At 37.2% G+C, this 115,343-nt stretch carries 106 protein-coding genes, 2 riboswitches and 2 other annotated features (2 of these 110 only partly in view); of the genes, 75 read left to right on the top strand and 31 right to left on the bottom strand.

From position 1 onward, the window contains the following. A protein-coding gene (locus MKY30_RS16795; RefSeq protein WP_339285949.1) for a ferritin-like domain-containing protein crosses the window boundary here: on the bottom strand, nucleotides 1-240 show its 5' portion. Its footprint begins 195 nt before the window's first position; 240 of the gene's 435 nt are visible here — the first part of the coding sequence; it begins with the start codon at nucleotides 238-240; its stop codon lies beyond the left edge, outside the window. A gap of 106 nt (nucleotides 241-346) precedes the next feature. On the opposite strand from MKY30_RS16795, the gene MKY30_RS16800 reads away from it, so the two are divergent. The 4 genes from MKY30_RS16800 (at nucleotide 347) to MKY30_RS16815 (ending at nucleotide 3,551) form a co-directional block, all read left to right on the top strand. Then, nucleotides 347-997 carry a phosphatase PAP2 family protein gene (locus MKY30_RS16800; RefSeq protein WP_341084865.1) on the top strand — a complete coding sequence of 217 codons (651 nt, stop codon included), beginning with the start codon at nucleotides 347-349 and terminating at the stop codon, nucleotides 995-997. Between the two features lie 66 nt (nucleotides 998-1,063). Continuing rightward, complete coding sequence (gene liaF / locus MKY30_RS16805; protein WP_186813519.1) at nucleotides 1,064-1,822, top strand: cell wall-active antibiotics response protein LiaF; 759 nt, start codon at nucleotides 1,064-1,066, stop codon at nucleotides 1,820-1,822. Between the two features lie 11 nt (nucleotides 1,823-1,833). Beyond that, nucleotides 1,834-2,892 carry a sensor histidine kinase gene (locus tag MKY30_RS16810; protein ID WP_147208122.1) on the top strand — a complete coding sequence of 353 codons (1,059 nt, stop codon included), beginning with the start codon at nucleotides 1,834-1,836 and terminating at the stop codon, nucleotides 2,890-2,892. A 17-nt stretch (nucleotides 2,893-2,909) separates the two neighbouring features. Continuing rightward, a complete protein-coding gene (locus MKY30_RS16815) occupies nucleotides 2,910-3,551 on the top strand; it encodes a response regulator (protein ID WP_147208120.1) in 642 nt (213 codons plus the stop codon). A gap of 168 nt (nucleotides 3,552-3,719) precedes the next feature. Here MKY30_RS16815 and MKY30_RS16820 read toward each other — a convergent pair whose 3' ends face one another. Continuing rightward, nucleotides 3,720-4,217: an antibiotic biosynthesis monooxygenase family protein gene (locus MKY30_RS16820; RefSeq protein WP_147208118.1), complete on the bottom strand. Its 498-nt coding sequence runs from the start codon at nucleotides 4,215-4,217 to the stop codon at nucleotides 3,720-3,722. A 187-nt stretch (nucleotides 4,218-4,404) separates the two neighbouring features. Between MKY30_RS16820 and MKY30_RS16825 the strand changes: the two genes are divergently transcribed. The 5 genes from MKY30_RS16825 (at nucleotide 4,405) to MKY30_RS16845 (ending at nucleotide 11,177) form a co-directional block, all read left to right on the top strand. After that, nucleotides 4,405-6,606 carry a transglycosylase domain-containing protein gene (locus MKY30_RS16825; protein ID WP_341084867.1) on the top strand — a complete coding sequence of 734 codons (2,202 nt, stop codon included), beginning with the start codon at nucleotides 4,405-4,407 and terminating at the stop codon, nucleotides 6,604-6,606. A 236-nt stretch (nucleotides 6,607-6,842) separates the two neighbouring features. Then, nucleotides 6,843-7,880, top strand: a complete 1,038-nt coding sequence (hemE, locus tag MKY30_RS16830) for a uroporphyrinogen decarboxylase (protein WP_147208114.1) — start codon at nucleotides 6,843-6,845, stop codon at nucleotides 7,878-7,880. A gap of 116 nt (nucleotides 7,881-7,996) precedes the next feature. Then, nucleotides 7,997-8,932, top strand: coding sequence for a ferrochelatase (gene hemH / locus MKY30_RS16835; protein ID WP_147208112.1), 936 nt, complete (start codon nucleotides 7,997-7,999; stop codon nucleotides 8,930-8,932). Then, nucleotides 8,932-10,344, top strand: a complete 1,413-nt coding sequence (hemY, locus tag MKY30_RS16840; protein ID WP_341084870.1) for a protoporphyrinogen oxidase — start codon at nucleotides 8,932-8,934, stop codon at nucleotides 10,342-10,344. Before hemH ends, hemY begins: the two co-directional genes overlap by 1 nt. 284 nt (nucleotides 10,345-10,628) lie before the next feature. After that, on the top strand, nucleotides 10,629-11,177 hold the full coding sequence (locus MKY30_RS16845) for a GNAT family N-acetyltransferase (protein ID WP_186813518.1): 549 nt from the start codon (nucleotides 10,629-10,631) through the stop codon (nucleotides 11,175-11,177). A 104-nt stretch (nucleotides 11,178-11,281) separates the two neighbouring features. Here the strand turns inward: MKY30_RS16845 and pepF are convergent, their stop codons facing one another. Then, on the bottom strand, nucleotides 11,282-13,102 hold the full coding sequence (pepF, locus tag MKY30_RS16850) for an oligoendopeptidase F (protein ID WP_341084872.1): 1,821 nt from the start codon (nucleotides 13,100-13,102) through the stop codon (nucleotides 11,282-11,284). A 340-nt stretch (nucleotides 13,103-13,442) separates the two neighbouring features. After that, the gene (gene yhfH, locus MKY30_RS16855; protein ID WP_077603296.1) at nucleotides 13,443-13,574 is read right to left on the bottom strand and encodes a protein YhfH; all 132 of its coding nucleotides are present in this window, start codon (nucleotides 13,572-13,574) and stop codon (nucleotides 13,443-13,445) included. Nucleotides 13,575-13,682: 108 nt separating this feature from the next. Between yhfH and MKY30_RS16860 the strand changes: the two genes are divergently transcribed. The 16 genes from MKY30_RS16860 (at nucleotide 13,683) to rodA (ending at nucleotide 33,270) form a co-directional block, all read left to right on the top strand. Beyond that, complete coding sequence (locus MKY30_RS16860; RefSeq protein WP_147208104.1) at nucleotides 13,683-14,411, top strand: MBL fold metallo-hydrolase; 729 nt, start codon at nucleotides 13,683-13,685, stop codon at nucleotides 14,409-14,411. A 74-nt stretch (nucleotides 14,412-14,485) separates the two neighbouring features. After that, nucleotides 14,486-15,481, top strand: a complete 996-nt coding sequence (locus tag MKY30_RS16865) for a lipoate--protein ligase (RefSeq protein ID WP_156985447.1) — start codon at nucleotides 14,486-14,488, stop codon at nucleotides 15,479-15,481. Nucleotides 15,482-15,738: 257 nt separating this feature from the next. Then, nucleotides 15,739-16,212: a competence protein ComK gene (locus tag MKY30_RS16870; protein WP_147208100.1), complete on the top strand. Its 474-nt coding sequence runs from the start codon at nucleotides 15,739-15,741 to the stop codon at nucleotides 16,210-16,212. A 332-nt stretch (nucleotides 16,213-16,544) separates the two neighbouring features. Next, complete coding sequence (locus tag MKY30_RS16875; RefSeq protein ID WP_147208098.1) at nucleotides 16,545-17,183, top strand: TVP38/TMEM64 family protein; 639 nt, start codon at nucleotides 16,545-16,547, stop codon at nucleotides 17,181-17,183. 158 nt (nucleotides 17,184-17,341) lie between these two features. Continuing rightward, a complete protein-coding gene (lepB, locus tag MKY30_RS16880; protein ID WP_339285965.1) occupies nucleotides 17,342-17,890 on the top strand; it encodes a signal peptidase I in 549 nt (182 codons plus the stop codon). Nucleotides 17,891-18,795: 905 nt separating this feature from the next. After that, nucleotides 18,796-22,293, top strand: a complete 3,498-nt coding sequence (gene addB / locus MKY30_RS16885) for a helicase-exonuclease AddAB subunit AddB (protein ID WP_339285967.1) — start codon at nucleotides 18,796-18,798, stop codon at nucleotides 22,291-22,293. Further along, nucleotides 22,286-26,002, top strand: coding sequence for a helicase-exonuclease AddAB subunit AddA (gene addA, locus MKY30_RS16890; RefSeq protein ID WP_339285968.1), 3,717 nt, complete (start codon nucleotides 22,286-22,288; stop codon nucleotides 26,000-26,002). The genes addB and addA overlap by 8 nt, the downstream gene beginning before the upstream one ends. A gap of 2 nt (nucleotides 26,003-26,004) precedes the next feature. Further along, nucleotides 26,005-27,162, top strand: coding sequence for a DUF418 domain-containing protein (locus tag MKY30_RS16895; protein WP_307725828.1), 1,158 nt, complete (start codon nucleotides 26,005-26,007; stop codon nucleotides 27,160-27,162). Nucleotides 27,163-27,597: 435 nt separating this feature from the next. Further along, the gene (locus MKY30_RS16900; protein WP_339285971.1) at nucleotides 27,598-27,975 is read left to right on the top strand and encodes a YisL family protein; all 378 of its coding nucleotides are present in this window, start codon (nucleotides 27,598-27,600) and stop codon (nucleotides 27,973-27,975) included. A gap of 206 nt (nucleotides 27,976-28,181) precedes the next feature. Further along, nucleotides 28,182-29,681, top strand: coding sequence for an alpha-amylase family glycosyl hydrolase (locus tag MKY30_RS16905; RefSeq protein ID WP_339285973.1), 1,500 nt, complete (start codon nucleotides 28,182-28,184; stop codon nucleotides 29,679-29,681). A 277-nt stretch (nucleotides 29,682-29,958) separates the two neighbouring features. Further along, the gene (locus tag MKY30_RS16910) at nucleotides 29,959-30,174 is read left to right on the top strand and encodes a hypothetical protein (protein WP_147208084.1); all 216 of its coding nucleotides are present in this window, start codon (nucleotides 29,959-29,961) and stop codon (nucleotides 30,172-30,174) included. Further along, nucleotides 30,171-30,398 carry a YolD-like family protein gene (locus MKY30_RS16915; protein ID WP_339285975.1) on the top strand — a complete coding sequence of 76 codons (228 nt, stop codon included), beginning with the start codon at nucleotides 30,171-30,173 and terminating at the stop codon, nucleotides 30,396-30,398. Before MKY30_RS16910 ends, MKY30_RS16915 begins: the two co-directional genes overlap by 4 nt. Before the next feature lie 231 nt (nucleotides 30,399-30,629). Then, nucleotides 30,630-31,178 (top strand): signal peptidase I, encoded by a 549-nt coding sequence (gene lepB / locus MKY30_RS16920; RefSeq protein ID WP_339285977.1) that lies wholly within the window; start codon nucleotides 30,630-30,632, stop codon nucleotides 31,176-31,178. 284 nt (nucleotides 31,179-31,462) lie between these two features. Next, nucleotides 31,463-31,720 carry a helix-turn-helix domain-containing protein gene (locus MKY30_RS16925; RefSeq protein ID WP_339285979.1) on the top strand — a complete coding sequence of 86 codons (258 nt, stop codon included), beginning with the start codon at nucleotides 31,463-31,465 and terminating at the stop codon, nucleotides 31,718-31,720. Nucleotides 31,721-31,958: 238 nt separating this feature from the next. Further along, nucleotides 31,959-32,087: a DUF1232 domain-containing protein gene (locus MKY30_RS24185; RefSeq protein WP_445254565.1), complete on the top strand. Its 129-nt coding sequence runs from the start codon at nucleotides 31,959-31,961 to the stop codon at nucleotides 32,085-32,087. Between the two features lie 16 nt (nucleotides 32,088-32,103). Further along, nucleotides 32,104-33,270, top strand: coding sequence for a rod shape-determining protein RodA (rodA, locus tag MKY30_RS16930; protein WP_339285981.1), 1,167 nt, complete (start codon nucleotides 32,104-32,106; stop codon nucleotides 33,268-33,270). A gap of 90 nt (nucleotides 33,271-33,360) precedes the next feature. Here the strand turns inward: rodA and MKY30_RS16935 are convergent, their stop codons facing one another. Next, nucleotides 33,361-34,803 (bottom strand): flavin monoamine oxidase family protein, encoded by a 1,443-nt coding sequence (locus tag MKY30_RS16935; protein ID WP_341084878.1) that lies wholly within the window; start codon nucleotides 34,801-34,803, stop codon nucleotides 33,361-33,363. A 161-nt stretch (nucleotides 34,804-34,964) separates the two neighbouring features. On the opposite strand from MKY30_RS16935, the gene ddlA reads away from it, so the two are divergent. After that, on the top strand, nucleotides 34,965-36,056 hold the full coding sequence (gene ddlA / locus MKY30_RS16940) for a D-alanine--D-alanine ligase (protein WP_339285982.1): 1,092 nt from the start codon (nucleotides 34,965-34,967) through the stop codon (nucleotides 36,054-36,056). 614 nt (nucleotides 36,057-36,670) lie between these two features. Then, nucleotides 36,671-38,386, top strand: a complete 1,716-nt coding sequence (locus MKY30_RS16945; RefSeq protein WP_186813515.1) for an ABC1 kinase family protein — start codon at nucleotides 36,671-36,673, stop codon at nucleotides 38,384-38,386. A gap of 73 nt (nucleotides 38,387-38,459) precedes the next feature. On the opposite strand, the gene guaC is transcribed toward MKY30_RS16945, so the two are convergent. Continuing rightward, nucleotides 38,460-39,443, bottom strand: a complete 984-nt coding sequence (guaC, locus tag MKY30_RS16950; protein ID WP_339285984.1) for a GMP reductase — start codon at nucleotides 39,441-39,443, stop codon at nucleotides 38,460-38,462. A 248-nt stretch (nucleotides 39,444-39,691) separates the two neighbouring features. Here guaC and MKY30_RS16955 point away from each other — a divergent pair, with 248 nt between their 5' ends. Next, nucleotides 39,692-40,492, top strand: a complete 801-nt coding sequence (locus MKY30_RS16955) for an SDR family NAD(P)-dependent oxidoreductase (protein ID WP_341084883.1) — start codon at nucleotides 39,692-39,694, stop codon at nucleotides 40,490-40,492. A 47-nt stretch (nucleotides 40,493-40,539) separates the two neighbouring features. On the opposite strand, the gene MKY30_RS16960 is transcribed toward MKY30_RS16955, so the two are convergent. The 3 genes from MKY30_RS16960 to MKY30_RS16970 form a co-directional block, all read right to left on the bottom strand. Continuing rightward, nucleotides 40,540-41,133: a hypothetical protein gene (locus MKY30_RS16960; protein WP_341084885.1), complete on the bottom strand. Its 594-nt coding sequence runs from the start codon at nucleotides 41,131-41,133 to the stop codon at nucleotides 40,540-40,542. 66 nt (nucleotides 41,134-41,199) lie between these two features. Further along, nucleotides 41,200-41,505, bottom strand: coding sequence for a hypothetical protein (locus MKY30_RS16965; RefSeq protein ID WP_341084886.1), 306 nt, complete (start codon nucleotides 41,503-41,505; stop codon nucleotides 41,200-41,202). Nucleotides 41,506-41,873: 368 nt separating this feature from the next. After that, nucleotides 41,874-43,469, bottom strand: coding sequence for an amidohydrolase (locus MKY30_RS16970; protein WP_339285989.1), 1,596 nt, complete (start codon nucleotides 43,467-43,469; stop codon nucleotides 41,874-41,876). 454 nt (nucleotides 43,470-43,923) lie between these two features. Between MKY30_RS16970 and MKY30_RS16975 the strand changes: the two genes are divergently transcribed. Further along, entirely contained in the window at nucleotides 43,924-44,826 is a 903-nt protein-coding gene (locus MKY30_RS16975; RefSeq protein ID WP_339285991.1) for a hydroxymethylglutaryl-CoA lyase, read from the top strand. A gap of 61 nt (nucleotides 44,827-44,887) precedes the next feature. Here MKY30_RS16975 and MKY30_RS16980 read toward each other — a convergent pair whose 3' ends face one another. The 3 genes from MKY30_RS16980 to MKY30_RS16990 are packed head-to-tail and all read right to left on the bottom strand — an operon-like array spanning nucleotide 44,888 to nucleotide 47,971. Then, nucleotides 44,888-47,122, bottom strand: a complete 2,235-nt coding sequence (locus MKY30_RS16980) for a carboxypeptidase-like regulatory domain-containing protein (RefSeq protein WP_341084887.1) — start codon at nucleotides 47,120-47,122, stop codon at nucleotides 44,888-44,890. Then, nucleotides 47,112-47,423, bottom strand: coding sequence for a hypothetical protein (locus MKY30_RS16985; protein WP_147208024.1), 312 nt, complete (start codon nucleotides 47,421-47,423; stop codon nucleotides 47,112-47,114). Before MKY30_RS16985 ends, MKY30_RS16980 begins: the two co-directional genes overlap by 11 nt. After that, nucleotides 47,420-47,971, bottom strand: a complete 552-nt coding sequence (locus tag MKY30_RS16990) for an RNA polymerase sigma factor (RefSeq protein WP_147208023.1) — start codon at nucleotides 47,969-47,971, stop codon at nucleotides 47,420-47,422. The genes MKY30_RS16985 and MKY30_RS16990 overlap by 4 nt, the downstream gene beginning before the upstream one ends. Before the next feature lie 249 nt (nucleotides 47,972-48,220). On the opposite strand from MKY30_RS16990, the gene MKY30_RS16995 reads away from it, so the two are divergent. Both MKY30_RS16995 and MKY30_RS17000 read left to right on the top strand, forming a co-directional pair. Continuing rightward, nucleotides 48,221-48,790 (top strand): helix-turn-helix domain-containing protein, encoded by a 570-nt coding sequence (locus MKY30_RS16995; protein ID WP_147208021.1) that lies wholly within the window; start codon nucleotides 48,221-48,223, stop codon nucleotides 48,788-48,790. A gap of 57 nt (nucleotides 48,791-48,847) precedes the next feature. Next, complete coding sequence (locus tag MKY30_RS17000) at nucleotides 48,848-49,261, top strand: HIT family protein (protein WP_147208019.1); 414 nt, start codon at nucleotides 48,848-48,850, stop codon at nucleotides 49,259-49,261. Nucleotides 49,262-49,356: 95 nt separating this feature from the next. On the opposite strand, the gene MKY30_RS17005 is transcribed toward MKY30_RS17000, so the two are convergent. The 4 genes from MKY30_RS17005 to MKY30_RS17020 form a co-directional block, all read right to left on the bottom strand. After that, complete coding sequence (locus tag MKY30_RS17005) at nucleotides 49,357-50,910, bottom strand: flotillin family protein (protein WP_341084888.1); 1,554 nt, start codon at nucleotides 50,908-50,910, stop codon at nucleotides 49,357-49,359. 144 nt (nucleotides 50,911-51,054) lie between these two features. Further along, nucleotides 51,055-51,582, bottom strand: coding sequence for an NfeD family protein (locus MKY30_RS17010; protein ID WP_147208015.1), 528 nt, complete (start codon nucleotides 51,580-51,582; stop codon nucleotides 51,055-51,057). A 207-nt stretch (nucleotides 51,583-51,789) separates the two neighbouring features. Then, nucleotides 51,790-51,969, bottom strand: a complete 180-nt coding sequence (locus MKY30_RS17015; protein WP_147208013.1) for an aspartyl-phosphate phosphatase Spo0E family protein — start codon at nucleotides 51,967-51,969, stop codon at nucleotides 51,790-51,792. A gap of 166 nt (nucleotides 51,970-52,135) precedes the next feature. Next, nucleotides 52,136-53,497, bottom strand: coding sequence for a sigma-54 interaction domain-containing protein (locus tag MKY30_RS17020; protein WP_147208011.1), 1,362 nt, complete (start codon nucleotides 53,495-53,497; stop codon nucleotides 52,136-52,138). Nucleotides 53,498-53,733: 236 nt separating this feature from the next. Between MKY30_RS17020 and pruA the strand changes: the two genes are divergently transcribed. From pruA to MKY30_RS17035, 3 genes are all read left to right on the top strand, one after another. Then, nucleotides 53,734-55,281: an L-glutamate gamma-semialdehyde dehydrogenase gene (pruA, locus tag MKY30_RS17025; RefSeq protein ID WP_341084890.1), complete on the top strand. Its 1,548-nt coding sequence runs from the start codon at nucleotides 53,734-53,736 to the stop codon at nucleotides 55,279-55,281. Between the two features lie 181 nt (nucleotides 55,282-55,462). Further along, a complete protein-coding gene (locus tag MKY30_RS17030; protein ID WP_341084891.1) occupies nucleotides 55,463-56,464 on the top strand; it encodes a proline dehydrogenase family protein in 1,002 nt (333 codons plus the stop codon). Between the two features lie 619 nt (nucleotides 56,465-57,083). Further along, complete coding sequence (locus MKY30_RS17035; protein ID WP_341084893.1) at nucleotides 57,084-58,118, top strand: lactonase family protein; 1,035 nt, start codon at nucleotides 57,084-57,086, stop codon at nucleotides 58,116-58,118. Between the two features lie 66 nt (nucleotides 58,119-58,184). Here MKY30_RS17035 and htpX read toward each other — a convergent pair whose 3' ends face one another. Next, nucleotides 58,185-59,090 carry a protease HtpX gene (gene htpX / locus MKY30_RS17040; RefSeq protein ID WP_147208003.1) on the bottom strand — a complete coding sequence of 302 codons (906 nt, stop codon included), beginning with the start codon at nucleotides 59,088-59,090 and terminating at the stop codon, nucleotides 58,185-58,187. Nucleotides 59,091-59,268: 178 nt separating this feature from the next. On the opposite strand from htpX, the gene MKY30_RS17045 reads away from it, so the two are divergent. Next, the gene (locus MKY30_RS17045) at nucleotides 59,269-60,885 is read left to right on the top strand and encodes a M20/M25/M40 family metallo-hydrolase (RefSeq protein WP_147208001.1); all 1,617 of its coding nucleotides are present in this window, start codon (nucleotides 59,269-59,271) and stop codon (nucleotides 60,883-60,885) included. 77 nt (nucleotides 60,886-60,962) lie between these two features. After that, nucleotides 60,963-61,178, top strand: coding sequence for a twin-arginine translocase TatA/TatE family subunit (locus tag MKY30_RS17050; RefSeq protein ID WP_147208000.1), 216 nt, complete (start codon nucleotides 60,963-60,965; stop codon nucleotides 61,176-61,178). A gap of 300 nt (nucleotides 61,179-61,478) precedes the next feature. On the opposite strand, the gene MKY30_RS17055 is transcribed toward MKY30_RS17050, so the two are convergent. Then, nucleotides 61,479-61,574: a YjcZ family sporulation protein gene (locus MKY30_RS17055; RefSeq protein WP_147207999.1), complete on the bottom strand. Its 96-nt coding sequence runs from the start codon at nucleotides 61,572-61,574 to the stop codon at nucleotides 61,479-61,481. A 136-nt stretch (nucleotides 61,575-61,710) separates the two neighbouring features. Between MKY30_RS17055 and dacB the strand changes: the two genes are divergently transcribed. Beyond that, complete coding sequence (gene dacB / locus MKY30_RS17060; RefSeq protein ID WP_156985432.1) at nucleotides 61,711-63,075, top strand: D-alanyl-D-alanine carboxypeptidase/D-alanyl-D-alanine endopeptidase; 1,365 nt, start codon at nucleotides 61,711-61,713, stop codon at nucleotides 63,073-63,075. Between the two features lie 243 nt (nucleotides 63,076-63,318). After that, entirely contained in the window at nucleotides 63,319-63,726 is a 408-nt protein-coding gene (gene spx, locus MKY30_RS17065; protein WP_147207997.1) for a transcriptional regulator Spx, read from the top strand. Nucleotides 63,727-63,976: 250 nt separating this feature from the next. Here the strand turns inward: spx and MKY30_RS17070 are convergent, their stop codons facing one another. Continuing rightward, a complete protein-coding gene (locus MKY30_RS17070; RefSeq protein ID WP_339286001.1) occupies nucleotides 63,977-65,083 on the bottom strand; it encodes a methionine biosynthesis PLP-dependent protein in 1,107 nt (368 codons plus the stop codon). A 78-nt stretch (nucleotides 65,084-65,161) separates the two neighbouring features. Then, nucleotides 65,162-65,266, bottom strand: a riboswitch (SAM riboswitch). A 324-nt stretch (nucleotides 65,267-65,590) separates the two neighbouring features. Here MKY30_RS17070 and MKY30_RS17075 point away from each other — a divergent pair. The 3 genes from MKY30_RS17075 to MKY30_RS17085 all read left to right on the top strand — a co-directional run bounded on the left by MKY30_RS17075 (nucleotide 65,591) and on the right by MKY30_RS17085 (nucleotide 69,043). After that, nucleotides 65,591-66,442 (top strand): hypothetical protein, encoded by an 852-nt coding sequence (locus MKY30_RS17075; protein ID WP_339286002.1) that lies wholly within the window; start codon nucleotides 65,591-65,593, stop codon nucleotides 66,440-66,442. Between the two features lie 205 nt (nucleotides 66,443-66,647). Next, nucleotides 66,648-67,856, top strand: a complete 1,209-nt coding sequence (locus tag MKY30_RS17080; protein ID WP_147207994.1) for an NAD(P)/FAD-dependent oxidoreductase — start codon at nucleotides 66,648-66,650, stop codon at nucleotides 67,854-67,856. Between the two features lie 308 nt (nucleotides 67,857-68,164). After that, nucleotides 68,165-69,043, top strand: coding sequence for a VanW family protein (locus tag MKY30_RS17085; RefSeq protein WP_341084899.1), 879 nt, complete (start codon nucleotides 68,165-68,167; stop codon nucleotides 69,041-69,043). 59 nt (nucleotides 69,044-69,102) lie between these two features. On the opposite strand, the gene MKY30_RS17090 is transcribed toward MKY30_RS17085, so the two are convergent. Then, complete coding sequence (locus MKY30_RS17090) at nucleotides 69,103-69,636, bottom strand: YceI family protein (RefSeq protein ID WP_147207993.1); 534 nt, start codon at nucleotides 69,634-69,636, stop codon at nucleotides 69,103-69,105. A gap of 217 nt (nucleotides 69,637-69,853) precedes the next feature. On the opposite strand from MKY30_RS17090, the gene MKY30_RS17095 reads away from it, so the two are divergent. From MKY30_RS17095 to MKY30_RS17135, 9 genes are all read left to right on the top strand, one after another. Next, entirely contained in the window at nucleotides 69,854-70,078 is a 225-nt protein-coding gene (locus MKY30_RS17095) for a phage holin (RefSeq protein ID WP_147207992.1), read from the top strand. A gap of 121 nt (nucleotides 70,079-70,199) precedes the next feature. Next, nucleotides 70,200-71,993 (top strand): M3 family oligoendopeptidase, encoded by a 1,794-nt coding sequence (locus MKY30_RS17100; protein ID WP_341084903.1) that lies wholly within the window; start codon nucleotides 70,200-70,202, stop codon nucleotides 71,991-71,993. A 64-nt stretch (nucleotides 71,994-72,057) separates the two neighbouring features. Then, a riboswitch (TPP riboswitch) is annotated at nucleotides 72,058-72,162 on the top strand. Between the two features lie 162 nt (nucleotides 72,163-72,324). Next, nucleotides 72,325-72,912: an energy-coupled thiamine transporter ThiT gene (gene thiT, locus MKY30_RS17105; protein WP_147207990.1), complete on the top strand. Its 588-nt coding sequence runs from the start codon at nucleotides 72,325-72,327 to the stop codon at nucleotides 72,910-72,912. Between the two features lie 415 nt (nucleotides 72,913-73,327). Next, a complete protein-coding gene (locus MKY30_RS17110; RefSeq protein ID WP_147207989.1) occupies nucleotides 73,328-74,020 on the top strand; it encodes a response regulator transcription factor in 693 nt (230 codons plus the stop codon). Next, nucleotides 74,021-75,385 (top strand): two-component system histidine kinase PnpS, encoded by a 1,365-nt coding sequence (pnpS, locus tag MKY30_RS17115; RefSeq protein ID WP_341084905.1) that lies wholly within the window; start codon nucleotides 74,021-74,023, stop codon nucleotides 75,383-75,385. A 547-nt stretch (nucleotides 75,386-75,932) separates the two neighbouring features. Further along, the gene (gene polA, locus MKY30_RS17120; RefSeq protein ID WP_339286017.1) at nucleotides 75,933-78,569 is read left to right on the top strand and encodes a DNA polymerase I; all 2,637 of its coding nucleotides are present in this window, start codon (nucleotides 75,933-75,935) and stop codon (nucleotides 78,567-78,569) included. A 12-nt stretch (nucleotides 78,570-78,581) separates the two neighbouring features. After that, nucleotides 78,582-79,418 (top strand): DNA-formamidopyrimidine glycosylase, encoded by an 837-nt coding sequence (gene mutM, locus MKY30_RS17125; RefSeq protein WP_341084907.1) that lies wholly within the window; start codon nucleotides 78,582-78,584, stop codon nucleotides 79,416-79,418. Between the two features lie 3 nt (nucleotides 79,419-79,421). Continuing rightward, complete coding sequence (coaE, locus tag MKY30_RS17130; RefSeq protein ID WP_147207985.1) at nucleotides 79,422-80,024, top strand: dephospho-CoA kinase; 603 nt, start codon at nucleotides 79,422-79,424, stop codon at nucleotides 80,022-80,024. A gap of 201 nt (nucleotides 80,025-80,225) precedes the next feature. Further along, nucleotides 80,226-81,257, top strand: a complete 1,032-nt coding sequence (locus MKY30_RS17135) for a glyceraldehyde-3-phosphate dehydrogenase (protein WP_147207984.1) — start codon at nucleotides 80,226-80,228, stop codon at nucleotides 81,255-81,257. Between the two features lie 52 nt (nucleotides 81,258-81,309). Here MKY30_RS17135 and MKY30_RS17140 read toward each other — a convergent pair whose 3' ends face one another. Both MKY30_RS17140 and MKY30_RS17145 read right to left on the bottom strand, forming a co-directional pair. Further along, entirely contained in the window at nucleotides 81,310-82,503 is a 1,194-nt protein-coding gene (locus MKY30_RS17140) for a methyl-accepting chemotaxis protein (RefSeq protein ID WP_341084910.1), read from the bottom strand. Nucleotides 82,504-82,508: 5 nt separating this feature from the next. Then, on the bottom strand, nucleotides 82,509-82,997 hold the full coding sequence (locus tag MKY30_RS17145) for an MCP four helix bundle domain-containing protein (RefSeq protein ID WP_339286024.1): 489 nt from the start codon (nucleotides 82,995-82,997) through the stop codon (nucleotides 82,509-82,511). A gap of 427 nt (nucleotides 82,998-83,424) precedes the next feature. On the opposite strand from MKY30_RS17145, the gene MKY30_RS17150 reads away from it, so the two are divergent. From MKY30_RS17150 to MKY30_RS24190, 13 genes are all read left to right on the top strand, one after another. Then, nucleotides 83,425-83,808 carry a cytosolic protein gene (locus MKY30_RS17150; RefSeq protein ID WP_339286026.1) on the top strand — a complete coding sequence of 128 codons (384 nt, stop codon included), beginning with the start codon at nucleotides 83,425-83,427 and terminating at the stop codon, nucleotides 83,806-83,808. 20 nt (nucleotides 83,809-83,828) lie between these two features. Continuing rightward, entirely contained in the window at nucleotides 83,829-84,302 is a 474-nt protein-coding gene (gene nrdR / locus MKY30_RS17155) for a transcriptional regulator NrdR (RefSeq protein ID WP_077603243.1), read from the top strand. Continuing rightward, entirely contained in the window at nucleotides 84,292-84,465 is a 174-nt protein-coding gene (locus MKY30_RS17160; protein WP_156985427.1) for a hypothetical protein, read from the top strand. The genes nrdR and MKY30_RS17160 overlap by 11 nt, the downstream gene beginning before the upstream one ends. Then, nucleotides 84,462-85,781 (top strand): replication initiation and membrane attachment family protein, encoded by a 1,320-nt coding sequence (locus tag MKY30_RS17165; RefSeq protein WP_339286029.1) that lies wholly within the window; start codon nucleotides 84,462-84,464, stop codon nucleotides 85,779-85,781. The genes MKY30_RS17160 and MKY30_RS17165 overlap by 4 nt, the downstream gene beginning before the upstream one ends. 16 nt (nucleotides 85,782-85,797) lie before the next feature. Continuing rightward, nucleotides 85,798-86,727 carry a primosomal protein DnaI gene (dnaI, locus tag MKY30_RS17170; protein ID WP_339286030.1) on the top strand — a complete coding sequence of 310 codons (930 nt, stop codon included), beginning with the start codon at nucleotides 85,798-85,800 and terminating at the stop codon, nucleotides 86,725-86,727. 368 nt (nucleotides 86,728-87,095) lie between these two features. After that, nucleotides 87,096-87,929 carry a sporulation protein YtxC gene (gene ytxC / locus MKY30_RS17175; protein ID WP_339286298.1) on the top strand — a complete coding sequence of 278 codons (834 nt, stop codon included), beginning with the start codon at nucleotides 87,096-87,098 and terminating at the stop codon, nucleotides 87,927-87,929. Nucleotides 87,930-87,987: 58 nt separating this feature from the next. After that, nucleotides 87,988-88,226, top strand: a binding site (T-box leader). 53 nt (nucleotides 88,227-88,279) lie between these two features. Continuing rightward, nucleotides 88,280-90,214, top strand: a complete 1,935-nt coding sequence (thrS, locus tag MKY30_RS17180) for a threonine--tRNA ligase (protein ID WP_339286031.1) — start codon at nucleotides 88,280-88,282, stop codon at nucleotides 90,212-90,214. Between the two features lie 226 nt (nucleotides 90,215-90,440). Beyond that, nucleotides 90,441-90,571: a sequence feature (ribosomal protein L20 leader region), on the top strand. A gap of 71 nt (nucleotides 90,572-90,642) precedes the next feature. After that, nucleotides 90,643-91,149, top strand: a complete 507-nt coding sequence (gene infC, locus MKY30_RS17185) for a translation initiation factor IF-3 (RefSeq protein ID WP_139344830.1) — start codon at nucleotides 90,643-90,645, stop codon at nucleotides 91,147-91,149. Between the two features lie 33 nt (nucleotides 91,150-91,182). After that, nucleotides 91,183-91,377 carry a 50S ribosomal protein L35 gene (gene rpmI / locus MKY30_RS17190; RefSeq protein ID WP_077603237.1) on the top strand — a complete coding sequence of 65 codons (195 nt, stop codon included), beginning with the start codon at nucleotides 91,183-91,185 and terminating at the stop codon, nucleotides 91,375-91,377. Between the two features lie 38 nt (nucleotides 91,378-91,415). Beyond that, the gene (gene rplT, locus MKY30_RS17195; protein WP_077603236.1) at nucleotides 91,416-91,772 is read left to right on the top strand and encodes a 50S ribosomal protein L20; all 357 of its coding nucleotides are present in this window, start codon (nucleotides 91,416-91,418) and stop codon (nucleotides 91,770-91,772) included. A gap of 137 nt (nucleotides 91,773-91,909) precedes the next feature. Then, a complete protein-coding gene (locus tag MKY30_RS17200; RefSeq protein WP_147207977.1) occupies nucleotides 91,910-92,218 on the top strand; it encodes a DUF1294 domain-containing protein in 309 nt (102 codons plus the stop codon). A 100-nt stretch (nucleotides 92,219-92,318) separates the two neighbouring features. Then, complete coding sequence (locus MKY30_RS17205; RefSeq protein ID WP_147207976.1) at nucleotides 92,319-92,924, top strand: TVP38/TMEM64 family protein; 606 nt, start codon at nucleotides 92,319-92,321, stop codon at nucleotides 92,922-92,924. Nucleotides 92,925-93,016: 92 nt separating this feature from the next. Further along, nucleotides 93,017-93,307, top strand: coding sequence for a TIGR04104 family putative zinc finger protein (locus tag MKY30_RS24190; protein WP_379545065.1), 291 nt, complete (start codon nucleotides 93,017-93,019; stop codon nucleotides 93,305-93,307). A 26-nt stretch (nucleotides 93,308-93,333) separates the two neighbouring features. On the opposite strand, the gene MKY30_RS17210 is transcribed toward MKY30_RS24190, so the two are convergent. Next, nucleotides 93,334-93,732, bottom strand: a complete 399-nt coding sequence (locus MKY30_RS17210) for a sigma-w pathway protein ysdB (RefSeq protein ID WP_147207974.1) — start codon at nucleotides 93,730-93,732, stop codon at nucleotides 93,334-93,336. A gap of 217 nt (nucleotides 93,733-93,949) precedes the next feature. On the opposite strand from MKY30_RS17210, the gene MKY30_RS17215 reads away from it, so the two are divergent. From MKY30_RS17215 to MKY30_RS17235, 5 genes are all read left to right on the top strand, one after another. Further along, nucleotides 93,950-94,657 (top strand): MBL fold metallo-hydrolase, encoded by a 708-nt coding sequence (locus MKY30_RS17215; RefSeq protein WP_147207973.1) that lies wholly within the window; start codon nucleotides 93,950-93,952, stop codon nucleotides 94,655-94,657. Then, a complete protein-coding gene (locus MKY30_RS17220) occupies nucleotides 94,654-95,211 on the top strand; it encodes a TetR/AcrR family transcriptional regulator (RefSeq protein ID WP_147207972.1) in 558 nt (185 codons plus the stop codon). Before MKY30_RS17215 ends, MKY30_RS17220 begins: the two co-directional genes overlap by 4 nt. A gap of 85 nt (nucleotides 95,212-95,296) precedes the next feature. Then, nucleotides 95,297-95,788: a dUTP diphosphatase gene (locus MKY30_RS17225; RefSeq protein WP_156985426.1), complete on the top strand. Its 492-nt coding sequence runs from the start codon at nucleotides 95,297-95,299 to the stop codon at nucleotides 95,786-95,788. 182 nt (nucleotides 95,789-95,970) lie between these two features. Then, on the top strand, nucleotides 95,971-97,056 hold the full coding sequence (locus MKY30_RS17230) for a M42 family metallopeptidase (protein ID WP_147207970.1): 1,086 nt from the start codon (nucleotides 95,971-95,973) through the stop codon (nucleotides 97,054-97,056). Nucleotides 97,057-97,200: 144 nt separating this feature from the next. Beyond that, nucleotides 97,201-98,184, top strand: a complete 984-nt coding sequence (locus tag MKY30_RS17235; RefSeq protein WP_339286040.1) for a ring-cleaving dioxygenase — start codon at nucleotides 97,201-97,203, stop codon at nucleotides 98,182-98,184. Nucleotides 98,185-98,258: 74 nt separating this feature from the next. Here the strand turns inward: MKY30_RS17235 and MKY30_RS17240 are convergent, their stop codons facing one another. The 6 genes from MKY30_RS17240 to sspI form a co-directional block, all read right to left on the bottom strand. Then, nucleotides 98,259-98,897, bottom strand: a complete 639-nt coding sequence (locus tag MKY30_RS17240) for a lytic transglycosylase domain-containing protein (RefSeq protein WP_147207968.1) — start codon at nucleotides 98,895-98,897, stop codon at nucleotides 98,259-98,261. Between the two features lie 127 nt (nucleotides 98,898-99,024). Then, a complete protein-coding gene (locus tag MKY30_RS17245; protein ID WP_156985424.1) occupies nucleotides 99,025-99,699 on the bottom strand; it encodes an ATP-binding cassette domain-containing protein in 675 nt (224 codons plus the stop codon). Then, nucleotides 99,683-100,828 (bottom strand): ABC transporter permease, encoded by a 1,146-nt coding sequence (locus MKY30_RS17250; RefSeq protein WP_339286042.1) that lies wholly within the window; start codon nucleotides 100,826-100,828, stop codon nucleotides 99,683-99,685. Before MKY30_RS17250 ends, MKY30_RS17245 begins: the two co-directional genes overlap by 17 nt. Continuing rightward, entirely contained in the window at nucleotides 100,825-102,054 is a 1,230-nt protein-coding gene (locus tag MKY30_RS17255) for an ABC transporter permease (RefSeq protein WP_339286044.1), read from the bottom strand. The genes MKY30_RS17250 and MKY30_RS17255 overlap by 4 nt, the downstream gene beginning before the upstream one ends. 36 nt (nucleotides 102,055-102,090) lie before the next feature. Further along, entirely contained in the window at nucleotides 102,091-103,689 is a 1,599-nt protein-coding gene (locus tag MKY30_RS17260; RefSeq protein WP_341084921.1) for a DUF6583 family protein, read from the bottom strand. A 562-nt stretch (nucleotides 103,690-104,251) separates the two neighbouring features. Then, entirely contained in the window at nucleotides 104,252-104,467 is a 216-nt protein-coding gene (gene sspI / locus MKY30_RS17265; protein ID WP_147207963.1) for a small acid-soluble spore protein SspI, read from the bottom strand. 92 nt (nucleotides 104,468-104,559) lie between these two features. Here sspI and MKY30_RS17270 point away from each other — a divergent pair, with 92 nt between their 5' ends. The 3 genes from MKY30_RS17270 (at nucleotide 104,560) to pheT (ending at nucleotide 109,181) form a co-directional block, all read left to right on the top strand. Beyond that, on the top strand, nucleotides 104,560-105,306 hold the full coding sequence (locus MKY30_RS17270; protein ID WP_339286047.1) for a TrmH family RNA methyltransferase: 747 nt from the start codon (nucleotides 104,560-104,562) through the stop codon (nucleotides 105,304-105,306). A 390-nt stretch (nucleotides 105,307-105,696) separates the two neighbouring features. Next, nucleotides 105,697-106,731, top strand: a complete 1,035-nt coding sequence (gene pheS / locus MKY30_RS17275; RefSeq protein ID WP_339286048.1) for a phenylalanine--tRNA ligase subunit alpha — start codon at nucleotides 105,697-105,699, stop codon at nucleotides 106,729-106,731. A 20-nt stretch (nucleotides 106,732-106,751) separates the two neighbouring features. Next, nucleotides 106,752-109,181 (top strand): phenylalanine--tRNA ligase subunit beta, encoded by a 2,430-nt coding sequence (gene pheT / locus MKY30_RS17280; RefSeq protein ID WP_339286050.1) that lies wholly within the window; start codon nucleotides 106,752-106,754, stop codon nucleotides 109,179-109,181. Nucleotides 109,182-109,764: 583 nt separating this feature from the next. Here pheT and ung read toward each other — a convergent pair. Then, the gene (ung, locus tag MKY30_RS17285) at nucleotides 109,765-110,457 is read right to left on the bottom strand and encodes a uracil-DNA glycosylase (RefSeq protein WP_339286051.1); all 693 of its coding nucleotides are present in this window, start codon (nucleotides 110,455-110,457) and stop codon (nucleotides 109,765-109,767) included. Nucleotides 110,458-110,472: 15 nt separating this feature from the next. Then, nucleotides 110,473-111,390 carry a ribonuclease HIII gene (rnhC, locus tag MKY30_RS17290; protein ID WP_339286052.1) on the bottom strand — a complete coding sequence of 306 codons (918 nt, stop codon included), beginning with the start codon at nucleotides 111,388-111,390 and terminating at the stop codon, nucleotides 110,473-110,475. 129 nt (nucleotides 111,391-111,519) lie between these two features. On the opposite strand from rnhC, the gene zapA reads away from it, so the two are divergent. The 4 genes from zapA to MKY30_RS17310 form a co-directional block, all read left to right on the top strand. After that, the gene (zapA, locus tag MKY30_RS17295) at nucleotides 111,520-111,780 is read left to right on the top strand and encodes a cell division protein ZapA (RefSeq protein WP_147207958.1); all 261 of its coding nucleotides are present in this window, start codon (nucleotides 111,520-111,522) and stop codon (nucleotides 111,778-111,780) included. A 5-nt stretch (nucleotides 111,781-111,785) separates the two neighbouring features. Next, entirely contained in the window at nucleotides 111,786-112,337 is a 552-nt protein-coding gene (locus tag MKY30_RS17300; protein ID WP_147207957.1) for a CvpA family protein, read from the top strand. Nucleotides 112,338-112,582: 245 nt separating this feature from the next. Continuing rightward, entirely contained in the window at nucleotides 112,583-114,295 is a 1,713-nt protein-coding gene (gene polX / locus MKY30_RS17305) for a DNA polymerase/3'-5' exonuclease PolX (protein WP_147207956.1), read from the top strand. A gap of 151 nt (nucleotides 114,296-114,446) precedes the next feature. Further along, on the top strand, nucleotides 114,447-115,343 hold the 5' portion of the coding sequence (locus MKY30_RS17310) for an endonuclease MutS2 (RefSeq protein WP_156985418.1). The gene runs 1,449 nt beyond the window's last position; only the first 897 of its 2,346 coding nucleotides appear in the window; its start codon is at nucleotides 114,447-114,449; the stop codon falls past the right edge of the window.

Consider the following 115,343-nt stretch of genomic DNA (forward strand, 5'->3'; position numbering starts at 1 on the left):
AGGCTGCGGTATAGAAGCGGCTGTGGTAGTCGGGGTACCGCCAAGGGATTTGATTTTTTCGGATAAATAAAGTGCATGACCTAATTCGTCTGTTATTTCTGATTCAAAAAATGGTTTCAGAGCCGAGCGGTACAGTCCTGAAACTACAGATGCACTATACGTATATTGGATAACAGCTGCATATTCATTCGATAAATCTTCATTTAATCCATCAATTAATTCTTGTAATTTTGCATCCATGATTTATCACCCTTTTTATGATTTTTTACTTCCTTTTATATATTTCCCGTTGTTATTTTTATCAAACCTGTTTAGCATAAAAAGAGAGAAAAGAAGGAGAGATAGGATGAAAAATAAATCTGCAGCCATTTTATTCAGCATATGGGCAGTTGGATTGCTATTAAGTATTGTCTGGGTAATACAAATAAAACTTGAGATGCTTCCTTATATAGATCAATGGACAAGAGAAATTGTACCTCTTGTTCATGGGACGAGGATATATGATTTCTTCCGGATGGTTACGGAGCTTGGATCATCCCATGTACTTATACCAATAGCTATTGTAGCAGCTATAGGGATTATGCTGTTATATAAGCATTGGTATCCGGGACTATTGCTTTTAGGAGGATCTTTATTTGCACATTTGCTGAATTCATTTATAAAGCAGCTGGTAGGCAGAGAAAGACCAAGTATTTCAGTTACACTAAATGCAGAAGGATTCAGTTTTCCGTCCGGCCACAGTATGATTTCAATGGTCTGTTACGGACTGATTGCATACTTGCTATGTAAAAAGATTCGTTCAGAAAAAATAGTATTCATTGTACAGATCGCGCTGGGCACACTTGTATTTTTAATAGGAATCAGCCGCTTTTTTATCAACGTTCATTATTTAACAGATATTATAGCCGGATTTACCATTGGCTTTGCACTGCTTTATATTTATATATTTATGGACAAAAGAATCTCAGACTTAAGGCGGAGAAGGAAACATTCTTAAGCTGGTTCTCTCTAAACAGCTTTCTAAAGTAAAATAGAAGCATAGAGAAAGGAGTTGATGAAACGAATGAGGAGAATTATTTCCTATTTTATGGCGATTTGCTTTATTTGGATTGGAGTCATGTTAATTGTAAACAGTTTGAATATAGATGATTTTGAAATAAGCTTTGGCTGGGGTTATATTTATCCGCTTTTCTTTGTTGTTACAGGAGTAGTACTGTTGGGGACAGCTATTATCAAAAGACGTGGAAGATGGATGATAGGAACATTTCTGCTTGTTTTCGGGGGATTGCTATTAGCAGATCGGTTTGGATTGGTTGATTTTACTTTTTGGAGTGTATTTAAGCTCTGGCCGATGATTTTGATTTTTATTGGGTTTAGTTTATTTCGCGGAATTCATATTCATTTGGATTACAGCAGAGGATCTAATAAGAAAAAAAAATCTGAAAAAAGAAAGAAGAATAAAGAGACTTCATTTACCTTTGGTGATATGGAGAAAAAGGGAAACTGGAATCTGGAGCCGATGAATATAAATACAATGGCTGGCAGTTTTTATCTGGATTTAACGAATGCGTATATCCCTGATGAAGAAACAGAAATACATATACGCTCCTTAGCAGGCGATGTAACTATCCTTATTCCAGAAGAAATAGAGTTTCAAGCTCAGGCAACTGCACAGTTTGGAGATATTAATATTTTGGATCAGGAATCTACCGGGGTGAATACAGAATTATTTTATGAAACAGACCAGTTTGCCAATGCTGCAAAAAAATTAGATATTATTATTCGGTTAAAGGCGGGTTCTATTCGTATTGACCGGGTATAAGGGGGGATAGAATGAAACAACGATGGAGAAGTGTCCGATTCAGTTTTATAAAATTGTATTTATATAATTTATTTTTAACGGCTTGTATCCTGCTGGCAATTATTCTATCCTTGTTTGTTATTTGGGAGCCGGAATGGTTAACCGCACAAAGTATATTTTTATTTATCGGCCTGTATATGATTATCGGTTTTATTTTATCCTTACAAGCAGGATTTACGCAAATAGGGAACTTTTTAAAAGTCCGTTTAGATGCCATTTCTATTCAAATTAAGCAATATGCCAATGGGAATTATACTGCTAAAATTTCGAAGGTTCATGAAGAAATAGATGAAACAGATCGAATTATTGACGAACTCAATGATTTAGGGGACAAATTACAGCGCCAGGTTCAGTCATTACAGCGGATGGCTGATGAGAAAGCAGATTATGCGAAATCAGCTCATAAAGCAGCGGTCATCGAGGAAAGACAGCGGATTGCCAGAGACCTTCATGATGCTGTCAGTCAGGAGCTTTTCGGACTGGCAATGTTATCGGAAACAGCATTAAAGCTATTTGATAAAAGCCCTTCTACTGCAAAAGAACAGATGCAGGAAGTCGTGCATTCAGCACATCAGGCTCAGGCAGAAATGCGAGCATTACTGCTTCATTTACGGCCGGTTTATCTGACAAGCGGGGAAACATTGGAAGAAGGTGTACAGAAGCTGATAGACGCATTGGAGCAGAAGAGCAACCTGACATTTCAAGTCGATATTGATGAAATGCCAGATTTAAAAGAAGTGGTCGAAGAGCATCTCTTTCGGATTATTCAGGAATCTTTGTCAAATATATTGCGCCACGCGAATGCAAATACAGTAAAGGTAGAAATAAAACGGAAGCAGGAGGAGCTCTATGTCCGTATTGAAGATGATGGAGTTGGATTTGAATCTGAAAATCAGCAGGACAATAAAGCTTCTTATGGGCTGAAAACGATGAAGGAACGCAGTGAAGAGCTGGGAGGGACCTTTGCCATTCGTTCAAAGCAGGGCCAAGGTACATATATTCATATTCGAATTCCAAATCAAGGAAGTTAAAAGGGGGAGAAGATTTTATGATTCGTATTGTTGTCATTGATGATCACGATATAGTCCGGAAAGGAATTATTTCTTTTCTGCAGACAGAAGATGATATGGAGGTTATCGGGCAGGCGAACAGTGGATTTGGTGGTGCTGAGCTTGTATTAAAGGAGCAGCCGGAAGTGGTTCTGATGGATCTGATAATGGAGAACGGGAATGGGATAGAAGCGACAAAGCAAATAATGTCCGCTTATCCTGCATGCAAAGTCATTATTCTTACGTCCTATTATGATAATGAACAGGTTATCCCTGCGTTAGAGGCAGGAGCGTTCAGTTATTTACTAAAAACATCAAATGCACAGGAAATTGCTGATGCAGTACGTAAAGCTGCTAAAGATGAAAATGTGATTGAACCAAAAGTTGCCCAAAAGATGATGAGTCGTTTTCGTTCATCAGTTAAGAAACCACATGAAGATCTTACAGAACGGGAATTAGAGGTGCTCTTATGTATTGGAGACGGTATGACAAACCAGGAAATCAGTGAAAAACTTTATATTGGTATAAAAACGGTCAAAACTCATGTGAGTAATATTTTAAGTAAGCTGGGTGTTAATGATAGAACGCAGGCTGCTGTTTATGTCCATCGAAATCAATTGTTTAAAGCAACTGGAGATTAATTCGTTTATAGTGCATGTTATTTTTATTGGACTTTTTGAACATTTTCTTAAAACAATTTTTAATATTTATCATAAAAAAAGGTTATCCCATCGACGGGACAACCTTTTTTATCTACAAGTTGAATAAGAAAAGTCAAGAATTATGAATACAGCATACTGCTGTCTCATTTATTCTTCTTTTTCATGCATGTGACCAGAAATAACAAATGGACGATCCATAAAGTAGCTTGGCTGTTTTGCTTTTTGGGAATCATGTGCTTTTTTAAATTGATCAGAGTTTTTCCAGTTTTCAAAGTCGGCAAAGGATTTCCATTGTGTCAAAACAACGTATTTGCTTGTCTTTTCCTGACGTAAAAAGCGCCATGCCTGGAAACCGTCCATTTCTTCAATGCCGCTGTCACTTTGCTTCATGCGATATTCGAAGGTTGAACTGCTGTCTTCGGAAATAGGAAGATGGTTCATAACTACATATCCTTCTTTGGATAATTCTCCGACAGCTTTTAATACTTCGAAGGCTTGACCGGCTGAAAAAATATTTTTAGGGCTATTTTCATAATAAGCAATACCACCATCATTGCTGGAGATAAAGTAAAAATCAATATCTGTATTTTTTTTCTCTAAGGTTTCCAAAAAATTGATGGTTCCTCTTGACATAAACGCTTTCATTGAAATTCCTCCTTATATGAACGGGCTTTTTGAACATCCTCTTATAATTAAATTGTACACAAATACAAATAATATTGAAAATAATACATATTTCCTGTCGAATCTTTATGTAATTCAGAGATGTCCATTCTTTATCAAAAAGTTAGAATAACGTATAATAATAACGTATATGCACCGAGGTGAGCTTATGAGAACTGAACGAAGAAATGAAAAAAGAAAAGATAGAAGAAAAAATCAAAAGAATGTATTTCGACAAAAAATAAAGTGGCTGGGGATTGCTGTTGCTGCTGTTTTTGTATTTTTGTTAAGCGGTTATGGACTGCTTATTTTAGGAGGGAAAATGGTTGCTGATGAGGATGATCTGCAGCTTGATTTGACAACCACTGTCCGTACGGAAGATGGAGAAGTTGTCAAAACTCTATATAATGAAAACAGAGAATATGTATCCGTAGATCATATCCCGGACCATGTGCTGCAAGCATTTGTGGCTGTCGAAGACCGTCGTTTTTATGAGCATCAGGGGATTGATTTGCAGTCTATTGGACGGGCTGTCTATCGTGACATATTAGCGAGAAGTAAAGTAGAAGGCGGCAGTACAATTACACAGCAATTATCCAAAAATCTTTTTCTTACAAATGATAAATCGTGGACCAGAAAAATAAAAGAATCTATGGCTTCCCTATATCTGGAAAGAAGATTGAGTAAGGATGAGATATTAGAATTATATGTTAACCAGGTCTATTTTGGAGAGGGAGTATACGGGGTCCAAAAGGCTTCACAATATTTCTTTTCTAAGGATGTTGATGATTTAACTATCTCTGAAGGAGCATTGCTTGCCGGTTTAATGAAAGCACCGAATGGATATTCTCCCTTGAACCATCCGGAAAAAGCAGCTGAGCGCAGAAATGTCGTTCTTCAGACAATGGAATCAGCCGGTTTTATAGATGAAGAAACAAAAGTGCTTGAGCAGGAAAAAGATTTAGGGATAAATTTGTCAAAAGAAGAAAGAGGAACAAACCCCTGGGTTGACAGCTATGTTGATATAGCAATAAAAGAGGCTGCAGAAAAGCATGATTTAAGCTTCGCAGATTTACAAAGCGGCGGCTATGAAATTACCGTATATATGAATGATGATTTTCAGCAGATTGCTTATCAAAACTTTAAGGAGGATGCTTTTTTTCCTGGAAATACAGAGGGAACAGAGGGGGCATTTGTAATGCTGGATAAGGATAACGGCCATCTTGTCTCGGCTGTAGGCGGACGTAATTTCAGCATTGGTGATTTAAACAGGACAAATGTGCAGCGCCAGCCTGGGTCTACCTTTAAACCAGTGGCTGTTTATGGACCGGCGTTAATGAAAGAGGATAAATATAATCCTTTTACTATAATTCCTGATCAATATATGGAGGAGTATGAAGTTAAGAATGTTAGTGGAGAATATAAGAATAATATTACGATTTATCAGGCTATTGTAGAATCAACAAATACTTCTGCTGTCTGGCTGCTTGATCAGATAGGGATAGATTATTCTAAATCTTATCTGAACAAACTGGATTTGCCTCTCGATGAGAAAGATAAGGGGACATCTATTGCTTTAGGAGGCTTGGAAAAAGGTGTGACGCCACTACAAATGGCTCAAAGCTACCAAGCTTTTGCGAATAACGGCAGTATGTCTGAAGCAACAGCTATTGCAGAGATAAAGGACCGGAATGGTGAAGTGATATATCAATCAGAAACAAGTAACAAAGAAATATTTACACCACAGGTTGCCTGGGATATGACAGAAATGCTTAAGGAGACGGTCCGGTCAGGAACTGCCAGCAGCGGCTATTATGCCAAAGAGCTTGCAGGTAAAACAGGAACTACACAGCATACTTATGTAGATGGAGCGTCTAAGGATGCATGGTTTGTCGGATATACACCGGATTATGTTACAGCCATGTGGATGGGGTATGATAAGTCAGATGAGGAACATTATTTAACAGGAGGGAGTGCCTATCCCACCTCGTTAACTAAGAAAATACTGACAGAAATTGATAATCAAACCGGATCTGCATTTACTGCATCCTTTTCAAGGCCGGACGATGTAGAGCCTTTGCCAGATCCAATTGATTTACCGGTCATTGAGAATGTAGATGCAAGCTATACCTTTGGAGGAATGGCATTGGTGAAAGGAAAGCTTACCTGGAATGGTTCAACAGATGACCGTATTGTATACCGTATTTATAAAGAGGAAGAGGGTACAGATGAACTGGTGGGAGAAGTAGAAGGGGAAACAGAATTTATCATTGATGATATCTGGTTCCGCAATGAATACTATTATGTTGTACCATTTGACCCAATTACGAATATGGAAGGGGCACATTCTGAATCCGTATCATTTTTCTAATACTTTATAAGAGGATGTTCAAAAAGTCCCCAAATGATAAGCGGCGAACTCTTTAGTTGACACGGACTTCTTGTTTCTTATTTGACTACTTTTTGAATGCACACTGTAAAAGATATTTCTTTAGAATTATTTTAAAATGAGACAATTTAATGACAAACAATTCTCTTCCCTATACATGAGCGTGATAAATAGATATAGTTAGAGATGGAAAAAGAATATAAAAGGATGAACGTTGCATGGTAAAAGTGAAAAACACAACAATTTTAGACGCTTATCGCGGAAACAAAACAGATTACACACCAGCCTGGTTTATGCGTCAGGCTGGGAGATCACAACCAGAATACCGGGCATTAAAAGAAAAGTATTCCCTTTTTGAAATTACCCATCAGCCAGAGCTTTGTGCTTATGTTACAAGACTTCCAGTTGAAAATTATGGAGTAGATGCGGCTATTCTTTATAAAGATATTATGACGCCTCTTCCGGCTATCGGAGTTGATGTAGAGATCAAAAGTGGAATTGGCCCGGTTATTGAAAAACCGATCCAGACCATTCAGGATGTGGAAAAACTCGGTGAGATTAATCCGTCAAGTGATGTCCCATATGTCCTTGATACAATCCGTTTATTGACTGAGGAGCAGCTTGATGTACCATTAATAGGCTTTTCCGGAGCGCCATTTACATTAGCAAGCTATATGATTGAAGGTGGCCCTTCTAAAAATTATACGAAAACAAAAGCATTAATGTATCGTGAGCCGAAGACTTGGTTTGCATTAATGGATAAGTTAGCAAGTATGATTATTCGTTATGTGGAAGCACAAATTAAAGCTGGAGCAAGTGCTATTCAAATCTTTGATTCTTGGGTTGGCGCATTAAACGTGGAAGATTACCGTTATTTTATTAAACCGGTAATGACAGATATTTTTTCAGCATTGAAAAAGTATGATGTTCCGCTGATTACCTTTGGCGTAGGTGCAAGCCATCTATTACTGGAGTGGAATGACTTGCCAGTAGATGTAATTGGTTTGGATTGGCGTACTTCTGTAGAAGAAGCCAGAAGCCTAGGTGTCACAAAAACATTACAAGGAAATCTGGATCCTGCTATTTTACTTAGTGATTGGGAAACAATTGAAAAAAGAACGAAAGCTATACTGGACCAGGGTATGAACACAGAAGGTTATGTCTTCAATCTTGGCCATGGCGTTACTCCTGATATTAAGCCGGAAACATTAAAACGATTGACGGACCTTATTCACAATTATTCACAGCAAAAGTAAGAAAAGTTCATAGCCTGGTAATAACTGTTTAAAATCAGTTATTACCATGTCCTTAGAACAGATGCATATAAGCTAAATTTTTACTCTTAAACAAAAAGTAACGAGGTGTATTGATAATGGAAAAGAAGAAATTAGGATTATTAGTAATGGCATACGGAACTCCGTACAAAGAAGAAGATATTGAGCCTTATTACACACATATTCGCCATGGCAGAAAGCCTGATCCTGAAGCGTTGCAGGACTTAAAGGACCGTTATGAAGCAATCGGCGGCATTTCACCTTTAGCAAAAATAACAAAAGAACAAACTTATGCGTTAGAAAGCAAGTTAAATGAAGTGCAGGATGAGTATGAATTTAAAGCGTATATCGGGTTAAAACATATTGCACCATTTATTGAGGATGCAGTAGAAGAAATGGCGAAGGATGGAATAAAAGAAGCTGTTTCTATTGTTTTAGCACCCCATTACTCTACATTCAGTGTTAAATCATATAATGAAAGGGCTAATAGTACAGCAGAAAATCATGGTATGAAAATCGAATCCGTACAAGATTGGTATACAGAACCGGGGTTTATTGACTTCTGGGCAAAAGGCGTGCAGAAAGCTTTTGCGGAAATGCCTGCTGAGGAAAAAGAAAAATCTGTATTAATTGTTTCTGCTCACAGTCTTCCTGAAAAAATTCTTCAAAATGGAGATCCATATAAGCAGCAATTAGAGGAAACAGCACAATTAGTAGCTGAAGCAGCAGATGTGAAGAATTACGAAGTTGGCTGGCAAAGTGAAGGAAATACACCGGACCCATGGCTTGGACCAGATGTTCAGGATTTAACACGTGAATTGTATAACAAAGAGGGATACAAAGCATTTGTTTATACACCTGTTGGATTTGTAGCAGATCACCTGGAAGTTTTATATGATAACGACCATGAATGTAAAGTAGTCTGTGATGAGATTGGAGCAAGCTACTATCGTCCGGAAATGCCAAATGCCCGTCCAGAATTTATTGAAACATTAGCAAATGTGGTATTAAAGAAAGTTAAGCGTGCTTCCTGATGGATAAAAAAAGAGTAGTCATTGTTGGAGGCGGTGTGACAGGATTGTCTGCCGCCTATCATCTTCAAAAACAGGTGCAATCAGCAAAGCTTCCAATCGAAATTACTCTGATAGAAGGTTCAAACCGCCTTGGTGGCCGGATCCATACTATAAAACGTGATGGATTTACAATTGAAAAGGGACCAGATTCTCTTTTAGCACGTAAACCAGTTGCAATGGAGCTGGCAAAGGAATTAGGTATTCTTAATCAAACGAGATATAACTCTACAGGTCAATCCTTTATGCTTATTCAAAATCGATTACATAAAATGCCAAAAGGTGCATTTATGGGCGTGCCAAAGGAAATTGGGCCGCTCATGCGTTCTAAATCATTTACATTATCAGGTAAAATCCGTGGTTTGATGGATTTAATTAAACCAAAGAATAAAAGTACAGAAGATGAATCTTTAGGGCATTTTATGCGACGCCGTTTTGGGAATGAAATTGTAGATAATCAAATTGATCCTTTGCTTTCTGGAATTCATTCTGGTGATATTGATAAAATGAGTCTTCAAGCAATTTATCCAATCTTTGGGAAGATGGAGCAAGATTACGGCAGCGTAATGAAAGGTCTTGCCAAGACAATGCCAAAGCCTGAGAAAAATAGAAAAGCAAAGCCTGCTCAAGGCCAATTCTTCTCTTTTACAAATGGTTTGCAAACTCTTGTTGATGAACTTGAAGCACAGTTGGATACTATAGAAATTATCCGTGATAATAGAGTAAACCATATTGAGAAAAAAGAAGAGGGGTATCATCTTCTTTTAGATTCTGGAAATGTTTTAGCTGCAGATTTTGTTTTAGTTGCAGTACCGCATACACAGGTCCCGGGGATGCTAAGCAAACATCAGCCATTAAAGGAATTATTTGATATTCCTGCGACATCAACAGCTAATGTTGTGCTTGCTTTTGATGAAAAGCAGATTAAACGTGATTTAGACGGAACCGGATTTTTGGTGACGAGAAACAGTAATTACCGAATTACTGCATGCACCTGGACTCATCGTAAATGGGAAGGGACTGCACCTGCAGGGAAAGCTTTACTGCGCTGCTATGTCGGTAAGCCTGGAGATCAGGAGATAGTGAAGGAATCGGATGAGGTACTGGTTGATATTGTGTTAAAAGATTTAAACAAAGTGATGAAAATCAAGGGAGAGCCTTTATTCTATGAGATTACAAGATTTATCGGGGCCCGCCCGCAGTATCACACTGGCCATTTAGATCTTGTCAGCCGTATCAGAGACTATGTAGCCGGTCATCTTCCCAACTTGACATTAATCGGCAGTTCCTATGATGGAACAGGGCTTCCAGATTGTATTGAACATGGACAAAAAGGTGCTGAATTGGCGCTCAAAGCATTAACTGAAAATAAATAAACAATTGATTTTATAACAGCTGTGAAATAGAAAATAATTTCATAGCTGTTTTTATTATGAAGTTGTTTGCTTAACAGGGCATTAAATACAATATTTTTGATGAAATAAACATAAAATCCCTTGCCTAGGCAAAGTAATTATGGCATCAGCTTTTATTGGAGAAAGAACAAAAATTCCCATTAAGTGAGGTTTTGTTTTATACTTTAAAGAAATATTGTTATAGACATTACCAGATAACCATGTTTGTGAATATAATCGAGAGACAGAGAAGAGGAGGAGAAGCATTGCTTAATAATCAGGTTAATGAGGATATTATGCTTTCATTACTGGAAGAAAATGACACACAAACATTGTTCAATTTAGTGACAGTAAATAAAGTGTTTTTAGGCAATTGGTTAAACTTTCCGTCTGTAACCAATAAGCTGGAAGACTCAAAATACTTTATACAAAGGTCATTATTTCGTTTTGTGAATAGGGAAGGTTTTTGGGTGGGCATTTGGTATAAGGGAAACTTAGCCGGTTCTGCTGGATTTTTATATTTTGATTGGAAGGTAAAGAAAACTGAAATTGGATATTGGCTTGGAGAAGCTTACACAGGAAAGGGGATTATGACAAGTGTCTGTGCTGCAATGGCAGATTATGCATTTAATGAACTGGAATTAAATAAAATCGAAATAAAAACAGCGGTAAAGAATAGCAGGAGCGCAGCTATTCCTAAAAAACTCAGATTTAAACACGAGGGGACAATCCGGGCCGATGAAGTGATTGGAGATATATTACATGACAGAGAAGTCTACGGTATGCTAAGAGGGGAATGGGAAAGTAGAGGTTAAAAAATTCTCTTCAGTCTTTGCAGGTTAATTAGGGGACAGTCTTTTTTTATATCCAAGAAAACCAGGCTGTCCTCATGTCCAGCCTGGTTTTTGACAAATAAATTTTATTCGGAATAGCTTTCGACTAATTCATCAATCAAAGAACCGACATAATTGACAGCTATCTCGATGTTTTCCGGATCGGACATATCGATGCCTGCATCCTTAATTAAATCAAGTGGTTTCTTCGTACCACCCGATTTTAAAACATTTAACCAATCGTCAACAGCTGGTTGTCCTTCTTCCCTAATTCGTTTGGCGACAGTTGTAGAAACGGTAAGTCCCGCAGAGTAAGTATATGGATATAAGCCCATATAATAATGCTGCTGGCGCATCCAGGTTAATCCAGCCCCTTCATCAAATGTAACTGTATCACCCCAGAAGGATTCTAAAACATTACGTTTTTCCCTGCATAAAACATCGGCAGTTAATGGTGTTCCGGCTTCAGCAAGTGCATAAACCTTGCGCTGGAACGCTCCTTCTAATAAATGTGTAATAAAGTTATGATAGTATGTTCCTAATAATTGTGTAATAACCCAGCGTTTCATACGCGGATCGTCTTTATTTGTCTTCATTAAATGATCTGCGAGCAGTAACTCATTTAATGTAGAAGGCGCTTCGATAAAGTAAGTCGATGGTCTGGTATTGAATAAACTCTGATATTTACCAGCTAAGTAAAAATGACCTGCATGTCCAAGCTCATGAGCTAAAATAAAAGCATTGCGCATCTTGTCAGCCCAGGTCACAAGAATATATGGATGGGCTCCATAAGGACTGGAACAGAAAGCGCCATTAGCCTTGCCGACGTTTTGAGCACGGTCCACCCAACGGTTTGATAGTGCTTTTTTCATTCCTTCTAAATATTCTGGGCCCATAACATCTAATGCGGTTAAGATTGTTTCCGAAGCATCTTCATAAGACGTGCTCGGGTTAAAAGACGGATCCAGCGGTGCTTTTAAATCACAGAAGCGCAATTCTTCTAAGCCAAGCTTTTCCTTTAATAACTTTGCGTACTTCCGCATATGCGGTGCTAATTTTTCTTGAATGACATCTAATTGATTATGATACATTTCTGTTGTAACCTGCTGCGGAGCTAAAAGCATATCTGTGGCAGAATCATATTTTCTTAATTTAGAAAGCTGTACTTGTTTTGTGATTTCTGTCTGATACGTTGCTGCATACGTATTTTTATATTGTTCAAACGTATTTACATATGATGCATATGCGTTTCTTCTCAACACAGTATCCTCAGAATATTCGTAGCTTTCTTCGTATAGTGGTTCACTCATTGGCTGTGTATTTTCCTGTCCATCAACAATTGTTTCAAACTGCATATCGGACTGTTTACTACGCGAAAAGATATTATGCGGTGCGTCTAATACCTCACCTAATGCAGAGAAAGCTTCCTCTAATTCAGGTGAAAGGATATGCTCTTTCTTTTCAAGAATATCAAATAAATATTTACGGTATGTTTCGAGTTCCGGTTCGTCTTTTATAAACTGTTCTATGTCTGAGGAAGTAAGCTTAAGAAGCTCTGATTCAAAGAAGGAAAGCTTCGAACTGATTTCTGCCAGAGCAGCGCCGCTTTTAGCTGCGGCACTCTGATTAGAAGGGTCGCTTCCGTCTGCACTTATTAATAAATTAGCATAAACAGCAACGTGAATAACCTTCTGTTGATAAGCCTCTGTTGTTTTTAAAGCCTTGGACAAAGTCTTTGCACTCTCAGAAAGTCTCCCCTTAAAAGCCGTTATTTGCTCAGCTTCCTGAACGGCTGACTGTAGTGCTTTTTCCCAGCTCTCTTTGTCTGGAAAAAGATCTGTTAAATCCCATGTTTGTTCGACTGGAACATCTTTCCGATATTGTCTGTTTGAATTTGACATATTCATTCCTCCCTAAATACTTGAAATATTGATCCATGTAAAAGAAAATAAAGATACAGCAATACTTTATCAATTAATTCGACTACCTAATTAATTATAGTACAGGAAGAGAAAAAATTATAGGATTTTTTAAATAATTCAAAAGTTAATTTGCAAAATAAAGGAATGCAAAAAAAGAATAGCCATATAACAGGCTATCCAGGAGAAGGATTATAACTTATGGGAAATCATAATTTATCGCAGTCCCAATCAGTGGGGAGGAAGGAACTCCTCACTGATTGAAGTTTCACTTTATTAAACAAGGCGTTAAAAACAGTAATTTATAATAGTCCGATTACTGACAGCTTTAACGTCCCGGATAATCACAATCATCGCAAATATTACCATAACAGTCTGCTTTTTCATTTACTATTGCGTTCCCGCATTTTGCGCATTTCTTCTTTGGCAGATTTTTAAAAAATTCGATAATTCCAGTCATTTCAATTCCTCCTAAGGTTTTAATTGATTTAAAAATATTGTACTATAACAGTTTATTTGTGTCAATACTGTATTGATACAATTTTATAAAATATAAGGAGAGGTTAGAATGAAATTAACTATAATTGGATTTTGGGGAGGCTATCCCAATAAGGATGGTGCTACATCAAGCTACTTATTAGAAAAAGATAATTATAAACTTATGCTGGATATGGGAAGCGGATCTTTGTCCAAGCTTCAGAAATTCCTTTCTGTATCTGAATTAGATGCAGTGATTTTATCACATTATCATCATGATCACGTAGCAGATATCGGTGTATTACAGTATGCGAAGCTCATTGATTATTATGTTAATAATAATGAAAAGAAATTGAAAATATACGGTCACTTGGAAGATAAAGATGGCTACCTTTCTTTGTCACATCAATATACAGAGGGGGTTCCTTATCATCCGGATGAAGTTTTAAAAGCAGGTCCGTTTGAGATTACATTTTTAAGAACAGAGCATCCGGTTCCATGCTTTGGAATGCGTATTACAGATGGTAAAAAGACAATTGTATACACTGCAGACAGCAGTTATACAGAAGCATGGATTCCATTTGCAAAAGGGGCGGATTTACTGATAACAGACTGCAACTATTTTAAAGGGCAGGATGGAACAAAAGCAGGACACATGAACAGTGAGGAAGCAGCAAGTATTGCACAGTCTGCTGGCGTAAAGCAGTTAGTGCTCAGTCATCTGCCACAATTCGGTGTACTAGAACAGTTGAAAGAAGAAGCGAAACAGATTTATACAGGTGAAATTGTGTTAGCAGGTGAAGGATATGTATGGGAATAGTATCTAGGTAGAAGTTTTGATTTGCAATGGTTTATGCGTTAAAATAGGACTAGCAAAATAAGGGAGGAATTAAGTTGAAATTTATTGATAATAAAGGAATTACTGATCCTCGTATCAATCTGGCTATTGAGGAATATATTCTTGAAAATTTTGGTGAGAAAGATACATATCTATTATTTTATGTAAATAGTCCTTCTATTATTATTGGAAGAAACCAAAATACTATTGAAGAAATTAATACGGACTATGTAGATGAAAAAGGAATTAAAGTTGTCCGGCGTCTTTCCGGAGGCGGAGCTGTTTATCATGATGAACAGAATTTAAATTTCAGTTTTATCACAAAGGATGATGGCGACAGCTTCCAAAACTTTGCTAAATTTACACAGCCTGTTGTTGATGCTTTAAATAATATCGGTGTTCCAGTTGAATTACAGGGAAGAAACGATTTAGCGGTAGAAGGAAGAAAAATCTCGGGTAATGCCATGTTCTCTACACGCGGACGTATGTTCAGCCATGGAACTTTAATGCTGGATTCACAATTAGAAGAATTAACCAAAGCATTAAAGGTGAAGAAAATCAAAATTGAATCTAAAGGAATTAAATCCATCCGCAGCCGTGTAGCGAATATTGCTGAATATCTTGATAATCCGATATCAATGGATGAGTTTAAAGAATTAATTTTGCGATATATCTTTGATGTTGAAGATGTTAAAGATGTTCCACAGTATGTGTTAACTGAGGATGATTGGGAAAAAATTTACGAGATTTCGGAAAAACGTTATCAGCAATGGGATTGGAATTATGGTAAATCACCTTCTTTCAACTATCAGGAGTCTAAGAAATTTCCCGGCGGGCTGGTCGATGTCCGTTTAGATGTAAAAAAAGGAGTTATCGAAAATTGTATTATCTACGGTGATTTCTTTGGTATAGGTAATGTAAAAGAGCTGGAGGATGCTTTAACAGGCACCCGCCATAATCGTGATGCCATTAAAGAAGCACTGGACCAGATTGATGTTTCACATTATCTTGGAAGGATTTCTAAAGAAGAATTTTTAGAACTGCTTTATTAATACATTTTGAGATAGAAAAAACTTCATTCTAAAGCGCGGATTAAAGCCTTGAAAAGAATGGAGTTTTTTTATCAGTAAATAATAGATTGGCAGAAAGAGATTATTTTAGTTGAAACAATATATACTTTAGCTTTACTAATTTCTTTTTATTTTTAAATTAACACAAAAATTCAAAATAAATATATCTTTTTACTTATTTGAGTGCTATAATAATTCTAACCTCACTTATGTCACTGGGTAATTAGGAGGCATACGAAATGAAAATGAGAGAAATAACGCCTTATACCATGGCGGTAATATCTGTTAAAGATGAAAACGGGAAATATGTTTCCAGAGTTTTAGAAGACGAAGTAGAATACGTATTAGAAGGAAAACCGACAAAAGTGATCGAGTATGCATGCGCCTATTTTGGATCTGATTTAAAAGGCAGACAAAATGGTATTAAAAGTATTTCTGGTATCACACATAAAACTCCAATACCGGTTGACCCAAGAAACAGGATGTACTTCTTCCCAACGAAATCCCCATCACATGAAAGCTGTTCCTGGATCTCACATTCCCATATAGATGAAGTGAAAAAAATAGACAGTACATCCACACAAATTCTATTTAAAAATGGAAAAACGATTGATGTAGAGGTTTCTCACGGTATTGTAATCAATCAAATACAGCGGACAGCCCAAATTCGCTTTCTTATCGATGAGCGGAGCACTGCGTTTGACTATAAATAATGCTCTGTATGGTTAAATTTATTATGTTCTGCTTTCCTTCCAAAAGATTCTCACTAACTTAAGATTTCCCCTTACCTAGATAGTGCAAAAAAATCTTTTATAATAAAAACTGCATAAAATAATGTTATTTTCTAAGAATATCATTATGAATACTTCTCTGCTTATTTCTTTCTTGAAGCATGAATAAATATTAAAATAATAAAAAAGTAAACCCTGGTGACAATTTGAGTTTGTTAAGCTTCATTTAATAGAGAAGTTTATACTTTTCAAAAAATCTGCAGTAGCATATAATCATCAATAAGATTGTTGGAATTTTGAGGGAGACTGACCGCATGTACGTAATGAATATTACATTTTCAAATTGGCAGGAATATTTAAAAGAAGAAGGCTGGGAGGAATTTATCCGTCAGCTGCTGGAGCAATATGAAGGGTTGGGACCATTGCCTGGTATTGCATTGCCTTTTTTTGAAGCTTTTTTACCATTCTTGCCGCTCATTGTATTTGTTCTCGGAAATGCAGCCGCCTACGGGTTATTTGAAGGCTTTCTGTACTCCTGGCTTGGTGCAAGTCTTGGTGCTGTCATTGTGTTTCTGGTTATTCGCCGTTTAGGAAATACAAGGCTATTAAAAAAGATTCGCCATAATAAACAGGTGAGCAAAATTACGGCATGGGTGGAAAAACATGGGTTTGGACCTTTGTTCTTATTGCTTTGTTTCCCGTTTTCCCCGTCTTCTGTTATCAATGTCGTGGCAGGTTTGTCCAAAATCAATATCTACCCATTTATATTAGCTGTACTTTTAGGAAAGACAGTAATGATTTTCTCTATTTCCTACGTCGGCTCCAGTATCATGGAATTTGCCCAGAATCCGGTACGGACGATTGTAGTCGGTATAGGTATTGTTATTTTTTGGATGTTCGGTAAGTTTTTAGAGAAAAGGCTTCATAAAAAAGTGGATAAGCATAGTGGATAATACATTACATGATAAAACTCCGCTGGAAAATAAAGTGAACCTTTATCCAGCGGGGCTTTTTTTGACGCATATGTACTTCCTGTCTGTGATAGAAAGGTTAGAATCCTTTGCTTTGGGGTATGATGTAAGTAATAAACTAAAGCGAAGGAAGAATAACAGTGAAAAAATATAATTATTTAAGGGTTTCTATTGTAGCTGTTTTGTTAATCGCTGTGTTTGTAATTGTTCGGGCTTTTTTATTTGAGAACTATGTTGTCAATGGAAAATCCATGGAACCAACACTCTATGACGGAAATTTAATGATGGTAAATACGGTCACAAGTAACATTTCAAATATCCACCGTTTTGATGTTATTGTATTTCATGCAACCGAAGAAAATGATTATGTAAAACGGGTAGTCGGATTACCGGGAGAGACCGTAGAATACAAGGATGATCAGTTATATGTAAATGGTGAGTATATTGCTGAGGATTTTCTGGAGGAAGAAAAAGATAATGCAGAAACGAAGCCATTAACAGAAGATTTTACCCTTCTTGAAATAACGGGTGAGGAGACTGTGCCAGAAGATCAGATTTTTGTATTAGGTGATAACCGCGGAGACAGCTTAGACAGCAGGTCCATTGGCTTTGTCCCTGTGGATGAGGTGGTTGGAAAGGTTGACATTACTTATTGGCCGATAACACAGTTATTTAAGCAGCCTCGTTAATTCAAGTGAACGTTTCAACAGCGGAAATTGCCATCGTTGAATATCCTTATGGACAGAATCTTATCACTGCAGAACAGAAGAAAATATAAAATAATTTTATTAGGAACAGGCTCCCATCTTTGCTAAAATAAAGATAGGAGTTTTTTTCGCACTTAAAAAAGTATAAAACTCAAACTGAAAGTAAGTCATTTTCATCATTTTATGTAAATGTATGTGAAGAAGCTCCTTCGGCAATATTAGAATATCTTTGAAAATATGAATGATAAATGCCCAAGAACTGGTATATTAAATATAATTGACATGGAGTTAACTCTATCTTTTATAGTATGAATAATAAAAGATTGGAGGGAGTATAATGTCAATTATTATTTATTTCTTAATCGGTTTATATGCTGTATTAACAGGAGCAGCAGGAGTAGTGAGATGCATATAAACAGGAAGGAATATAGGTACAGGCCACTTTATTTGTACTGGTATCATTTGCAATGCTCGCAGCTTTGTTTACTCCAGATAAAACAGCCATGTTTATTATTTTAATTCTTGTTTTGTTAATTTATAAATATATTGTTTAGCAGGTGATTAACCATTAAAATTAGGGAAGCTTCTTCATATAAAACGTGTATTGAAGCAAGCAAATTATAAAATAGACTAATTACTGGAAAAATTAAATAGAAGACTATATCCTGGTAACTTCAAGTGAAATAATTGCTGAATAGCCCTCGTCCTTCACCGCTTTTTTTCCTGTTTTTATATACGGTATTATTGTTGTGTTGGCAGGGATTATTTCGCTTTACTGTTATGTTAGATAATTGTATGAAAAATAGAAAAGAAAATTTGTGTTTGAACATTAATAGAATGTGCTCGATATATAAATACATATGTCACTACAAGAGGAGTGTGTGCGATTGACTGTACAATTTATTTTAGGAAGATCCGGTACAGATAAAAGTGAATGGATGATGAATGATATTGAAAATCGTTTGCAAAAAGAGCCAATAGGACCGGCTATTTTTTACATTGTTCCGGATCAAATGACATTTCAATTAGAAACCTCTTTATTTAGCCGGAAGCATTTAAGTGGAAGTATCAGGGCCCAGGTAGCCAGTTTTTCAAGACTTGCATGGCGCGTTTTACAAGAAACAGGAGGAGGGCTACAGCCTTTTATCAGCTCGGTTGGAACACAAATGATGCTTCGGAAAATTATTGCTGAGAAAAATGGAGATTGGATGGCATTTCAAAAAGCAATGAAAAAGCAGGGATTTCTTGATCAGCTGGAATCCGTTATTCGAGAATTTAAAAGATATGAAATTACACCTGACACACTTCGAGCCCAGCAGGATCAATTAAACAAATTTGTCCATCAATCTCCATCGGAAATGGGATTAGCACGAAAACTGGATGATTTCATTTATATTTATGAACAGCTTCTTAAACAGCTGCAGCATTCTTATATGGACAATGAAGACAGATTACAAATATTAAAGGAAAAAATTCCAAAAGCCAGCATGCTTGAGGGAGCACATATCTATATAGATGGCTTTCATCGTTTTACGCCGCAGGAAATATCCGTGATTGGGGAATTAATGAAAAAGTGTGCTGCTGTTCATATCGGTTTGACGTTAGATCCGGCCAATGCAGAAAAGCTGGAGGAGTTAGATATCTTTTATCAGACAAACCTGACCTATCAGCAATTGACAGCTATTGCCGAGGAAACCGGGATTTCGTTCGAACAGTCAGTTTATTTAAATCCGGCAGACGATCAATTTAAAGATCGGACCTATTTTGCCCATCTGGAACAAAATTTCGATGTCCGTCCCTCTCCGGAGTATACAGAAGATGCGCCCATTCAAATAGCTGAAGCGGTTCATCCACGTGCAGAAGTAGAAGGTGTTGCAGAGGAAATTCTTTCGCTGGTAAGAGACGGTGGATATCGCTATCGTGATATTTCTATTTTAATGAGGCAATCAGATGTATATGCTGATTTAATTGAAACAATCTTTGGAGATTATAATATTCCTGTCTTTCTTGATCAGAAACGCTCTATGCTGCATCATCCTTTAATTGAGTTGATCCGTTCGATGCTGGAAGCAATTGAAAATGGCTGGCGCTCGGATGCAATATTCCGTGTTTTAAAAACAGAATTTATACCTGCCAGTGATGAGGAGTTTCCACTAACAAGAGATGCAATTGATCAATTGGAGAATTATACAATAGAGTACGGAATTCGTTATCGGAAGCAGTGGTTAGATGATAAGCCATGGAAATATCAGCGCTTCCGTGGGTTTGACCAGGCTGCGCAGACGAGCTTTGAAAGCAAAATGCAGGAGGAAATCAACAGATACCGGGACCAAATCACAAAAGCGTTAAAGTCTTTTGATGAGAGCTTTCGTACGGCCGCAAGCGTTAAAGAACGCTGTGAAGCTATTTTTATTTGGCTGGAATCACTGGGGGTTCCTGAACAGCTGGAGGAAATGCGCGCTTCCTTTGATGAGCAGGGTATTCCTGAAAAAGGAAGGGAGCAGCAGCAGGTATGGGATGCACTCATACAATTGATGGATGAAATGGTCGAGATTGCCGGTGATGAAGAACTGGATTTGTCTACCTTTAATGTATCGATCAATGCGGGATTTGAAGCATTAGAGTATTCACATGTCCCGCCTACGATGGACCATGTATTAGTGGGAACCATTGACAGATCGCGGATGTCAGGTGTCCGCTGTGCTTTTTTACTTGGTGTAAATGAAGGAGTATGGCCAATGAAGCCGCCGGTAGACGGCATGATTGATGATGAAGAAAGAGAGCTATTGGAGCAAAACGGATTAAAGCTTGCTGAAAACGGAAAAAGACAGCTGCTTGATGATTGGTTTTATATCTATTTATCGTTAACGATTGCCAAGGATAGGTTGATGATTAGTTATCCAATCAGTGATGAAGAGGGAAAAGCGAAAGTTCCTTCTCAAGTAATCAGCAGGATTGAGGATCTTTTTCCGAAATGCCAGGAGCATTTATTATTTCAGGATGTGGAAGATACTGCAGATACACTGAGATTTATTACTACAAAGACAAAAACCAGGGCTGCTCTGACAACGCAATTTGCCAGGCTGCAGCGGGGATATGAGATTAGTGAAGCCTGGTTTGCTGTTTACAACTGGTATGTGAAAAATCAGCCGAAGTATGGGATGACCTACCGAATTTTACAAGGTTTATTTTATAAAAACCAGCCAGAGCAATTGAATAAAGAAACAGCTGAAGAGCTTTATCCAAAACAAATCAAAGCAAGTGTCAGCCGGCTGGAATCCTACTATCGCTGCTCCTATCAGCATTTTGCCCGTTACAGCCTGAATTTACAGGAACGGCAGACTTATAAATTAGACGCTCCTGATATTGGACAACTATTTCATGAGGCGTTACGTTTAATTACAGAGTGGGTTCAAACTGAAAAAACAGATTTCAAACTGCTTACCAGGGAAACATCAGCGAGTTACGCGCACCGGGCAATTCAAAAATTATCACCTGTGCTCCAGCATCAAATTCTGCATAGCTCCAATCGTTATACCTATATTCAGCAGAAGCTGGAAGAAATAATTGCCAGAGCAGCATTTATATTAAGTGAGCAGGCAAGACAGACAGATTTTAGCCCGGTAGGTCTGGAGCTCAGTTTTGGAGAGAAGAACAGTCCGCTGCCGCCGCTTATTTTGCCACTGGAAAATGGCTATGAGCTTCTCTTACGCGGGAGGATTGACCGTGTAGATAAAGCAGAGCTTCATCAGGATTTATATTTGCGGATTATCGACTATAAATCAAGCTCACGTGCTTTGGATCTGCTGGAGGTTTATTATGGCCTCGCCCTGCAAATGTTAACTTATTTAGATGTTGTATTGACACATTCGGAAAAATGGCTCGGTCAGCAGGCGAATCCGGCAGGCGTCCTTTATTTCCATGTGCACAATCCAATGATTAATCTGGATAAAGAAAAAATAGACAGTGATATAGAGGGACAGATTTTTAAGTCTTATAAAATGAGAGGGCTGCTTTTATCTGATGAAGAAATCGCCAGGGCGATGGACGAATCGTTAGAAATGGGGACAAGTAATATTATTCCTGCTGGTCTGAAAAAAGATGGGACATTCAACCATCATTCGAAAATTGCGGATAATGATACCTTTGATAAGCTTAAAAACCATATCCACGTATTGCTTGAAAAGGCAGGGCTGGATATGACATCCGGCGGTGTAGAGATTAATCCGTTTTTGAAGAAGGATACAGCGGCATGTACGTATTGTCCTTTTCATGCAGTTTGTCAATTTGACCCGGCATTGCAGGGAAATAATTATAGAAAAATACCAAATATAAAAGAAAAAGAAATTATTGAGCGGCTAAAAGGAGGGGAAATCCGTGGTTAAATGGACAAAAGAACAGGAACAGGCAATTTATCGAAGCGGTACGGATATCCTTGTAGCCGCAGCAGCGGGCTCTGGAAAAACAGCTGTCCTCGTAGAGCGTATTATTCAGAAACTCTTAAAGGAAGAAGATGCGATTAATATTGATGAATTACTCGTTGTTACCTTTACGAACGCAGCAGCACAGGAAATGCGGGCGAGAGTCGGAGCAGCACTGGAGAAGTCATTGGCTGAAAAACCGGGATCTCTTCATTTAAAAAAACAGCTTTCTTTATTACAGAGAGCGTCTATTTCAACGCTGCATTCCTTTTGCTTAGATATTGTACGGAAAAATGCATATATGATTGATTTAGATCCTTCTTTCCGCATTGCCGATGATGTAGAAATGGATATGATAAAGCGGGAGGTTTTGGATGATCTGCTGGAAGGCTGGTATGATGATTCGAATCAGGAGCAGGAACAATTTTTTGAAGTAGTAAACCGTTTTTCGAATGATAGAAGTGATCGGGATGTGGAAGAATTAATCCTGAAAACAGCAAATTTTGCAGTTCAACATCCGTCACCAAAAAAGTGGCTGCACCAGCTGACAGCAAATTACGAAATAGAGGAAAACTGGACAGAAGAAACCATTCCCTGGCTCCAGGAAGTCAAGGAAGAGATTACCAACCAATTGAAAGCAATGAAGCAAGAGAACGCTTTAGCTATTGCTGTGGCAAGAGAGCCTGATGGGCCATATCATTATTTGGATGCGTTGGAAAAAGACACCGCGGTGCTGGAAGCTGCGGCGGGAAAATTATCAAAATGGGATGAATTACACCAATTTGTTCATGATACGAAGTTTGCGGCTTTATCAAGAAAAAAAATAGAGGATAATCCAGAGAAACGGGAACAGGTGAAGGCTTTCCGAAAAAAAGTCAAAGACAGATGGGACAAAATGAAGGAAAAATGGTTTGTCCGCAATCTGGCTGCCCACATTCAGGATATGCAGGGCATGGCTCCTGTTTTAAAACAGATGACCTCTATGGTAGAAAACTATATGGATAAGTTTCAGCATCGTAAAAAGGAACAGGCTATTGTTGATTTTAACGATTTAGAGCATTATTGCCTGGAGATTTTAATGGAGACAGATGAAGAAGGTGCTCTAATCGGTGCTTCCTCCATTGCTATGCAGCTGCAAAAGCAGTTTAAAGAGGTTCTCGTTGATGAGTATCAGGATACAAACCTTGTGCAGGAAAGTATTCTTCAGTTAGTCCGTAATCCTGAGGATAATGGAAATATGTTTATGGTTGGTGATGTGAAACAGAGTATTTATGGATTTCGACACGCAGAGCCTTCCCTGTTTATTGAGAAATATAAAAAGTTTGCAGCAACCAATTATCCTGCCGAACGAATTGATTTGAACCGGAATTTCCGAAGCCGGAACGAGGTGCTGGTTGGCGCTAACTATTTATTCCGTCAGCTTTTTGATGAAGAGGTCGGTGATATTGAATACGACCAGGATGCCGAGCTTATTTACGGTAATCGTGTGTATGATGAATTTCCACTTCATTCTAATCCGGAATTGCTGATGATTGATACTCCTCAAGGACAGAAGTCTGGAGAAGCGGAAGAGACAGGAGAAGATTTAGAAAAAGCACAAATTGAAGCACGGGCCTATGCTAAAAAAATCCGGGAATGGATTGGCACTGAAGGTACAGATACACCTATGCAAGTAGTAGATAAGGGAGCTGGCCAGCATAGAAATTTGATGTATCGTGATATTGTAATCTTAATGCGTTCCATGACGTGGACACCTATTATTATGGATGAGCTGAAAAAACAAGGCATTCCCGTTTATGCAGAATTAACATCAGGCTACTTTGAAGCGATTGAAATTCGGGTCATGATCAGTTTATTAAAGATAATTGATAATCCGCGTCAGGATATTCCGCTGGCCGCTGTATTGCGTTCGCCCGTTGTCGGTTTGCAAGAAAATGATTTAGCAGCAATTCGATTAGCAAATCGCCATGGGAATTTTTATGATGCTCTTATAGCATATTTGGAAAAAGAAGAGAATCAGGTTACAGTACAATTAAAAGAATTCCGGGAGTTGTTGGATACATTAAGACAATCTGCGCAGCAAGGAGCGTTGTCAGAATTAATATGGCAAATATACCGGGAGACCGGCTATTATGATTTTGTTGGAGGCATCCCCGGCGGTAAACAGCGCCAGGCAAACTTACGGGCTTTATATGACAGGGCAAGAAGCTATGAAGAGACCTCTTTTCGAGGTTTATATCGTTTCCTGCGCTTTATTGAAAGAATGGAAGAAGAGCAGAAGGATTTGGGTGCTGCACGTGCCCTTAGTGAACAGGAAGATGTTGTCCGGATAATGACGATTCATAAAAGTAAAGGTTTGGAATTTCCTGTTGTGATACTCGGAGGTATGGATAAAGAATTTAATATGATGGATTTAAACGAGAAATATCTGCTTCATAAAGATCTGGGATTTGCCAGTAAATTTATTGATCCTGATAAACGGATTCAATATTCAACTTTATTTTATCATGCGTTGAGAGAAAAAATCAGAAGAGAACAGCTGTCGGAAGAAATCCGCTTATTATATGTAGCCTTAACACGTGCAGAAGAGAAGTTGTTTATGGTAGGAACAGTCAATTCTGCAGAGAAGCGGAAAGCATCATGGTCATGGATTGCTCATCATGCAGACTGGGTGTTACCGGCGTATTTTCGGGTTGGAGCAAAGAATTATCTGGATTGGGTCGGACCTGCATTGATCCGTCATCCGCAAGCAGAAATTTTGAGAAAAGAGGAGATAGGAACCAGCGTTTTATCTGAAATCACACAGGACTCATCAAAGTGGGATGTACAAATTCATCCGAGTCAGGATCTTATTTTCCTTGAAAATACGCTACAGCAAAAACAAGATGCATTAAAAAATCAAATCAGAAATTGGGACCGGCTTGAACAGGATTATAAAGACCTGGATAGTTGGGTCGATAGACGACTTTCCTATCAATATCCATATCAACAGGCTGTACACTCCCGTGCAAAGCAATCTGTAACAGAATTAAAACGTCAGCAGGAGCAGAAAGATGCATACAGTGATGAGAGAATGATTCCTCAATCTGCGATACGTCCGATTACAAACAGACCGAGATTTATGCAGGCTGAAAAAAAATTAACTGCGGCTGAGAAGGGAACTGCACTGCATACAGTGATGCAGCATCTTCCTTTGAAGGATAAACTATCCGAAGAGGAAGTGAAGGAGTTTATTGAGAAACTGGTTCAAGAGGAGAAAATGTCAGCTCCCGAAGCGGAAAGTGTTTCCGCTTCAGCTATTGTAGATTTTTTAGAATCAACGATCGCCCAGAAAATTTTTGTGGAGAATAGAGTATATAAAGAAGTGCCATTCAGTTTGATGCTGCCAGCGGAAAAAGTATATCCAGACTGGAAGGATCCCGTGAAAGAAAAGGTATTAATCCAAGGGGTTATCGATTGTATTATTCCTCAGAAAGAGGGCTGTATTATTCTTGATTACAAAACAGATATGATAACAGAAGATGTTACGGAAAAATTAGAGGAGCAGCTGAGAAAACGGTATAAAACACAGCTGGAGCTTTACCGGTATGCAATTGAAGAAATCTGGAAACAGCCTGTTAAGGAAACATACCTTTATTTCTTTTCTAAAAAGCTTCTTATCAAAGGAGAATAATAGTGCAACCTTATCAAGTGAATAAACGTTTAGAATGGATAGATGCTGCAAGAGGCTTTGCAATTTTAGGTATATTCATGGTTAATATAGGATCATTTTCTGCTCCTTATTTTCTCTATGGAGGAGCAGAAGATGCCTGGACTGCTGGAATTGATCAATTTAGTCTGGCTTTTATTGATATCTTCTTTCAAGCCAGTTTTTACACTTTGTTCTCTATTCTCTTTGGCTTTGGGATTCAAATTCAAAAGGATAGCCTGGATAAAAAGAAAATCTCACCATATGCTTTTTTCGGAAGAAGACTGGGAACATTAATTGTTTTTGGAATCATCCATGCTTTTGCGGTTTGGAATGGAGATATTCTCTTAACCTATGGAACGATGGGATTTTTACTGCTGTTATTCTTAAATAGCAGAGATAAGACCCTGGCAGGCTGGGGGATTGGTCTATTAGGATTTTCAACAATTGCATTTACAGGTCTGCAGTATTTAGCAAGGGATTTTATTGTTCTGGGTAATACATCCGAAATAGAGCAGGCTTTTCAAAGCTATCGCTCCAATGATTTATCTATTATTCTGGCGCAAAATTTTCAAGATTGGCAGCTGTCGAATGGACTTTTAGGCTTTATTATATACCCATTCATTATTCTCCCTTTATTTTTATTTGGGATGTATCTGGCAAGAAAGAGATGGCTTCATGATCCACTCTCCTACAGGAGTATATTGAAAAAGATTTGGGCTTTCTCATTGGTTGTATTTATTCTGTTTAAAATCGGACCTTATCTATTTGGTAACCCGCTCTGGTTTGCTCTTGTGCAGGATAACATCGGAGGGACAGCATCCGCAGTCTTCTATCTGACCACCATTACGTTATTGTGGCAACAGGATATCCCACGAAAAATACTTCGTGTACTGACACCGATTGGCAAAATGGCATTGTCCAATTATTTGCTCCAATCAGTTATTTCCTTTTGTCTTTTCTACGGTGCCGGTTTCGGACTTTATGGAGAAATTCGTCCTGTTCAGCAAATTTTGATTGTCCTTGTTATTTTCTGCCTGCAAATTATCGGCAGTACGATTTGGCTTCGTTATTTTCAGTTTGGACCTGTCGAGTGGTTATGGAGATGTATCACATATAAAAAAATGCAGCCGTTTAGACGTTAATCATGGCGATTTGTTGACAAAGGGACATTAAAATGTCATCTTAGGGAAGAAAATGGTATTATAGAGGATGTTCAAAAAGTCCCCAAATGATAAGCTGCGAATCTCTGCGTTGACGTATCTTTTCCGATGGGGCTGGGACTGCGATTACTCGTCCCACCGAAAACATTTGCGATTACTCGCCCCACCAAAAGCGTTACTCACGTATTTAAAAGCATAGAGGAACTTCTGCTAAGTACGTCCACGTCCTGTGGACAACACAGAAGTCATCACATCCTGTGAAAGGCCGTTCGTAAAAGTTACGTCGCCTTGACCTTATTGCTTCTAATTTGACTACTTTTTGAACAAGCACTTATAGTAAACGGATTATTAGTCATTTTTGTTAAATGTGGAAGATGATTATTACATGTACTTATAAAAATGAAGGAGGAAACTTAAATGGGAGGAACACATCTGCATATTACTGCGTGGGTACTAGGACTGATTCTCTTTATTATTGCATTAGTCTTGTACAAAAAAAGCAGTAATAAGCCTGCAACGATTGTTCATATGATTTTACGTCTTGTGTATTTATTTATCATCATCACGGGAGGATTATTAACCTGGGATTATATTCAAGGCTATTCCATGCCGATACTTGGTGAAGTAATTGTAAAAGCACTTGCCGGTCTTTGGATTGTAGTAATGATGGAAATGATATTAGTTGCCGCAAAAAAGGGCAAATCAGCAACAGGCAAATGGATTCAATTCCTTATTGCACTGATTATTGTCATTATTTTAGGATTCTTCCGCTTGCCAATGGGCTTTTATTTCTAAAATAAGTAAAACAATAACTTCCTGTTGAACAGGATAAAATAAAGTGCCTTGGTCAGCTGGCTGAGGTACTTTATTTATTTGCAAAGATAATTGTGAACGCTTTTTTACATCATTTTAATCAAGGTATGATTTTTTAAGAAAATAAGTGATAATAGAGAATAGGGTAGAATGAAAATTACAGTTTTATTATCATTGGGGGAAAATCTATGATCAAAAAAATAAGTATTGGACTTGCTGCTATCATAAGTATGTTCATTATACAAGAGCCTGCTCATGCACAGGATGAAGATATACATAATGAAGTATTTTATCAAATATTGGTTGACCGGTTTAATAATGGAGACGCTAAAATCCAGGGAGAAATAGATATTGATGATCCTCATAACTATCATGGTGGTGATTTTCAGGGAATCATAAATAAATTAGATGACCTGCAGGATATTGGAATTACTACGATTTCTCTGTCACCAATTATGGATAATAAAGAAAAAGGCTATCATGGGTTTTGGATTACTGATTTTTATCAAGTAAATCCACAATTTGGAACAATGGAAGATTTTGAGCGTCTTGTATCAGAAGTGCATCAGCGTGATATGAAAATAGTTATTGATTTCGTGTTTAACTATGCTGCAGATACAAATCCTTTGACGAATGACCCGGATAAAGAAGATTGGTGGCTGGGAACACCTGCTTCAGATGATGAAAGATTATCAGAAACGGTTCAATTAGACTTAACGGATCCTGACGCTGCAGATTATATGTTAGATGCTGCTATATATTGGGAGTCAGAAACGGATATTGATGGATTTAAGCTGCCTAATGTTGATCTTGCACCAGAAGCGTTTATCAAAGATTTGACTGCGGCTTTAAAAGAAAATCGTCCTGATTTTTATCTTATTGGTGATATAACAGAAGCAACTATGGATGAAGCAGTGGATTTATTAGAAAATACATCGCTGGATATTATTAATTATCCGGAGTTAAATCAAGAATTAAGTGAAACATTTGCAAAAAGTGACAATGATGTTTCTGCGATTTATGATATCTGGAAAGAACAGGGATTAACCGATTTTTATAAACAGATAGACGGCTTCGGTCAGGAACGTTTTACAAATATTTTTTCAGAAAATCAACGTAATGCAGTAACTGCTTGGACGCTGGCATTAACATATATGTATACAACACCGGGTGCAACGATGATTACTCAAGGGACAGAGCTTCCAATGTATGGCGGGGATGCTGAGGAATCACAGCGGCTCGTTCCATTTAACAGTGGAGATGAGGATTTAAAGGAATTTCATAAACGTATTGCTTCCCTGCATAATGAATTTCCTGCATTAAGGTTTGGTGATTTTGAATATGTCGGGTCTGAAGCATCGATGTTGGTGTTCCGTCGTAGCTATCAAGATGAGATAATGTATGCTGCTATTAATAATGGCAGTGAGTCAGCATATATAGATGTAGATAATATAGAATCTGGTATGCAATTAAAAGGTATCTTAGAGGATAATTTAGTACGTGAAAACAAAGAGGGCAATTACCGGATTGGAATACCAAGAGAATCCGTAGAAGTATATATCTTAGAAGAAGATAAAGGCTTTAATTGGCTGTTTATCGGTTTTATTGTTTCCGTTCTCGCATTGTTTGTTATTGCAGTTATACTGTTAAAAAGAAAACAAAAAATAAGAGAACATCAAGAAAGCTGAAAATAAAAACACAGAAAATTTTTTGGTACGGGTACAATTGTCTGGTAGCAGCTTGGGGAAATGCATCAGTTACTAAAAATAAGTCCTTCCTTTTAGGGCTTATTTTTTTACGTGTAAAAATAGTCCTGTTAATACGAATTTATATCAGATAAAGTAAACAAAGGTTAATTTAGTTTGAAATAATTTTATCCATTTATTTCATGTTTACAACTTTATCTGTTTTGATATAATAAGAACAAATGTTCAGAACAAAAGTTCTTATCGAGGGGTGGTTAAAATGATTGGTTTCTTAACAAGTGCGATGGAGAAAAAAGAAAAGGTAATGATCTATTATATAGACTCTAAAGGAAAGATCAGCCAACGAATAATAAGAGTAGTCGACATAGATAACACCAAAATTTTGGCTTACTGCTATTATCGTAAACAAGTGAGAAGTTTTAAAATAGACAGCATACTGTCTTTTGGGCAGTTGAAAAGGAGTGTCGGAGCATGAACTTATATGTACAACAAGAAATTGGTTTTCAGTTGATGATGGCCCATAAAGATAATCTACTAATTAAAATTGAGTATCATAAGGATAATAATTTCTATATGGAGCAGGGATATATTGATAGCATCAATTATGAAGACAGGTACATAAAAATAGTTAATAAGTTTGGCCGTGTTAATTTTACTAAAATAAATTTAGAAAATATTGTTAAGGTTTTTCTCTTATAAAAAAAGAAGAAAGCCCTTTCTTTAAATGTCTGCTCTCGTATTATTCTTTTACAAATCAATACTGTATGATATGTTTTTTATGATTTATCTTTATGGAAGAACCCTTATATACCAATTCATATAGTCTATTTGTACAATGAATTTTATTTGTGTGACATTTTTCCTGATTATATAGTATAATAAAATTGAAATATGGTAAGAGATATAATTTACTTAAAGGAGGTGCGGAGCATGGAGAAAGGTCTTCTGAAGAGAAAAATTTATCTATTATGCAGAATAGCAGTGATTATTATTATTGCGGCATTTATTGTTAAAAATTTCCTTCTGGCACCTTCTGTTGTCTGGGGAGAATCCATGCAGCCTACTTTCTCGGATCAAGATAAGATTATTGTAAATAAAGTTGCATCCATTGACCGGTTTGATGTGATCGTATTTCATGCTCCTGACTCTGATAATTACTATGTAAAGCGTGTGATTGGCATACCAGGTGATCAGATTGAATATATAAATAATGTTTTATACTTAAATGGAGAACCGGTAGATGAGCCATACCTGCTGAATGAAAACAGTCCTGCAAAACGCGCCTTTCAAACCGGAAACTTTACTTTAGAAGAGTTAACAGGTTACTCAACTGTCCCTGAAAACACCTATTTTGTTTTGGGGGATAATCGTGGAAACAGCAATGACAGCCGCTTCTTTGGATTTTTAAATGAACAGGCAATTATTGGTGAAGTTACATTCCGGATTTATCCATTCAGTAATATTGGCAGACCTAAATAAAACCGTATGTAGAAGGATACCTTTACATGCGGTTTTTAATATTTAAAAGGAATTTTATGTTGTACGCTTTTACTTCGGGCTTACGCCATTCAAAATAAAAAAAGAAGTCACACTAGAATACCGTCTTTTATATACATCTGTATATGAAGGCGATCTTTTTATTTTTCGAGATATTCCATGCTATTAATAAAATCACTGGAAAGTTTGACATTTTGTCAACGCTGCTCGTATATTAGAGAGTAACAGAAGAAAACATTTGAATGATAGAAAGGTCTGGATAGTTAATGAATCATAGAATTGGAGATTTCATCAAAGAGAAATTAGAGGAAAAACAAATTTCAATGCGGGCATTAAGTAAAAAAACAAATATTAATATATCTATTGTATCACGCATTATTAACCACAAACGCAAGCTGACAAATCAGCATTTAATGGAAATCTCAACTTTGGATATACCTTTTGAAGAATTGCTTCAGAAAAATGGGCTTCCGGTAAAACAAAGGAGAAAAGTACAAATGATGCACAGGATTATACTGCAATGATTAAATACTTTTTAAAGCATTCAGGTGATCAATACGATTCTTTTTCTATGAAAAAATAGATGAGAAATTATATGAATATGAGCAGGATGCTGAAACAGAAAAAAGACAGCGCCTTATAATTGAAAATTTCCAAAAAAAGAAGGAAAATGCGGGGAATCAAGGAGCATACATACAGCAGCTTACATCCTTTTTTCATCGATTTTGTCATAAAAAGGGGACACTTAAGGAATTGATTTTAATGGGAGCAGTACTAATTTATTTTATCAGTACTGCAGATGTTGTCCCAGACTATCTTTTTTCAGTTGAATATTTAGATGATGCTATAGCAGTTCAGGTGGTAAGGAATTTACTTTCTAATAAATACTAGTAATGAGGTTTTTGATATGCAGCAAAAGAAATATAATTTAGATTACAGTATTATAATAATTTTATTTTTATTATTTTTAATTAGTTTAATTACCATATATAGTGGTTCAGGACAATATGCGCAATCACAGCCTTTTTATTTTGTGATCCGTCAGGCTGTTTGGTATGTTTTTGGTATTCTGATCATGCTGGCAGTTATTTTCTTTGATTATGAGCTTTTGAAGCACCAGGCATTTAGGTTATATGCCATTGGCACTTTTCTTTTGATTTGTGTTCATTTTTTTGGTGTCTTTCGGAATGGCTCACAGCGCTGGTTAAATCTGGGTTTTTTTGAAGTGCAGCCATCTGAGTTTATCAAAATATTTCTTATCATTTATTTGGCAGTCCTTCTGGAACGTCATGGTAATCGAAAGCTGTCTTTAAAAATGAGTATCCAATTAACAGCGAAAATAATGGCAATAACCCTTATTCCATTTGTTTTTATTTTTCTTCAGCCGGACTTAGGTTCAGCCCTGACTATATTTGCCATTGCGTTTACAATGATTATTGTTTCCAGTATTTCGATAAAAGTTATTTTACCGATACTTTTTTCAATGGCTGCTTCAGTAGCAGGTTTAATTTTTATATATGCTTATTATTTCGATGCTTTCTCCCGTTTGTTTCAATCACATCAAATGGAAAGGATTTATGGCTGGTTAAATCCGTCAGAGTATGCATCTGACTATGGATACCAGCTTCAGCAGGCAATCATGGGGATTGGTTCAGGTCAATTAAGCGGTGCAGGGTTTAACCAGGGGTTGCAAATTCAAAATGGAAAAGTTCCAGAAGCACATACAGATTTTATTTTTACAGTAATTGGAGAGGAATATGGTTTTATTGGCGCAAGTATTCTGATTCTGCTGTATTTCCTGCTTCTCTATCGGATTACAAAGGTTGCTTATGAGACCAATAACTTATTTGGAGTATACCTTTGTGTTGGTGTCATTGGAATTCTTGCTTTTCAAGTTTTCCAAAATATTGCGATGACGATAGGGTTAATGCCAATTACAGGTATTACTTTACCATTTATAAGTTATGGGGGCAGCTCTTTAATAACAAACCTGATGATGGTTGGATTAGTAATTAGTGTACAAATCCGTTCTTCCAGGGATGATTTATTCCGTAAAAAAGCTATTAGTGATTAGGCAGAGGATAATTGCGAAAGAATGAAGGATAGAATTTAAAATTGTAAAAAAACAGTAGAACTAAAACCTTCATAATCGCTATGAAGGTTTTTATTTATTATTGATTTCAAATGCAGTACGAATTCCTGCTTCAATAGCTCCTTCCATCCAGCCATTGAAGCCAGAAACATGATCACCGGCGAAATATATTTTTCCCTCGGCTTTTTCCATGTCAGCTTCTGCTTTTGCTGCACCGAGGGTCGGGGTAAGTAAACTGAAACAGCCTGCAGAGTAGGGATTTAAACTCCAATTAAAATAAACGAGCTTTTTAAATGCCTGGTAAACAATAGTGCCGTATATTTTAGCTAAATCCTTCATGACATATTCATATATGGATTTTGGAGGAGCACTTGTCCAGAGAAGAGCTCTTTCCCCCCAGGTATAGCTGACAGTCATCACGTTTATATCTTTTTGGCTGGGAATATAAGCAAAGGATATAGGTAAATCAGTGATGGCATTTCCGAAAGAATATTCTTCCCAAAAACGGAAGTGAAATTCAATACCAATTTTTAAAGAAGGAATATGATTTAATCTGCGAATCAACTGCCATTTTTGAAATGGGATAGAGTGCTTGGGGTAGATATCTATAAATTGGAGCAGGGGAAAAGGAATTGCGGAAATAACGAAATCTCCGCAGAAACTGGATTTTTGATTCGTATGAATTTCAACATAGGATGCAGGCGACTGATCGATAGCAACCACCTTATGATGTAAATAGGTATCTTCCTTTACCTGGTGATAGATAGATAATGGTAATAAATCATTTCCATTAGTTATTGCCGAAAAAGATACATCCTTTTGTGTTAAAGGCTCAAAAATATCCGTTAATATATCTACAAAACTGCCTTGTGAAAAACCTTCAATGCCTAACATAATGCTGATTAGAAAAACAGCATTTTTAGAAAGCGAAGGACCGATGGGATTATGAAGCAAAAATTCCTCAATAGAATAATTTTTATAGGCTTCCTCTAATTCTTTTTTTCCGGCGCTATCTGCTTGCTGATATTGTGTAAGGAATGGATGAATTGCTTCTTCGAATAAAGCAGAAGCGGTTTTACCTTTTTCTGATGGTGGAAGAGGAATCTGTAATATATCTGGATTTTTCTCATATATTTGACGTGTTGTCCGAACATGGTTGATGAAAATAATATCTTCTGGAGTTTCATTTATAAAGGGGTGTGTATGCAGCGAGAATTTATGTAAATAAGCGTGTACCAAATAATGATAATCTGGAATGCGCATGGCACCGGCATTAAGATAATTTTCATCACTGAAGGTTTTTCTGATGGTTAGAATTCTGCCGCCAATCCGTTCATTTGCTTCCAGGATGATGATATCATGTCCTGCTGCTTTTAACAGGCTTCCTGCAATCAGCCCTGCCAGTCCAGCTCCAATAATGATAATTCTTTTTGACTTACCGGTAACTTTTAAACCATCTGAGATAATTTCTAAGTAATTAGATGGGTATTTAAGCATCTCTTTATTTCTATCCATGAAGGATGCACCTCTTCTTATTAATTTAGCACATTAAATTCCCCGTCGAAATGAACTCTATGATAAAATAGCGATACAGGTCAAACAAATGATGATGTAAGAACATATTATGTGATAAATATAATAATTATGTTATTAGAGTCAACAAGGAGAGGATTTAAATGAAGAAAAAAGTTGGTATTGTATTTGGAGGGAAATCATCAGAGCACGAAGTTTCTTTGCAATCAGCCAAAAATATTGTGGATGCTATCAATCTGGATAAGTATGAAGTATATTTGCTGGGGATTGATAAACAGGGAAACTGGCATGTAAATGACCGGTCCCGTTATTTAATAAACGAAGAGGATCCAAGCTTAATCGCATTAAATAAAACAGGGAAGGGAATAGCTATTGTTCCTGGAGCAGAGGAGAACCAAATTATCCAGACTGGCTCTGATATAAGCATGGATCAATTAGACGTTATCTTTCCTATTGTACATGGAACACTCGGAGAGGATGGAAGCCTGCAGGGAATGCTGAGAATGGCAAATATTCCATTTGTCGGTTCCGGAGTACTCGGCTCAGCTATCAGTATGGATAAAGATATTGCCAAACGTCTGCTTCAGGATGCAGGTTTAAATGTGGCCTCCGGTTACAGCTTCCGTAAAGCGAAGCAGGACCAAATAGTCTATCAGGATATTGTGGCGAAATTAGGGACACCATTATTTATCAAGCCGGCAAACCAGGGCTCCTCTGTAGGTGTGCACAAAGTTGAAACAGAAGAAGAATTTAACCATGCTATCCAGGATGCTTTTATGTATGATCATAAAGTTTTAGTTGAGGAAGCTATCGAAGGGAGAGAGATTGAATGCTCGGTTTTAGGTAACGATCATCCAATTGCTTCTGTACCTGGAGAAATACTCCCGACTGTCGAGTTTTATTCATATGAAGCGAAATATATTGATGAGTCCGGGGCAAATCTGGAAATTCCGGCTTCATTAGAAAAAGACGTAGCAGAAAAAATTCAAGCTACTGCTATTCAAGCTTTTGAAGCTTTAAATTGTGAAGGGCTGGCCAGAGTAGATGTATTTTTAAAAGAAGATAATACTATTATTATTAATGAAATTAATACGTTACCAGGTTTCACGAAAATAAGTATGTACCCTAAACTCTGGGAAGAAAGCGGCGTTTCCTACCGGGAACTGATTGAGAGATTAATTGAACTGGCAATCGAACGCCACCAGAGAGATCAGCAATTAAAGAGCTCTATTTAATTATGTCTTCAAGATTAAAAGTTATAAAAGGATGGTTGAATGTCTAGCGGCAAAACAGAAAAAAATAATGCTAAAGTCTACTTACAAAGTAATCTTCCTTCAGTGATGTTTCATTTTTTCTTGACCGTGTCTGCAATGTTGTTGGTACTCTTTACAAATCAGGTAAAAGGAATATTTTTTAGTATTATAATTATATATGCTTTATTTGGATTGTTTTTGAAAAATCAAGGGGCGCTATTAAAAAATATCCAATCTGTTTCATTGGTTTTCATTATTAATCTGATACTTTATATACTGCTTCCTGTGGTACTGCCTCAGGCGCTGATGTTTTATTCCCTGCCGTATATTTATTTGGGTTTTATAAATGAGCGATTAATATATTTAGCTGCTATATTCCCATCTACTTGTATGCTGATCGGGTTATACGTGAAAGTATTGATGACCAGTTTAAAAAAGTAATATGTCAATAACAGGAACATTATTTGGAACAAATGTGACAGATGGTCCTCCAAAGTAAATGAAAAAAAGAGGAGCTGTGATAAATAAAGGAACAGTTCTTCTTTCTAATTAATGCTTGGATTTCCTGTTAGCAGATGGATAAGAATGGGTATACTATGAATATAAGCAAATACGGAGGGAGGGGACGTACCATTTTCAATAAACGTATTCGCCATATACAACGCTATCGTGAAATACTGGTAGCTTTTTCCCGAAACGGTTTTGGTTATATTGTAAAAGAATTAGGGCTTCAAAAAGTTGTTTCTTTACCTGAGAGAGTGCTCAAAGGAAAAAAAGAAATACATAATAAAACAACAGGGGAGCGAATCAGATTTTTCCTGGAGGAGTTAGGACCAACTTTTGTCAAGCTGGGGCAAATCGCAAGTACGAGAAATGATTTGATTCCACCGGATATTATAAAAGAATTGGAAAAGCTGCAGGACCAGGTTGGAAAAATTCCTTATACTGATATACAAGAAATTGTAGAACGGGAATTAGGGGAGCCTATTCAGGAAATATTTAAGGATTTTGATAAAACCCCCTTAGCGGCTGCATCTATAGGACAAGTCCATCATGCGGCTCTGCAGACCGGGGAAGAAGTAGCTGTAAAAGTGCAGCGCCCAAATATTGAAAAGAAGATTCATACAGATTTAGAAATTTTAATGAATTTTGCAGCACTTGCAGAAACACGTTTAGAGTGGGCAAAGCAATATAAAATTACAGAAATCATTGAAGAGTTTAAGGCATCTATCCTGGCTGAATTAGATTATACGCTGGAAGGAAGAAATGCACATAAAATTGCAATGAATTTTAAAAATGATAAAGAAGGTGTCAAAGTCCCCGATGTTTATTGGGAGTATACGACAGAACGGGTTTTGACGATGGAATTTGTCAAAGGTATAAAATTGGATGAGAATGAACAGCTTCTCAGGGAAGGGTATCAGCCCAAAATTATTGCGGAAAAATTAATTCAAAACTTATTTGAACAGATTCTGATGGACGGTTTTTTTCATGCCGATCCGCACCCGGGAAATGTAATGGTTCTTCCGGGTCATCAATTATTATTTATGGATTTTGGAATGGTCGGACGGCTGACACCGATGATGAAGGATCATTTGACAGATATGATTATTGCGCTGGCACGTCAAAATACGCATGCAATTGTGAAGGCTATTTATAAAATGGGTGTTGTTCCTGACGATGTAGATGACGATATGATGCGTGCTGATATGGAAGAGCTGCGTGATAAATATTATGATATCCCATTTAGTCAGGTAAGCTTGGGAGAAGCAGTCAATGATTTGTTCCGTGTTGCTTCTAAACATCGAATCCGGATTCCTGCTGACCTTTCTTTAGTCGGAAAAACGCTCTTAACGCTTGAGGGTACAGTAGAAAGATTAGATCCAGATATCAGTATTGTTAAAATTGCGCAGCCTTTTGGTAAAAGATTAATAAAAGAAAAATATCGTCCGAAAAAAATAGCTGAGGAAGTTTATGAGCAGGTTGATGATTATAAAGATATTATTCTGGATTTACCGGAGCATATTAATGCGATTTATAAGCTGCTGCGTTCCGGGAAGTTTCCTTTAGAAATATCAGTTGCCAGAGTGGATATGATTCTTAAGAAGCTTGACAGAGTCAGTAACCGGCTATCCTTCAGTATTGTATTGTTATCTTTTAGTATTATAATGGTTGGTTTAATTATTGGCTCGGCAATTGCCGGAGAAGTGTCTTACTTCTGGAGCCTGCCAGTTATTGAAATCGGTTTTGTTGTTGCAGTACTACTGTTTATATGGTTAATTTTTTCGATTTTCAGATCGGGAAGGTTTTAGGGAAGAGAAAAGCTTATGTCAAGCAGGAGGAATCTCCTTCAGACATAAGCTTTTTTGTTTTCAACTAATTTTATTAAAATACTTTATCGCCATTAAAGATGGAGTTTTTCACCACTACATAATCTACTGTACGGATAGAATCTAATTTCTTGCCGCCGGCATAAGAAATAGAAGATTGAAGATCCTGCTCCATTTCTGTCAAAGTATCCTGAAGTGCGCCTTTATGCTCTACATACATTTTCTTGCCTTCTACGTTTTTCTTTTCACCTTTTTGGAATTCAGAAGCAGATCCAAAGTATTCTTTTAATTTTTTACCGTCTTTTTCAATTGTCTCTCCTGGAGATTCTTCATGGCCTGCAAATAAAGAACCAATCATTACCATAGAAGCTCCAAAACGTACAGATTTTGCAATATCTCCATGCGTACGGATGCCGCCGTCTGCAATAATTGGCTTGGTTGCTGCTTTTGCACACCAGCGCAATGCTGCTAATTGCCAGCCGCCAGTTCCAAAACCGGTTTTGATTTTAGTAATACACACTTTACCAGGTCCGATACCAACCTTCGTAGCATCTGCTCCAGCATGCTCTAGCTCACGGACTGCTTCTGGTGTTCCGACATTTCCGGCAATTAAAAAGCTGTCTGGTAAATACTTCTTAATATGCTTGATCATCCGGATAACAGAATCAGAATGCCCGTGTGCAATATCAATTGTAATATATTCAGGTATAAGATTGTCATTAGCAAGCTCTTCAACAAATGCATACTCTTCATCTTTTACACCGACACTGATAGAAGCGTATAAATCCTGCTCTTGCATCGTTTTAATAAAATCAACACGCTTTTCCGGTTCAAAGCGGTGCATAATATAGAAATAATTATTTTCAGCTAAATAGGTTGCAATTTTTTCATCTATAATAGTCTGCATATTTGCAGGGACAATCGGTAACTTAAAGGACCTTCCACCAAACTCAATGGATGTATCACATTCTGAACGGCTATTTACAACACATTTTGCGGGAACTAACTGGATATCTTCATAATCAAAAACATTTTCCATGAAAAAACACTCCTAAACACGAATAAAATTTGTATTATATATTAAAAACATTCGCCTTTAGTAATTTAACCCAATAAGGATATTTTGTCAACGTTTTATGCTTGAGTATCGACAAAATAATTAGAAAATAAGAAACAGGAGTTTTACGAACGATTTTTTGTAATAAAACAACGTTTTTAATAAATAAGGGCAGACATGATATAATAAGGAACCAAAATCAAAGAATTGGATGAAAGAGGGAGGAAAAAATGTCTATATTTGCAAAGGATGCTTTGAAGGGAAGGCATGTATTAATTACAGGAGCAACTGGCGGAATAGGGATGGAAACTGCGGAAATCGTTGCGGGCATGGGTGCCAAAGTTACCATTACCGGACGGAATACAGAAAAGCTTGCAGAGCTCAGGCAAAAGCTTGAAACCATCATGGATGCTTCAGATATATTTGTTCAAAGAGCAGATATAACAAATAAGTCAGATAGAGAGCAATTAATCCGTGATGCGCAGGCGGCGTTAGGATTTATCTCTGATTTAGTGAATGCTGCCGGAGTTGCAGGGAATATGACGGTAGATCAGCTCGAAGAAGAAGATATTAAAGCAATGCTCGATATTAACTATTTATCGGCTTTCAGTTTAACTAAAGAAATATACAAGGAAATGCAGGAGAAAAAGCAGGGGAATATTGTTAATATAGCTTCTTTGTCCGGTTTGCGCGGTACATTTGGAAACACAGCCTATGCTTCATCTAAATTTGCGATGATTGGCTGGACACAGTCCATGGCGCTGGAGGCGATTGCATTTAACATCCGTGTGAATGCTGTTTGTCCCGGCTTTGTTGATACAGAAATGGTGGAAGGGTTATTTGAGAATAAAGCAAAAAATACAAATCAATCTTACGTACAAGTAAGAAAATCAGCGGAAGAATCTTTACCCTCAAAAAGAATTACGACTGCCGATGAGGTTGGCAGCACAATAGCTTTTCTGCTGACTGATGCAGCACAGAATATTGTAGGAGAATCTGTGAAAATATCAGGTGGAGCGGTAATGAGATAATATTGAAAAAGACTAACAGATTATATTTTCCGTTAGTCTTTTTCCCTTTATTTAAGCAGGAAGGCGGCTTTGTTACCTTTGGAAATATCTTTCGCTTCTGTATTTCTCATTGGCCCAGCTTCAATCTCCATACTTTTATCCTTCCAAATTTTTTCATACATTTCTTTGTCTAATAAGAAGGTTTGCAGCAGCTCGCCTTCTTCACCAGGTGCAACAGTATCACTATTGTCGTAAGGGAGTAGCATACCCTCGTTTAAAAGATATTGTGATCCATCGTTTACAGTGAGTTTTGAAGATATATCTCCCAGACCAATTTCCTCTTCACTTTGGTTGTCAATCTCAAATCTGATTGTAGCTATTGCTACGTTATCAGGATCTGTATAGCGGGGCGCTTCATCAGCATTATACTCTGTAGTTGGGGCAGGGGTATCTACAATAACATTGCCCTCTGCTAATATTTCTTCCGGTTCATCTTGTCCAAAAGGGTAAGCATAATAGCCGGTCACTTTGTCTTCTGCTTCAACTAAGTATTCGTTATCAGGTGCTAATATAGTTGGTAATTGTTCCTCTAAAGGAATAAGATCCCGATAATTATTGTGATGTTTTGTTGCTCCAACATAATCTATGTTTAGGGTAGGCATATAATGTAAATCCTGATCTGAATCATTCTTAATAGTATATTGTGCCAGGATAACGCCGCCATCTGTCTAATCCCCGAAAGGAATACTGAAATTAGTATAGAAATCCTCTAATTCTACCAATGGGTAAGCGTCCAGCGTTAATGATAACCCTTCCCTCTCATGAGACTGAGATTCATTGTTTTCAAAAAGAAGTGTAGCAGTACCTTCTGTTTCTTCTTCCATTGCAGTAATTAGTGCATCAAATTCTGCGTTAGAAGAGCCTGTTTGTGGCTTTTCTTCTTCATCAGTTTCAGTTCCGCAAGCAGTTAAAACGATTGCGAATATAGCTGCCAGAAGAACGTAAGCGTTCTTTTTGACATCTAATATCTCCATTTTTGTAATATGTATAATAGTAACATAATTTGGTATGGAAAAAAGTAATAATTTGTAAATAATTTTCTTTTTTAAAGAAAATTTCCTAATTTATTCGATTATTTGGAAATAAAAGATGCATTTTGAAGGAGAGACATAAAAAATGGAGTAACTGACTTTATACACCAGGAAGAAATTCCAGTTTTACAATGAGAAAATCAGAAAGAGCTCTATATCGAAAAGAAGCGCTGAATAAAGTTTCGTTTATAGATGAGCATTAAAAATAAGCTGCTGCGAAAGGGGAAGATCGGTCAGAAACCTCCCGCAGTGCTTGAAATATTTTATTGGAGCTGAGCCATCCCTTTAAAAACCAATTGACTTTACCCTGTCTATTCTTTTCTATACATCATATCCCCGTTAATAATTGTCATTTCAATATTGGTATCTAGTAACTCATCAGCATCCTTTAATTGAAATGGGTCGGCAGAATAGACTGTCATATCTGCAAGCTTGCCACGGGAGATTGTTCCCTTTATTTTTTCTTCATTGGTTGTGCAGGCTGCATATTTAGTAAATAAATAAAAAGCCTCCTGCATACTTAGCTTTTGCTCAGGATACCAGCCGTTATGAGCTTCCCCTGGAGCTTTTCTTGTAATAGCGGCATGAATTCCAAGTAAAGGATTAATTGGTTCAACAGGTGCATCTGATCCACCTCCGCAAATAACACCATTGTCCAGCAAGGTTTTCCAGGCATAGGCATAAGGCATTCGGTCTTTCCCGAGGCGATCCCTTACCCAAGGATAATCACTGGCAAGGAAGCGGGGCTGAATATCAACGATACGGTCAGGAGTGGCAAGACGCTTTACTAAATCAGGATTGATAACCTGCGCATGTATCAGCCGATCTCTATATGCAGCAGCTGGAAATTGATCCAGGATGTTCAGCACATTTTCTAATGCCTGATCACCAATCGTATGAACGGCAACAGGCATCGCTAGCTCTCTTGCACGTTTTACAATATTATAAAGGGTGTCCTGGGAAAGCATGGCCTCACCAAATTGTCCAGGGTGATCAGAATAAGCCTCTTTTAATAATGCAGTTCTTCTGCCAAACGCACCATCTGCAAATACTTTAATTGCCCCAATTTGCAGTGTATTATTCCCATAGCCGGCATACATACCTTCTTTATGAAGATCCTCCAGGTAATCATAATCAATTAAAAGATTTGTCCGCAGCCCCATACCTTCCTGATTTAATAATTCCTGGTAGAGGCGATAGGTTTGCTGCAAACCTCCTAAATAAGCCGGATCATTGGAGTGAACACTTGTAACACCATATTGAATAACAGTCGAAATGGTTTTTCGAAGTGCTTTTTTCCACGTGTCATAAGATTTATCAGGAATTTTTGCTTTAAATAATGTGGCGGCCGATTCCAGAATTAATCCGTTAGGTTCCCCATCTGCATCCGTCACAATTTCACCGCTCTCTGGGACAGAGAGATTGCTGGAATAATTAATCTGCTCAAGGGCTTTGGAATTAACCACTGCAGCATGTTCACATATTCTTGTAAGAAAAAGCGGGTGATGCGGGGCCACAGCATCAAGCTCCTGTTTTGTCGGCAGACCGCCATCTGTAAATAAATTTTCGTCCCAGCCGGCACCAAGCAGCCACTCGCCTTTTTCCAGGGTGCCAGCATGCTGTTTAATTTTATTTAAGAATTCTTTTTTCTGGGTGACCCCGGTCACATCTAAATCAATAAATTTCATTGCCTGCATAGAGAGGTGGAGGTGGGTATCAGTTAATCCCGGAGTAACTGTTTTTCCCTCAAGATCAATAATTGTATTGGTTTTTGTACTCCAAAAAGCAAGTATTTGAGTACTTGACCCCATATCAATAAAGCGCCCATCTTTGACAGCAACAGCTTCAACAATTGGCTGAGATGATTGAAATGTATATATAACACCATTAATATATATCGTTATCATCGAGATTCTCCTTGTCTAAATTATCATATCGTAATCTTTATTTAACACCTTTTCTAAATGAAAAAGCATATAGAAATGCAGCCATCAATCAAGTTTACAGGATTATTTCCAATCCTTTGCAAAAGAGTAATAAGATAAACTGTACTGTTATTTATCTTACCAAAATTGTTTCATTTTGACAGCAGGGAGATTGACACTTTCAGAAATTTTATTATATACTGTATTCAACAAAGTTGAATATAATGAAACTAAATTGAATTGTAAATAAACTCAATAAGAGCAGTTGTTGTAATTTTAATTTAACTATTTTCTTGTTAATTTGTGCAGCATCTATGCTTTCTTAGTTTCATTAGAAAATAGGGCATTCCTCAGTTTTAGTTGTACTTGTGCAAATAACATTTGATTTCTATTTTCATAAATTAAAATGAAAACGGATACAATGGGAGGGATTTTGATGCGCGGCTTACCAAGTAATGTCTATTTGAAGGAAGTAGGGCCAAGAGACGGGCTGCAGAATGAAAAGCAGTGGATTTCTACAGATGATAAGGTTGCCTGGATTAATATGCTTTCAAAAACAGGTGTTTCGGAAATTGAGTATTCTTCCTTTGTTCATCCCAAAATGATTCCCGCATTAAAGGATGCAAGGGAGGTAGGGAAGCGGATTATTCGTAAAAGTGGGGTAACATACTCTGCTTTAGTACCAAATATGAAAGGGTTAGAGTACGCTTTAGAGGCAGGTATCGATGGAGCATCCGTATTTATGTCGGCAAGCGAGACGCATAACAGGAAAAATATTAATAAAAGTATTTCTGAGACATACCCGGTACTGACAGAGGTCATTAAAGAAGCTAAAAATGCAGGCAAAATTGTAACAGGCTATGTTTCTACGGTCTTTGATTGTCCATACGAAGGGAGAATTGCCGTAGATGATGTACTAAGAGTATGCGGTCAATTGATTGATAGCGGGGTAGATTATCTTTCACTTGGAGATACAATTGGAACTGCTGTACCGACACAGGTGGAGAATCTGCTTGAAGGACTTTTTCCTTATTTTCCAAAGGATAAGCTGATTTTGCATTTCCATGATACAAGAGGGATGGCAATAGCCAATATTATGACTGCGCTTCATATGGGAATTACCCGGTTTGACAGTACTGTCGGAGGTTTAGGGGGCTGTCCTTATGCGCCGGGAGCTGCGGGTAATGTTGCCACAAATGATGTTTTATATTTATTGAATGGCCTTGGAATTGAAACGGGGATTAATGAGAAACGCATTCAGGAAGCAAGTATTTATATTCAAAATAAGCTGGGAAAAACGTTACCAAGCAGATCTGTAGCTTATTTAAAAAATGCTTAACATAGCGAAAGACACTATAAAAGTCTTGTCAAGTAAGTATTGACAAGACTTTTATTATATTTTAGAAATTCATTTCTTTTAATTGCTGTATAAACACCTTTAATGCTTCCAAATCAGTTGATTCTATCCATGTGTTTAATGCAGGGACATCCCCCGCAATATATAATGATAAAACATGCTGCAATTCTTCTTGATAGTTATCCACATTCTTTGATTCCTCATTCATATTATGCAAAATAATGCTCCAATCTGTATAAAAGGATGCTGCATATTGACTGGGGTATTGCATAGCCAAGTCAGCTACTTCTTCCATACTTTTCCTGTCGAGCAGTTCCAGCACAAACCAATTTTCCAGATTCGCATCATTCCAGTCACTGTCCGCAGCAGCATTTTGAAAGAAGGTACGTGCCTGTTCTATTTTCCCTTGAAATAAGAGCGCTGATGCATGGGAGGACGCTGCATAGCCATCCAATCCATTATTAGTCCAATTGGTGTACTGCTGGAACCAGTGATTATAATTATCCCAATCGCGCTGGTACAGATAATAATCTAGAATCTCCCAGACATATGCTGCATTTTCAGTCTGCTCAGCAAGCATAATATAGTAAGGAAGAGCAAGTTCTGTACGGTTTTCCCAGGTTCCATCACTTTCCAGCCCAATCATTGCTGTAATCATGCGTAAGCTGTGCAAATCGGAATCATCTTTTTTCACATTTGCTTTATATTCCTGTAAAGCTTCCTTCAGCTTTCCATCAAGAAGCAGTTCATCTGCATTTGTCAGTTTTCTGTTCTGCAAACGAATCATTGGAATGTTATTTATATTTTCCTCACTTAACCGATAACCCCCACTGGAGCTAATCAGCTGGCCTTGGCTGTCGTAAGCAGAAACTCCCCAAGAATAGGTTCCTTCCGGGTTAGAAAAACCGAGCAGGGAAGCAGGCTCAAAAAAGTTTTCCTTGGTATCCTGTTCATTTAAAATAAAATTAGTTGAAAGAGCGTATAAATCCTCCAGTTCAATGGTGGTTTTATGACTTGTTATTCTATTATCTAGTTTTACGCTATAGCTGGCTCCCTCTTTTTCTATAGTAAATTCCAGCAAATAATAACTTGCATCTTTCACGGGCTCCCATTCCAAATCGAAATGGTCTTCTTGAATCACTGTTTCGTTTACCGGCTGGACCAGATTAATAACTGGTTCTAAGGTGATATCATATACCTCATCTTTGCTTCCATCTATGGAAAGGATCTCACCAGCTTCGAATGGAATCATATAACCATCTACCATTTCCATACTGAGGCCGGCAGTAACTTCATAGTTTCCAGGTAAGACTTGGTCAAATGTGAATTCACCATTTTCATTTGTCTCTGTATGATTTTCTTCGTTCGAAAAGATGGAGTAATTAGCAAATGCTGTATCACGTAAAAATACACCTGCACCGGGTATCGGTGTTCCATCTGCATAGGAGACTCTGCCCGTTACTTTTTTTAAAGGTTCATCTGTTAATAAAGCGTATTCGAGACGATTATTCAGTGCCTGCAGTTTCTCGTATAAAACAGAATCTGTAAGCGTAATATCTCCGTCGCTTTTTTCAATGTCCGTTAATATTTGTCCGACCACACTTGCTGCCAGCTCTATTTGACCCTGTTGAATTTGCATTTCCACTTCTGCTTTTGCTATTTGTATTTGTAAGTCCATATTCGAAGGGTCTGCATATTCCTTTAATTCCTTCAGCAGGTTTTCAGCTCCTAGAAAATCATGAAGCTGTACACTTGCTTCTAATGAAAAAAGCTGAAGCTCCTGTAATAAAAAAGGATCGCCGTTTTGCTCTAATCGTTTTAACCCTTGTGCATAGATTTCTTCAGATATTCCAGGCTCGCCATGTTGTTGATAATAAAAAGCAAGATTTTTTACAGCATAAGGATATTCTGAATGTAAAGGTCCGTTCTCTATATAGTCCTGCAGATAGGGAAGTTTTTCATCCCATGAAAATTTCGAATACATTCCGTCCGTTGAGGTATATCCGGATCCTGAGGGAGAAATGTTTATATCGTATAAACTGCTATCCGCAGGATCAACCATATATGTTTGAACAGCATCATATCTTTGTTGTTTTGTTATTTTTTTATCTAACACCTCGAGTAATTTTACATTGGCGTCAGGTTCACCATTTTCGATTTTTTGCTTTGCTATCCATAACTCTGCCTGTGGAAGAAGAAAAATCATACATGCCGGCAAAATAATAAGGAAAACAGCGAGCATCCAGGTGAGATGCTTTACTTTTAATTTAATTCTCATTTTCAATCTCCCTCTCAAATTGCTGCTGTAAATAAGTACTTCCACCAAACTCAATGAATAAAAGCTCATCATCCACCGGGGCTTTTCCGTTCAATCCAATGAAGGTGAAAACAGCTACCCCCGTAATAAATATAGTGCTGACAGGTATAACAGGAATTGAAATTTCCTTATTCCAAAAGCGGTGCCATTTTGACCTTTGTTCTTGTTCTTTCAACTTCTGTAAAACATTCTCCTGCTTTGTAAAATGTATGGAATGCAGCTCTGATTCCAGTTTTTTCTTTATTTGTTTTTTCTCAGTCATCCAATTCCACCTCCATTTCCGGTTGATGTTAATACACCTTTTAAAGAATTGCGCCCCCGCTTCAGTCTGGATTTAATCGTGCTCTCCTTTATTTTGGTAAGATGAGAGATTTCTGCAATTGCTAAGTCGTTATAATAATATAGAATAATGACTTCACGGTATTTATAAGGAAGTTGTTGAATCGCATGAGCCAGCACTAAATTTCTTTCTGTACCTAAAATATTGTCCTCTGGTGTAGGATTGCTATCAATAGAGTTCTCAAGTTTATCATTACTTGAAGGAAATACATTTTTTAATGCGGCTTTACGCATGATGCTGCGGCAATGATTTAATAAAATGGTTGTTAACCAGGCTTTTAGCCGATCCGGATTTTCCAGCTGATGTATTTTTTGAAAAGCATTTAGAAAAGTATCCTGGACAATCTCTTGAGAGAGCTGATAATCCTTTAAAAGAAGAAAAGCGGTGCGGGTTAAATACTCGCCATACAGCTGCATGGTTTCTATGTAAGCTTCTTCATTCTGTTGCCTGATACGTTCTGCGAGTTCCAATAAATTATCACTCCTTTCACTATATAGATGCGTTTTTCTATGAACAGGTTGCATAAAACCGAAAATTTTTAAATTTCTTTTCTATATACATGACGCTGAGTAATTATACTATAAAAAAGAAAAACTAAAATAATTTTCTCAAAGACTATTATTTTAAAATAGCGCCAGAGTGTAGATTGACTACATTGGTTTGTCTGGCTTATGATTAAATATACTATAGAGAATATGAATTCAGTTTAGCAGGAAGGAATGAGCAGTATCGAATTACATAAAATCGGCGAAAAAATTAAGTATGCAAGACGTCGGGAGAATAAAACACAACAGGAAATTGCAGACGCTTCCAAAATTTCTAAGAGCCTCCTCTCGAAAATAGAGAATGGCCAGACAGCTTCAGCAATAGCTACCTTATCACGGATTTGTGATAGTCTACATATACAGCTGTCATGGGTATTGGATGATAAAGAGGAACAGGATATTGTTATTCAGAAGAAAAGGAACCGGCCACAAAAAGTAGGGGACGAAAGCATGGGCTATTCTTATGAAATACTGGCCAATCGCTCGCAATATAGCGGGATTGAACCGACTATTGTACATGTTACACCTAAATCTCAGAATCTGCGTGATGAAAAAACGTATACACATTCACAGGATGAATTTATTTATATATTAGAAGGGGAAATTGAATTATTATACGATGGAAAAAAACAGCTGCTTCAAACAGGGGACAGTGCTTATTTTGCAGGATCTAAGCCGCATTTATTTCTCCCTGTGGATGACCAGGAAGCAAAGGTGCTGACATGTTTTATTGACCGGGTTTGAGGGGGAATAATGAAATAAATTTATTTCACATAGACATTTGATGTGGGGGGCTAAAAAATGAATCCATCTGAATGTCCTTTTTGTTATCCGCATCTAGAGAAGAATCAGCAGATTATATTGGAAAATAAACAAGCAATGTTTTTACAGTTGGACGAAGCAAGGCAGCCAGGTACTGCACTTGAAGGAGCGGGTGTGATTGTAACTAGGGCACATCGGGTTTATCCATTTGACTTAACAGATGAAGAATGGCTGGCAGTAAAAGACCTTTTACAGAGGGCTAAATGTTTAATTGATGAAAAACATACACCTTCTGGTTATAACATTGGCTGGAATAGTGGTGCAACAGCCGGACAGCATATTATGCATGCACATTTACATATATTGCCGCGGTATGAAGACGAACAAATGAAAGGGAAGGGGATAAGGTATTTATTTAAACATGAATCAAACAGCCGTGCTGGAAACGATTAATCAACTATAAAACAAAAAATGACTTTCTCCTATGTTTAAGAGGAAGTCATTTTTTGTTTTATAGCTTTACAGAATAGATTTTTTAGAAATAGTTTCTATTTGGATATATCATCTGTATTTTCTTTATCTGTTTTCGCTGCAGCTGCTTCAGAAGTTGCTGTTGCAACAGGTGTTTGATGGGTTTCAGGATTGCTTCTTCCTTTTGATGCACCTGCCAGTAACTCTTTAATATCAATTCCGGAAGTTTCCTTCAGGTTTTCCTGCAATGTACTAATTAGATTGGTTGCATAGCTGGAGACTTTGTTTGCTCCGCCATTTGGACCGTTACTTCCAGTATCGACAACAGTAATCTTATCAATATTAGATAGAGGGCTGGCAACTTGTTTAGCATAATCAGGAAGCATTTTGATAACCATATCAAGGATTGCTGCTTCACCGTATTTTTCAAAGGCTTGCGCAACTTTTTCTTTTGCTTCAGCCTCCGCCAGACCTTTCAAGCGGATAACTTCTGCTTCAGATTCCCCTTGTGCACGTTCTGCATCGGCTTTTGCAAGACCATCCACACGGATTTTCTCAGCTTCCGCCCGGGCAGCTGTTTCAATACGGTATTGGTTTGCATCTGCAGTAGCCATTTCTCTGGCTTTTTCTGCAATGGCTGATTGCTCAACTGCATATCTGTCTGCATCTGCTTTTTTCTTAACCTCTGAGTCATATTGTTTTTCACGACGCAGAATTTCTTTTTCTTCCAATTCAATTTGCTTTTGACGCTCGATAATTTTGATTTGCATTTCCTGTTCTGTAACTTCCTGTTTAGAACGGGCTGTTTCAAAATCATAAGCTTGGTCAGCACGTGCTTTTGCAGTATCCTGCTCACGGCGGTATTCGGAAGTTTTTAATTGATTTTCTTTTTCTGACTCGGCAATTTCAGTTGCTCGCTGTAATTCTGCACGTTTAGCATCTTTTGCAGCTTCCGCACGTTTAATACGTGTTTCTTTTTCTGCTTCAGCTGTCGCAATATCTGCATCACGCTTTACTTGCGCAATACGAGGCTTACCAAGAGATTCTAAGTATCCATTTGTATCTCTTACATCTTTAATGGTGAAAGATACAATAACTAATCCCATTTTTGCCAGGTCGTGAGAGGCAACACGCTGTACTTCCTGAGAGAACTTATCGCGGTTTTTATAAATTTCCTCAACAGTCATGGAGCCGAGGATAGAACGAAGATGTCCTTCCAACACTTCTTTCGCTTCCATTTCCCGGTCTTGCTTGGATTTTCCAAGGAATTGTTCTGCTGCTGTAGCAATTTCACTGATAGATCCACCTATTTTTATAATTGCTGTACCATCTGCTAAAACAGGAACACCTTGCTCTGTGTAAACTTCTGGAGTAGTTACCTCTAATTTACTGGATAATAGACTTAGAGGTTCGGCCTGTTGAAAAACAGGAACGACAAATGTTCCGCCACCGCGAATAATTTTAATTTTATTTCCGGCTTCATCAACGTGAACATTCTTTCCTCCAAGATAACTTCCTGTAACAATGAGCGCTTCATCAGGTCCTGCTGTACGATACTTTGTTACAAATAGTCCAAGTAAAGCTAACAGAAGCGCTGCTGCTACAATAATGACAATCCAAATTTCTGACATTTTTTTCCTCCTCTATGTTTTATTTTTCAGCCTGCTATCACCTGTTTTCTAATTGATGAGAACAAGCTGATTTCATCCACTAGCATTCCTTCCAATGAATAAGGAATGAAGTTTCATTATATGTGAAAAGCTAATATATATTAGCTAATCCAACGATTCATAAGGGCTGACATAGAAAACACCATCTTTTATTTCGATAATTAAAACACGTTCTCCCTGAGGGAGTGCTTCATTGTCATAACTTACAGCCGGTTTAGAAATAACCCCGCTTTTCCATTGCACCATTACTTCCCCGTAACCATCTATTGGAATAGATACAATCACTGTTCCCACACTTCCCATTAAGGCTTCCTCAGAATAGCCCCAGGATTGCTCAGCGGACCGGATTGGAACAAGCACAAATATGTGCAGGAGGGTTACAAAGATAATACTTAATATAGAAGAAATAATGAGAATAACAAGACTTTCCCAGTTCATAAACCATTCAAGAACATATCCGATGGCGGATAAAAAAATGGAAAAAGAAAGAACAATTACAGGATGTAAGAAAGGAACTGATTCAAAAATACCATCCAATAAATCTCCAAACAACAGGACAACTACGGTTAAAATTGCTGCTATAATAAGCATCCATAGGTATAAATCCTGTATAGCATAACCAAATAACGTCATTATGTAACCTCCCTTGCTCTTTATCTTAGTTATATGTACGTTTTAAATCTTCGTTTGGTTTCAAATTTTTGTTTCTTATCGGGAGACAGGTTCTATTTTATCATAGATAAACGTAAAAAATTTCCTGTGAAGGAAGTTTCATCTTATGTATATTATTATAATAAAACAGAGGCCTTTTTAAAAAAAGGGCCTCTTTCACCATTTATGTTAATTATTTAAAAGAACTAATCTATTCATCAGCTCATCTAATTCTTGGCTGCAGTTAACGGTTTCTTGGGCTGCCAGACCATTCTTCTGGGCCTGTTGCAGCATTTCACTCCTCTTTTTAACAATGGAAAGTACAATGGCTTCCCTTTTGTACTTATCAAGTTTTTCTTCAGAATTCATAGCTCATACTCTGCACCTTTCTTGGTAATATTTGGCTGCGATCAATAACGTGAATAAAAGTTCTGTTATCAAAGTACCAAAAGAATTATCGCAAATAGTGAAATAAAATGGAATGCTTTCGACAAAACTAGTAATTAGTTTATTTCTTTCGACAAATTTAATAAGGTTAGTCTGACAGATTGTATTTTTTAATCTTTTGGTACAAAGTAACACGAGAGATGCCCAGCTGTTTAGCTGCTTTGGACTTATTCCCATTGCATATTTCCAGAGCCTGCTCAATGGATGTTTTCTCCATATTCTCTTTTTCCAGAGGCAGAGACTCTGTACGGGCTAAAGGAGGGGTTGAAAACGAAACAGGAAGGAAACCTAACACATCTTGACTTGTTAAGGTTGTTCCTTCATGCAGGATAATGATCCGCTCCATCAAATTTCTAATTTCTCTTATATTCCCCGGCCATTGATATTGGCGCAATACTTCCATTGTTTCTGCAGGAAGCTTAGGGACAGAAGCTTGGTATTTAAGAGCAAACTGCTTTAAAAAAGTTTCTGCAAGTAACTCGATATCTTTTTTTCTATCACGCAAAGGGGGCATGGTTAATTGAATCACATTCAATCGATAAAATAAATCCGATCTGAATTTATTTTCCTGCATTAATTTTTCTAAATCCTGATTTGTTGCGGCTATAAAACGAACATCAATTTGTTTTCCCCGGGAATCACCAATACGATAAATACGATTTTCCTGCAGAACTCGTAAAAGCTTTACCTGCATGTCTAAGGGTAACTCTCCAACTTCATCTAAAAAAATAGTCCCGCCATCAGCCATTTCAATTTTTCCGGCCTTTCCACCTTTTTCTGCACCTGTAAAGGAGCCGCTCTCGTACCCAAATAATTCACTCTCAAACAATGCTTGAGGAATTGCGCCACAGTTGACCGGAATAAAAGGAGCATTTTTTCTGTTACTGGCATCATGAATAGCTCTCGCACATACTTCTTTTCCTGTGCCGCTTTCTCCAAGGATTAATGTGGTTGCATCTGTATCAGCTGTTTTGCTGGCAAGTCGGATCATTTGATGAAGTGCTTGACTTTCTCCTACTAATTTTGCAAAGGGAGAACCGGAGGAGGAAGGACTCATTTTCTGCTTCAGCTCCTGCAGTTCCTGGGATGTGCTTTCTAAATTATCGTTCAACTTCACAATATGTGTTACATCGCGTTCAATAGAAATAACACCAATTAATGTATTTTCCTGATTGAAGACAGGAGAAGTATTTACGACAACATGTTTATCTTTTCTTGGTCGATGATAGGCATTTTTTACTGGTTTCATGGTTCTTAAAACTTTCATTACCATCAGGTCATCATGTGAAAAAAAATCAGTAATAGACTGGTCGATAATTTGTTCTTTGGTAATTTGATAGGTTTGTTCTGCAGCATTATTCCAATAGATTACTTTTTTCTCTGTGTCGACAATAGTAATAGCGTCATCTTCAGATTGTAATAATTCTTCAAAGAAAAAAACTTCATTCATATGCTCACCTCAAAGTGTAAAGTAATATGTAAACCGTCTATGCAGTATGTGTAAATATACTTTACACTATTGTAAATATAAAACATAGATAAAAGCAATATAAATTTTTAAAAAATGAAACCGTTATCATGAAGCTCAAGGTTTTAGCAGTATAACTTCGATTTTGAATCTAAAGTTGGCATGTTTTTTGCTTGTAAATGGTATAGGATCAAATTATTTTCTAGGGGGTATTTTACATGGTATTGCCATTTAAACATGAACCATTTACAGATTTTAAGGTGGAAGAAAATAAAAAACAGCTTGAGACTGCTTTAACTGCTGTCCGTAAAGAGCTGGGCAGGGAGTATCCGCTTGTAATCAATGGGGAAAAGATTTATACAGACGATAAGCTGGTATCAATTAACTCAGCAAATAAAGAAGAAGTGGTTGGAAAAGTATCTAAAGCAACGAAAGAACATGTAGAACAAGCTTTTGAAGCTGCGGTAAAAGCTTATGAAACTTGGAGAAAAGTTCCTGTTGAGGACCGTGCGCATGTTTTATTCCGGGCTGCAGCTATTGTACGCCGTCGTAAGCATGAATTTTCTGCATGGCTGATTCAAGATGCTGGTAAGCCGTGGGATCAGGCAGATGGCGATATTGCAGAGGGAATTGACTTCCTGGAATATTATGGCCGTCAGATGCTGGAGCTTGATCAGGGAAAGCATGTTGAAGATCGTATAACTGAAAATAATAAGTATTTTTATAAGGCTATGGGACCGGGTGTAGTTATTCCGCCATGGAATTTCGCTTTTGCTATTGTATGTGGAACAGTTGCAGCACCAATTGTTGCAGGAAACCCAGTATTGTTAAAGCCTTCTGAGAATACACCGGTTATTGCATATAAACTTGTGGAGGTTTTAGAAGAAGCAGGCCTTCCAAAAGGTGTATTAAATTTTGTATCTGGAGATCCAAAGGAAATTGGAGATTATCTGGTAGATCATAAAGATACACATTTTATTAACTTTACCGGATCTAGGGCGACAGGTGTCCGTATTTTTGAACGTGCTGCTAAAATTCAGGAAGGTCAGCAGCATCTGAAGCGAGTTATTGCAGAAATGGGAGGGAAGGACACCATTATCGTGGATGAAACTGCAGATTTAGATTTGGCTGCAGAATCAATTGTTCATTCTGCATTTGGTTTCTCGGGACAAAAATGTTCTGCTTGCTCGCGTGCTATCATTCACGAGAATGTCTACGATGAAGTCATAGAGAAATCTATTGAAATTGCGAAGACCTTAACAGTCGGAAATCCATCAGAAGAAAATGTTTATATGGCTTCTGTCATTAATCAAACACAATTTGATAAAATTAAAAATTATATAGAAATCGGTAAAGAAGAAGGAGAGCTTGTTTTTGGTGGAGAAGCAGATGACACCAAAGGATTCTTTATCTATCCGACAATTTTCAAAGACCTGGACCCTAAAGCGCGTATTATGCAGGAGGAAATTTTTGGACCTGTTGTTGCTTTTGCAAAAGCAAAGGACTTTGATGAACTGTTGGAAATTGCAAACAATACGGAGTACGGTCTGACTGGAGCTGTCATATCTACAAACCGTGCACATTTAGAACGCGCCCGAGAAGATTTTCATGTAGGTAACCTCTATTTTAACCGTGGCTGCACAGCAGCAATTGTCGGCTATCAGCCATTTGGCGGGTTTAAGATGTCGGGAACAGATTCCAAAGCAGGAGGACCAGATTATCTTCAGCATTTCTTAGAAGCCAAAATTGTATCTGAACAATTTTAAATAGATGGAGGCTTCCCTGTAAGCAGAAGAAAGCGTAATCCTTTTTACTGCTTACAGGGAGCTTTTTATAATTTAAGACTTCTTTGAGATTATTAGATTTCTTTGGATAATAAACGGCAGGGACAGATGTAAAACAGCTCTGCAAACACATAGTTTGTTTTTGGAGATGGGGGAAGGTATAATGGCGAGCTTGGCAAAGGATTTCTTTATAGGACTTTCAAATAATGAATTTTTAAATAAAAGTGCTAAAAAATTCGGTGCGCGCTTTGGAGCAGAGCGCTTTGTAACCGGGACTGATTTTGATGCAGTTATTCCTGTTATCAGGGAATTAAACAAAAAAAAGATATCTTGTACAATGGATCACCTTGGCGAGTTCGTGACAGACAGAGAAGAGTCAGAACGTGCCAAAGAGAAAATAATTCATATGCTCCATCAAATTAATGAAGAGAATTTGGAGTGTCATGTGTCTATAAAGTTAACGCAATTAGGTTTAGACATAGAAGAGTCTTTCTGTATTCAAAATGTGGAACAAATTCTAAAAGTAGCAAATGATTATAATATTTTTGTGAATATTGATATGGAGAAGTATAGCCACTATAGAAAGACCTTAGAGATTTTAAAGCAGCTCCATCAAAGATATTCTAATATTGGTACAGTCATACAGACCTATTTGTACGATGTAGAGAAAGACATAGAAGAGCTCGAGAATGTGCGGTTACGCATTGTGAAAGGAGCCTATAAAGAAGAAAGAACTGTAGCATATACTTTTAAAGAAGATATTGATAGGAATTTTCTGGAAATAGCTAAAAAAAGGCTGCTTGGCAAAGCTTTTACTTCCATTGCAACACATGATCACCGTATTATCAATGAACTGAAGAAGTTTATAGAAGAACACCAAATTACAAAAGATAATTTTGAATTTCAAATGCTATATGGTTTCCGCGTGGATATGCAGTATCAATTAGTAAAGGAAGGCTACCAATTCTGCACATACATTCCATTTGGAGAGGATTGGTTTGGCTACTTTATGCGCCGCCTGGCAGAAAGACCGCAGAATCTGAATCTGCTTGTGAAGGATGTTTTTTATACAGAGGATGAGAAGATAAAAAAGCAGCCGATTATCATTGGTTCGGCGATTCTGGCATTGCTATTCTTTCTTGGGAAGCGAAAGAAGAAAGAATAAGAAAAACAAAGAAAATCACTTGGTCTTTAAAACACTTGTGTTCTTTCCAAGGAGATGTCCGCTGCGGGAAGTCGCTTTCCACGGACAACGCCTCAGCCTCCTCGGAAGAAGACCACTTCCTGCGGGGTCTTCACCTGTTGCTTCTTCCGTAGGAGTCGACAACATCCGTTCCCATCTTTGAAGAAATATGTTTCATTTGCTTTCTTTCAAAGAAAAGAAAATGATTCTAGCGACGCTTTTTGATGGGGCGAGTAATCGCAGCCCCAGAAGAAATACACGTAGACTCCTGTGGGAATGCGCAAAACGGAAGGAAGTTCGGTTAAGTTCGCGACGTCCTGTCGCAACACCGAACGGACATACGTCCTGTATGCCTCCGCAGGAAAAAAGTGCTCTTCTTTTTTTTGAGGAGATGAGCTCGGGGCCCACGGAAAGCGTAGTGTATTTCTGGGGCCTAAGATTACTCACCCCATGAAACCCGTTGGAGCGGCTATCTCCAGCATCTTATATACTTTCCTACTCTTTAAAAAAGTATTAGAAAATACTTTAGTATGTAACCTTTTTAAGTTAGATGATACAATAAGCTAATAAACAAGTTAGCTTTAAGAAAGGATGCATTCAAATGAGTAAATACTTTGGTTATGCAGGGACATACACAAGAAAGACAAGCCAGGGAGTATATCGATTTACACTGGATACCGATAAAGGACAGCTGTCTGCTTCTGAGGTAGCAGCAGAGCTTGGAAACCCAACATATATTAATTTTAATGAAAAGCAAGATTTTTTATATGCAGTTGCTCAGGAAGAGGATATGGGAGGCGTAAATGCTTTCCGTGTTGATAAAACGAGTGGTGAATTGCTTCCGTTAAACGGCCAATTGGTAGAAGGAAATCCACCTTGTTATGTAGAGGCTGCAGAAAATATATTATTAACAGGCAATTACCATAAGGGCGATATTGGACTTCATTTTATAAATGAAAATGGAGAAGTAGAGCAGGGTCATTTTACAAAGCATGAAGGAAACGGTCCGCATGAAAGACAAGAAAAACCGCATGTTCATTTCTCTGGATTTACGCCAGATAAAAAATTTGTTGTCGTTGCAGATTTAGGAACAGATCGTTTAGTAACGTATAAGGTGGAAGGTTCCTCTTTGAAAGAAGTAAGTAGCTATCATGCAAAGCCGGGAAGCGGACCAAGGCATATTACTTTTCATCCGAATAAACCAATTGCTTATGTAATTACAGAGCTTTCTACAGAAGTTATTGTTTTAAATTACAATAGTGAGACAGGGGAATTTACAGAGAAGCAGACGATTCTAGCAAAACCTGCTGATTTTAAAGAAACAAATGATGCAAGTGCTATCCATATCACTTCAGATGGAAAGTTTCTTTATACAGGCAATCGTGGGCATAACAGTATAGCTTCTTTCAAAGTCGATGAAAATAGTGGTGAATTAACATTTCTTGAATTTACGCCATCTGGCGGAGATTGGCCAAGAGACTTTGTTCTTGATCCCACTGAACAATTTCTGCTTGCTTCTAATCAGAATACTGGAGATGTTGTGCTGTTTAGCAGAGATACAGAAACAGGAAAATTAACGCAGACAGATCAGGTAATTGATGTTCCAGAAGTAGTTTGTGTGAAGTTTCTTTCATAATTAGGTATTAAAAAACTTCCTTCTGCGGAGGAGTGTAAACTCTCTGTAGAAGGAAGTTTTATTTTCTTAACGCTGTTCTAATCTAGCAATTCGTTCTTCCAGTGGCGGGTGAGAGGATAAAGCTCTAAAAATACTGGATTTATTACTGATTTTCATTGTTTGAATTGCTGTATCATTTGTGTGATCATCTGATTCTGCACGACTAATATAAGCTTTTAAAGAGTGTAAAGCATGTGTCATTTTATCTTTACCGGCTAAATCAGCGCCGCCTCGATCCGCGTGGTATTCCCTGTGTCTGGAATAAGCACTGACGACAAAGCTTCCTAAAATAGAAAATAAGATTTGAAAAATAATAATAGCAGCAAATTGAACGATCCATTGGAGCTCAGAACGTACAAATCTGGAAACAATCATTGCAGCAACACGGGATAAAAAGACGACAAATGTATTGATAATTCCTTGTAATAAAGTCATTGTTACCATATCACCATTTGCTACGTGAGCTACTTCGTGCGCAATTACTCCTTCTACAGCATCTTCGTCCATACTATCCAGAAGTCCTTGAGAAACAGCAACTAAAGAACGTTTCTTACTTGGTCCCGTTGCAAATGCATTTACCTCATGAGAAGGGTAAATACCAACCTGTGGTGTGTGACTCAGCCCTGCAGCACGGGATAACCGCTCTACCTTTTCATAAACAGCACGTTCCTGTCCACTGACAGCATTATTGGGATCAATTACCTTGACCTTCATCATGGTTTTGGCCATCCAGCGTGACATTCCTAAAGAAATAAAGGAGCCGGTAAAACCTACAATAATACTAAACACCATAAGTGAAAGATAATCAATTCCGCCATCTGAACGATAGCTTGGCCCGATATCAAATATACTTGTAATAATGGACCAGACAATAACGATTGTCGTCAAAACTAAGATGTTTGTTAACAGAAATAAAGTAATTCTTTTCCCCATAAATAACCTCCTGATGAATTTTCTCTTTTCTAAATCATATCATATTTTTTCCTATAGGCTGTACTGTTATCTAGCTTAAGAATGTAAATAATAAAAAAAGAGAATAAATGTAAATAATGTAAACGTGTTCAATAGCTGATATAATAGAAAGTAATGTTGAGAGAAAGGCGGGGGTTTAGTGGGTACATTTCAATGGAATAGCGCCAGTCAATTGCGGCAGCTGTTAAATGAGCTTGTCAGCTGGAAGAGTATTAGTCTTTCAGAGGGAGAAAAGCAGTTTCCGAGGAAACTGTATGCGAAGCTTCAGGATCTAGATTATTTTCATAAAAATCCTTCTTACTTAAATTTACATGAGGCGGATCAGCGTCGTAAACTTTTAACTGCTTTATATAAACATCCGGATGCCAAGCAAACAATTTGCTTAATTAGTCATTTTGATACGGTGAATACAGAGGAATATGGTTCTCTGGAGCCGCTGGCAACTCAACCTGAGGAGCTTACTAAAATATATCTGGAACAAAAGGATACTTTTTCAAGAGATATTCGTGCAGATATTGAATCTGGAGATTTCTTGTTTGGGCGCGGGACAATGGATATGAAGATGGGGCTTGTCATGCATATGAGCTTGATTGAACAAGCGAGTATAGAGGAGTGGCCGATTAACCTGGTTTTACTGACGGTTCCGGATGAAGAAGTCAATTCAGCAGGGATGCGCTTTGCTATCCCTGCACTTATTGATTTACAGAAACAGCACAATATAACCTACACTCTGTTTTTAAACAGTGAGCCGACATTCCGGCATGACCCTAAAGATAACACACACTATATTTATAGCGGAACGATAGGAAAGGTACTGGCAGGAGCTTTATTCTATGGAAAGGAAACGCATGCCGGGGAACCTTTAAGCGGAATGACATCACCATTTATATCTTCTTTCTTAACAAAAGAAATAGAATGGAATCCGATTTTTCAGGAAACGGTGCTTGGTGAGACAGCCCCGCTTCCGGTTACGCTGCAACAAACGGATTTACGGCTGCGCTATTCTACACAAACGCCATACCGTTCTTCTGCTTTATATAATATTTTTCTTTTAGAGCGGACGGCTGAAGAGGCCTTTGCTTTATTCGAACAGACTGCTAAAAAAGCGGCATTACAATGCAATGAACGATATAAAAAGGTATGTGAAGATAATCAGGTACAGCCAATCGGGCATGTTAAAGTAATTGCTTATAAGGAGTTATTGGAGTATGCTGAAAGTAAACTGGGAAATGAATTTATTGAAGAATTGAAAAAAGATATTCATTATAATGATGAATATGATGATAGAGAAAAATCGCTGCGGATTACAGACAGTTTAATGATTCATTGTCAGGAGCTTGCGCCTGCAATAGTGATTTTATTTGCACCGCCTTATTATCCAGCTGTAAATTCCAGTGGAAACCCCTTTGTAGAATTTTGTGTGGACTTTGTGGAAAAAGAGGCGAAAAAGAAATTTCAATTAGAGATAAAAAGAAGTCATTTCTTAAATGGTATTTGTGATTTAAGCTATGTCAATTATCGAGGCAGTGATACGGATTTACAGGTTTATGAAGAAAATACTCCAGTCTGGGGCGACTCTTATGAATTACCATTTTCGTCGATGCGTGAATTGAACGCACCTGTTTTAAATGTAGGGCCATTTGGTCATGATGCTCATAAAAGAACAGAAAGACTGCACATTTCCAATGCATTCGAGCAATTTCCATATTTAATTCGTCAGCTCATTCTGCAAATTTCACAAAAAGAAGACAATTAGTCATATTTTTATTGAATTACCCATTATAAAATAGAAAGAAATGCTTTATAATAAAATCAGAATGGAGGTGTGGTTCCATGAGTCCAGCAAATATAGGTGTTCCAGGTTTGATCCTGATTGTTGTACTTGCTTTAATTATTTTCGGTCCTAAAAAACTTCCGGAAATCGGGAAGGCAGCCGGACAAACCTTAAGGGAATTCAAAAATTCAGCTAATAATATAATGTCTGAGGAAGACAAAAAGAACGAACTGCAAGAGAATAATGATGAATCTGGAAACAGTTCAACAAAATAAGAAAAACAAGGCGCTATTTGATGCTTAAATCACGCGCCTTGTTTTTTATTTGAAAGAATAAGATAAATATATAAGAGTGTTGATGCGGACATCTCCTTCACCTTGGCAAAAACACCAATGTTTTAAAGAACAAGTGATTTTTTTGTTTTTTAAAATAAACATAAAAATTGCTTGTAAAGAGGCTTTGCAGAGTGTCTTTACAAGCGTTCATAATCACGATCTGTTTATACAAGCTAATTGTACGTAAAATAGCTAGTTAACCATAGGGAAGAGGAGGAAAAATTGTTTGTTATGGAATCATTAGGATCCCCAATAAGAAGTTCCTACAATAATTAATAAGATGAACAATACTACCAGCAGCGCAAAACCTCCGCCAAATTCATTATAACTACTCATTATTTACACCCCCTGTAAGGTTAATATATGAAATGCTTTTCTGTTTGAGAGGGTATTTGACTAGAAAAAAGGATTTTAACCTATGGATATCGAATTAATCTCAGATACACATATTCTGTAATCTGAGGTGAAATCAATGAAGAAGCTAAAGGATTTTTTAATAGATAAATGTAAAAACGAAGGAAGCCTATTGGGTCTTAGTATCCGGTCCGGCACAAGTGGAATGAGTTTGTACAATTATTTTGCATCTGCACGTCTTCAGCCGGCCTCCAATTTAAAAATATTAACAGCAGTTGCTGCTTTAAGAAAATTGGGTCCTGATTATACATTTCAAACAGAGGTTTATTGTGATGGAGAAATAGTAAATAAAGGATGCCATGGAAATATATATCTAGTTGGAAAAGGAGATCCAACTTTACAGTTAAAGGATTATATGCAATTTGCAGCTTCTATAAAGGAACAAGGCATCAGACATATATATGGGGACTTTATTCTTGATGATAGCTGGTATGACGATATTCGGTGGTCTGAGGATTTAATATGGAAGGATCAGCAATATGCATATGGATCAGAAGTATCTGCATTAACGATTGCTCCAGATTCAGATTATGATACGAATGCCATTAAGCTCACAATAGAACCGGAGAAAAACAATCACCCTCCTAATGTAGAAGTTTCTCCTCATACAGAAGGAATTTCAATAACAAATGAAGCGATAACCGTAGAGGAGGCTGATGAAGAAGAACTTATTGTAAAACGGCTTAATGATGAAAATCATTTTTTTATATCGGGAAAAATAGGAATCAAAGAGGGAAAGCAAGAAGTATATATGGCGATCAAAGATGTTGAAAATTATATTGCAAAAACAATCCGGCATATTTTTAAAAGCACAGGGATTGTTCTGGAAGGTGAAATAAAAAGAGGAAAGAAAAAAACAGATGCAAAATGTATTTACCGGCAGCAGTCATTGCCATTATCCAGTATTTTAATTCCATTTATGAAGCTGAGCAATAATGGGATAGGTGAGATGCTTACAAAAGAATTAGGGCGTATTATGTATGATGACGGTTCATGGGAATCCGGCATAGCGGCAGTTAAAGAAAATTTAGCTCCGTACCGTATAAATCTGGATACTATCCAATTAAAGGATGGTTCTGGAATTTCAGCTGCTAACTTTATTCCCGCTGAAGAATTAACACATTTACTTTTTGAAATACAGGAGGAAAACTGGTTCCCTGAATTTTTAAAGAGTTTACCGATAGCGGGAGAAGAAGATAAAATGGTCGGCGGTACATTACGGAAGCGGATGAAAGGATTAGAAGTTCGGGCGAAAACAGGAACGATTGAAGGGACCAGCACACTTTCCGGCTACTTAACAAACGTGAATGGAGAGCGGCTTATTTTTTCCGTATTATTTAATCATTTGTTAGATGAGGATAAAGGGAAAGAGCTGGAGGATGAATTAATAGCATTGTTGGCTGTAATAGAAAATTGGTCTTAAGGTAAAGGTATTGATAAATCAGGGGTTTAGGCAAATAACCGGCTTGAAAAATTGTATACTTTATATAAATTAAGCTTCATTTTATGTTTTTTTCATGGCCTTACCATAGTTTTACCACATTTCCATGCTAAAGTTGTAGCTAAGATAGATTAATGAAATGAAAAAAGCTAAAAAAAGTTGTCATTTCAAACATTATCATTTTGATTCTTGTAATGGATATGTCAAATAATAAGGAGAATGGATATGACAGTGCATATTTACGGAGTATCTTGCTCATCTACAAGAAAAGCGAGACAATGGTTTCGCAAACATGGGATTGCATATAAAGAACGTAATATTTTACACCAACCGTTGACTATTGAAGAATTGAAAAATATTTTACAAATGACTGTAGAAGGTACGGATGAGATTCTTTCAACCCGTTCTAAAATTTACAAAGAACTAAATTTGAATGTAGAGGAGCTTCCTTTACAAACCTTACTAAAATTAATCCATAAGTATCCGAGACTGCTGAAAAGTCCGATTCTGGTTGATGAAAAGAGATTCCAGGTCGGTTATCACGAGGAGGATATTCGTCAATTTTTACCTAGGAAAACACGGCAGCTTCAATGGTTACAATGGAAGGTAGATTTAGGATTGATAAAAGGTTAAATAAACCTTAAATAAACCTTAAATATCAGAATATACTATGGAATTGCGTAAGTTTTAAAGCTTTGAATAGAGTATGAAAGAGAATAGGTTTACTTTATAAAGAAAAATACGGGGCAGCCTCATATTGAGGTTGCCTCATTTTTGTAACTTTTTTATCACAATGTAACACTCTTTGCCATTGTGGGTAATTAAATCGTCAGCTCGATTTCCTGGGAGAAGAGCCGGGACTTTTTTGAGTAAAGTTTTGTTTTTATTTTTTTTCGTCATCCTGCAATGCTTGTTCAATATCTGCTATCAAATCCCCGGCATCTTCAATTCCCACCGAGAAACGAAGAAGATCATTACCAATTCCCCGGCTGTTTCTTTCTTCTTCCGGCATATCAGCGTGTGTTTGTGTAGTGGGATAGGTAATAAAGCTTTCTACACCGCCCAGACTTTCGGCAAATACAATTAAGTTTAGATTAGCTAAAAAGGACCTTACCTGATCGGCATCTGCTAAACAAAAAGAAAGCATACCGCCTTTATTAGGATAATAAACCCGGCGGATTGCCGGATGCTTTTGCAAGTAATCCGCAACTTTCTGTGCATTTTCCTCATGACGCTGCATGCGAAGTGCAAGTGTTTTTAACCCTCTGACAAGAAGCCAGCAGTCTGATGCAGATAATGTTGCGCCGGAAGCGTTATGCATTTCAAATATTTTTTCAGACAGAGCTGGACTTTTTGTAACCACAATACCTGCCAGTACATCGTTATGACCGCCGATATATTTTGTTGCGCTATGAACAACAATATCTGCACCCAGTGTAATAGGCTGCTGCAGATAAGGGGTCAAAAATGTATTATCGACAATTAGCAGCAAATTATGTTTTTTTGCCAGTTTTGAGTATTTTTCAATATCTACTTCTTGCAGTAAAGGATTTGTTGGCGTCTCTAAAAATATCGCTTTCGTATTTTCGTTAATACATCGTTCTGTTTTCGAGATATCTTGACATTCATCATAGGTTACAGAAATATTATATGCTTTTTCAAAATGATCAAAAATTCGATAAGTACCACCATAAATATCTTTTGTTGCAATAAGATGATCGCCATGACGAAAAAGGGAGGAGAGGATTAATTGAATAGCAGCCATCCCTGAACTGCAGGCAAAAGAAGCATCCCCTTCTTCCAGTTTTGCAAATCCATCCTCTAATACGGACCTTGTTGGATTTTTGGTACGGGAATAATCATAACCGGTAGAATGACCGATGCCTTGATGCTGATATGCTGTTGACATATAAATAGGCGGATTTATTGCTCCTGTACGTTCATCTGTTTTGTTACCTAGCTGTACTAACGCAGTTTCTAATTTTTTCATCTTTCATTCAGCCTCCTTAGAAATAAAAAAACCTTCTTATTTTAGGAATAAGAAGGGTATAACATCCGTATCATACGCTTCTTATCTTTAAAGGGATAGACCCTTCTGGAATTAGCACCTTGCTATGACAAGCTGGTTGCTGAGACATCATCGGGCCAGTCCCTCCGTCTCTCTGGATAAGAATTAAAATTTTATTCATTTATAATTACGTTTACTGTACAAGAGCCAGGAAAAAAAATCAAGTTTTATTTTGGAGAATATTCAAAAGCAGACTTCAGTCATACCAAGCTTTTACTCTATAGAATAATGAAGAGCAGGAAATAAGAATTCAAAAAAACGCGAAAAGTATTTGAAAAGGTATGAGATGAAGATTACAATAGTAGTGTTAGTATTTATTTGAATAATGTATTGCAAATTAGACACTCAATTAAAAAGATTATGAAGGTCTGAAATAAAAAGGGTGAAAAAGCAACAGTATGAAAATATATTAAAAAAGGAAGAAGATATATGCGTAAAAAAAAGCTATTATTGGTTAACATTTGTATGTTAACAGGATGTATCATTATCGTCGGTATCGGGATTTATAATGAAAATCGCTCCACACAATACCAGATGGAGCTGAATACCCGGGTCGGAGAAGCTGCAAATGGACAAACTGGCGAAAGTGTAGAGCTTTTTACAACTTCATGGGAGAATAAATTGTTATCAAATAATCAGCAAATTTATCAGACTGTCGATTTAAATAATCATCATAATTCTCAAGATGATGAAGTAGAGGTACAGGAAGATACAAACACGGCTCAAGAAACAGAAATTCAGGACGAAGCTTATGCAGTACAAGAAACAGAAGTGAAAAGTGAAACTTATTCAACTTCTGAGGAAGAACCTTCTTCCCAAATAACAAAAGGTGAAAGCAATCAAGCACAAACTGAAGAGAAAGAGCAAAGTAATAATTATTCCAATGAAAGAAACACTGCCGGTGGTGAAGCGAATAATTCAAAGGAAAAAACAGAAGCAGATCGTTATCAAAGCTCATCAGCATCTGGCAGCAAGATACACTCTGATGAAAATAAAAAGCCTTCTGATTCTAGTGGCTCTAAATCCGAAGATACAGAAGATACTGTAAAAGAAAATAATAATCCACCAGAAAATACAGAGGACAATCCAGACAAAGATAGCGACAAAGAAGAAGGCACAGGAGGTAAAGAACCTGAGCCGGGAAAAGATGAAGAAGATTTAGATGAAGAGGACAATGAAGAAGTAAATGAAGATACAGAAGATACTTCTGATCAGGAACCGGATAATGATGAATCTAAAGATGATGACAACAAGAGCGTAGCAACGGTTTACTCTGAGTAAATAATTATATACTATGTTTTTTTTAAATCTGAATATAATCGAAAACAAAAAAAGACAAAAAGAGATTTTTTAAAGAAATTACAATGAATATTAGCCTATTTCAACAAAATTTGATATTATATTAATTGCAGTAACTATTTATATGGATAGTTCGTTATTACATTAAATTTGATTTATGGAAGATAGAAAGGAAGGAAGATGAATTATGAGTAAACCAAAAGTAGTTGTGCTTGGTGCAGGCTATGCCGGATTAGTTGCCACAAGACGTTTAACTCAACAGCTGTCTCCTGAAGAAGCTGAAATTGTTTTAATTAACAAACATAATTATCACTATGAAAGTACATGGTTACATGAGGTTGCAGCGGGTACTATTAACCCGAATCAGGCACGTTTTATGCTTACAGATGTTGTTAACCCTAAGCGTGTCCGTCTAATTTACGATACAGTAACAGAAGTGAAACGCGAAGATAAACGTGTTGTTCTTGAAAACAGCGAAGTAGCTTATGATTATCTTGTATTTGCTTTAGGGTTTGTTTCTAATACATTTGGCATTCCAGGAATGGAAGAGCATGCATATGCGATTACTGACATAGATTCCAGCCGTTTGATCGCTGAACATATCGAATATCAGTTTGCTCAATACTCTTCAAGCGAAGAAAAACGCGATGAACAAATTTCAATCGTAGTCGGCGGTGGTGGTTTTACAGGTATTGAATTCGTTGGGGAACTCGCTGATAAAGTACCCGAGCTATGTAAAAAATATGATATTGACCGCAGTAAAGCAAGAATCATTAATGTAGAAGCTGCGCCATCTATTTTACCTATGTTTGATGAAGATTTGGTTTCTTACGGAAAACAATCTTTAGAAAATCGTGGTGTTGAATTCCGCATCGGTACCCCAATTAAAGAATGTACTGAAGAAGGATTTGTGGTTGGTGAAGACAATGAATTAATTAAAGCTGGTACAGTAGTATGGACTGGTGGAGTAACTGGTAACCCGGTATTAGCTGAATCGGGATTTGAATTATTTAGAGGAAAAGTAAATGTTGGACTGGATTTACGTCCGGAGGGTGAAGAAAATATCTTTATTCTTGGAGATTGCTCTTGGACAATGGATCCAGAATCTGGAAGACCATTTCCTCCAACAGGTCAGTTAGCTGTTCAAGAAGGAGCAAAAGCTGCTGACAACATTGTTGCCTTGATTCGCGATGAAGTTGTTACTGATTTTGTTTACTCTAATAAAGGAACAGTTGCATCTCTTGGTTTATCTGATGGTATCGGAAACGTACTTGACGGTAAAAAACTAAGCGGTAAAGCAGCGGCAGCAATGAAGAAAGTTGTTGATGACCGTTCTCTATTCTTAGTTGGCGGTGCAAAAACGTTACTTAAAAAAGGTAAATTCCGTCCGTTCTAAATAATAGGAAGTCATCCTAATCGTTGTATTCGATAAAATACTCCACAGGAGGTAAAAAATATGAAGAATTTCTTTTGCTATGTTTTGCTTGCTTTGACAGCACTGGTAGGTTACCGTGTTGCAAGTGAGTATTTAGAAGATAACAGGGACTTTAGATAAGTTTGAAAAATTGTCAGGATATATTCCTGGCAATTTTTTTATGGTTTTTAGTATAGATAGTGTTCTTCATTTACGAAACAATAATTCCAGATTTATTCACTGTATAGAAATAAAACATCCCAAACATAATAATACTTAAGGGGTGTGTCATGATGCGAATTTCTGTACTGCTATTGATATTTTTATTTCTTATATTTCCTCATACATCGCATGCTTCTGTCATGGAGCTTTACGATGAACAGAATGATTCTTGGCTTATTGATTTAAAACCTTATATATTTGAAATGGATGAGGCACTATTAAATTGGAATAACATTCAGTCCTTAACAAAGTATATGCAGGAAAAGGTCTATAAAAAGCCGAAAAACGCTTATATTAATAAAAATGGGGAAATTGTAAAAGAAAAACATGGGTATGCGCTGGAAGTAAACCAATTTCATACATTGATTAATGAATTTTACTATAGCGGAATGGATAACAGGCGGTTGCAAGTACCGAAACAAAAGATCCCGGCACGTGTTAGTGCAGAACTTTTAAAAGAAATTAAAGAGCACGAGTTAAATCGCTTTACAACCAGATTCAGGAAAGGAAATATAGAAAGAACACGTAATATTGAGCTTGCTGCAGATGCGATTAATAATACAGTCATTTTCCCCGGTGAGTACTTTTCTTTTAATGAAGTTGTGGGGGAAAGAACAAGAGAAAGAGGCTATCTTCCTGCCCCGGTTATTGTAAAAGGGGAATTTAGTGAGGATATTGGCGGAGGTATTTGTCAGGTATCATCGACATTATTTAATGCAGTAGATCTTCAAGGAATTGAAATAACGGAACGCTACGCACACAGCAGGGAGGTCCCATATGTTCCCAAAGGAAGAGATGCTACTGTAAGCTGGTGGGGACCGGACTTTGCATTTCGGAATAAATATAATCAACCTGTTCTTATTCAAGCGAGAGCTAATGAAGGAGCAATGACGGTCGCTATTTATACAAGTAACGATGCTTCTCTTTTTCAAGCAAAAAGTCCCTGATTTTTACTGTTGTGAGTAAAATCAGGGACTTGCTTTTTATCAGTGAAAGCTATTCAATATTATTCAGCTTTTTGCAATTCCAATTCAAAATTAATTTTTACTTCCTCACCAACAAGTACTCCGCCAGTTTCAAGGGAAGCATTCCAGGTTAAGCCAAATTCTTTACGATTAATACTTGTAGAGCCGCTGAATCCTGCAACAATGCCGCCGCCCATTGGATCTTTACTTTGACCTTCGAATGTTACGTTAAAAACAGCAGGTTTTGTAGTTCCTTTTATTGTTAAATCTCCAGCAACTTCATAGTCATCACCAGATTTTTTAATATCTTTTGCTGTAAAAGTAATGTTTGGATAGTTCTCTGCATCAAAGAAATCTGCAGAACGAAGGTGGTTATCACGATCATTATTACGAGTATTGATGCTTGTTACATCTATTGTTACTTCAATATCAGCATCTGTTAAATCCTCTGCATCCGCATTGATTTTTGCATCAAAATTATCGAAAGTTCCCTTTGCTTTTGAAATCATCATATGCTTTACAGAAAAGCCTACTTCACTATGCGCTTTGTCTACTGTCCAATTAATTTTTGCCATTATTATTGCCTCCTAAAAAATAGTTACTTACTTTATGTTACTTAGTGTAAAATAATAAATTAAGAAAGTCAAGTATCTTTAATTAAAAATATTTTAAATACATACATATATACAGTACCCAAATAAATATAGGATTAAACTTCTAAAGGTTTATGCCGTTTCCAAAAACCTGTTTTTTTAATAATAATATATAAGGGTTGTAAAGGAGGGGCAAAAAGTGGACAAAGGTACTATGATTAGTATAATAGCCGTGATTATCGCTGCAACAAACCAAGTTTTTGTGCTATTAGGTAAGTCACCAATGCTTATCGATAGTACCCTTATAGAACAATTATTATCTGCCATATTTACAATCATCACTGTTCTCATTGCTTGGGTAAGACGGAAGAAAGCATATATGGCTAAACCGAAAAAGAAAAAGAGTAAGAAAAAAAAGAATTAATACAGATATTAGAAATAGAGCCTGTAAAAATATTTTTCTTTACAGGCTTTTTTAATGCTTCCTTTTATAAATTTCGGTATACTAAATATTAGATAATAGAATAAAAAAAGGAGAGATGTTAATGGTTCAACAATTACAGCCAACATGGGACTTAGATGTTATTTTTCCTGGACAAAGTAACTCAGAGGAATTCCGCCAATTTGTGAATGAAGTTAAGAGAGATACTGCGAAATTAACCGAAGAAGTTAATCATTTAGATGCTAATGGCGAAATGGAAGCTTGGGAAAGAATTTTAGAAAAATTGGAGCTTCTTACAAAACAATCACGTGAAATGGGCGCATATATCAGTTGTTTAAGTGCGCAGGATGTAACAGATAAACAGGCTGCTTTATATGTTGCTGAGGCAGCTCAAGTACAAGCTTCAAGCAGTGCTTTGACAAAAATAATCGATCAAAAACTGGGAGCGATAACAGACGCAAACTGGGATATATTATTAGAACAGGAAGCGATAAAACCTCTTAAATTTATATTGACTGAAAGAAGAGAACGAGCACGCGAACAATTATCTAAAAATGAAGAAATTTTAATCGGCGATTTAGCTGTCGATGGGTATCATGCGTGGAATCAGATGTACGGAACCATTGTCGGCAATATGAAAATTGATATTGCAGAAGACGGAGAGACACAAAGTTATTCTGTCGGACAGGCTTCTAATAAATTATCAACACCAGACCGTGAGCAAAGAGAATATGTATTCCGGCAAATAAGCAAAGCCTGGAAAGAGAATGAAGACTTATTTGGGCAAACCTTAAACCACTTGGCAGGTTTCCGTCTGCAAACATATAAGCATTATGAATGGGATAATGTTTTAAAAGAGCCTCTAGAAAAGAACCGGATGAGGGAAAAAACATTAAATGCTATGTGGGGAGCAATCGAGAAGCATAAGCCTTTATTTGTAGAATACTTAAATCAAAAAGCAACTCTATTAAATTTAGATCAATTAAGTATTTTTGATGTGAATGCTCCTATTCAATCAAAGGTAGAAAAAAAGAGCTATGATGAAGGAGCAGCTTTTATTGTTGATCAGTTCCGGGGTTTTAGTCCACAGATGGCAGATTTCGCACAAATGGCATTTGAAAAACGATGGATTGAAGCAGAAGATCGGGCAGGAAAACGTCCGGGCGGATTCTGTACAAGCTTTCCTGCCAGCGAACAAACACGTATCTTTATGACCTATTCAGGAACTCCTTCTAATATAGCTACATTGGCTCATGAGCTGGGACATGGCTATCATCAGTATGTGATGAACGATGTGAACGGATTAAACCAAGGCTATGCAATGAATGTAGCAGAAACTGCTTCTACCTTTGCTGAAATGATTGTAGCTGATGCATCTGTGAAAATGGCTAAAACAGACGAAGAAAAACTGACATTGCTGGAGGATAAAGTATCGCGCAGTATTGCCTTCTTTATGAATATCCATGCACGGTTCTTATTTGAGAAGCAATTCTATGAAGAGCGTAAGCAAGGAATGGTAAGCACAGACAGATTAAATGAGCTTATGGTAGAGGCGCAAAAAGAAGCGTATTGTGACAATCTATCAGAATATGATCCGCATTTCTGGGCATCTAAGCTGCATTTCCATATTACTGGTGTGCCGTTTTATAATTTCCCTTATACTTTTGGATATTTATTCAGCCAGGGAATCTATGCATATGCACAGGATTACGAAGGAAACTTTGAAAAAAAATATACTGCTTTATTAAGAGATACAGGCCGATTGACAGTTGAAGAGCTTGCCGAAAAGCATCTGCAGGTTGACTTAACAAAACCTGATTTCTGGGAAAATGCAATAGAAATCTGTGAACAAGATGTCCAGGCATTTTTAGAATTGGCGAAGAAACTTCAAAAGTAGTATAAGCTATTGCGATTTACTGTAAAGTGATTTATACTGAACCTATACAAAAAAGTGAATAAAAAAAGCCTGCAAGGGGAGCCATTGGCTGAGAGTGAACATTATTCATGTTCTGACCCTTTGAACCTGTCAGTTAGCGCTGGCGTAGGGATTGTGGACTTTTTGATGGATATAAAAGTAATGTGTGAGCGGAGTTTTAGATGTTCTGTAGAGATGTACTCTCTTTTAAGAATATCGCCATCAAGAAGACTCCCTTGGCATTACTTTTTTGTTGTGTAAAAAAAGACTGTTGAAGCTATGAAAAAAATAAATTTGATTTTGGCATAGCGTCATGTATTTGGGGGAGAAGAAATTGAAAAATAAAACACTATTTTTAGTTGAGGTAGCAATATTTACTGCCTTCGCATTATTACTGGATATTTTACCGATAGGGTTTAAGCTCTGGCCACAAGGTGGCTCCGTATCTTTTGCAATGATTCCTATTTTTATTGTTGCTTTTCGCTGGGGACTTAAAGGCGGTCTTTTATCAGGGTTTCTTTGGGGAGTATTACAGGTTGCGACAGGGACGGCTTTCATTATGCATCCAGTACAGGGGATTATTGAGTATGGGTTAGCATTTACTGTTGTCGGCCTGGCAGGAATAGTCTCTAAACAGGTTGTGGAAAGTATAAAAGGTAAGCAGATGAAGAAAGCTTTTTCTTATATTTTAATTGGAGTATTTTTGGGTTCTGCTGCACGTTTTGTTTGTCATTATATTGCAGGAATGGTTTTCTTCGGATCTGCGGTAGACGGGCAGCCGGCCTGGCTCTATTCATTAATCTATAATTCATCTTATATGATTCCATCTTTTATACTGAGTCTAATTATTGTGTTTCTTCTGTTCTATAAACAGCCGAGAACATTAACAGGAAAAATTTAAAATAAAAGGGCAGAGAACACGCTGTTATTCAGTTTGGTATTCATAGACGGACGGTTATGTTCTTGAGAATTAATCTGTGAATAAACTATACTTTTGAAGAACTCCCTCACACAAAAAACCTGCAGCATTTATCGCTTCAGGTTTTTTTCTGTAAAGAATAAAGAATTAAATGTATAAGAGTGATCCGTTCCGAATTTTAATGACTCATGATTTGCATCGTTTTTGTTAAGTTTTATTAACATTTACTTATGTAATAGGCTATGTTCGTGAATAATGGTAGAATAAAGAAAATAAAAGAAATGATTACATGAAAAATAGAAGTAATCAACATTCCTGTTCAGCAGGAGAAAAAATGCTTCGGGGTGAAATTTTCATCTACGTAAGCATATATATGAAATAGGGGGGATTTTTCTAAATGGGAAAACAGATTCTAATTGTAGATGATGAGCAATCGATTGTTACTTTACTAAAATATAATATCGAAAATGCCGGTTTTACCACAGATGTAGCATACGATGGAGAAGAAGCTTATCAAAAGGCTGCTGCGGGTAACTATGAATTAATTATTTTAGATTTAATGCTCCCAAAACTAGATGGGATGGAAGTATGCAGGAAATTAAGAAAAAATGATATTGATACACCAATATTAATGCTTACAGCAAAAGATGAAGAAATTGATAAAATTCTTGGGCTGGAGCTTGGAGCAGACGATTATTTGACAAAGCCGTTCAGTCCAAAAGAAGTGGTTGCCCGAGTCAAAGCAATTATTAGAAGAACGCAGCGCCCACAGGAAAACAGTTACCAATCTATCAGAATAAAGGACTTGATTATTTATCCAGAACGCTATGAAGCAGAAATGAATGGAGAATTAATTACTTTTACCAGAAAAGAGTTTGAACTGCTGTACTATTTGGCTAAACATAAAGGAAAGGTTATTTCCAGAGATCAATTACTCAGCAGTGTGTGGGATTACGATTTTGTTGGTGACACAAGGATTGTTGATGTTCATGTAAGTCATCTGCGGGATAAAATTGAACCAAATTCAAAAAAACCTGTTTATATTAAAACAGTCCGTGGATTAGGTTATAAATTAGAGGAGCCGGTTTAAATGAAGATTTTATTTTCTAAAGCCTTGTTCCCCAATATACTTGGTATCACAATTGTCCTGATATTATCCGGATGGTTAATGGTACAAGCTGAAGGAAACTGGGTATTTACCATTGCTATTATTTTATTTGAATTTTTAGTGATTTCTATTATATTTATGCAATTCTATAATAAATACACGAGACCACTGAAAAAAGCTTCCAAAACAGTAAATGAAATGATTAGAGGAAATTACTCTGCCCGTTTCTATAATGGAAATAGTGAAGAAATGGAGCAATTGAGTAAAAATATTAATAAATTAGCCCGAAATATGAATGAGATTACCATTCAGGAGCAAATGCATGCTGAGCAGTTAACTTCTATTATTGACAACATGAAAAACGGTCTTGTCCTTATTGATGAGAAAGGATACGTCCATCTTGTAAATCGTGGATTTCTAGAGATGTTTCACGGAAATGAGAAACAATATCGCGGTCATTTATATTATGATGTATTTCAAAATGAGGCGATGCACGATGTTGTTCAAAAAACATTTCTATATGAGCAGCCAGTCAAACAACAATTTAAAAATAAACGCGGGTTGACTAAAAATTACATGGAGGTAATTGCCGCACCTATTTTTAATGAGCATAATATGATTAAAGGTGCTGTTCTGGTTATTTACGATATTACAGAATTAAAGCGGCTGGAAAAGATGCGCAAGGATTTTGTGGCAAATGTTTCTCATGAGCTGCGTACACCAATTACTTCAATACGAGGATTTGCAGAAACATTAAAAGAGGCACAGCATGATGAAAAAGCAGCAGAGGAATTTATAGAGATTATTTATAAAGAAAGTCACCGATTACAGTTACTCATTGAGGATCTATTAGAACTTTCCCGTTTAGAAAGAGAAGGTTTTCAACTGGAAAAAGAAGACTTTAATGTCAAACAGATGATAGATGCAGTTCTGCCGTCATTAGAACAAAAAGCAGAGAAGAAAGAGTTGAATTTGGCAACATCTATTTCCTCCGATATAAGCATTCATGCAGATGTTGAAAAATTAAAGCAGGTAATTATCAATCTTGTGGACAATGCAATTAACTATACACCTTCTGGAGGAGATGTGAATCTTAAAGTATCCGAGGATGAACATCGTGTCCATTTTTCAGTTGAGGATACTGGAATAGGGATGGAGCAAAAGGTAATACAAAGGATATTCGAACGGTTTTACCGGGTCGATAAAGATCGAAGCAGGAACACAGGCGGCACCGGTTTAGGTTTAGCCATTGTAAAGCATATTGTAGAAGTCCATCAGGGAGAAATCGTTGTGGACAGTGAAGTAAATAAAGGTACAGCCATACATGTATATATTCCGAAAGATTAAGTCATCGCTATGGTCATAGCGATGACTTTTCTCATTAACTCAACTTTCGCACCTTAAAAAATAACTTGCTTATCATAGAAACAGGTGTTGATTATTCCTTCCATCTATCTCTTGACAAAGCATAAACTCGATATAGAAAGAGGGTAACGTGTAAAGCTACCGCTGCGGCGGACCGTTTTGCTTTCCTAGGGACATGCTCTTCAGCTAACTTGAAAAGCGGTTTTCTTTTCAAATTAGCTGAAGCCGTCCCCATAGAAAGTGTAGTGGTTGGTTGCAGGAGCTATACACAATTTTCATTTCAATAGAAGGATGATTTAACAACATACAAGCAGGAAAAATGATGGAGATGTTTATTTTTGAATAGCAAGGTATAGATGCTTATTCTCAAGTGCGAAAGTTGAGTCATTAAATAAGCACTCATATCTAATTGTTATGAAGCAACTCTATAAAGGTTATCCTGTTTAGTAAGTAAATGTGCATATTATGCAGTTCTCTGCAAACATGATAAAATAATATTACTCAGATGATAGATAAAGGAGACGGGATTATGACTAAGAAGTTAATTTTAATTGACGGTAACAGCATTATTTATCGTGCTTTTTTTGCGTTACCGCTGTTAAATAATGAAAAAGGTGTCTATACCAACGCAGTCTATGGTTTTACAACGATGCTGCTTAGAATTTTAGAGGAAGAAAAGCCGACACATATGCTAGTTGCCTTTGATGCAGGTAAAACAACATTTCGCCATCAAACCTATAAAGAATATAAAGGTGGGCGGCAAAAAACTCCTCCAGAGCTTTCGGAACAATTTCCGGTCTTAAAGGAATTGCTTGATGCGTTTGATATTAAGCATTATCAGCTGGAGCAATATGAGGCAGATGATATTATTGGAACACTATCGAAGCAGGCAGATAATCAGGACTGGGAAGTGACTGTTATTTCTGGAGATAAAGATTTACTCCAGCTTGTATCGGATCATGTAACGGTCAGTGTTACCAAAAAAGGAATCAGTGATATTGAAAAGTATACACCAGAATATCTTCTTGAGAAAATGCAGGTAACCCCTGAACAGATTACAGATTTAAAAGGCTTGATGGGAGACAGCTCCGATAATATTCCGGGTGTTCCAGGTGTAGGTGAAAAAACAGCAACAAAGCTGTTAACACAATTTAATAGCCTGGAGCAGGTGTATGAGCATCTGGATGAAGTGAAAGGTAAAAAGTTAAAGGAAAATTTAACAACATATCATGATGATGCTGTCATGAGTAAAGAGCTGGCAACGATAAACAGAGATTCTCCAGTTGCGGTTGGTCTGGAAGATGTCATTTATGAAGGTTATTCAACAGGGTCTGTCCGGAATATTTTTATGGATTTAGGATTCCAATCATTATTGACACGACTTTCTGATTCAGAAGAAACAGAGGAAGAGGCCGTGGAACATAAAGAAATTAAATACGATATTGTGAACGATGTAACGGAAGAAATCTTCTCAGATGAAGATGTGATTGTTGTAGAAATGTTAGGCGAAAATTATCATACAGCACAGATTGAAGGAATCGGAATTGTAAATGACAATAAAAAAAGCTTTATTCCTACCTCTGCTGCAATGGAATCTTCTGTTTTTAAAAATTGGGCAGAAAACCCTAAAAAAAAGAAAATTGTATTTGATGCCAAACGGACAAAGGTTGCTTTACTGCGTAATGATATTCAAATTGAAGGAATTGTATTTGATGCCCTGCTCGCTTCCTATTTAATCAATCCTGCTGAAAATAATCATGATATTCCCGCTATTGCAAGCAGAAAAGGGAATTATGATTTATCCTTTGATGAAGAAGTTTACGGTAAAGGTGCTAAACAAAAAGTACCGGAAGAAGAAATTCTTAGCGAGCATGTTGTTCGAAAAACCAATGCATTGCTTGAATTATATCCGGAGATGGAAAAAGAATTAGAGGAAAATGAACAGGCAAAGCTCTTAAAGGAATTAGAAATGCCGCTTGCTCTGATTCTGGCTGAAATGGAGCATCAGGGTGTCTTAGTAGATGTCGAACGTCTGAAGGAAATGGGTGATGACTTAAAGGAAAGACTCAGCAATTTAGAAAAAGAAGTTTATGAATTGGCGGGCAAGGAATTCAATCTCAATTCACCGAAGCAGCTTGGTCCAGTGTTATTTGAAGATTTGGGACTTCCGGTAATTAAGAAAACGAAGACAGGCTACTCCACAGCAGCTGATGTGCTGGAGCAGCTTGCAGACCAGCATGAAATAATACCAAAATTACTTTTGTACCGTCAGCTGGGTAAGCTGCAATCAACCTATATTGAAGGTTTGCAAAAGGTGGTCCGCAAAGATACCCATAAAATTCATACGCGTTTTAACCAGGCTTTAACACAAACTGGCAGATTAAGCTCGGTAGATCCTAATCTGCAAAATATTCCTATCCGTCTAGAGGAAGGCAGAAAAATACGCGAGGCCTTCGTTCCCTCACAAAAAGGCTGGAAAATGTTTGCTGCTGATTATTCTCAGATTGAATTACGGGTACTTGCCCATATTGCAAATGATGAGAAATTGATTACTGCCTTTAAAAATGATTTAGATATTCATACGCAGACGGCAATGGATGTATTTCATGTTGAAAGGGACGAGGTTACATCGAATATGCGTCGCCAGGCGAAAGCTGTTAACTTTGGAATTGTGTATGGAATCAGTGATTATGGTTTATCACAAAACTTAGGTATTACGCGAAAAGAAGCCAAGCAATTCATTGAACGTTATTTTAACAGTTATCCAAGTGTAAAAGAATATATGGATGACATTGTTGTAGAAGCAAAACAAAAGGGGTATGTAACGACTCTGATGAATCGCCGCCGTTATCTACCTGATATTACCAGCCGAAACTTTAATGTACGCAGTTTCGCGGAAAGAACAGCAATGAACACGCCAATTCAGGGTAGTGCTGCCGATATTATAAAAAAAGCAATGATCGATTTAGACCATCGAATTAAACAAGAAAAACTGCAGGCCAAGCTTTTATTACAAGTTCATGATGAATTGATTTTAGAGGCGCCAGAGGATGAAATTGAAATCTTAAAAGAGATCGTTCCAGAAATGATGGAGAGGACCGTAGAGATTTCTGTGCCATTAAAAGTGGATTATTCTTATGGTGAAAGCTGGTTTGACGCGAAGTAAGGGGAAGAAAAAATGCCGGAATTACCAGAGGTAGAAACAATTAAAGAGACGTTGAAATTACTTGTCCAGGGCAAAACAATAGAAAATGTAGACGTGCTTTGGGCAAATATTATAAAGCAGCCGGATGATGCAGAGATATTTAAGCACCTGCTGGAAGGCCAAACCTTCCAGGAAATAAAGAGAAAAGGGAAATTTTTGCTCTTTTATTTAGATGATTATGTGCTCGTGTCTCATTTAAGAATGGAAGGGAAATATCGATTGCATGCACAAGCTGGGGAGATAGAAAAACATACGCATGTGATTTTCTATTTAAAAGGTGGCGAAACACTGCGTTATAACGATGTCCGCAAGTTTGGAACCATGCACCTGTTAACCAAGGGAAGTGAATTTACACAAGCACCTTTAATGGCTTTGGGACCAGAACCATTTGAGGAAGCATTTACTGCTGAGTATTTTTATCAGCAGCTAAAAAAATCATCTAGATTTATCAAAACAGCACTTCTAGATCAAAATCTTGTGACGGGACTTGGTAACATTTATGTTGACGAGACCTTATTCCGTTCCGGAGTTCATCCTTTAACAAAATGCAATGAACTGACTAAAAAAGAAGCAGATGCGATTCGTTCTGCTGCAATTGAAACACTACAGGAGGCTGTAAAGGCTGGCGGTACAACCATCCGCAGCTATGTGGACAGCCAAGGAAATATGGGAATGTTTCAGCAGGTTTTGTATGTTTATGGTCAAGATAAAAAACCATGTAAAACATGCGGTGAAGAAATTATAAAAATGAAGGTTGGCGGCCGGGGGACACATGTATGTCCTAAGTGCCAGCCGCAAAAAGGTGAATGATTTATGAGTTTAGTGATTGGATTGACTGGAGGAATCGCCAGCGGAAAAAGCACAGTAGCAAAAATGTTTGCTGAGTTAGATATTCCGGTAATTGATGCTGATGTAATAGCCAGGGAGGTAGTGGAGCCGGGGGAAGAGCCATATAAGCGTGTGGTAGAGGTATTTGGTAAAGAAATATTAAATCCGGACGGCTCGATTAATCGGCCGAAGCTGGGCTCTATTATTTTTTCAAACGAAGACAAAAGAAAACAGTTAAATCAAATTGTTCATCCGGCAGTCCGTAAACAGATGTTAAAGAAAAAAGAAGATTATATTGAGCAAGGGGAAAAGTGCGTTGTATTGGACATTCCTTTGTTGTTCGAAAGTAAGTTAACTTCCCTGGCAGATCAAATTTTAGTTGTATTTGTAGATGCAGAAACACAGCGCAAGCGTTTGTTGGAAAGGAATCAGCTTACTGAACAGGAAGCAATGGACCGGATCGGTTCACAAATGCCTTTAGAAGAGAAGGCAAAGCTTGCTGACGAACTAATTGATAATAATCATACTATAGAGGAAAGTAAAAATCAGCTGTTGGATTTATTAAGAAAATGGAACATAATTGAATAGTTAAACACAGTACAGGCACCATCTAAGCTTATTATAAAGTGAAGATAGTGCTTTTCTTTATTATCTAAATTTTAAATGCAGATACTCCAAATAATGATAAGAAACATTTTTATATTTAATGACACACTTTACCTTATATATGTTATACTAATTGTAACAAAAGATAAAAAGTATAACATAATCAGGAGGAAAGAAGTGCTTATGGAGAAAACGCGTATTGCAATAACAGGTTTTGGCCGAATTGGTAGAATGGTTTTTCGTCAGGCGATGGAGGAGGAACAATTAGAAGTTGTTGCCATTAATGCAAGTTATCCATCAGAAACACTTGCTCATCTAATTAAATATGATAGTGTTCACGGCCCTTTTAAGGGAGAAGTGAAAGCGTTGCCGAATAAACTGATTGTTAACCGCAAAGAAGTTCTTTTAGTAAATTCCAGAAATCCTGAAGAACTCCCTTGGAAGGATCTTGGTATTGATGTTGTTATTGAAGCAACAGGTAAGTTTAAAACGAAAGAGACAGCGGGTCTTCATTTGCAGGCGGGAGCAAAAAAAGTGATTATAACTGCGCCTGGAAAAGAGGTTGATAAGACAATTGTAATCGGAGTAAATGAAAGTGATTATAACCCGGAGCTGGATGATGTTATTTCCAATGCGTCCTGTACTACAAATTGTCTGGCCCCGGTGGTAAAGGTTATTGATGATCACTTTACAATAAAGAATGGCCTGATGACAACAGTCCATGCTTTTACAAATGATCAAAAGAATATTGATAACCCGCATAAAGATTTACGTCGGGCAAGGAGCTGTACGCAATCTATAATTCCAACGACGACCGGCGCTGCTAAAGCACTTGCAGAAGTGATGCCTAAGCTTAAAGGTAAATTACACGGGATGGCATTACGCGTGCCGACTCCTAATGTGTCCTTAGTTGATTTAGTGATTGATATTGAAGAAGATGTCACTGCAGAAGAGGTTAACGCAATATTTAAACAGGCTGCAGAAGGAAATATGCATGGAGTCATTCAATATTCTGATGAACCTTTAGTTTCTGTTGACTATACAACAAGTACTTATTCTGCAACAATTGATGGCCTGTCAACGATAGTAATGGATAATAATAAATTAAAAATTATTGCCTGGTATGATAACGAATGGGGTTACTCAAAACGAGTTGTTGACTTAACCAGCTATGTAGGCTATAAATTAGAACAGAAGGTACGTTTAACATCATAAGAACAGGAAGAAATCCGCGTGAAAAACTTCGTGCGGATTTCTTTTTCTGTTATTAAACTTTAAATTTACCTGCTTCATCCTGAAGTTCTTGAGCAGTTTCGCTTAAGGATGTAGCGACATGAGCTACTTCATTCATTGTTGCAGTCTGCTCCTCCATCGACGCTGCAATAGTATCAATATTTCCGGACATGACTTGAGAGCCTGTTGAAATCTCTGTAACCGATGCTGCCACTTGTTCTGCACTTGCTGAAAGCTCCTGTGAGGTCGCTGAGATTTCCTGAATTTCATTTGTCATACCTCGAATAGCTTCTACAATAGATTCAAACGATGAGCCAGCTTCAGTAATAACCTCTACTCCTTTTTGAACAGCAGGCAGGGCACTTTGCATAGCTTTTTCAACATTTTCTGTGTCATTTTTAATTTCTTTAGTTAACATGCTGATAGAACCAGCTGATTTTTTTGACTCCTCTGCCAGTTTACGTACTTCATCTGCCACTACTGAAAATCCTTTTCCCTGCTCCCCTGCACGAGCTGCTTCAATTGCTGCGTTTAATGCTAACAAATTTGTTTGATCTGTGATATCAGTAATAACCTTGGTAATATTTTCAATTTCTTCTGTTTGTTTTGCCAATTTTATCACAAGTTCATTTACTGAAGATGCCGACTCATTAATATTGTTCATCTGCTGCTGAGCATCACCGATAATCTTCGTCCCGTTTTGAGCAGATTCACTTGTTTCACTGGAAGAAGAATGAAGCGATTGTGCGGCTTCAGCAATCCGCTGTACACCTTGTGCAGTTTCTCCCATCGCAATGGAGCTTTCATTCGCTGCATATGCTGCTGTTTGAGAGGTTTCAGCTGTATCGGCAGCCTGCTTTGTCACTTCTTCTGTTGTAGCAGATGCTTCTTCAGCACTTGCAGAGAGCTCTTCAGATGATGCGCCTAACTGTTCCGCATTTTGTTGGATACGAACAATTAAGTCACGTGAATTATTTTTAGAAGCATTGAAAATAACAGCCAATTGACCTAGTTCATCTTTCGATTTAACAGCAATATCTTCAGCAGATAAATCACCATCGCCAATTTTCTTTGCAATATCCATAACACTTAATAATGGAGCTGTTATAGAACGGCGAACATAGAACATTAAACCAATTCCAATTAGTATACTTGCCCCTAAAACAATGATTGAAACAACCTGTGCGATACCAATCGCAGAATCTATTTCTCTTTCGATATTATCCATTTGTCCTACTTGATAGTTTTCATTGCTTGTGCCGCTTCAAACATTCCTTCATTGACATCTTGAACAGTTGTATTGACAATTTCTGTTGCCTGTTCTATATTGTCATTTTGAACAGCAGCTATTATATCAGGCATTACTTCGTTGAATTCATCATTTGGGATGCTGGCCTGTTCCCAATACATTCTCATTTCTTCTGAAGCTAAATACCCTTCCAGTTCGTTTAAATTTTCATCCAGCTCCCCGGCAACAGTCAGAAGATTTTCTCTATGCATGTCTTCCTCCGGTTCTAAAATCAACGAACGGATATGGAGCGCCTGCATGGCGACATCGTAGCGGATGTTTTCAATTAAGAAAAGCTGTTCCAGGCGGTAATCCATTGCTTCTTCTACTTCGCTTTTAATATTTTTCAAATTCATCATACTGCTGCCTACAGAAACAGCTAATAAAACAATTAACACAATAAAAGATAAATTTAACTTCTTTCCTACACTCATTAAACATACTCCTTCTTCTTTAAAAATGATATAATTACTTTCTTATTTAGTATATCGGTCGTTTATCATTAATATGTAGTAGGTCTTTGCTATTGTTTTGTGAAAATAATACTACAACCAATTACCGAAAAATGATCTTATTGAAGCTCCGAAAAATTTTACTTGTTTTTGGATGATTTCAATAAATTTTGCTTTATGTTTAACCTGAATGCTTCTTCGTTTTAGGAAAGTAGTTTAAATGTTTAAATCATGTTAAAATAGTACACACGTAATTATTATATTCATATGTTCAAGAAGTGTGCGCTTTATAAAGCAGATAAATAGAACCTGACAGCTGATTTCATAGGCTTACGAATACTGAAGGGTTATTTTTCACCGGACTTTTTGAACACTCTCTTACTAGTGAAAATATAGGATGTGTATGTATATGTCGATGGGTTATAAAATTAAACGTTTTTTTAATAATCATTCAGAAACCAGTGATAATCATATAGATAAGTCTTTAAAAACCAGGTATTATAAAGCGAGTAAGAATACAGTTATTCAAACTGTAGAGGATTATTTTAATTCGAGTCCGGATTTTTCAATTCATGCACGCTCCGATCAGCATGGAGAGATTGGAGCAACCAGCAAACGCGGTAAAAAAGTTTTAGTTATCGCTACAGTTGTTATGGTTCGGCCATACTATACAGCACTCGATTTTTCTGTAACGACAGAAACACCTGTCCATATTGATTTTGGCCATAGCAATAAAATAATAAGAAGAGTATATCAGCATGTAAATGAACAGCTGCCGGAGATAGAAATGTAATTTGAGAAGGAGTGAACGAAATGCGTTGTTCCAACTGTAATAACAAAAATACTAAAGTACTGGATTCTCGACCGATAGAAGAGGGAGCAGCAATACGTAGACGCCGGGAATGCGAGAAGTGCGGATTTCGTTTTACCACTTTTGAACGGATTGAAGAAGTACCACTCATTGTTGTGAAAAAAGATGGCATGCGTCAGGAATTCTCGAGAGAAAAGCTGACAAGAGGCATTATCAGAGCATGTGAGAAGCGGCCTGTAGCTATAGATACGATAGAAAACATTGCATTGGAAGTAGAAAAAAGTTTGCGAAACACAGGAAATTCTGAGGTTTCCAGTCATACAGTAGGTGAGATGGTGATGGAGAGACTTGCAGAAGTTGATGAGGTCTCTTATGTCAGATTCGCATCTGTATATCGTCAATTTAAGGATATCTCCGTTTTCTTAGACGAGCTGAAAGAAATTATTAAAACGGATAAACAAGCACATGAAGAATAAAAATGAAATTATGTGGCCGGGACTGCGATTACTCGTCCAGTCGAAAACATTTTTGATTGAGGGCCCTGCCGGACAAAATTTGGGACTGCGGTTACTCGCCGCACGAGAGACATTGCAGACTCTTATACATTTTTACTTTTCAAAAAAGGATGGGTTATCATGAATGTAATTGGAAAAATCCTTCCTATTGATGGATATAATGTTGTTATGGACAAACAGCCTCCACTTGATTTTAATGCTTCTTTGACACATCTGTATCAGCCGTTAATCGGTATCCAGGCAATTTCTTTATACTATACTTTGTTTTATGAGGTGGGTCATGTGCAAAAGGTGCAGACACACCATACATTAATGACATATTTAAATTTGACACTGGATGATATCTACCGTGCACGTATAAAGCTGGAAGCCATCGGGTTATTAAAAACTTATAAAAGAACAGAGGACGGCAGAGATTATTATACGTATAATGTGCAGTGCCCATACTCTCCGAATCAATTTTTCAGGGAAGCAATGCTGTCTCAGCTGCTGCTGCATCATATAGGAGAACTAAAATATAATGAGCTTTATTCGCGTTATGTAAAGGATAGCCATCTATATGGCGAAGAGGTAACAGCTGATTTTAATGAAGTGTTTGATACAATAACACCATCTTTGCCTGTTGCTGAGAATGTAAAAACAAAGAGGCAGTGCACTGAAAAGGATTCAATGGATTTTTCCTGGATAGAACAAACGCTCAAGCAGCGGTTTATTCCAGCTGAAAGAATCCTAAATTCTGCGAATAAAAAGCTTATTCATCAAATGAAGGTATTGTATGACATAGAAAGTGTTGATATAGAGAAAGCACTGCTGTGGGCTCTTGATGAAGATAATAAATTGAATCAGGAAGAGTTTAAATCAGCATGCCACGACATGTTTATTTCCCGTAACAACGGGCAGTCTATCCGTTTAAAAGAAAAGATAACGGCGAATACAGAGGCTATAATGAAGAAGCCTGAAACAAAGGAAGAACAGCTTATTCAAGAGCTGGAGACAATTTCTCCAAAGCAATTATTAGAAGATCTATCAGATGGGAATCATGCATCTGAGCAGGATATCAAGGTTGTCCGCGAGGTTATGACCAGGCAGGGATTGCCAGCTCCTGTCATGAATGTTTTAATTCATTATGTCCTGCTGCAATCAAATATGAAGCTGTCCAAAGCTTATATGGAAACTATTGCCGGCCACTGGTCCAGAGTTGGACTGAAGTCTGCCAAAGAAGCAATGAGCTTTGCTAAACAAGAACAGGAAAAATATAAGTCTGCTAAAAATAAACCAAGAAAAAATAATAATTATAATTACAATAATAGCTATAAGAAAGAGGTTGTTCCGGATTGGTTTAACAACCGGAAGAAGAAACAGCCGGTGAATACAGGCTTAAGCGAAAAAGAGCAGCAGGAAATTGAAGCTAAGCTGCAAAAATATTTAAATGAAAGCTGAAAAGGAGGGATGCTTGATGAAGCCTATACAATCAGAATTAAAAGCATGGATGGATACGAATGAGAATTTCAAATCCAATTATACTAGAATAAAAAAAGAAATTCTGAGTGATCCCTCTATTCAATCATTTTTACATGAACACCATGAACTGACTGACCACGATATTGAAAAGAACTTAATGCGGCTATATGAATATAAGACACAATCCAAGCAATGTGATCGCTGTGCTTCTTTTGGAGAATGTCAAAACATGGTTCAAGGGTACTCTCCGATATTAAGTATGGATAAGAATGAAATTAGACTCAGTTATGAAAAATGTCATTCACGTATTCAGGCTGAAGAACAGCAGGCGCAGCAGAGGTTATTTCAAAGTCTTTATATGCCAAAAGAGATTTTGGAAGCGAAAATGTCAGAAGTTATTCAGGATAAGTCGAGGATTTCAGCAATTGGTGAAATTATCAATTTTTTAGAGGAAGCTAAAACAAGCTTGCCTAAAAAAGGTTTATATCTTCATGGCTCGTTTGGAATTGGTAAAACATATCTATTAGGTGCTATAGCGAATGAACTGAAAAAGAGAAATTACTCAACTACACTTATTTATATGCCGGAGTTTGTCCGGGAAATAAAGGGTTCTTTTAAAGATGATTCTTTTAATGAAAAGATAGATTTCTTTAAGAAAGCAGATGTTTTAATGCTGGATGATATTGGGGCGGAATTACAATCAGCCTGGTTCCGGGATGAAGTATTAGGCTCTGTCCTGCAATATCGTATGATGGAAGGCTTACCTGTTTTTTTCTCTTCCAACTTTGATTTAAATCAACTGGAGAAGGAACTTGCAAGTACAAGAAATGGTGTGGAAGAAGTCAAAGCCGGGCGGATTATTGAGCGTATTAAGCAGGTAAGTACAGTGGTGAAAATGTCTGGTGAAAACAGAAGAGACGAATAGAAAAGAGGATTTCCGCTGATGGAAATCCTCTTTTCTATTCATATGTTTATCATCAGGTGAAACTTTTTAAATGTTTTTTTAAATAGGCATAACAAGTATCTTTTTGCAGATTTTTTTATAGAGGCTGTTCAAAAGTCCCTAAGTGCTAGTATATGCTCTTGATCCATTCGTGAGATTCATACGAATGGATCGAATCTAGTTTTAGCAAATATTACGAGCAAGAATTAACTTATATATCACTTTTTGAACACCCTCTTATACTACATCAAGCAAATCTGCTAGTCTGACTAGTTTGAGCATTTTTATCTGAACTTGTCCATATAATGTAACAGTTTGTAAGTGGATGAGGGTGATATGTATTGTTGGAAGTGTATTTTGAATCAGATAAGGAAGTAGCGGCTTTTCGTAATCAGTTAAATCCATATAGAAAAAAGATCAGAGTACATCAACAAGCAAATACCAGATGGGGTAATAAATTATGTCTGGAAGGTGATTTAGCAGGGATAGATTTAATTAACGTGATAAGCTCTGCGATGGCAAATGTTTTTATAGAAGAGCATCTTTCTGATATCATCATTCGAAAAATCACAAATAATTATTACTTTTCAGATCCTGATGAAATTAATCGTATTTATGATTTTTCTATGTGGATTTTATTTGACTCAGATTCTGATAATCAGTTTTTACGTGAGCAGGTAGATACAACAAAGCTTTTGCAGTATATCTTTTTTTTGCATTTAAAGGAACATACGAGTATTCATTTTAGTGCGATATTGCATTTTCGGCTGGCTCATTTTTTAGACTTTATTCAAGAATGTGTCGGGAAGGCTATTGAAGAATTTAAGAGGGAAGAGGATCATCAGACATTTATTGATATGTTACGTCATTATATTGAGAAAAAAGATCCTTGTGTTGATTTAATTCATATAGAGCAGGGAGAAAATTTTATTTTTTACAATGAAAAAGGGGAAGTAATTTCTAAAGATATGCTGCGTTTTTGGATGTATCAAGCCCCCTTATATGCATTAGGTTTACATGAAAATGAATTTAATTTAAGTCCGCTTATTGCAATGTCACCGGCCAGAATAAAAGTATATGGAGATAATCCAGCAGATCCGAAAATAATGACAATAACAAATATTTTTCAGGAAAGGGTAGAATTTGAAAGGAAAGGGGTATCGATTCTTTCTCGTTTAGATTAAACAATTGGACTTGCTTTTCAATCCTGGAAGGAATATAATACGTATAGAGTTTGAAAATGAAACTGCTGAGATGAGGACATGATTATTTTCAGCTTACGTATTCAGAGAGGGAAGTCCTTTGGCTGCAAGCTTCCTTTCGTAAAGAAATAATTACCCCCTTGGAGCATTGCTGCTGAAATAATTTGTAGTAGGCAGTAACGTTTTATCTGCGTTAAAGATCAATGAAGCTGGGGATAAAAGGATTTTTTATCTTCAGGAATTAGGGTGGAACCACGATATTAAACGCTCGTCCCTTTGCATAACGCAAAGGGATGGAGCGTTTTTATATTTGATAAAGGAGTTCGATGAAAATGGCTGATTTAACAATTATTTTTCCAGACGGAGCGGAGAAGCAATTCCCTGTAGGAACTACAGGGGAAGATATAGCAGCTTCGATTTCTCCAGGTTTAAAAAAACAGGCACTTGCTATTAGATTAGATGGAGAGGCTTTGGACTTACGCAGAGAGCTTCCTAAAGGCGGTAAGATTGAAATCGTTACTTATCGTGATCAGGAAGGCCTGGAAATTGCTCGTCACTCTACAGCACATTTACTGGCACAGGCTGTGAAACGATTATATTCCAATGTCCAATTAGGTGTCGGTCCTGTTATTGAAGAAGGCTTCTATTATGACATTGATATGGAGCATTCATTAACACCGGAGGATCTTCCTAAAATAGAAAAAGAAATGAAAAGAATTGTAGATGAAAACTTAGAAATAAAACGTGTGGAAGTATCCCGCGATGAAGCAAAAGCACGGTTTGCAGAAATTGGCGATGAATTAAAATTAGAGCTGCTTGATGCGATCCCTGAAGATGAAACTGTAACAATTTATGAGCAGGGGGAATTCTTTGATTTATGCCGGGGTGTGCATGTTCCTTCAACAAGTAAAATTAAAGCATTTAAATTATTAAGTATTTCTGGTGCATATTGGCGTGGAGACAGTAATAATAAGCAGCTGCAGCGTATTTACGGAACAGAATTTGAAAAAAAATCACAATTAGATGAGTATCTGCGCATTCTGGAAGAGCGTAAAGAACGAGACCATCGTAAGCTTGGTAAAGAGCTGGGCCTCTTTACTGTATCGCAGAAAGTTGGTCAGGGGCTGCCGCTATGGCTTCCAAAAGGGGCGACTATCCGTCGTAATATTGAACGTTATATAGTTGATCTGGAAGAACGATTAGGCTATGACCATGTATACACTCCTGTACTCGGTAATGTGGAGCTCTACAAAACAAGCGGCCACTGGGATCATTACCAGGAGGATATGTTCCCGCCAATGGAAATGGATAATGAAGAGCTTGTGCTGCGTCCAATGAACTGTCCACATCATATGATGGTTTTCAAAAATCAATTATGGAGCTATCGTAACCTGCCAGTACGTATTGCTGAGCTTGGTACCATGCATCGTCATGAAATGAGTGGGGCGCTTGCAGGTCTGCAGCGTGTTCGTGCAATGACTTTGAATGACGCGCATATTTTTGCCCGTCCCGATCAGTTAAAAGAAGAATTTATTCGTGTTGTAGAGCTTGTTCAAAAAGTATATAAAGACTTTGGGATTGAAGACTACTATTTCCGTCTCTCTTATCGTGATCCAGAGGATAAAGAGAAATATGTTGATAATGATGCTATGTGGGACAAAGCGCAGGCGATGCTGAAAGAAACAATGGAGGATATGAAATTAGAATATGTAGAAGCAGAAGGAGAAGCTGCCTTCTATGGTCCGAAGCTGGATGTTCAAGTGAAAACAGCATTAGGAAAAGATGAAACATTATCTACTGTACAATTAGATTTCCACTTACCGGAACGCTTTGATTTAACTTATATTGGCGAGGATGGAAAAGAGCATCGTCCTGTTGTTATTCACCGTGGTGTTGTGTCTACCATGGAGCGTTTTGTTGCATTTCTTATTGAAGAATACAAAGGAGCTTTCCCAACATGGCTCGCTCCGGTACAGGCAAAAATTATCCCTGTATCTCTGCAGGCGCACCTTGATTATTCGAAAGAGATAGAAGAAAAATTACGCCAGAAAGGTATCCGCGTAGAATTAGACAGCCGTGATGAAAAATTAGGGTATAAAATACGTGAAGCGCAGACACAAAAAATTCCATTTGCTCTTGTATTAGGGGATAAGGAAACGGAAGCAAACAGTGTTAACTATCGCCGTTACGGTGAGCAAAATACAGAAACACTCCCGTTTGATCAATTCGTTGACTTTATCAAAGCAGAAATTGATCAGAAGAAATAAGCATTGTTTATGACTAAAAAGGAGGCTATTTTCATGTGTTATGTGAGAATAGCCTTTTTGGTGTCTGACGGCTAACTGCATCAAAGTAATGGCTGTCTATTTTAAAAAATACATTGACACTCTTCAATAATCATGCTATGATTCAATAGTTGTTTAAAACAAAGGATACAAGTCCTTGACAATAAAACGATAAAATGCTATATTATAAAAGTTAATGATATGATCTAAAGACAAGTAGAAGCACCCGCTTCTCACCTGATTGACGCCTGTATAGGCAGTTAACGGGTTCATCACGATTCATGTTTACGAATGAGGAGATGTGTGGGTGCGTATGTGTACCGACACTTTTTTTATGGAATGAAATGATTTGACTTGTCCAGATAGATCAGTAACAAAATTTTCGGAGGTGGCTGGCTATTAGCAAGGATATGAATGTTAACGAAAAAATTCGTGCAAGAGAAGTTCGTCTCATTGATTCAAATGGGGATCAGCTTGGAGTAAAAACTCGTAATGAAGCATTAGAGATTGCCGGGAAACGAAACCTTGATTTAGTATTAGTTGCTCCAAACGCAAAACCGCCGGTATGTCGTATTATGGATTACGGGAAGTATCGTTTTGAGCAGCAGAAGAAAGACAAGGAAGCTCGTAAAAAACAAAAGGTAATCAATGTCAAGGAAGTACGTTTTACACCTGGAATTGGTGACCATGACTTTGAAACGAAGCTTAAAAATGCACGTAAGTTCTTGGAAAAAGGGGATAAAGTAAAAGCTGCGGTTCGTTTCCGTGGTCGTGCAATCACCCACAAAGAACTTGGGAAAGAAGTACTGGACCGTTTTGCTGAAGAAGTGAAAGATCTTGGTACAGTAGAAACAAAACCTAAAATGGAAGGCCGTAATATGTTTATGATGGTCGCTCCAGTAAATGAAAAAAAATAAGCTTTTATCGCAACGAACTAGGAGGAAAAAATTATGCCTAAAATGAAAACTCATAAAGGTTCAGCAAAACGCTTCAAAAAAACTGGATCTGGAAAAGTAAAAAGATCTCACGCATACACTAGCCATATGTTTGCAAACAAATCTCAGAAGCAAAAACGTAAGTTACGTAAAGGAACTCTTGTTTCTTCTGGAGACTACAAACGTATTAAAGCAATGTTACCAAAATAATAAATTCAGATATGTAATTGAATCAGGAGGGATTTCTTATGCCACGAGTTAAAGGTGGAACAGTTACGCGTCGTCGTCGTAAACGCGTCTTAAAATTAGCAAAAGGTTACTACGGTTCGAAAAGAACTTTATTTAAAACAGCAAAACAGCAGGTTATCAAATCAGGTCAATATGCTTATCGTGACCGCAGACAGAAAAAACGTGATTTCCGTAAACTTTGGATTTCCCGTATTAATGCTGCTGCACGTTTGAACGATATTTCTTACAGCAAATTAATGCATGGTTTGAAGCTTGCCGGTATTGATATTAATCGTAAAATGCTTTCTGATTTAGCTATTAATGATGAACAAGCATTTGCTCAATTAGCATCTCAGGCAAAAGAAGCTTTAAAATAATATAAGTAATTAGATCGCATCCAATTGAGGAGCGGTCTTTTTTTATATCTAGAGTTAAAGTGGTTCAGCGTTGCGACAAACTTCCTTATTATTTATGATAAAGGAGTGTTACTTATTTGTTTATCCAGGAGGGAAAAATGGAAAATCTATCATCATTACTTATTTATTTGCTCGTTGCTAATTTAATTGGATTTTATTTCATGTTTAAAGATAAACAGAAGGCAAAGCAGAAGGCATTTCGTATTCCGGAACGTACTTTTTGGCTATTGGCAGTTTTAGGAGGAAGTATTGGTCTTTTTATTGGTATGCAAATATTCCGGCATAAAACAAAGCATAAAAGCTTTACAATCGGGATTCCTATTTTTATTGGGGTTAATGTAATCAGTTTCGTTGGCCTGGTTTTCTTTTCTAAAGAGATTCTTCAATTTCTGTCTAATCTTTTTTAAGAATAGAAACAGGCTGGATTCTTTTATCATAGACTGCTCGTCTTGAAACATATATATAGATATAAATATAATACCAGCTTCCTCAAGAGGAGGGGTAGCCATGGAATACGTTGGGAATTATTTGCTGGTAATTATTGAGATGGGCGGCGTGCTTTCCCCGCTGCTATTTATTATTCTACATCTCATCAGGCCAATGTTATTCTTACCAGTTGTATTTATTTGTATTTCTGGCGGCATCTTATTTGGTCCAGTTGCAGGAAGTGCCTATTCTATTATTGGGATAACAATGGCAAGTTTGTTTTTTTATGTAATGGCAGGTTGGATGCCGAAATCAATCGAAAAGCTAATTATTTTGAAGCAGCGGTTACTTGGTAAAAATAGAGAAATGACTACAGCACAGGTTACTTTATTAAGACTCGTCCCATTTATTCATTTTCACTTACTATCATTATGTTTGATTGAAACGAACAAGACTTTTAAAGGATATGCAAAATCTTCTTTTATATCGAACATTCCTCTGGCAATTGTCTACACAAGTATCGGTGGTTGGATTTCCAAACTTTCTCCAGTATATATCGCTATTTTCATTATTGCCTTACTCCCATCCTTATATTTTTTAAGGAGAAAAGAAATTATTATTCAATGGCAGGAGTTTTTTGCAGCATCTTCTACACGCGTGAAGCATCGGGAATTATCAAAAACATAATACATGTAAAACACCCGGCTCTTGCATAAAAGAGCCGGGTGTTTTACGATAAAAGTATAAAATATAAAACTATGGAGAAGGTGGTGTAAACATTGAAACTTCCCTGCTGCTGGAATTGTCAGCACGAATTTAAACTGCGTGAGCTTTTTTTGCAGTGGAAATCCCGCTGTCCAGTATGTAATAAGAAGCAATTTCTGACAAAAGAAAGCCGTTTTAATACGATGCTTTTCAATCCCGTTATACTGATTATTATATTTGTTATGAATATAATGAGCGTTTCCTGGACAGTTATGATCCCGATAGTTCTTTTTATGCTGCTTATTTGTTTTAGTGTGATGCCTTATTTCTATCGTTTTACGGATAAAGAAGCTCCATTTGTGTAAAGAATAACCAGTCCTGTTGCAGCTGGTTATTCTTTTGTGATTTCCGTTATAATAAGTTCATTAATCGGATGCTTCCAGGTGATAGAAGCATGCGGATAGTGAATTAATATTTCCTGCTCTAAAAAGTATAAATCCTCTCTGGTTAATCCGCGAAGCTCTAATGGATTCTTAACAGTAATATGGATATCAACCACCTCAAAAGCGTCTTCTGTTGTTCCTAAATATTTCTCACCAATAAAAAGACATCCTTTATAAGTTAATTGAAAATTTTTCTGATTATTATTATGCTCATCTAATAAATAGAACCCCTGATTTTCCTGAGAAAGGCGCAGCTTGCGTTCAGGTTTTTTTAAGTATTGAATCCATGTATAAATAAGCAATGCAACTGCTATCACTAATAATATCCGAAAGATAATGATGACCATAATTATCTACTCCTTAGAAACGTCCTGTTACCACTACATACGAATGAAGAAACAAAAAGTTTCAAGAGAATAATATTTTATTATAAAAAATATAGAAAGTTTATATTTTTACGGCAAAACAAATTAATCATGTTAAATTTAGAATTAAAAAGTTTTTGTTGACTAAACTAATCGTGTTAGTTAATATGTTAATTATATTAGTTAGAGGGTGATTTAATTGAAAATAGAGCAACATAATAATTTATATCAGATAACATTTCTGCCGAGTATTTTCCCAATTAATTGTTTTGTCCTTGAGCAGGAGAAGGATTTAATCTGTATTGACATGGGAACCGGGAAATTTGTCAATGAAATAAAACAAATGACAGATCAAACGGGAAAGCAGTTAAGTAAATTAATTTTGACCCACGCACACGGTGATCATGTCAATGGAGTACCTTATTTTAAAAAGGTTTTTCCTGATGTGTCAGTAGGAATATCTAAACGGGACAGATGCTTGTTAAAGAAAGATTTTCGTCTGAAGGCAGATGAGTCCGATAAACCAATAAAGGGAGGATTTCCGAAAAGGGATATACCGATTGATTTTACTTTTGAGGAGGGAGATAAGATTGATACTTTAGAAGTCATTTCAACTCCGGGACATACGCCGGGTTCAGTAACTTTTTTTGAGGCGCAGCACCAGTCACTTATTGCAGGAGATGCATTTCAAACAAGAGGCGGTATAGCTGTTTCTGGAGTATTAAAATGGCTCTTTCCTTTTCCGAAAGCTGCAACATGGGATAAAGAAACAGCTGTGAAGAGCGCAGTGAAATTATTGGAGCTTAATCCGAAATTACTTGCAGTGGGACACGGAGATATGTTAGTTAATCCGGAGGAACAAATGAAAAAAGCAATAAGAAAAGCAGAAGCCGGGGTTGGAAAATGAGAAAAAAAATAACGAAAGAATTAATTACTGACGCAGCACTGGAACTGCTTGATCAGAAGGGAATCGAGGAAGTTACGATAAAAAATATAGCCATGCAGCTAGGCATTAAACCACCATCGTTATATAATCATATAGCAAATTTAGAAGATTTACTAGACATCGCTGCGCAAAGAAGTATGAGAAATTTGTATGATAAACTTGTGGTTACAAGCATTGGACTGGAAAAGAAGGAAGCTCTATGGGCAATTGCACAGGAGTACAAAAATTTTGCAAAGACATGGCCGGGTCAATATCAACTAGTACAAAAAGTGAAGTTATGGAAAAGTGATGAAACAAAAGAGTTATCTGAGCAGATTATCGAAATATTTTCTAAAATACTGCAAAAATATGCCTTGTCAGAGGATGATACCATACATTTTATCCGGACATTAAGAAGTTACCTGCATGGCTTTGCTCTATTAGAAATGGATGATGCTTTCGGGCTTCCTCAAGAGCTGGAAAAAAGCTTTTCAATAGGGTTAAATATAATTTTGACAGATTTGGATTCTGAATAGAACTCAAAGAGATTAATCAATATAAAAAGCATTTCTAAAAAGTCTGTGATAAAATGGAAGAGATGGCAGACAAGGAGGAGATAAATTGGATTGGAATCAGCTATTTGAAATGCAAAAGAAATTGGATACATATATTGAAAACAATCATGATTTGTCCAGCGTAAATTTATTTCATGAAAAGCATCTGGCCCTCCTTGTTGAACTTGGAGAGCTTGCAAACGAAACACGATGCTTTAAATTCTGGAGTACAAAAGCAAGAAATAATCAACAGGATATTTTAGAAGAATATGTAGATGTGTTACATTTCCTGATGTCAATTGGAATTGAGAATGGGTATATTTATCAGGCAGATGGAAAGATTAAGCCGGAAGAAAACATGACAGAATCAGAATGTTTTTACCAAGTATATAGAAAAGCTATTGCTTACCGGGATAACCCGCTGAATGAAAATTATCAGCAATTATTTAGCTGGAGTCTGCAATTAGGAAATCAGCTTGGATTTACTGATTCCGATATTCAAAAAGCATATTGGGAGAAAAATCAAATTAACTATCAGCGCCAGGATCAAGGCTATTAACTCTTTTCTCCATTTAACCGGCAGTAAAACTCCGCTTCAAAGATACGAAGGATATTTGAGTATGATATACAAGGGGCAGTAACTCTCGGTATAAGCCTAATTAATAAAATTATCATCCCACCTGGGAAAATCGTAACCTCCGGCTGGATGAGGTTTCACTATATGAAGGAGAGATTATGAATATGACAAAGCTAGATAACACATTGACAATGCTAAAGGATTTAACAGATGCAAAAGGAATACCAGGGAACGAAAAAGAAGTACGGGAAATGTTTGAGAGTTATATCAGGCCCTATGCAGATGAACTGACAACAGATAATTTAGGCAGCTCAATTGCTAAAAAGACAGGAGACGAGAATGGACCTAATATAATGATTGCGGGACATTTAGATGAAATTGGTCTGATGGTGACACGCATTGATGAAAACGGTTTTCTCTATTTCCAGACAGCTGGAGGCTGGTGGAATCAGGTTATGCTGGCGCAGCGTGTAACGATTATGGGCTCAAAGGGAGATGTGACTGGTGTTATCGGCTCTAAGCCTCCGCATATATTGAGTGCTGAAGCCAGAAAGAAACCTTATGAAATAAAAGATATGTTTATTGATATTGGCGCGACAAGTAAAGAAGAAGCAGAATCATTTGGTGTGAAGCCTGGAGATTCTGTCGTTCCTTATTTTGAATTTACACAATTAAAGAATGAAAAATTACTTATGGCTAAAGCTTGGGATAATCGTATTGGCTTAGCGATTGCAATCGATGTATTGAAAGCTTTAAAAGATGAGGAACATCCTAATACTGTTTATGGTGTAGGAACAATACAAGAGGAGGTTGGCTTGCGTGGAGCAAAAACATCTTCTCATCTGATTCAGCCGGATATCGGATTTGGTGTAGATGTCGGTATTGCGGGAGATACACCGGGCATTGCTAAGCAAGATGCGGACAGCAAGCTTGGTGAAGGCCCTCAGATTGTATTGTATGATGCTTCTATGATTTCTCATAAGGGACTGCGTGATTTAGTTGTTGAGACAGCAGAGGAGAATAATATCCCTTACCAATTTACTTCTATGGCTGGCGGCGGTACAGATTCAGGCTCTATTCATTTGACTGGCAATGGTGTTCCATCTCTATCTGTTACAGTAGCTACCCGCTATATTCATTCACATGCAGGAATTCTACATCGTGATGATTATGAGAATGCTGTGAAATTATTAACAGCTGTGATTAAAAAATTGGATCGCAAAACCTTAGATACTCTTATTAAAGCTTAATAATAATGATTTATGCCGTACATTTTGAGACTGTTAAAATGTACGGTTTTTTATAGAAAAGGGTATTCTTGACAGAAATCAAATACCATGGTAAATTATATTTAATTAAATATTTATTAATTAAATATAAAAGGAGTTTTTTCAATGAATCCAATTCGTGGCATGCACCACGTTACGGCAATAACAAGCAGTGCAGAAAAGAATTATGAATTTTTCACATATGTGCTCGGTATGCGTTTAGTAAAGAAAACAGTTAATCAGGATGACATACAAACCTATCATTTATTCTTTGCAGATGATGAGGGAAATGCCGGGACAGATATGACATTTTTTGACTTCCCGGGTATCCCTAAAGGTTCTCACGGAACAAATGAAATCTATAAAACATCCTTACGTGTACCAAGTGATGCTGCACTTGAATATTGGAAGAAACGCTTTGACCGTCTTGGAATTAAACACACAGAAATTGAACAGCAATTCGACGTGAAAACATTATCCTTCTCCGATTTTGATGATCAAAAGTATCAGCTTGTTTCGGATGAGAATAATAACGGAAGGGTCTCAGGCAAGCCATGGAAAGATGGCCCAATCCCATCAGAATATGGAATTACTGGACTGGGCCCAGTAGTCGTACGTGTTGCTGATTTTAATTTCTTCAAGCAGGTATTAGAAAAAATATTTATGTACAATGAGGTTTCCAGTGAAGCATCACTTCATCTTTTTGAAATAGATAAAGGTGGAAATGGCGCCCGGATCATTGTCGAGCATAATGAAGAATTACCGCCGGCCAGACAGGGCTATGGTACAGTGCATCATGCAGCATTGTGTGTAGATGAACGCGAAGATTTAGAGAAATGGCAGCGGAGAATAGAACAATTTGGTCTTCAAACTTCCGGATTTGTCGAGCGCTTTTATTTCGGCTCGTTATATACTCCGGTAGCACCACAGGTATTATTTGAATTAGCAACAGCCGGTCCTGGATTTATGGAGGATGAGCCATATGAAACGCTTGGAGAAAAATTATCGTTGCCGCCATTTCTTGAGTCACAGCGTGAACAAATTGAAAGTCAGGTAAGAGAAATTGATACCGTTCGGAGCAATAAGGTAATAGAGAAAGAATATGAATAAAAAATTATAAATAAAAAGGATTCGTTGTCAAAAACAGACGAATCCTTTTTTATATCAAGTATGCTGACAGGAACCTAAGCTAATGAACGGTATGTATTCATTACTTTAGATACATAGGCAGTTGTTTCTTTAAATGGCGGGATACCCTGATATTTATCTACATTTCCAGGACCGGCATTATAAGCTGCCAATGCCAATTCCGTATTTCCGTTATATTTTTTCAGCATTTGGCTTAAATACTTTGCTCCGCCCTCAATATTTTGCCGGGGATCATATGAATTTGTAATTCCTAAGCCCGCTGCTGTTTTCGGCATTAACTGCATTAAACCCTGGGCACCGACTGGACTTGTTGCATTAGGGTTGAAATTAGATTCCTGCTTAATTACAGCATGAATTAAACTCTCACTAATATTGTACTTACTTGCCATTTGTTGAATGATATCCTGATAATTTGATCCAATTCCATTAACAGACTGCTTTGCTGAGGTTTGAATTGCTGCTGCCGCTTGAGTCAATGGTGGGGCAAAGCTGGACTGGCTAAGATTAGAGCCAAAATCCTGTGCTGTCCGTTCTTCTGCTTCACGAATTCGTTCTAAGAGCAGCTGTTGAAAGGACTTAGCGCCAAAGCCGCTATTTTCAGTGACTTCACCGGCAGCAGGAGTCATAGATAAAGCCTCAAAAGGGTTAGTCCGTTGATTTGTATTAATTTCCATTTATATTCACCGTCCGTATATGAGCTGAAGAGTAATTTTTTGTCCTGTGTATTTATAAAGTATTTAATCCATTTGTTAAAAATTCCTATTACTCATATTCTATCTGTTTTCAGCCCTTTAGGCAATATTATATAGAGATAATTTTCATGTTTGCTTCACGCAGCAAATTTTCATAAAAGGGGTCGTTTCCAATACACACGACAGCATCGCATATACTTTGAATTTCATCCATATCATGTGAAGTATACATAATCATTTTATTGTCAACCTGAGCTGTTTGCTTAAGATATTCGGCAATTTCTTTTTTGGATCGTAAATCAATCCCGACTGTCGGTTCATCCAGCAATAATAGGCCGGGATTATGGATTAAACTGATTGCCATATTTAATTTTCGCTTCATTCCACCAGATAATGTGTGGACAGGCTCTTTCCATTTTAATAATTCCATATCCTCACAAAGCTGTTTTAATTCAATCTTCGAGCGATTTATCCAGGAAAGCTTTTCAAAAAAAAGCATATTTTCTTCCACGGACATGTCTTCCCATAAAGCGATATCCTGTGGTACGAAACCAACCATTCTGCGCAGCTGTTTACGATTTTTCCCATATATCCATTTTCCTAAGCGGATACTGCCCGAATCTGCCTTTGAAATAGTTGCTAAAATATGCAGCAGGGAGGACTTACCCGCTCCATTTTCTCCAACTAACCCGATAATTTCACCGGAATTTACTTCAAAAGACAGATTTTCAAGTACTTTCTTTTTGCCGAATGATTTCGACACATTATTAATTTCCAGCTGCATTATTGTAACCTCCTTTCACATACCAAGCAATTAAACAAATCGGCCCAATAAATGTCCAGCCGCTCCACCATTGTTCATAAACAATCTGTCTTAATGGATTTAAGGCAGCAACCCATGGATAGCTTTCGTAAACGCCGTCCATCGGTAAAATAATTCCACTGATAACGATGGTTACTAAAATAATTAGAACGGCAGTTATATAATAGGGAAGCAGTTTTTTAAAGGGTAAACCTATTAAAAAGACAAGGATACAAATAGTTAAACGGAAACTAAATATATATACAAGTTGTGTAATATTAAACCCTTCATCATGTAAAACATGGAAAGCTCCCCAAGTGATTATATCTAACAGCAATAGCCCCAAACTATAAAGAAGAAGATTGCATACTAAATATTGCTGAAAAGATAAGCGATTAAATATAAAACGGATACGGACGGTCGCATTTCTTTCTTTTATCAGCCAATCAAATAAAAAGAAGGTGGACAATAGAGCAACGATAGACCAGAGTCCCCAAGGATTTTGAAATAAAGAAAATCCTGTATCTGCATCTGTATCTTCTCCCAGGAGAGTGAAATTAGTGAAAATAAGGTTTTCACTTTCTTCAATAGAATAAATCTCATTAATTATTTCATCATAGCCTGGTATGGAAGAGCTGTTTAATGTTTCTCCTAAATTCATAATGGTGTATGCTGTTTTTGATTTTCCACTATCCTCCTGAACATAGGAAGCAATCATTTCAACAACAGGTGTATACCCCATCGATAAATCTGTCCGGTAACTTGTAATTAACCGGTTCCGTTGTCCAGCATCAATTGCAGCTTTATATCCTTTTTTAATGATAAATGCGCTGTCCAGTTCATGTGTAGCAACCATTTGTCTGGCTTCTGTTTCATTTTCCATCTCAATCACACGAATTAAATCAGATGAATCAAGTTTTTCTTTTAATTGAACTGCCAGATCAGAATCTTCTTCCAGAATAATTCCAACTGGAATGGAGCTTTGATCCTGGATAGCCCCTGTCCCGGAGATAATTATCCAAGTGAAAAGAATAGGGAAGACAGCCCAAAATAAAATGGATAGGAGATGTTTTTTTGCATGCAGCCATCGTGTAGTAATTATATCCATCATATGCTTCTGCGCTCCTTCCAGCTTAATAGTCCCAGTAACAGGAAGATCAGAATCCCGATTAGAAGAAGACTGGAAGTATATTCGGCATAATGTCTTTGGTTCAGGATTATTTCCTGAAGCCAATAAAGACTGTTATAGGCATAAGAATAGGGGAGATAATCCTGAATTCCCATTGGCAGATAAAGTGTCGGTATAACAGCACCGCTAAATAAAATTAACACAGACACAAAAAATATTTGAACGAATAACCGTAATTTCAACGATGAAATAAGCACCTCAAAAACAGCTAGAGAAAGAATGAAACCAGCTTGATAGATTGAAATAAGTGTTATTGTCCGAAATATATTTTCCTGCGTAAGCTCAATATCTAAGAAATAAAGCAAAGAGAAAAATGAGAGACAAGCCAAAATGAGGGACACTATCAGCGTTACAATTATTTTTGCGAGTATCTGTCTGAATTGTGTAGCCCCATATAATCGGATGCGCTGACTGATTAAAGCCGGATTTTCTTTGGTAAAAAAATAATATAGGGAAAATAGCCATAAACTGCTGATAATAAACCATGCTCCCAAACTGAAATAGGAAACAGGGGATGAGCTAGCCTGATTTGATAAAGTCCGTTCTCTGATAACCTGGTCTCTGCCGACTGTATAAAGTAGAAATTCCTGAAATTGTTCAAAAACAAAGTCATTTCTTGCATCATCATCCATATTAAATTGTTTCGCATAATAATTCATTGTCAGAATATTAGCCTGTGAGGAACGAATATGACGCACGACACTTTGCAGAGTCTCATTAATCATGTAGCTTTCCAGCTGCTGCTGTCTGTTCCCGACAATGGGAACCTCCACAGAATATCCCTGATACAGGTCCTGAATAAACCCTTTAGGGAAAGCGATATATGTACTTAAATTATTTAATTCAATCTGTTTCATTGCTTCTTCCTCGGATAATTCTTTGACTTCTAAAAAATCAATAAAACCTGAGGATTGTTCTAATAATTGAACCATCATTTCCGTCTCTGTTGAATTATCTAAATCAACTAAACCTAATTGAATGGCTTCATTTTCATCCTGGGTAAAAAAACTGCCAACAATCATCATCATAAGTCCTGCTAAAGCAAGAGGAAATATGAAAAGAAGAGGAAGTGAATACCACTTCCTCTTGAGTTGCCGTATATGATTTTTTATAAAAAGCCCAGTTTGTTTGAAAAAAATCATGATCATGCACACTCTTTTCTTTCTAATTCAATAATACTTAGATTAGAATCCAAATTGCATTAACCATTGATCAAGCTGATTGGTGAAATCCCCTTGGAAGTATTCTTGCAGTTCTTCAGCGGACATTGCACCAAGATCAACGACATTCGATGTATCGATACCTTCTACAGCATCAATAACAGCACCTTCTGTATTTAAATCCATGGATACATTTTCGACATAACCAGGGAAATCCAATGCAATATTATTATTTGAATTCATTTGGTCACCATCATAGGTAGAATCGCCGGTCCAGCCAAGATTAACTGTTTCATTTTCTACAGTGACTTGCAGCTGACGGTCGAAATCACGAGTGGAACCATCTAACGTTTCATCCCCAGTATAAGCAGCAGCAAATTCAACAGGGGTATAGCCATCGTCAAATGCAAAATTAAGATTTGCATTATCTGTAACAGTATCTCCGGTACCTTGGAAATCACCATTAAACGCAATAGATACTTCTTCGGAGTCATCATTCATCGTTAATGTATGATCAAAATAAATTTGGTCATCATTAAATAATTGTCCACCTGACAAATTAATAGTAACTGGTTCTTCGCCTTCAGGTGCTAGACTAATAGAAAAGTCGCGCTGTACAACTTTGTTATCAGATACCCAAAGTGTAGATTGAAGTCCATCAGGGAATTGGAAGCTGTCAACCTGTTCGATACCCTGGTCAATAGCATTGTCGAATTCTGCCATTACTTCATTAAGCTGCTCTTCAATTACTGCCGGGTCTTCAAGAGGCATATAAGCAGTTTGTTCGAACTGACCTTTTAAAATTTCTTTGAATTCGTCGTCGCCCTTCATTTTTTCCAGTACAGAAGTGATAACTGATTTCAGTTCATCTTCTGAAAGGTTCATCGTGATTTTTTCAGTATTGATAGAATCGCCGTTTACTTCCACATCCTCTTTATCACTCTCAAAGGAATCATCTGGAAGCTCCTCATAAATGAACATGAGATATTCATCTTGAATGTATTTTTCTTCTTCTTCTGTTAATAAAACAGCTTCATTATCAAATACAAGCTCTTCAATACCTAATCGTTCATTGCCTGTAAAAGTATAAGGATCAAATTGAGTTAATACACTTCCAATATCCTCATCAGAAATTTTAAGAACTTCATCCAGGAAAGGAAGCTGGGCGTATACATCAGGACCTTCAACATAGCCGGCTATGCCGCTGAAGTCCATACCGCCAACGTTGACGGATAAATCACTGTATGCCTGTTTGTTCTCCATATCTGTCTCTGAGTTTATTGAGAGCTCAGCATTAGAGAGCATAGCGATTATTTGTGGATCGGCATAATAGGAATTTTCAAGCCCTTCCAAGTTTAATCCAAGATTTACTGTTTGGGAAACAGGGTTCTCTAATGATTGTTCGTACCAGTTTAATTCATCCTCATATCGTGTTTCCACAAAAGTTTGAAGTTGTTCAATAGAATTTTTCTCAGCTTGGAAATATGTTGCTTTTGGTGTAGATGCTGTCAGGAAGAATGCCGCTGCACCTCCGCCAGCCAGGACGATTACAGCAATAATAATAGCAATAATTCCTTTCGATAGACCTTTCTTCTTTGGTTGTTCATTATCATTTTCAGCCAAAGTACATGCTCCTTTCTTAAAACTATATTTGCGCAATTTGCACATTTTAAAATGGACGTAAAAGCTTAGCATATGTAAATTTTGCCAGGCTGCCATTCCTTTTTTTCATACTATAAATTATATTCGCCAGCTGAGAATTAGAATCAAAAATTTATAATATGAAAAACTGCCTCAATTCGTTATAACATTAAAGGAATCGGTAGTCAAACCCTTCTTAGTCTTTATTTCCTACAGCTAAGCTTGATTTGCTGTTCCCTTTTTAAGATAATAATAAACAGCTTGGCAGCAGATTACTGAACAAAATATACTAGCTTTTATCTACAATGAAATACGAAAAAAATAAAAAAAGGTTTCAAAGTTTGCTAATTTTGTCGAATTTTCTGAGGGACAAGAAAACAGAGCATTTTTTGACTGGAGAATTTGCTGTTTTACAAAAATAAAAATACATGCCGGATTCTGTTTGGAAGCAGCATGTATTTTTGTTCTGCAGGAAGGTACTCAAAAGCATATTTTTTTATTTTTCTTTTATAAAATAAAAAGAATATATCTGGATATTAAGAAATTATAAATCGTTTTGAATCCCGGATTCTAAAGAAGATATCATCTCTTTTTTCTCTTCCTCATTGGAATGGTTCCAAATCAGTTCAAAAAGAACTCCAAGACCAGGGAGCATTTTTTCTTCTCCATTATTAATTGCATCGACGATAGTTGCTTCTAATTGTTCTTGATCATTATTCGATATGTTTGCATAAATTGCTTTACGGATATTTAAATCCATCACTATTCACTCCTTATTTGTGATATTAAAAGTAGTTTGACCATTAGTCGTGAATTTATGTATGATGTAATTAGAATTTAAAATGGGATAGGATGAATAAAGTGATTACATCTGTAAAGAATGAGAAAATAAAGACGTTAAAAAAATTACATCAGAGAAAATATCGTAAGCAGACGAATACTTTCCTAATTGAAGGATCACATTTAATAGAAGAAGCATTATCAAGTAATTGGATTACAAAAGAAATTATTATTTCTGAGGAGGTATCTGTGCCGGAGACTGCGGATAATCTTCCTGTTACCCAAGTGACTAAACAAGTATTTAAAGAGCTTTCCTTTACTGCTTCGCCTCAGGGAATTATGGCTGTGGTCGAAATGAAGAAAGATAACGCAGTAAACGGAGAGGTAGTAGTTCTGCTGGATGCTATTCAGGATCCGGGTAATTTAGGAACGATTATACGCACTGCTGATGCTGCAGGGGTTGATGGAATCGTGCTGGGCGAGGGCTGTGTCGATTTGTATAATGATAAAGTAATCCGCGCAACACAAGGATCGATTTTCCATTTGCCAATTCTGCATGCAGAATTGGAAGCAGAGACTGTCCGATTGAAACAATCAGATTACACTGTTTGGGCTACAGCCTTGGAAAAAGCGGAAAACTATAAAAAGCTGCCAGTACCGCAAAAAACAGCAATTATTTTTGGTAATGAAGGTGCAGGAGTAAAGGAATCTTTGTTAGAAAAAGCGGATGAACGCGTGACGATTCCTATCCTTGGCAAGGCAGAATCATTAAACGTCAGCATTGCAGCAGGGGTTTTATTGTATCATTTAAAGAATTAGGCTTGCAACGGAGACATAATTTTTCTATAATAGCTGTAATATAATTAATCTGTTCTCACAGCTTGAGAACAAACAACAAAACGCAATGAAAGAGCAAGTAACTGCCTGTAGAAGTGATTCAGGGAGAAGATGCCTTGACTGGAAGCATCTTTATCATTTCAGGTTGATTACATTTCACTCTGGAGCGGACACTTGGACCATAATCGAATGTAAAGGTGATTCGGATGCCATCCGTTATGAGGCAAGAGTTGGATTGGATACATTTGTTCAGTCAACAAGGGTGGTACCGCGACCATATAGCTTCGTCCCTTTTTTGGAGACGGAGCTTTTTTATGTTTTTAAAAAGTCCATCGAAAACAAGGAAAGCATTAAAAGGAGGTATTTAGCACGATGAAAGAAGAATTACAGGCGATAGAATCAGAAGCCCTCGCAGCTGTTGAAAAAGCGGAAGATAGTCAGGCTTTACAAGAGATGAAAGTAAAATATTTAGGTAAAAAAGGCTCTTTGACCACTGTTCTTCGTGGTATGGGCAAATTATCTAAGGAAGAGCGTCCAGTTATTGGTGAACTTGCTAATAATGTTCGAGCATCTATTACAGAAGCGTTAGATGCAAAAACAGAAAAATTAGAAAGAGCAGCTTTGGATAAACAGCTGGAAACAGAAACCATTGATGTGACACTGCCGGGAAATCCAGTCCATGTTGGGGGCAGACATTTATTAACCAGCATTATGGAAGAAATAGAGGATTTGTTTATCGGAATGGGCTATGAAGTGAAAGAAGGCCCGGAGGTTGAAACAGATTATTATAATTTTGAAAAATTAAATTTACCGAAAAATCACCCGGCTCGTGATATGCAGGACACTTTCTTTATTACAAATGAACTTCTTCTGCGTACACAAACATCACCGGTACAGGCCCGGACAATGGAAGCATATCGGGGAAACCGTCCGATAAAAATGATCTGCCCGGGCAAAGTGTACCGCCGCGATACAGATGACGCAACACACTCTCACCAATTCAGACAAATTGAGGGGTTAGTAGTAGATAAAAATATTACGTTAAGTGATTTAAAAGGTACATTAGATGTATTCGCGAAAAAAATGTTCGGGAAGGATCGTAAAATTCGCTTGCGTCCATCTTTCTTCCCGTTTACTGAACCATCTGTTGAAATGGATGTTTCCTGTAAGGTGTGTAATGGAGAAGGATGCTCTGTTTGTAAACAGACTGGCTGGATTGAAATTTTAGGCGGTGGAATGGTTCACCCGCGTGTATTGGAAATGAGCGGTTATGATTCCACAGTTTACAGCGGATTTGCATTTGGAATGGGACAGGAACGTATTGCGATGCTGAAATATGGTGTAAATGATATTCGTCACTTCTACACCAATGATGTCCGTTTCCTATCACAATATCATCAAGCGTAAGAGAAGAAGGAGGAGAGTACATGCTTGTTTCCTATAATTGGTTACGAAATTATGTCAATTTAGATAATGTAACACCAGAAGAATTAGCAGAAAAAATAACACGGTCTGGTATTGAAGTAGAAGGGATTGAATATCTGGCTCCCAAAAGTGAAAATATTGTAGTTGGATATGTGAAATCCTGCGAAAAGCATCCAGACGCAGATAAATTAAACTTATGTCAGGTGGATGTTGGAGAAGAGTCTCTGCAAATCATCTGTGGTGCGCCAAACGTTGGATCGGGGCAGAAGGTTGCTGTTGCAAAGCCCGGTGCAAAGCTTCCAAATGGTATGAAAATCAAGAAAGTGAAGCTGCGTGGTGTAGAATCAAATGGAATGATTTGTTCCCTGCAGGAGCTTGGGTTAGATGAAAAATATATTCCTGTTGATGTCGCAGAAGGAATCTTTGTTTTCCCTGAAGATGCAGAAGTAGGTGTACCTGTACAGGAATTATTGAACCTGGATGACGCCATTTTAGATTTGGATGTACTGGCAAACCGGCCGGATGCATTAAGTATGCTTGGTGTGGCATACGAGGTGGCAGCAATTTTAAATCAGCCAATGGAACTGCCTGATGAAAATCTGACTGTTGACGAATCTATAGAAGCAAAAGATTATATCGATGTAAAAATTGATTCCATTGAAAATAATCCATATTACGGTGCTTTTATAATTAGAGACGTGGAAATAAAACCGGCTCCATTATGGATGCGCAACTACTTAATGGCATCAGGTATTCGTCCAATTAACAATGTAGTGGATATTACTAACTTTGTTTTATTAGAATACGGGCAGCCGCTCCATGCGTTTGATTATGATCAATTTGGATCGAAGCAGGTAGTCATCCGTCAAGGAAAAGTAAATGAAACAATGGTTACTTTAGACGATCAGGAACGTCAATTAAACGAAAACAATCTTGTTATCACGAATGGAAAAGAGCCTGTTGCTTTAGCTGGAGTAATGGGAGGAGCTGATTCCGAGGTAACAGATGAAACAACGAACCTCCTGTTGGAAGCAGCGTATTTTAATTCAGCTTCTGTACGCCATACAGTGAAGCAAACAGGATTGCGCAGTGAATCAAGCACCCGCTTTGAAAAAGGTGTTGATCCAAATCGCGTAAAACGTGCTGGAATACGTGCATGCAGCCTGCTTCAAAAATATGCAAATGGAAAAATTGCAGGTGGTGTTGTAGAAGTAGATGAGCTGGATAAATCAGAGAAATCTGTCACAGTTACAACAGCAAAAATAAATCAGCGATTAGGAATGGAATTGGACGAAAAAGATGTGGCCTCTGTCTTGTCACGCTTACAATTTGAATTCAGTAAAAATGGAGAAGAAATTATTGTTCAAGTACCGACCCGCCGTCTTGATATTTCTATTTTTGAAGATATTCTGGAAGAGGTAATCCGTATTTATGGTTATGATCATTTACCATATACGATTCCTCAAGGCTGGGTTCAGGCTGGCGGTTTAACTGATATCCAGCTATTACAGCGGGAAATTAAAAATTATTTATCAAGTGCCGGGCTAATGGAAACATTAACCTACTCTTTAACAAACGAAAAGGATGCAAAGCGATTCTTAACACCGGATATTGAAGAAAAGCCTGCTTACTCTGTCGGGCTGGCAATGCCAATGAGTGAAGAGCACAGTCATCTGCGGTTAAGTCTTATTCCGGAAATGCTTCGCGTATTGCAGCATAATGTAGCCAGGACACAAACAGATTTAGCTTATTATGAAATTGGTAAGGTATTTATTTCCCGTGAAGAGGAGATAACAAATCAGCCAATTGAAAACCTGCATGTTGCCGGCGCCTTAACCGGTCTATGGCATAATCATCCATGGCAGCAGGAGAAGAAGCCGGTTGACTTTTATGTAGCTAAAGGAATTGTTGAAGGCTTGTTTGCACATTTAGAATTGAATGTTACCTTTGTACAAATAAAAATGGAAGATATGCACCCGGGACGCTGTGCAGAAATCAGGTTAAATGGAAAGGGCATTGGCTATGTTGGCCAGGTTCATCCACTGACTGCAAAAGATTTTGATGTGAAGGAAACATATGTCTTTGAAATAGATCTGGAATCTGTGTTCGCAGTTCATCAGCTGACACCTTCATTCACAGATATTCCGCGCTATCCATCTGTGACCAGGGATATTGCTTTTATCCTGGACAATGATATTCCTGCCGGTGATGTTCAGGCAGTTATCAAGGAAATCGGAGCTCCATTGGTAAAAGAGGTATCTATATTTGATGTCTATCAGGGAGAGCATATGGAAGAAGGTAAAAAATCTGTTGCTTACCGTCTTCTATACCAGGACCCGAGCCGTACGTTAAAGGATGATGAAGTGGATGCTTCTTATCAGGAGATTATTGAAAAAGTAAATAATCAATTCGGATCTTATGTCCGCTCATAATCAGAATAAAAGAAAGCCGCTGTCACTACTTTTCCTAAAGCTGTGACGGCGGCTTTTGTTTATAGTCTGTTGATTATCAATTTCCACATTTCAATCCACGCACCCATATAGGATGCGAAGCTGCATTTGATATGGAGACGGCAAATAAAGCTATTTCAATCCACGCACCCATATAGGATGCGAATGTTGGTTAAACCCACCTTGGACAACATCCCGGATTTCAATCCACGCACCCATATAGGATGCGAAAGCGCACATAAATTCTCTATATACAGCAAGGGTTTATATATACAAAAGTGCTAACCTGTATTTTACTCCTGATATTTTGTATTAATTTCATAGAAACAAGAGGAAAAACCTTTATAAATCAACAGGTGCTAATCTCCTTAATAATCTATGTTTGCTTTGGGTTAGCACCTGATCAAATAAAAGTAAGATAAAAAATTTCAAGGTATGCGGAAATAATGAATAATACTATTTTATCATAAACACTTTTGACTTTATTATCTTTTCAACAACCCAGCTTATAAAAGACTTTCCCTAAAGAAAATCAAGCATATTTCAATTTTAATCTGGCAATAAATCAATTATCCGTATTCACATTCATAGGAAGCTGCCAATCGATAGGAGTAAGATTTTCCTGTTTTAAAATAGCGTTTGTTTTTGAAAAGTGACGGCATCCAAAAAAACCGCGATGTGCTGATAAAGGACTTGGATGCGGAGCTTTTAAAACATAATGCTTATCCGTATCAATTAATTCCACTTTTTTCTGTGCTGCTGCTCCCCATAATAAGAACACAACTGGGTGATCCTTCTGATTTAAAGAATAAATCACCTGATTAGTAAATTGCTCCCAGCCTTTATTTTTATGAGAATGTGCCTGATGTGCCCGGACGGTCAGAACATTGTTAAGCAGAAGTACTCCCTGATCTGCCCACGCTTTCAGGTAGCCATGAGAAGGAATCTTAAAATCGACATCGGCAGCGAGCTCCTGATACATATTTTTTAATGAAGGAGGAACCGGAACACCGGGTTGTACAGAAAAGCTAAGACCATGTGCCTGGTGGGGGCCATGATAAGGATCCTGGCCTAAAATAACAACCTTTACTTTTTGAAAATCCGTAAAATGCAATGCATTAAAAATATCGTACATATCTGGATAAATTGTGTGTGAACTGTATTCTTTTTTTAGGAATTCCCGTAAGTGTTTATAGTAGTCTTTTTGAAATTCTTGCTTTAAAACTTGTTCCCAATCGTTCTTTAAAGGTATATTCATTATGTCACCTCATTCTTATAAGTATTTCTTTGCTTTGTTTGTGTTGGCAAAATGAAGTTTCGCTACATGTCCAAGCTGCTGTTCGCCGTGAGTTCTTATATAATTTGCTGCCACTTTATCTACTTTACTGGAGGCACCCTTTGGCAAAATTATCCCGGCTTCTTCTGATAATTTATCCATAGCAGTAACAAACCGGGCTCTTGCTAAAATAGAAGCTGCAGCAACATTAATAGAATGACTCTCTGCTTTGGTAATAAAGGTGGTATTTTCATGAAGCTTTAATGCTTCCGATTGCAGGTAACGCTTATATACAGCAGGTTCACAAAACTGATCAATTACTATTCCGCCGTAAGCTGATCCATTAAGTTTTTTGATCAATCTATCAATAGCGTGATGATGCAGCATCGCTTTCATCTTTCCTTGAGACCATCCTTTATTTTGCAGATGATTATATTTTTCGTTCCCTAATTTAAGAATTGTATATGAAATAGGGAGCTTTAAGATTTCTTGCGCAATGTCTTGTATAACATCGTCCTTTAAATTTTTAGAGTCTACAACTCCGAGCTGTTTTAGTTGGAATTGCTGCTCTTTTGTTGCGAAAACTGCAGCAACAGTAATCGGCCCAAAGTAATCGCCAGTACCGGACTCGTCCGAACCAATATGATTCTTTTGGAAAATAGCTGTGTCGATATTTGGGGAATGCTTTGTTTTTTTTGCTTGTGTAATGGCAGATTTACTCTTCCATTGGGTGCTTTCCTTCTCTGGCTGGCTTCCTTGAAAAAGAACTTTGCCGGAATGGTACGCTGTGATAACAGCAAAAGGTGTTTTTGCCCGGAAGACAGCTCCCTGGGGTGTTTTCTCTAAGTAAGCGTGATAATGCTTTTTCATTTCTTTTATTTTAGGTGCAGCTAATGTTAATACTTCTTGGCCCAAAGCTTCATTCCTCCAATCATTAGATACCTAAGACTATAGCAAAAATAGCGGGATTTTGAAATACTTCTTTTTAAGCAAAGTTCATGTTAATATATAAAAGAATCATCGTTGCACAGGAGGCAGCAAAAAATGACAGACAATGAGAAAAAACGCGTTACTGTTGAAATATATAATCGAACCTACCATATTATTGGTACAGAATCAGAACGCCATGTTCAATTAGTGGCAAATCTAGTCGATCAAAAAATGAATGAAATCCATGATGCAAATAAACAATTAGATACAGCCAGTTTAGCAGTATTAACAGCTGTAAATACAATGAACGATTATTTAAAACTAAAAGAAGACTATGCGACACTTTTAGGTTCACTACGAAAGAAAGAGGACTAACAAACATGATTAACTTAATTTTAATTATTCTTCTGTTATTTGGAATAATGATGGGGTTAAAAAGAGGGTTTATTCTTCAGTTATTTCATTTAACAGGTTTTATTATTGCTTTTATTGTTGCGGTAATGTACTTCCGCCCATTCGGAGAAAGACTTTCTCTTTATATTCCTTATCCGGACCTTTCAGGAGAAGGAGCCTGGTCATCGTTTTTGGAAAACCTGCCTATAGAAAACGCATTTTATAATGCTATCGCCTTTGCGATTATTTTCTTTGCAGTGAAGTTTATTTTGCAAATTATTGCTTCGATGTTAGATTTTGTAGCTGCGATACCAATCATCAGCTTTGTTAACAAAATCTTAGGAGCTGCACTTGGCTTTGTTGAATTATATTTAATCAGCTTTATTATTTTATATATCCTGGCCCTAACACCGGTTGGCGGTGTACAGGAAGCGATTCAAGGATCTTCACTGGCGATGCGGATCATTGAGCATACACCGTATTTTTCAGAACGTATTTTTGAATTATGGTTTAATTTGACGGAATCTTTGACTAAATAAAATAGCAGACCATGAACATGATGATAATAAGCAAAACTGACTCAGACTAAACTAGCTTGGGTCAGTTTTGTTACGATAGGAATGCCTGTAATTTCCAATGTGGCAGATTGAAGAAATATGTTTAAACAAATTGGGAAAACAAGTATTTCATCTCCTTATTAACTTATCAAACCTTCCGTGTATAAAGAAAAATCCACAAAAGGAAGTTTTGTTTATGTAAATGGTGACAGAATAGGGGAAAGTATATGAATAAAAAAGATATTATTCGTTTGCTGGAGAAAATAGCAGTTTATATGGAGCTGAAGGGGGAAAACCCTTTTAAAATAAGTGCTTATCGAAAGGCTGCGCAGGCTATTGAGACAGATGACCGCAGCTTGAGTGAAATAGATGACTTTACTAAGATGAAAGGCATTGGAAAAGGAACTGCTGCAGTAATTACAGAATTTATTGAAGCAGGTCATTCGGAAACACTGGAACAATTGGAGAAAGAGGTTCCTGCTGGGCTTGTCCCCTTATTGGACTTACCTGGACTTGGAGGAAAGAAACTGTCTAAGCTTTATCAAGAATTAGGCGTGGTGGACGCTGACACTTTAAAAGAAGCTTGTCTGTCCGGAAAGGTGGAGGCTTTACCCGGATTTGGCAAAAAATCTGTGGAGAAAATTGTTACAGCGATAGAGGAAGCTGGCAAGAGACCAGAACGAATTCCTGTAGCAATTATGCTTCCGATCGCAGAAAAGGTGGAAGCTTACTTAAATGATATCACTGGTATTATCCGCTATTCTCAGGCGGGAAGCATCCGGCGTATGCGTGAGACAGTTAAAGATCTTGATTTTATCATTGCTAGTGACAACGCAGAGGAAGTAAAAGAAGCGTTAATAAAATTTCCTTCCATCAAAAATGTTATCGCTAAAGGAGATACAAAGGTATCTATCACTTTGGAAGAGGTTTATGATATTAATGTTGATTTTCGTCTGGTTTCTGATGGGGAGTTTGCTTCCACTCTACACCATTTTACTGGCTCAAAGGACCATAATGTGGCCATGCGGCAATTAGCAAAATCACGTGGTGAAAAAATCAGTGAATATGGTGTGGAGATAGAAGAAACAGGGGAGACACTTCAATTTGAAACTGAAGAATCTTTTTTCAAACATTTCGGTTTGCACTTTATTCCTCCGGAGGTTCGTGAAAATACGGGAGAAGTAGAAATATTTAAAGATAAACAGGAATTAATCCAGCTTTCTGATATTCAGGGAGATTTGCATATGCACACCACCTGGAGTGACGGCGCGCAATCTTTGGACGAAATGGTTGAAAAAGTGAAGAGTATGGGTTATTCCTATATGGCAATAACAGATCACTCTAAATATTTGCGGGTAGCGAACGGATTAAATGAAGAACGGCTTCGGAAGCAGCGGGAAGAAATTAATGCTTTAAATGAAAAATATCCGGATTTCCAGATATTTTCCGGTGTGGAAATGGATATTTTGCCGGATGGAAGCCTGGATTTTGATGATGATTTTCTAAAAGAAATGGATTTTGTTATTGGTGCGATTCATTCCAGCTTTCAACAATCAGAAGAAGATATTATGCACAGGTTAAATAATGCATTGGAAAACCCATACGTATCCATTATTGCTCACCCGACAGGAAGACTTATTGGCAGAAGAGATGGGTATAGAGTGAATTTAAAGAAGTTGATTGAAAAAGCGAAAGAAACAAATACGGCTTTAGAAATCAACGCTAATCCAAATCGTTTGGATTTATCCCACGAATGGGCTAAAAAAGCACAGGAAGCAGGCGTTAAACTGGTTATTGATACTGACGCACATAATTATCAAATGCTTGAGCATATGAAATATGGCGTAGCAACGGCCCGCAAAGGATGGATTAAACCATCTACTGTTATCAACACATGGTCAAAAGAAGAACTAATCACATTTTTTAACCGGGGAAAATGAAAATTTTATAAATGAAATTGTATTTTCTTTTAATGGGCTACCACTAAAATTTATGGGTGAAATTAATTATATAAATATAATAAGGAAACAAAATAGCAACAAACTTATCTTACTAATATAAAAATAATTTTTAATAAAAGAGGGTTTTAAAATGAATGAACGCGTGTTAAAAACGCTAGAATTTCATCGCCTTGCTGAAATGGTGTGTGATCAAGCTGAAACCTCTATCGGAAAGGATTTAGCATCTAAGATACGCCCTAATTCCTCGCTGGAAGAAGTGGAGGAATTACAAGCACAGACAGATGAAGCAGTACAAATTTTCCGGCTGAATAAGGTGATTCCTTTAGGGGGTATATCGGATATACGTCCCAGCGTGAAGCGAAGTGCAATAGGCAGTATTTTGGCTGCAGATGAGGTTTTGCGCATTGGTGATACTTTGTATGGCGGCCGGCAAGCAAAAAGCTTTTTGGAGCAGGTGGAGGATTTAGAAATACCAATTCTTCAATCTGCTGCATCAAATATTATTGCAATTCGTGATTTAGAGCAGCATATTAATAGCTGTATTGATGATCATGGTCATATTATGGACGGAGCTTCTTCAGTTTTGCGTTCCATCCGCAGCTCCATTCGCACTTACGAGAGCAGTGTGCGGAGCAAGCTGGAAAGTTATACACGCTCTAACAGCAAAATGCTTTCAGATGCTATTATCACCATTCGGAATGACCGTTATGTTTTACCGGTAAAACAAGAGTATCGCGGTGCTATTGGCGGTATTGTTCATGATCAGTCATCATCGGGACAGACGTTATTTATGGAGCCTAAAGCAATCGTAGATATGAATAATAAATTACAGGATTTATTTTCTAAAGAAAAGCAGGAAATAGACCGTATTTTAAAAGAGCTGAGCGGCCATATTGCTTCCTATGAACAGGAGCTTTTGAATAATGTATACTGGCTTTCGCAAATTGATTTTATAAGTGCCCGGGGAAAACTTGCACAAAAAATGCATGCTGTAAGGCCTAAGATGAATATAAATGGTTATATAAAG

The sequence above is a fragment of the Oceanobacillus sp. FSL W8-0428 genome, from assembly GCF_038004405.1.
Taxonomy (GTDB): Bacteria; Bacillota; Bacilli; order Bacillales; family Amphibacillaceae; genus Oceanobacillus; species Oceanobacillus sojae.

Excerpts from the sequence above, each read along its gene's own strand:
- MKY30_RS17090 (WP_147207993.1), bottom strand. The coding sequence starts at position 69,636 with ATGGCAAAAATTAATTGGACAGTAGACAAAGCGCATAGTGAAGTAGGC.
- MKY30_RS17220 (WP_147207972.1), top strand. The coding sequence starts at position 94,654 with ATGAGAAAAAAAATAACGAAAGAATTAATTACTGACGCAGCACTGGAA.
- hemH (WP_147208112.1), top strand. The coding sequence starts at position 7,997 with ATGGAAAAGAAGAAATTAGGATTATTAGTAATGGCATACGGAACTCCG.
- MKY30_RS17000 (WP_147208019.1), top strand. The coding sequence starts at position 48,848 with ATGAATCCATCTGAATGTCCTTTTTGTTATCCGCATCTAGAGAAGAAT.
- liaF (WP_186813519.1), top strand. The coding sequence starts at position 1,064 with ATGAGGAGAATTATTTCCTATTTTATGGCGATTTGCTTTATTTGGATT.
- pnpS (WP_341084905.1), top strand. The coding sequence starts at position 74,021 with ATGAAGATTTTATTTTCTAAAGCCTTGTTCCCCAATATACTTGGTATC.
- MKY30_RS16975 (WP_339285991.1), top strand. The coding sequence starts at position 43,924 with ATGCGCGGCTTACCAAGTAATGTCTATTTGAAGGAAGTAGGGCCAAGA.
- spx (WP_147207997.1), top strand. The coding sequence starts at position 63,319 with ATGACAGTGCATATTTACGGAGTATCTTGCTCATCTACAAGAAAAGCG.
- hemY (WP_341084870.1), top strand. The coding sequence starts at position 8,932 with ATGGATAAAAAAAGAGTAGTCATTGTTGGAGGCGGTGTGACAGGATTG.
- MKY30_RS17050 (WP_147208000.1), top strand. The coding sequence starts at position 60,963 with ATGAGTCCAGCAAATATAGGTGTTCCAGGTTTGATCCTGATTGTTGTA.
- mutM (WP_341084907.1), top strand. The coding sequence starts at position 78,582 with ATGCCGGAATTACCAGAGGTAGAAACAATTAAAGAGACGTTGAAATTA.
- MKY30_RS17205 (WP_147207976.1), top strand. The coding sequence starts at position 92,319 with ATGGAATACGTTGGGAATTATTTGCTGGTAATTATTGAGATGGGCGGC.
- MKY30_RS17200 (WP_147207977.1), top strand. The coding sequence starts at position 91,910 with ATGGAAAATCTATCATCATTACTTATTTATTTGCTCGTTGCTAATTTA.
- thrS (WP_339286031.1), top strand. The coding sequence starts at position 88,280 with ATGGCTGATTTAACAATTATTTTTCCAGACGGAGCGGAGAAGCAATTC.
- polA (WP_339286017.1), top strand. The coding sequence starts at position 75,933 with ATGACTAAGAAGTTAATTTTAATTGACGGTAACAGCATTATTTATCGT.
- pheT (WP_339286050.1), top strand. The coding sequence starts at position 106,752 with ATGCTTGTTTCCTATAATTGGTTACGAAATTATGTCAATTTAGATAAT.
- MKY30_RS16995 (WP_147208021.1), top strand. The coding sequence starts at position 48,221 with ATGAGCAGTATCGAATTACATAAAATCGGCGAAAAAATTAAGTATGCA.
- MKY30_RS16810 (WP_147208122.1), top strand. The coding sequence starts at position 1,834 with ATGAAACAACGATGGAGAAGTGTCCGATTCAGTTTTATAAAATTGTAT.
- MKY30_RS17250 (WP_339286042.1), bottom strand. The coding sequence starts at position 100,828 with ATGATGGATATAATTACTACACGATGGCTGCATGCAAAAAAACATCTC.
- MKY30_RS16815 (WP_147208120.1), top strand. The coding sequence starts at position 2,910 with ATGATTCGTATTGTTGTCATTGATGATCACGATATAGTCCGGAAAGGA.
- MKY30_RS17030 (WP_341084891.1), top strand. The coding sequence starts at position 55,463 with ATGGCGAGCTTGGCAAAGGATTTCTTTATAGGACTTTCAAATAATGAA.
- htpX (WP_147208003.1), bottom strand. The coding sequence starts at position 59,090 with ATGGGGAAAAGAATTACTTTATTTCTGTTAACAAACATCTTAGTTTTG.
- MKY30_RS16935 (WP_341084878.1), bottom strand. The coding sequence starts at position 34,803 with ATGGATAGAAATAAAGAGATGCTTAAATACCCATCTAATTACTTAGAA.
- MKY30_RS17080 (WP_147207994.1), top strand. The coding sequence starts at position 66,648 with ATGAGTAAACCAAAAGTAGTTGTGCTTGGTGCAGGCTATGCCGGATTA.
- ddlA (WP_339285982.1), top strand. The coding sequence starts at position 34,965 with ATGAAGAAAAAAGTTGGTATTGTATTTGGAGGGAAATCATCAGAGCAC.
- MKY30_RS16960 (WP_341084885.1), bottom strand. The coding sequence starts at position 41,133 with ATGCCTACCCTAAACATAGATTATGTTGGAGCAACAAAACATCACAAT.
- MKY30_RS17270 (WP_339286047.1), top strand. The coding sequence starts at position 104,560 with ATGAATAAAGTGATTACATCTGTAAAGAATGAGAAAATAAAGACGTTA.
- MKY30_RS16870 (WP_147208100.1), top strand. The coding sequence starts at position 15,739 with ATGAAAATGAGAGAAATAACGCCTTATACCATGGCGGTAATATCTGTT.
- MKY30_RS16800 (WP_341084865.1), top strand. The coding sequence starts at position 347 with ATGAAAAATAAATCTGCAGCCATTTTATTCAGCATATGGGCAGTTGGA.
- MKY30_RS17075 (WP_339286002.1), top strand. The coding sequence starts at position 65,591 with ATGCGTAAAAAAAAGCTATTATTGGTTAACATTTGTATGTTAACAGGA.
- yhfH (WP_077603296.1), bottom strand. The coding sequence starts at position 13,574 with ATGACTGGAATTATCGAATTTTTTAAAAATCTGCCAAAGAAGAAATGC.
- nrdR (WP_077603243.1), top strand. The coding sequence starts at position 83,829 with ATGCGTTGTTCCAACTGTAATAACAAAAATACTAAAGTACTGGATTCT.
- sspI (WP_147207963.1), bottom strand. The coding sequence starts at position 104,467 with ATGGATTTAAATATCCGTAAAGCAATTTATGCAAACATATCGAATAAT.
- MKY30_RS17100 (WP_341084903.1), top strand. The coding sequence starts at position 70,200 with ATGGTTCAACAATTACAGCCAACATGGGACTTAGATGTTATTTTTCCT.
- MKY30_RS16980 (WP_341084887.1), bottom strand. The coding sequence starts at position 47,122 with ATGAGAATTAAATTAAAAGTAAAGCATCTCACCTGGATGCTCGCTGTT.
- dacB (WP_156985432.1), top strand. The coding sequence starts at position 61,711 with ATGAAGAAGCTAAAGGATTTTTTAATAGATAAATGTAAAAACGAAGGA.
- MKY30_RS17020 (WP_147208011.1), bottom strand. The coding sequence starts at position 53,497 with ATGAATGAAGTTTTTTTCTTTGAAGAATTATTACAATCTGAAGATGAC.
- MKY30_RS17210 (WP_147207974.1), bottom strand. The coding sequence starts at position 93,732 with ATGGTCATCATTATCTTTCGGATATTATTAGTGATAGCAGTTGCATTG.
- MKY30_RS17235 (WP_339286040.1), top strand. The coding sequence starts at position 97,201 with ATGAATCCAATTCGTGGCATGCACCACGTTACGGCAATAACAAGCAGT.
- infC (WP_139344830.1), top strand. The coding sequence starts at position 90,643 with ATGAATGTTAACGAAAAAATTCGTGCAAGAGAAGTTCGTCTCATTGAT.
- MKY30_RS17085 (WP_341084899.1), top strand. The coding sequence starts at position 68,165 with ATGATGCGAATTTCTGTACTGCTATTGATATTTTTATTTCTTATATTT.
- MKY30_RS17300 (WP_147207957.1), top strand. The coding sequence starts at position 111,786 with ATGATTAACTTAATTTTAATTATTCTTCTGTTATTTGGAATAATGATG.
- MKY30_RS16900 (WP_339285971.1), top strand. The coding sequence starts at position 27,598 with ATGGGAGGAACACATCTGCATATTACTGCGTGGGTACTAGGACTGATT.
- MKY30_RS17010 (WP_147208015.1), bottom strand. The coding sequence starts at position 51,582 with ATGACGTTATTTGGTTATGCTATACAGGATTTATACCTATGGATGCTT.
- polX (WP_147207956.1), top strand. The coding sequence starts at position 112,583 with ATGAATAAAAAAGATATTATTCGTTTGCTGGAGAAAATAGCAGTTTAT.
- MKY30_RS16970 (WP_339285989.1), bottom strand. The coding sequence starts at position 43,469 with ATGATAACGATATATATTAATGGTGTTATATATACATTTCAATCATCT.
- MKY30_RS17140 (WP_341084910.1), bottom strand. The coding sequence starts at position 82,503 with ATGGATAATATCGAAAGAGAAATAGATTCTGCGATTGGTATCGCACAG.
- MKY30_RS17005 (WP_341084888.1), bottom strand. The coding sequence starts at position 50,910 with ATGTCAGAAATTTGGATTGTCATTATTGTAGCAGCAGCGCTTCTGTTA.
- MKY30_RS16915 (WP_339285975.1), top strand. The coding sequence starts at position 30,171 with ATGAACTTATATGTACAACAAGAAATTGGTTTTCAGTTGATGATGGCC.
- MKY30_RS17110 (WP_147207989.1), top strand. The coding sequence starts at position 73,328 with ATGGGAAAACAGATTCTAATTGTAGATGATGAGCAATCGATTGTTACT.
- MKY30_RS16905 (WP_339285973.1), top strand. The coding sequence starts at position 28,182 with ATGATCAAAAAAATAAGTATTGGACTTGCTGCTATCATAAGTATGTTC.
- lepB (WP_339285977.1), top strand. The coding sequence starts at position 30,630 with ATGGAGAAAGGTCTTCTGAAGAGAAAAATTTATCTATTATGCAGAATA.
- pruA (WP_341084890.1), top strand. The coding sequence starts at position 53,734 with ATGGTATTGCCATTTAAACATGAACCATTTACAGATTTTAAGGTGGAA.
- hemE (WP_147208114.1), top strand. The coding sequence starts at position 6,843 with ATGGTAAAAGTGAAAAACACAACAATTTTAGACGCTTATCGCGGAAAC.
- MKY30_RS16825 (WP_341084867.1), top strand. The coding sequence starts at position 4,405 with ATGAGAACTGAACGAAGAAATGAAAAAAGAAAAGATAGAAGAAAAAAT.
- MKY30_RS17230 (WP_147207970.1), top strand. The coding sequence starts at position 95,971 with ATGACAAAGCTAGATAACACATTGACAATGCTAAAGGATTTAACAGAT.
- MKY30_RS17255 (WP_339286044.1), bottom strand. The coding sequence starts at position 102,054 with ATGATCATGATTTTTTTCAAACAAACTGGGCTTTTTATAAAAAATCAT.
- zapA (WP_147207958.1), top strand. The coding sequence starts at position 111,520 with ATGACAGACAATGAGAAAAAACGCGTTACTGTTGAAATATATAATCGA.
- MKY30_RS16910 (WP_147208084.1), top strand. The coding sequence starts at position 29,959 with ATGATTGGTTTCTTAACAAGTGCGATGGAGAAAAAAGAAAAGGTAATG.
- rpmI (WP_077603237.1), top strand. The coding sequence starts at position 91,183 with ATGCCTAAAATGAAAACTCATAAAGGTTCAGCAAAACGCTTCAAAAAA.
- MKY30_RS16955 (WP_341084883.1), top strand. The coding sequence starts at position 39,692 with ATGTCTATATTTGCAAAGGATGCTTTGAAGGGAAGGCATGTATTAATT.
- rplT (WP_077603236.1), top strand. The coding sequence starts at position 91,416 with ATGCCACGAGTTAAAGGTGGAACAGTTACGCGTCGTCGTCGTAAACGC.
- MKY30_RS17055 (WP_147207999.1), bottom strand. The coding sequence starts at position 61,574 with ATGAGTAGTTATAATGAATTTGGCGGAGGTTTTGCGCTGCTGGTAGTA.
- MKY30_RS16985 (WP_147208024.1), bottom strand. The coding sequence starts at position 47,423 with ATGACTGAGAAAAAACAAATAAAGAAAAAACTGGAATCAGAGCTGCAT.
- MKY30_RS16875 (WP_147208098.1), top strand. The coding sequence starts at position 16,545 with ATGTACGTAATGAATATTACATTTTCAAATTGGCAGGAATATTTAAAA.
- MKY30_RS24185 (WP_445254565.1), top strand. The coding sequence starts at position 31,959 with ATGGGAGCAGTACTAATTTATTTTATCAGTACTGCAGATGTTGTCCCA.
- MKY30_RS16860 (WP_147208104.1), top strand. The coding sequence starts at position 13,683 with ATGAAATTAACTATAATTGGATTTTGGGGAGGCTATCCCAATAAGGAT.
- pepF (WP_341084872.1), bottom strand. The coding sequence starts at position 13,102 with ATGAATATGTCAAATTCAAACAGACAATATCGGAAAGATGTTCCAGTC.
- MKY30_RS17165 (WP_339286029.1), top strand. The coding sequence starts at position 84,462 with ATGAATGTAATTGGAAAAATCCTTCCTATTGATGGATATAATGTTGTT.
- guaC (WP_339285984.1), bottom strand. The coding sequence starts at position 39,443 with ATGGAAAATGTTTTTGATTATGAAGATATCCAGTTAGTTCCCGCAAAA.
- rodA (WP_339285981.1), top strand. The coding sequence starts at position 32,104 with ATGCAGCAAAAGAAATATAATTTAGATTACAGTATTATAATAATTTTA.
- MKY30_RS17145 (WP_339286024.1), bottom strand. The coding sequence starts at position 82,997 with ATGAGTGTAGGAAAGAAGTTAAATTTATCTTTTATTGTGTTAATTGTT.
- coaE (WP_147207985.1), top strand. The coding sequence starts at position 79,422 with ATGAGTTTAGTGATTGGATTGACTGGAGGAATCGCCAGCGGAAAAAGC.
- MKY30_RS16965 (WP_341084886.1), bottom strand. The coding sequence starts at position 41,505 with ATGGAGATATTAGATGTCAAAAAGAACGCTTACGTTCTTCTGGCAGCT.
- MKY30_RS17015 (WP_147208013.1), bottom strand. The coding sequence starts at position 51,969 with ATGAATTCTGAAGAAAAACTTGATAAGTACAAAAGGGAAGCCATTGTA.
- MKY30_RS17245 (WP_156985424.1), bottom strand. The coding sequence starts at position 99,699 with ATGCAGCTGGAAATTAATAATGTGTCGAAATCATTCGGCAAAAAGAAA.
- thiT (WP_147207990.1), top strand. The coding sequence starts at position 72,325 with ATGTATTTGGGGGAGAAGAAATTGAAAAATAAAACACTATTTTTAGTT.
- MKY30_RS16945 (WP_186813515.1), top strand. The coding sequence starts at position 36,671 with ATGAATATAAGCAAATACGGAGGGAGGGGACGTACCATTTTCAATAAA.
- MKY30_RS16925 (WP_339285979.1), top strand. The coding sequence starts at position 31,463 with ATGAATCATAGAATTGGAGATTTCATCAAAGAGAAATTAGAGGAAAAA.
- ung (WP_339286051.1), bottom strand. The coding sequence starts at position 110,457 with ATGAATATACCTTTAAAGAACGATTGGGAACAAGTTTTAAAGCAAGAA.
- MKY30_RS17070 (WP_339286001.1), bottom strand. The coding sequence starts at position 65,083 with ATGAAAAAATTAGAAACTGCGTTAGTACAGCTAGGTAACAAAACAGAT.
- dnaI (WP_339286030.1), top strand. The coding sequence starts at position 85,798 with ATGAAGCCTATACAATCAGAATTAAAAGCATGGATGGATACGAATGAG.
- MKY30_RS16820 (WP_147208118.1), bottom strand. The coding sequence starts at position 4,217 with ATGAAAGCGTTTATGTCAAGAGGAACCATCAATTTTTTGGAAACCTTA.
- pheS (WP_339286048.1), top strand. The coding sequence starts at position 105,697 with ATGAAAGAAGAATTACAGGCGATAGAATCAGAAGCCCTCGCAGCTGTT.
- MKY30_RS17135 (WP_147207984.1), top strand. The coding sequence starts at position 80,226 with ATGGAGAAAACGCGTATTGCAATAACAGGTTTTGGCCGAATTGGTAGA.
- MKY30_RS17240 (WP_147207968.1), bottom strand. The coding sequence starts at position 98,897 with ATGGAAATTAATACAAATCAACGGACTAACCCTTTTGAGGCTTTATCT.
- MKY30_RS17035 (WP_341084893.1), top strand. The coding sequence starts at position 57,084 with ATGAGTAAATACTTTGGTTATGCAGGGACATACACAAGAAAGACAAGC.
- MKY30_RS17150 (WP_339286026.1), top strand. The coding sequence starts at position 83,425 with ATGTCGATGGGTTATAAAATTAAACGTTTTTTTAATAATCATTCAGAA.
- MKY30_RS17160 (WP_156985427.1), top strand. The coding sequence starts at position 84,292 with ATGAAGAATAAAAATGAAATTATGTGGCCGGGACTGCGATTACTCGTC.